The organism is Gracilibacillus halophilus YIM-C55.5, assembly GCF_000359605.1.
GTDB lineage: Bacteria > Bacillota > Bacilli > Bacillales > Amphibacillaceae > Gracilibacillus > Gracilibacillus halophilus.
In genome coordinates, this window is the sequence record NZ_APML01000019.1 from 230,686 (window position 1) to 317,851 (window position 87,166).

Sequence of the window (87,166 nt, forward strand, 5' to 3'; positions counted from 1 at the left end):
CTCCACATATTGCGGCTGGTGTTCAAACAGATGATTGGTGACTAATACTTTATCCAATGCAAATGGCCCAAGTGCATCTGGTGTCACATTACGATTACCTAACCCAACTACTAAACACGAACTTTCCTTTGAAATTGAATGGGTGTCCATTAAATCACGAAGTTCTGAAGCGATCACTTTGGCTGTTTCCATTTGTAATTTGGTATCTTGCTTTTTGATCGCTTTTGAATATATCGTACGGTACGTTCCAGGGCTTTTTTCGATTTGTTCTGCTCCGTTTTCATCCACATCGACACGCGTTATTTTCACTTTTCCTTCCGTCTTTTCAGAAATCTTTACACCTTTTGTTTGCTGTTTGTCACTCGTTTGATCACTTGCGTACATATCTTTTGCTTCAATCGCTAAATCCGTGCGTACGCCAAAGTTCTGTTTCGTCATATTTAACACTCCTTCACCATTTTATCGATTAGTTTTCTCCGCAAATTTCAGATTGATTCATACATCGATGATCAGTAATGATTATGATTGAAAATTCTACACCGCTTTGGTAAAATGTCATTTGACCGAGTAAGGAAACTGGTACGAATCATATTGGAGGTGAAAATATGGCTAATATTAAATCGGCTATTAAACGCGTACGCATTAATAATGAAAGCCGTGAAAAAAATCAATCCATGAGAGCTGAAATGCGTTCACATATCAAAAAGGTAGACGCTCTAGTTGAAAAAAATGATGTTGAAAGTGCAAAAGACGCATTAAAAACTGCTGTTAGAAAAATTGATAAAGCCGTGCAAAAAGGCTTAATTCATGAGAACAACGGAAGTCGCCAAAAAGCACGACTAACGAAAAAAGTAAATAGCTTAAGCGCATAAAAGCGTAAAAAAAACGAACTTTATCTATTTATATCAGATAAAGTTCGTTTTTTATGTAAGCTCTCATCCATACTTCGAAACTCTTACGTTTATGTAACATTTTTCAATTTTCTATTGATTAACTGATATAGCAGTAACTCCAAAGCGAATGATTTTTCTAACTTTCCTTGCTTGATTTTAGCATCAGTATCTGCGATCAGTGATAATGCTTGTTGTAACTCTTCATGAGAAAACTTCGATGAGCGACCAAGTGAGAGTTTCGCCACATATGGATGAATACCTAATTGTTGGGCCATTTGATTTTGATTGTATCCTTTTTGTTTTAACATCTTTACATGCATTAATGTACGGAATTGCGAAGCAATAAGTGCCAACAACGCAATCGGGTCTTCGTTCATTTTTTCTAAATCTTTGCTAATCTCCATTGCTTTTGCTAAGTCTCGATTCATAATGGTATCCATCAGTTTGAGACCAGAACTATGTTCATAATGAGATAATAGTTGCTCAGCATCTTCTCGCTTGATTTGATTGCCTTCTCCAACATACAAAGCCATTTTGGTTATTTCCGATTGAATCGCCATTAGGTTCGTCCCCAATTCACTTACGATATATTGCACAACATCTTCTGAGACGGTGACGTGGTGTTGCCTAGCGATACGATAGACCATCTCATCCATGTTCCACTCTTTCAATGGTTCACAAGCAATGGCATGAGCCTTTTGTTTTAATTGTTTATTGACTTTCTTTCGATCATCTCTCTTCTCATAAGGAGCAATGATTAGTAAAATACTAAAGGGTGCTGGTTCATCTATATATTGAAGCAAACGATCTAAATGGTGATTGATATCGGATGCAGGCGGTTTTGCTTTTAAAAACGACGGATTATTCGCAATGACCAATTTGCGCTCACCTAAAAAGGGAAGTGTCTCGCAATCAGCGACCACTTCTTGAATAGATGTTTCCTCTAAATCATGCTGGGACACATTAGTTTGCCGGTCTTCCTCCTCTAATGCATATTTGAATAACGCCTGTTTTACTTCTTCAATCATATAATTTTCCGTGCCGTACAAATAATAAACCGAGGAAAAATTTCTTGCTTTGATTTGCTCAACTGCGTCCATATAACTCATTTTGTCCACTCCAAGACCAGTATTTTTATGTAATCACAAATTGTTTTTTTCAGTTGCAAAATCATCAATTATGTTTTATTGTATAATAAGATAAACGCAATGAAAAGGAATCTTCCGACCGAAAGAAATAAAGTGGGAAGATGACAAGCATCTCCCCACACCAATCTATATTAAACGCAACTTAAATAGCCCTAGGTATCCACTTAAGTTGCGATGTTTTTCTTTACATATAGATTGACCGTAATCATTTGATTCTATAGGTGTAAACTCTTGCTAAGTTAGGGAATGCTACATAATGATGCATGTAAATAGGAGGGTGCAAAATGAACAAGTTTGAAAAAGATGTACAATCCAAGCGACACGACTTATTCGATGCGGGATATGGTTTTATTTTTTCCTTTTTATTCTTTATGATCATTTTCTTTATTGCTGTCATTTTTGACGCGATCGGCTCTTAAATATGAAAGCGAAACGAGACCAAATCAGTCTCGTTTCTTTATTTTACTTTATTATATGGTAAAAAAGGATAGAGCGTGCCATTTTCTTGTGAAAAACGATAAATAATCGCTCCTGATTGGTCGGTTCGATAAATCGGAATAGCATTTTCTTCAAAACGCGCTAGCACTTCTGGATTTGGATGGTTGTAGCGATTTTTTTCTCCAACCGAAATCAATCCAATTTGTGGCCTAACTTCTTCAAGAAAGTCTTGAGTGGAAGACGTTTGACTACCATGATGTGCCACTTTCAAAATATCGCTATCAAGTGGTACATTGTCCTCAATAAGTGATGCTTCACTAGCAGCTTCAATATCTCCTGTAAATAACCACTCATAACTACCGAATTTACTTTTTAACACTAACGAATTCTCATTTTTACTATCCATGTCAATACCTGGATGTAATACTAAAAATGACTGGTTAGCGACATTCAATTGATCTCCTTGCCTTACTTGAACATACTTGACGTTTGCATTGATATTTCGATATGTTCGTAAAAGATCCTTTTCAAAATATGGGCTCGTGATGACAGACGTGACGGGATAATTCGCCATAAGATAGGGCACACTACCTATGTGGTCATGATCAGCATGTGTTAGAAATATGGCATCAATCCGTGCAATCCCTCTCGATTTCAAAAATGGATCAATTACATTTTGAAACACTTGATCAGAAGGTGTTGTAAAATCATTGCCAAAACTTCCGCCTGCATCAATCATAAAAACACCTTTTCGATAAGGAAGTTCGATAACCAATGCATCTCCTTGGCCAATATGTAACATCGTCATTTGTCCTTCATGATCAAAATACGGACCTAAGCTTTCACTAATTAGTAATCCGACGAAAAGAATCGCACATACAAAGGCTTGTTTCGTCTTACGTTTTTCCATAAAGATCATGAATACAACGAACAATAGAAAATACAACAAAAAAAACAGTAATGAAACCTTACCAATAATCCATGTCACATCTACATGCACATCCACGGATTCAATCATGGATAAAGCAAACGTATGAATCCATTGAAAGATTGCTGTTAAATAACTAGTGCCTAACGGTAACAGTGTCGAAACGGCTATCGCTAATAATCCTGGAATCACAACGATCGAAAAATAAGGAATCACAAACAAATTCAAAAGAATCGATAATGGTTGGATTTGATAATAATGAAAGAGTTGAAGCGGGATAACAACAAGAAAACAGAGTAAACTTACTCTTAATGAGGACCAGATATAATTTGAATCAGTTAACAGCCATCTCTTCGATAAAAGGATCGCATACGTCACAAAGAAACTAAATTGAAAAGCTAACGAATCAAGCAGCGTTGAATCCACCACGACCATTACAATAAAAATAGCACTTAATCCATCCGTACTCGTATAACTCCATTTGATCTTCCGTAAAATGATAAACAATAAGACAAGTAAACTTGCTCGCCAAACAGATGGTGCTGCACCTGCTAAAAGTGGATAGATCAGTAAAAATCCGATTAAGATCCATTGAACCGTTTCTTTTGTGATTCTACATCCAATCACGAGGAAAAAATACAAACAAGTGATGAATAATCCTACATGCAAACCCGATATCGCCAACAAATGAGATAGATGCCAACGTTCAAATAATTGAATCACATCGTCAGATAACTGATCTCTGTCGCCAAACAATAAAGCAGCGATCCACGCTTCGGTAAAATCACCTACTTTTTCGCCGATATGATGACGCATTTGTTGTTTGATTTGATACACATGATGAAGCATATTGTTACCTACACAATGATTTTCTCCTAAGTCAGTAATCTGAAACTCAGTAACAACACCACGACTAGCTAAAAATTGCTGATAGTCAAACTCTCCTGGATTGGTTTGGGTCGGAAGATTCGAAAACTGTCCAAACAAGTCGCATTGTGCGCCAGTTTTCCAATCATTGATATGGGTTTTATCAACGGAATCGTTTGGGAAATAGACAACGTTCATAAGTTGATCAGTTGAGGCTTCGCGAAACAGAAAATGAATGCGCTCATTCCCTCTGTCTACTTCAGAAGTAATTTTACCTTGTACGGATAGAGACTCTTTGGAGGTCACATCGTAGGAAAGAGAAGTTGCGGGAAATTCAAAGAAGCTTACGATACAGCAAAGTGCAATACATCCAAAAAAAGGGGCAGTTATACGCTTTTGAATGTACAACACAACAAGCCAAGGAAAAAATACTACTATCAATATCGGAATATCCATTCGCTTTGCCAAGTAGCCAGTAATGATAGCGAGTACAATCCAATGTAATTTTCCTGCCATTACACCCCTCCTTACCTATCTTCTGTTATAGATTCGATTGATCTGGCTTTAATTCAATGACGTCACGGTCCAACTCTACTTTTTCAACATGTACATTTGCTTCTGCAAAAAGTTCCAATGCATACGGATGATTTTTGTAATCTGTCGCATAATAAACCGTTTGAATACCACTTTGAATGATTGCTTTACAACAATTTAAACAAGGAAAATGAGTTACATATATTTCAGCCCCCTCAGTTGACGCCCCAAATTTCGCACATTGTAACATTGCATTCATTTCAGCATGAACGGTACGTACACAATGACCGTCAATCACATAGCAACCTTCATCAATACAATGCACACTACCTGAGACGCTTCCGTTATATCCACCAGCGATTATTCGCTTATCGCGTACAATCGTTGCGCCTACCATCAGTCGCGTACACGTGCTACGTAATGCTAACAAGTGACTTTGCGCCATAAAATATTGATGCCATGAAATTCGCTCCATTTTTTTCTCCACCCTTTCTTTCTACAACTTTCGTCATATTACTTAAAGTGTACCGATTCACATAAATAGCGTCAATCATTCATTACGGAACTTGAACTTGCTCTTTTAATTGTTCAACTGTCTTGTCACCAATCCCTGTGACCTTCGTTAATTCACTGGCATCTTTAAACGGGCCATTGGATTCTCGGTATTCAATAATAGCATTGGCTTTCACTTCGCCAACTCCTGGTAGCTCCTTCAATTCTTCAATTGATGCTTGGTTAATCCGTATCTTATCAGCTTGTCTGATTGAACCATTCGTTCCTTGCTCTGCCTCACTAGAATATACAATAATCACCATTTCGTCATAAACGCGCTCAGCTAAATTAATGGACGTTTGATCTGCCTCTTCTGTAAAACCACCAGCAAGATCAACCACATCTTTCACGCGTTGTTCAGCATTCATTTCAAAAACTCCTGGTTGTTTTACTTCACCTTTTATATCAACCATCACTTCAGTTGAGCCCGTATCTTCCTCACTTGAAACTTCTTCAGTATCTGTATCTTCAACGACAAACATATCATCACTGGATGTCTGTTGTTCTTGCGCTGGATCAACGATAATCCATAAGACAAGCACTATACCAATTACGAACACATACCAATATTGTTTAAACATATACACCTTTACCACTCCTTTTATCATAGATCTTAGAAACGAGACATATAATAATGTGATAGAAAACGATACAGGAGGCGAGTAGCATGAAATGGGGAATAATTGGGACTGGAAATATGGGTGAAGTGATTACCCATGCCTTTATCCAATCAAATGTTATTGACGAAGCCGACCTATTCATAACCAATCGTACGTTAGCGAAAGCACAAAAATTACAAACACAATATCCCAGGATACAGGTTGTAGAAAGCACATTTGATGTGATACAAAAAGTGGATACCATTTTTCTTTGCGTAAAACCTCGTGATATGGTCAATGTACTGCATGAAGCAAAAACAATTCTCAAAGATCATCAATTATTAGTCTCGATTACGAGTGGAATTTCTGTGGACCAATTGGAACAACTCGTCAATTGCCGAGTGGCGCGAATGGTTCCGAGTATAACCAATCGAGCACTAGGTGGCGTGTCTTTAATTACTTTTGGCAGTCGCATGAATAAAAAAGAACAAGATACATTCATCCATCAGTGCAGCCAATTTTCAGAACCGTTCGTCATTGATGAAAATATCATTCGAATTTCTTCTGACATGGTATCGTGTGGACCCGCTTTCTTCTCCTACTTAGCAGAAAGATATATACATGATGCGCAAAATCAAACATCGATTTCACAAGAACACGCAACCTTATTAATGGAAAAAATGTTTATAGGTTTTGGAAAGTTATTAGAACAGAAACACTTCACATTAGATGAACTGATTGAAAAAGTATGTGTAACAGGCGGGATTACTGGTGTCGGCATTGAAGCATTAGAAGAGAGAACAGATGACCTATTTCAGCATTTAATTCAAGCAACGCATGGTAAGTTTTATGAGGAAAAAAACAAAGTACAAACAACGATTAATTCACATACACCTCTATTCTAATTAATTTGTACCCACATCATGATCTCGTGATGTGGGTACATTGTTGAAAATATTTTGGTCATTAACGATGTGATTCAGTTTTAGTGAAGATATCCGCTGGGCTTCCTGTCTATTCGATATAATAGTTCGGAAATAATAGGGTAATTATTGCCCGGGAAAGCGCAAAAATCGACGCTAATCTTCCAAAACAGAGGGCCATCCAGGCAAAAAATAACCCAAAATCGCATCATTTCTGCAAACATTTGTCGAAAAAGACAACGAGTTTCGGAAGTAGTATGGATATTTCCAAAGTACTTACTACTTAGTATTTTACACCGAAAACATTATTTGTCAACGATTTAAAGAACGGGTGAATTGTAACTTGAAATATCAGCTTCTCCATCATTGACTTGTAATAAGACCATCGTTATATCATCTTTTTGCTGTATATTTCCCGTAAAAGAAGTTAAGGCCTGAGTGACTGCTTCTTGAACGTCATTCACGGATTCATGACAATGATCGATTAGGACTTGTCTAAGCCGGTCAATTCGGAACATGTCACCTTCTTCGTCCTGCGCTTCGGTTATACCATCAGTGTAAAAGAACAACAAATCATGTTCTTCTAAAGTGACCGAACCATCGTGATATGTCGCATCTTCTAATCCGCCAATCATAACTCCTTTATTTGTTGGCAACTCGCGAATGGTTTGATCCGCTTGAACTAAAATCGGCAAATCATGCCCCGCACTTGCATATGTTAATTCCTTTGTATTTGGGCACCAATCGACACAGATGACAGTAACGAACGAGCCTAATGTTCTTAAATCATTATACATCGCATGATTCATCGCTGTTAATGTTTCCGCAGGTCCTTTTGTTGTTTCCGCTGCACTTCGAAAAGCCCCTCTTGTTAAGATCATCAACATAGCAGCTGGAATACCTTTCCCCATCACATCACCAAGAATAATACGCACCTTACCATTCGGTAATAAATAGAAATCATAATAATCTCCCCCAATCAGACGAGCAGGGATGGAGACACCCGTGACACTTCCATTCTCAATATCGGGTTCATTCCCATTTAGTAGTCGCATTTGAATCGTTCGAGCAAGTTTAATTTCTCTTTCCAATGTTTTGTTTTTCGCCTCGTTTGAAGTATCCTCGTCAAATCTCATATTTCTATGAAACATTTTATCACCAACCTATTGAAGTGAATCCAAAATTTGAAAAACGCCTATGGTTTCGAATAAATCTTGCATATCATCGTTTATTCCTTCGAGTTCGACTTTAAACTGTTTATCATTGGCTTCATGCACTAAATTAATAATCGCACCAATACCAGTTGAATCAATAAATTCTAAACTTTCAAAATTTATAGTGACATTATTCACACCATGATGAAGTGCTTCTATTTCTTCATTAAATGGATCCATCGTAGAGTAATCTAATACGCCACTAACATAAATGGTGCATTGATCCCCATCATGTTTTTTCTCCACTGTCAATGTATCATACATTCCATTCACCTATCCTTTGTCATCATCATTTGTCGTAGAACTTAAGGTAAATTGTTCTAAGTTTTTTAACAATTTTTTAGAAATATCGGATAAAGATTCCGATTGTGTTTGTAACGATTCTAAAAGGTCAGACAAAGTAACTGTCATTTCAGTTGTGTAATTCGAACTCTTACGAATCAATGTTTGAATGCGATTGAGTTTATCGAACACTTCTTGTTCATCAAAACCTCCTTCCTGTAAATATCGTTTCAATTGATCCGTTAATTCCTCTACTTCGTCAACATGTTCTCTCGTTTCAGTTGTTGTTTCCATCGACAACATATAAATTTTATCTACAGAGTCATTCGCTTCGGATTCGAGTAAATTCGCTTGTTTTTCAGTTTCAACAGCTTGATTGCTTGTTTCGGATAATACATGACTCATTTGATCGGCCAGCTGATTCGTACTTTCTGATAAACTCTTCAATTCACCCTTATCTTGCACATGGCTACGTGCTGTAAAATCTCCTTTTTCCATATGTGAGATTTGATAGATAATTTTTTGAATATTTTTATAGATACGATTAAAAAAGCGAGCAGTCATTAAAAATAATACAATCAACGAAATCACGCCGATAGCGATTAACAAATAAGCGTAATTGATAAAAGATTTACTCATTTCATCGTAGTCCATGGCGATATAAATGACTTTGTCGTTCTTAGTTGGAATAAATAGCTTATAATATTTCCCTTGATCCGTATTTTCTAATTTGGTCACTTTTTTGGGGTCCTCTATCATGCTAATCACAGTCTGTTCATTTATATCCAATTCATAATGACCATGAACGACCTTTTCTAATGGTGGATACAATTCTTTAGCTAAACTTGGATCTTTAAACACTCTAGGATCTAACACAGCAATCTCTTCAGCATACTCATGCTCTTTTAACATTTTATCAATCCAAGAATCAGGCCCAACTGAATTGGTAAATTGATAGACTTCATCCGCCTCAATAAAGGTGCTTATAATATAATTTGTATTCGGCTGATGATAATAAGCATACTTAAAAAATTGTGGGTCTGATCGCGAGCCAGATTGAGCTGTATACAAAATAATGATGTTTTCATTCACATAACTGGTTAAATTAGGATTATTTGTCGGATCTTGATTGCTCATTAAATTCTCTAACGCTTGATTTCCGGCTTCATTAACACCAGCAAATGTGAAACCTATTTCCTCCTCGCTCGTTGACTTCACAACAGACAAATTCTCATTTTCATCTCTAGCAAATATATCAATGCCTGCTAAAGATAATTGATCTGCTAAATCGTTTAAATCACGCTTTGTAATTTCTTGTAATTGATTAGGCATTTGGTCACTTACACGTTTTGTGACGCTTTCCAACTTATAATCAATTTGTTTTTCGATGGCATTTGAAGCCATGTTCGTCTCCGTAATACCTTGTTCGATACTTTGAGCAATCGTTTCTGTCTCTCTTTCGACATTACGATCTAATTGATTGAAGGTATAAATAAATTGCAGAATGCCTGATATAACGAGAATCAGGACAAAAATAATCGAAATTCTAATATTAAACTGTCTTTTTAATGTTAATTTTTTCCCCATAGTATAATTTCTCCTTTGTTTATCCTTTACACCATTTGTTTCAGACGAAGTTTATCAACTTTTCCTTGTGAAATGGGGATTTCATATACTTGAATCACTTGATCTGGAACTTTATATTGAGCAATGAATCGTGCACAATAACTAGCTAGTTCCTTTTGTTCAATAGTATTATTTACGACAACAAAGGCTACAATCTCCTCACCCAACACCTGATGTTCGATGCCAAGTACCACAGCTTGTTCAACAGATTCATGAGATAACAGGACTTCCTCAACTTCTGATGGGATTACTTGCTGTCCACCTTTTTTAATCATATCTTTTTTTCGCCCGACAATTTCAACCTTTCTCGCACCTTTTTCATGAACAAAATCACCGGTATACACCCATCCATTCGAATCAATGATGTCATCAGTTAATGATGGATTATTGTAATAATGTGAAAACTGTCCTGGTGACTTCACTACCAATTCCCCATCTTTTACCTTGTAGTCAATATCTTTGTAAACAGTAAACACTAGTTCTTCACTAATTTCACACAACATCACACCACCCGTTTCAGAACTGCCATACATGGTAATTAACTGACAATCTTTATGTAGATATACTTCATCCCTGTATGATGATGTTACTTTTTCACCTGTTAATCCGACGAGTTCAAGATGATCTAAAACGTCTTTGTTCAATGATTGTGCAATATGATTAATTGCTTTAAAAATCGACGGTGTACTCATCACTTTATTACAATGGTTTCGTTCCATTAATTGGACAATGGCTGAATAGTCAAAACTCTCGGGAAATGATACAGTTGAACCATTGTAAACACCTGTTAATAATGCAGCAACACCAAAATACGACGTAGGGGGCGCATTTAAAAATAATTGATCGCTCGGTTTCATTTGATAAAAATCTGTTAATACTTCAAAACTAAAGTCAAATGCCTCATCTTTGATCACTATTCCTTTGGGCACCCCTGTGCTCCCAGATGTAAAACAAATAAAGGCCATATCTTCTTCTTCAACTGCTTTTTTCTTTAAGCCATAACAGAAATTTTCCCAGTTATTTTGCTCGTCTAGTACAAACACTTCAGTAATCTCATTACTGTGACGTGCCCATTCATGACATACTTCGTCGAATGAAAAATCATTATACGTTTTGATTGTAAAAATAATATGTGGATTCGCATGTTCAAGTACAGTGGTTAGATCAGATGTTCGAAATTGCCAACTAAGTGGTACGACAATAGCGCCAAGTTTGTTAATCGCTAGAACCAATGATAAATAATCAGTGATTTTGGGCAACAACACCCCAATACGCATACCTTTGGTTACTTTTTCGCTAAGAATATCTTCATAATATCTTACATTCTCTTTTAAATCACCTGCACGGAATTCTCTTTGAAAAGTTGATAGAACAATATGATTTGAGTCATGATTAAATAATTTATCAACAATTACACTCATCTATTGTTCCTCCTTTTGAAGTATTTGATAGACATGTCCAACAGTATCTAAGCTTTCTGCTTGCACAAAATGATCAAACGATCCATTAGTCTGTTCTGCCAATTGCATGATAATATTGACCATATGGAGTGAATCGATGCCTAAGTCATTACGAAAATGTGTATCTGTTTTCAACTGATTAACGGGAACATTTGTTATATTCGATAGCATATGAATATAATTAGACCAATCCATTTCCTCACCTACTTTTCCACCATTTTACTGCACGTTCTCTCACATCTAATAATGAAAAATTACAACAATGACCTTCCTCAGGATATTCGATGATTTGCTTTCCTTTCGGCAATAACTGATAGAGGTTATATAGCTCCTCATCATTAACCATCACATCTTGATTTCCATGAACAAGCATAATCGGTTTATTCACTTGATTCACTTGCACATCGGGCATAAACGAATCTTTTGGATCAATGAAATAAGTCATCCGTTCGACAAAATAATCGGGCATTTGACCATGCCTCGAGATAGCCGGACTTACTGCAACCGCCTTTTCGACCTTCGGATGACGACTTGCTTTGATCGACCAAACCGCTCCAGAGCTCGTTCCAAATAAATAGATAGATAAATGACTGAATTTCTGTCCTGCGTCATCAATGACTGCATCTACATAAGTTTGCCAGCGTTTCGTTGTCGCAAGTACCCCTTCAAGCGTATAACTCTCTCCTTGTCCTGGACCATCAACATTATATACAACAAACCCTAAATCAAAGAAATGGTCCTCATAAGTAAATAGTTCTTCCTTTGTCGAGTCAATCGGATTGACCATGATGACCACTCCTTGAGGCTGATGAGGAACGCGTATACGTCCTGGATAATACGTATCATCCGCTGCTACACGACAATGTTGGACAGGGTAATCCAGTAATTGATCAGCCTTATGGAACATATTGAGAGACTTTTGATACCAAAAGCGCTTATTGTGATCATTATCTGGAAAAATCCAATGAGCTAAATTATAGTATAACCCTGCACGTTGATAATGCTGACGAGTGAACGCTAGTTTTTCTGTTTCGATGGCTTGACTGATCTGTTGTTCCGCTTGAGATGAAAAGAAATGAACCCAATCTTCTACGTTTTTCACTGCATGGGTGACATTTTGTACGACTGATGATTCAACACCATGCGCACGCCAACGATCCCAAAATCCAGGAAATAAAAGAGCTGTCATTACCGTTTTTTGAATCGTTTTGTCCTGATTGACAGTCTGTTTCATGATTCTTCCGCCTTTCCATCTAAAATTAAAACAATTGTAGATCCACGGGAAGAGGTTTGTAACTGCACTTGTTCAGCCATTTTCATCATTAAGGTGAATCCTTGTCCTAATGATTCTTTCGTTGAAAATCCTGTCATCAACGTAGTTCTCGGTAAATTACGTAAAGAAAATCCCGGTCCTTGATCCTCGATTAATACGCGGAATTGATCATTTTTCTTATAAATAAACATTTTGCCTACATTGGCGTGTTTCACAACATTTGTGATCGCTTCTGAGATAATTAAGTTATAACTCATAATTTGTGAGCTTTTCGTCAAATGTTTTTCAAATATGTCTTTCGCTAGATTACGCACGTAAGAAATATCTTGTCGACTTTGAATATCTGTCTCGATCAGTAGCTCACCTTCATTCTTATATTGCGCTACAGTTTCTGTGTCGATTAATAAAAATCCTCCCTGTGTGACAGAATAAATGACGTCTCGATATACTTCCCATTCCTTATCAAGTGCGCTCGTTGTTTGATGAAATGGACGGTCTTCATACAAGTCATTAAGTGCTTGGATAAAAGCTGTTTTAATATGTGCATCTAATGTTAATGCTTTTACTTCTTCTTCGATCACTTTGTTTTCCTCTATCCATTGAATGCCCAGATTCGCTAAACGATACATCCTGCGAGTATCTTCATCTTCAATGGCTTGAATCGATGAATAGGTAAACGTCTGATAAAACATTTGATCACGTTGTGCCTGATCGATTTCCATGTGCTCAGCCAACCGATAGACAATCCAGCCAAGCGTACTTTTATGCTTCATATCTCGAAAATCTTTCACCTTAACGGATGGGAGACCTTGATCATTTTCTTTTTGCTCAGGAAATTGTTGTTTTCGATGAAGCCATTTAGACAGAAAATTCTTCATTTTTACTAATCCTTTTCTATAAAATTCCACCAGGTGGCATAATCGTCATCTCATCAACCACAGAATGACGAGGTTGACGAATCAAAAACAATAAATACTCAGCGATCGAGTCAACTGGAATCATATTGCTTGTATCTACATCCATCTCTGTGTCATTCCAAAATGGGCTATCAACTGCGCCTGGCAATACAGATGTCACTTGTACACCTTCACTTCGTAATTCAGCTTGTAACACCTTGGATAACCCCATAACCCCAAATTTAGATGCTGTATATCCACCATTACTAGGTAACGCGATTTGCCCCGCAATTGATACAAGATTAATGATTTGTCCTTTTTGCTGATCCTTCATTACTTTTCCAAAATGTTTACATGCTAAATAAGTACCACGTAAGTTAACAGCGATCATTCGATCAAAATCAGCGGTATTGGATTCAAGTAGAGAATCAAACATACCAATACCAGCCGAGTTGATCAACACATCAATCTGTGAGTAATGATCTCGGGTTTTTGACAAAAACATTTCAACTGATTGTTCATCTGTCACATCAACTGGGAGCAAGAGAGCATTATCTATATCAATATGTTCCACATTTCTTGCACCGAGTACTAATTTAACATCGTATGGAGCTAACAAATTTGCTGTCGCTCGTCCAATACCTCTACTCGCCCCAATAATAACGACCACTTTGCCACGAAGCGAAGAAAAGTCCACTATACGTCCACCTCTTCTCCTGCATATTCAAAATAATTCTTCTCTGTTTCCCATAAGCCAACTTTATCCAAGTTTGAAATATAAGGTGATAACATATCATAAATTACCTTTGCGACAACTTCTGACGTAGGGTTTACATCTCGAAATTCAGCTACATCTAGGTTCAAATGTTTGTGATCCATTTTTTCCAAAATCACTTGATCCACTGTCGCATCTAATTCCGCTAAATCTGTAATCATCCCTGTTATAGGATCTGGTTCACCACAAACAGTTACTTCGAGATAGTAGTTATGTCCGTGTCCATATGGATTATTGCATTTACCAAAAAAATATTGATTTTCTTGCTCCGACAATTGCTCACTGTGTAATCGATGTGCGGCACTAAAATGATATTTCCGGGTCAAGCGAACCATGTGTTCATCTCCCTTCTCTGCTACGATATACGGATTTTCATGTAATCGTAAGCGATACAATTCACAATTTGTTAATTTTGGCTCAATCCCTTGCCACAAAAACGTCACAAGTTGTTCAGTCGTAGGTACATGCTTCATAAAGTAAGGATGTTCTTTATTCAAGTATTTCCCATCTAATTCTTCTCGAACATATTCACCAACTGATGCTTTAATATCTGTTGTATTCACGACGACACCATAATCAGGGTTCAATTGACCACGAACCATCACTTCTAACTGATAATCATGCCCATGTCCGTTTGGGTTGCTACAGAGACCAAAGATCCTTCGATTTTGTTCTTCAGTCCACGCATCGATACGGTAATGGTGCATTGCGGAGAAATCAATACGTCTCGATAAATACAGCAATGGTCATCCTTCCTCTCTCTTATTTGATAACAATCATTCACTTCTCATAAACTCTTGAACCAAATCATTACTAGTTTCAAAGCAGCCTTTTTTTACAGTTGTAACGGTTTTACTACCAGGCTTCTTAACGCCTCGAGCACACATGCACAAATGTTGTCCTTCTACCGAAACAATCACACCTTTAGGCTGTAGCACCTTCTCAATCGCTGAAGCTATTTGATTCGTCATCCGCTCTTGTACTTGTGGGCGTTTGGCGACCAACTCTACTAATCTAGCAAATTTACTTAAACCAATAATTTGCGAATCAGGAATATAACCAATATGAGCTTTCCCGAAAAAAGGAATCAGATGATGCTCACAAAATGTGTAATAATCAATATTTTTCACAACGACCATTCCATCATACCCTTCCGCATCAAATGTCGTTGTTAGCGCTGTCTCTGGTGGCACATCCACACCCTCGAATACTTCTTTATACATTTTTGCTACGCGTGTTGGTGTATTGAGTAACCCTTCCCGCTTCGGATCTTCTCCTATTTCTTCTAATATGCCACGAATGTGGTCTTCCACTTTACTTGTAGACAAGGTATCATTTGACATCACATTTCCCCCGTTCCCCTTCAAAAATAAAAAATCCACCAAAAACGGTGGATAATCATCGATGATCATGCTTAAAAAAGGATATACTTGTACATAATCATATATAAAAATCCCACCTTTTTCGGTAACCCGGCTACCATCGTATTCTATACATTAGGTCCGTAGGCTTTGCGTCCCTATTTTTCAATAGGTTTGCCATTATCGTAGGTAGATCTTGGTGTATGTGTTTTAGGTATAAATTCTTATTTTCATTCTATAAAAATACATCTATTATGTCAATAAATAAAAATGACTAAGTCTTTAAAACTATTTTTAAGTAACTAAGGATGTACTTGAGTCCTACTTAGGATAAAGATTAATGCTTCACATGTAGGTAAGAAAAGATATATTTCTCTTACCTACATGTCAATTGTTATTGTTCCATGAGTTGGTTAATTTCAACCATCTGTTTATCCTCAGGTTGATCGAGCGGATGGATCGTAGCATTGCCACTACTTCTATCTACATGTTCAATATAGACATTTTCTCCATTATACGTGACCGCTACCATATCTGAGGAATCTACAATTTCTTGTGCTCGTTGTGCGTCCACTTTGCTTCACCTCTTTCCTCGATCATTTCGTGCCATTTCTTATTCTTACCGTTAAGCGGTTATTTATCCGTATTTATATTCATTTTCCAAAACACAACACCCATCCAAGTGAGCCCATGACTTATCATACGAAATACGATGATATGTGTAACTATGTTTTATTATCGTTTTTATAAAATACGACAATGTACACAATCGAAAAAATAACTGTCATTCCCAGGCCAATTCCAAAACCTAACAGATAATTGTTTAACAAATAACCTAAAATAACTGCGATAATGATGCCATAGATACATTCAAGCATAATAAATTTTCGAAGCGTATGATTCATAATTTTTACCTCCATTCCTACTAGACATCTCATTTTAAATGTTAGAAGATGAACTTCGGATCGTAATTAAACTATATTGACTTTGATTGAGGAAACGTATGGGCAATACACTCGTACCTAATCCACTATCAACATAAAGATATTGATTCTCACCCATGTCAAATATACCCTTGTCATACTTCGGAAACAACCCTTGATCTGGCGCCACGATCCCACCAATGATCGGTAATCGAACCTGTCCACCATGAGTGTGTCCACTTAACACTAGATCAACAGCATGTTCGTTTATTACGTGGTGGTCATAAGGGGTGTGAGATAATAAAACTGTAAATGAATCATCACGCAAACCAGTAGTTGTTTCTTTTAATTGATCATGGTCAGTAGAAGCATCACCGACACCTGCCAATATAAATGGAAAGCCTTCTTTCTCTAATGCCACTTGACGGTTATCCAGTAATTGAATACCTCGCTCTTGTAAACCTTTTACAAATTCATTGGTTCTTGGATGATCCCACTCGTGATTACCTGTGACAAAATAAACGTTTGATTTAACTGACACTAGCTTTTCTATAAATGCATAGACATGCGAAAATTCATCCGTATTTCGATCGATGATATCACCTGTGATCACAATCACATCAGCATGAATGGACTGAATGTCTTCGATAAGCGATTGATTATGCTGACCAAAATCTTTATTATGTAAATCAGTTATTTGCAAAATCTGTAGCGGTTGATCAGATCCCCATTGATTACTAGATATCGACACGCGATTCATTGTAAATACATTTGTATCATAATATATTTTTCCTACGATTAAACAAAATAACAAAACAGTTACAATGATCAATAATCTTCTCCACTTTTTCATCAAACATAGTCCCTTTCTCTTTAACATTTACTTCTAGCCATTCATCATGAACGATAAAAAACTATCCCAAAGATGATGAGGGATAGCCACTTCATTCTTATAATCAATATGCAACGCTTCAGTTTATTAAAGATAAGAGCGATCATTTTTTTGCCATTGATTGATTTTCTTAAGCATTGCTTGATGACGTTTTTTTTCTCTTGTTTTCCCTTTCCATTGGGTGATTTTTGGTGCGTTTTTTTGTTTTATCGATTCAGCATTTTCCTTATGATTTCCATCCATAACTAACCAACTCTCCTCTACAAACTCTCTTGTTCATCCGTTCTGAGATAATACTGGATAACATATAAATTATCCTTTCATGCAGTTATTGAATGAAAGGATCACTTATACATTATAAGTGCTTTAATGCGTTCTGCCGTAAAACTTCCATATGTTTCGTATAACGATTTTTAGATGCATCAGCTAACTGTGTAACTGGTGATGATTTTTGTTTTAAGATGTCATGTAAAGGGGTTGCTTCTTGATATACCCTATTCAATTCACGAGATAAACGTTCCCCACCCTGCGCCTTTTTCACCTTTGTTCCTGTTGATGTCGACGTCACGTCACTCCTCCTCATACATCTTCTTTACACTATTATACGTAAAGTCCCTCGAAATTGAAACACTCTCCACCATTTTACGGAAAAAAGAGATAAAATATTACCTATTCATTGATTTTTTACAAATGGACACGCTTTCTCTTCATGTTCTAAAAAGCAATACAAGCACGCAAGATTTGTTAAGAATAACGCATCCATTTCATACACTTGTTGGTGGATCTCTTCAATAAACAATACGAAAATATCTTCACCAACAAATATGGGGCATAGATGAGCAATTCCTTTCCCATGCTTATCTTCTCGGTCTAATGCAATGATGTCGCCATTCCATAATGTTTCCACAACAGTACGCTCAGCATCCTCGTCTTCTTTCGTAATATTACTTGGCATCGTACACCAATCAAGCGTATGTGTGTGTTTAATCGCTTGAAGGGTCTCGCCAAATTCAGAAAATAAATGATCAACGTCAGAAGTTATTTTATGCTTTTCTCCCACATTATATAAATGGACACGCAATCCAAAATGATCTGCATAATAGCTTAAGAAAAGTGCGAGTGAATCGGCGATATCGAGCCGTTTCTTGGCAATATCATTCTTTAAAAATGGTGCAATTTGAACAAGTTGTGAGAAATAATTGAGCTTATCTTTTTGTTTCTCTTCAATTAAACTATTTTCTTGAATATATTGTTTCAACGGGTCATATGCCTGGAACTCTGTCTTCCATATTTTTTTAATCGTCGGTGTAGAAAATACGAATATATCAATAAATACAATCATACCAGCAAGCATCATGAGCAGCTTCCAATTATCTTCGATTGATATCGTTTGCATCAATAAAAGCATGCCAATCACTAAAACAAATAAGACATACAATGTTTTACGATATTGATATAAATTTTCGTTAAATTGGTTATTCCCCTTTTCCCTAAAACTCATCCAGCTCTGAATATAGACATATAAAATAAATACCAAAAGGACTACGACTGATACAGAAATACTCACTGTTTCCTTATCCAATGGTATTCACACCTTTCAGTAAAGAAGATTGACACACTTATCTTCATGATTTAACCATGGATTCCCGCGACTTAAACGCATTCATTTTCGCACCGAAGTTTTGAAGGAGCTTGTACGAGAGATCATACTTAACGTAACGAATCGTTTATAGACAAGGTGTATATGTAAGTTTGAAATGTCTATATTTTATATCTGTTATACGAGTATATGACTCATGAAAGTTAATGATTACCATTATTTTAACATTTTTCTTATGAAAAGGTTAGGTTGTTCGCAAAAATAATGATAAAGTACTAAGGTTTAACATTTAGTTGAAAATAATTGATGAAAAGGCAAAACACACGGTGTTCAAACCGTGTGTTCTAACTAATAAAATCTCATTTCAATATGTTGGCCAACCTTGAGCATCCCAATACAAATCATTAATTAGCAGTTTCGGTGTACCATTATCTTCAGCATCATAAGCGTGCCGAACAATGATTGATTGATTATAAACATCTTGATGACCTGGACCAATCCATTGAGAATTTCCTGTATCCAGTATGGTTCCACCACCACTCAACATGTTCGTTCCGTTTTGATCAACATAAGGGCCCGCAATATTATCCGATCTTCCTACTGCGATTTTATACGTGCTGTTCAGGCCATTACAACATTTATCAAATGACACAAAAAGATAGTAGTATCCATCTCTATATGTTATATTCGGTGCTTCAATCGCATGTTCCGGGTGATTTGGGCGGGCGGCGATGGAATGCAAATCCCCTGCAGGCTTCATTGTATTACGATCTAATCTCGTCAGCTTAATTCCACTCCAATACGATCCAAACGATAACCATGGATCACCGTTTTCATCAATAACGAGATCAGGATCAATCGCATTATAATTATCTGATGTCGTCGATCGAATCACCAAACCTTCATCTCTCCAATTACCAGAAGCAATACTCTCAGTTGACAGTAAGCCAATTAATGATTGATTGGAACCAAAAGATGATACTGAATAATATAACCAATAACGACCATTATAGTATTGAATATCAGGTGCCCATTGATTACTCTCATGATTAGGCACATATTGGCTCCACCAACTAGCTGGATTCGGAAAGATTACTGGGGCTTCACTCCAAGAGGCTCCATCATTGGACCATAATACCCGAAGGCCGTTTTGATTGGCTTCCCCCGTACCAAAAACCCACCATGTGTCTCCTTCTTGAATCATTGACGGATCATGAATCATTGGACGATTAGGCATTTCCCAAAAATCTGCTGAAACTGTGACAGGAACTATACTACAAAAAAATAAGCATAAAACGAGAACTTTCCAACCTGTTAACTTTTTCATTAAAACCCTCCTTTTGTTATCGCTTACATAATTTTATCACATTTTGAAATATTTTGTTAGTTTCAACCTTCGAAAATTTTACCGATTAAAAATGTTCTCATAAAACAAATGAAGACCCATTCCAGCTCAAAAGCCGCTGAAAAAGGTCTTCATTCAACATAAAGTCACATATCCATAGCACTTATTGCCATTACTTTTCTAGCCTAAAATTTCTTTTGCTGTTTCGACAATATATTTCAACTTATTCCATTGATCTTCTTCTGTTAGCTTATTCCCATGGTGTGTGGAAGCAAAACCACATTGCGGGCTTAAACACAATTGCTCAAGTGGAACATATTTAGCTGCTTCTTCTACACGCGACTTAATAACATCTTTGTCTTCCAATTCGCCGCTTTTTGATGTGAATAATCCCAACACGACACGTGCCCCACCATTTGGAATATGTTCTAATGGTTTGAATCCACCTGAACGCTCATCATCATATTCTAAGAAAAAGCCATTCACTTTTTCTTTTGCAAATAAAGTTGGTGCAATTAAGTCATAACTTCCTTCAAATGCCCAATTCGAGCGATAATTCCCGCGACATAAGTGCGTAGTAACAACTAGGTCCTCAGGCTTGTCTTCTAACACACCATTAACGACGCGTCGTGCAAGATCAATAAGAAATTCGCGAGAGAACTCCCCATCATTGAACGGAATATCTGGTGATGATAGCCCAGCGATATATACATCATCAAATTGTAAATAACGTACACCCGCATCATAAAACGCTTGAAGTGCATCACGATATGCTTGAATAATATCGTTTGCATAATCTTCAATATCTGGATAAATGTTCGTATCACGTATGCCTACATTAAACAATTGATTGGGACTCGGAATCGTCTGTTTAGCGACAGCTCGTCCGTCAACAATCTCATGAAATTCTTTGAAATCTTGCAAAAATGGATGATTCGGGTTAAATGAAATTTTGCCATTGTTCCGGACATTATAGCGCTCCGTTTCTTCATCTCCATGAAAGATATAACCGACTTCTGGTACATATCCTTCGATTCCATTTAAATGTTCGAGAAAATCGGTATGCCAGAAACGACGTCGGAATTCACCATCTGATACAAGCTCTAAGCCTACTTCAATTTGCTTATCCACAATATGAGCAATTTCCTTGTTTTCTACTTCACGTAGAGCTTCAGCTGACAGTTTCCCATCTTGATAGTCTTTCCTAGCTTTCTTTAAGTTTTCTGGTCGTAGTAGACTTCCTACATGATCCGCTTTGAACGGAGCTGTTGTTGTTTTTGTTGCCATTTAATCCTCTCCCTTTAAAAAATATATAAAAAAGACCTTCTCTTAAGAAGAAGGCCTTTCATTCACGATTCATTGAAAGTCATTCTTCTTATCTTCTAGACTTACCACTTCGTCTATTTGGACTTAGCACCGGGCCTAACGATATAGGCTGGTTGCTGAGGTTTCACAGGGCCAATCCCTCCACCTCTCTTGATAAGAAATATGGAACTATGCAATTTTTCTGACAATTCTTATAGTAATATATTTCCGATAAAATTACAAGGGATTTTTTGAAATTCATTGTATAGAAAACATTAGGATTTCTCTTGTTCCCCGTCAGAAGAGAAAGTCTGATCATGTAATCGATGATTGATAATCGTCAATTGTTTAACAATTTCACCTAATGCGAAGAAAAATATACCAGAAATCATACATGGTCCCGCCCACAATAAAAATTGTGGCAAGATGAATTGATGATAATCTGTTGCCAACACCAAGCCAGTAATCAATCCGAGACCAATGATCAACCACCCTATATAATATAAAATAACCGACATTGTATTTACTGGCGTACCATCTTTGCGCGGTGATCGAAAACTCATATCATTAAAATTTTCATTATCCTCACTCATTTAAATGCCCTCCTGCTACATTTAATTATCTGCGCCGAATGGTTGTGAAAATATCCTGTTACCAAGATGAGATTGATATTTTTCAATTCCGACGACAATGAGAACCAATTCTTCCCAATCAATTGTATCATGTTCATAGTAAATTTGATACGTTACACTTGTATCAAATGGACTGAGCTTCACAAAGTTTGCAATCACAACATCCTGCACATCAACAATTGTATATTCCTTCGAATATGGAGAAGAAGTAATAACGAAATCACTTTGTCTAGTGATATATCGATATTTCTCACCAATTGATATCCATTTTTTCTTAATTGAACTTGTTTGCTCGTCCCCTTCTTTGATATGCCAGCGTTGTTTCCAGAAGTGAAATTGACTTGATGCAAGTTCAACTCCGTTTACATCTGTGATTATAGCTTCTGTCAATGATCGATTATTTACATGTAGAAATCCGAGTGACTCGTTCTTTTCATCGGTAATTGGCGTATTTTTACTAGATGAAAAATCATGTTCAAAATTAATGATTCTCTCCATTAGAAAACCTCCTACAAACGCAAAAACATGTTCATTATTCTATACGTTTGACGGTAGCTTTTCGTTTCAGAATTTATTCTCAACTTCTGATGATTAAAAAAAGGCTGGTGTTTGTGCCAGCCCATCTTTATTGAATATTATATTTGTTGATCAACGGCGATATCTTCATATTCATCATTCATTGCTTCTCCATCGTGTCCTGGTCCCATCATGTTCAAGACCACAACGCCTGCAATGATTAAAAGAATACCGATGACACTACCAAAATTTAATTTTTCTTTCCAAATGAGTATCGATATAGCCGTTGTAGCGATGATACCAAGACCAGACCAAACCGCATAAGCGATATTAAGCGGAATTGACTTTAGTGATAACGCTAAGAAGAAAAACGCACCTACATAAGAGATAACAACCCCTGTCGTCGGTACCAATTTCGTAAATCCATCCGTTGCCTTTAACAAAGATGAGCCGATTAATTCGCCTGCAATAGCAATCATTAGGTATAAGTAAGCCATAGCTACTTCCCCTCCTCTATAATTTCTGATAGTTTATATAAAATTTGTTTTTTAAATCCTTCATTTAATTGATCTAATCCTAGAATTTCTGAATACCATAATCCGTCAGTTGCTAACCGAGCAATGGTCGCATGAATCGGATCAATGCCATCATCCATTAACTCCTCGATTAACAGATCATATTGCCTACGAAATTCTTCTAATAATTCAGGGTTCAAAAACATCGCAGCCATAATGGCCGAATTCATTTGTTTATTGTGATCTGAATCATAAAAAGTTTTCTTCACATAAGCTTTGGTCCATTTACCTTCATGATTATCGTCTGCATATGCCATGTCACGGATATCCTGAAAATAGCTTTCCGACCAATCTGCGACCATTCCCTCAATCAAAGCATCTTTGTTGGAGAAATGGTACAATAATCCGCCTTTACTCACACCTGCTTTATCAGCTACCCCTTCTAATGTCAGTTGAGAAACACCATCTTCTAATACAATCGTTGACGCTGCATTTAGTATATTTTCTTTCTTTTTCGTTGTTTTATTTAACGGCATACTTTCCTCCAATTCTTTTTTTCATTTCCTAATATTTATTATACCGTCTGGACGGTTTTTATGCAAGGAAAAAATTTTCCCTCTATTTTTTATCCATGTTCCGATTTCTTGTGTAACTTTTTTCTCAAACGTTTTTCGATTTTTTCCTGATAGAACGGACTGTCTAATCGCTTTATTTTTATCTTTCCAATCACTTGACGCACATCTGAATCGTGGGTGATAAGATATCGATATGTTTCATGTTCAAGAAGGTTCTGAAACCAATGGTACTGTTTGACATGGTGAATGTTTTTCTCAATATCTTTTTCTTCTACTTTCGAAAACGTCAACATATCCAAAGCAATCATTATGACATCAAGCAGTAAATCCAAATAATCACCCCTCCCCTTTACAATCATCTTATTTCTTCATACGTCAAAAAACGTGTATAAGTTTCGTTTTTTCATAAAATTTACCTTCATACTTTTCCATAAATTGTGATCAATGCTATACTTTGATTACATACAAAATGAAAGGATGAATAATGATGTCTCAAGGATGTATTAAATGCGGAGGTACAAATGCTCAAGAAAAAGAAGTTTCAATGACTGGAACTGGCCTTTCCAAAATGTTCGACGTCCAGCATAATCAATTTGTTGTCGTATACTGTGAAAATTGTGGTTACTCGGAATTTTATAATAAAAATTCATCGTCTGGTGCAAATATTCTTGATTTATTTTTTGGTGGATAACTCTTATATTACATCCATATAACAACGATTTTAGCAAGTGGACGTTTTATACATACGTCCACTTTCCTTCTATGTATAATAGTGATAAACTAGTAAAAGGATATTCATAATAAACCTATTTCAAATACTTGATCTACAAAACTACGCTGATAAGAAAGAGGAAGGATAACATGAGCAATAGTCATACGGACACTGACGTCATTTTAATCGGTGCTGGTATTATGAGTGCGACATTAGGTTCATTACTACAAGAATTGGCTCCTGATTGGAACATCAGTGTATTTGAACGCTTGGAAAAGTCGGGAAAAGAAAGTTCGAATGAATGGAATAACGCAGGTACAGGACATTCGGCATTATGTGAGTTAAATTATACGCCAGAACAATCTGACGGAAGTATTGACGTAACAAAAGCCATTAACATCAACGAAAAATTTCAACTTTCGAAACAATTCTGGTCTTATCTTGTTCAGAAAAGAAAGCTAACCAACCCGAATGAATTTATCATGCCGTTACCACACATGAGTTTTGTACAAGGTAAGAACAATGTTGACTTTTTAAGAAAGCGTTTCGAATCTCTTAAGGAAAATCCTTTATTTGAAGGAATGGAGTTCTCAGATGATCCACAAACATTGGAAGAATGGATTCCTGTCATGATGAATCAGCGTGACCAACATGAACCGATCGCCGCGACGAAAATTGACACAGGTACAGATGTAAATTTTGGCGCTTTGACGCGGAAATTGTTTGATCACTTACATCAACAAAACAACGTAGCTATTCATTACAAACACCAAGTTGATGACTTGCAACGTACAAGTGAAGGCAATTGGCGTGTGAAAGTGCGCGATCTTGATAGCGGTAACGTAAAACAACAAACAGCCAAATTCGTATTCATTGGAGCAGGTGGCGGAAGCCTTCATTTGCTACAAAAGTCTGGCATCCCTGAAGGAAAACAGATCGGTGGATTTCCAGTAAGTGGATTATTTATGGTCTGTAAAAATGAAGATGTTGTCGCACAACATGAAGCAAAAGTGTATGGCAAAGCAAAAGTAGGTGCACCACCAATGTCCGTTCCACATTTAGACACAAGATATATTGATCAACAAAAGTCATTGCTGTTCGGACCATTTGCTGGTTTTTCACCGAAGTTTTTAAAGTCTGGTTCTATGCTGGATTTATTATCTTCCGTGAAACCGAACAATCTAACGACGATGTTAGCAGCTGGAGCAAAAAATATGCCACTCACACGGTATTTAATTGGACAAGTCCTCTTATCTAAAGAAAAACGCATGGAAGAATTACGTGAATTTATCCCAGACGCCAGAAGCGAGGATTGGGATATAGTCGTAGCGGGACAACGTGTGCAAGTGATTAAAGATACTGATTCGGGCGGTAAAGGAACACTTCAATTCGGTACAGAAGTCGTGAGCTCAGATGATGGATCGATTTCTGCATTACTGGGGGCATCACCCGGGGCCTCCACTGCCGTTTCAGTTATGTTAGAGGTCATTGAAAAGTGTTTCCCTCAACAACTTGATGAATGGAAACCGAAAATTAAAGAAATCATTCCTTCTTACGGTGAGCATCTTCACCGAAATCCGGAACTATTTGAAGACATTGATCAAACAACTGCTAACACGTTAGGATTGAAACTAGCTTATAAAGAAGCTGAAGAGAAGGACGAAAACCATGCATATAAACAAGCTTAATTTAACTTATATGTAGACGCTGTGCAAATTTCATTCATATGCTATAATGAGAACAAGAAGTGCATATACTAATACCCCACAGCACAATGACTGTGGGGCACGGATAAGCGGTTCCCCCAAAGAGGGATCGGCTATCTATAAGGCGATAGGCCTCCCCCTAATAAATGGTGGGTAAATAGGGAGGTCTATTTCTTATTGATCATCGAAACGATCAATGCGAGCAGTGCAATCAGCATTGTGCCGAAAGAAAACAGCACCATAAAGCTTTCATACATGCTCACGGCATCACCCCCTTTTTCTTCGGGGATTAGCCGACCCTCCCTAAAAGAACATTATCCTTCTTAATTATATCATATCCATTTTCTTACATCGAATGTTAATGCTTTCTCATGTCGATATGTACGTTCACACTTCATCGCCTTATAGCCAAGTTGGATTACTTCACTTCTTTCATGGGACGATTTACAATGGGTAATAGAATTAAAGAAGAAAGGGTGAAGTTTGTGAAAGTATTAGTTGTTGGTGCCAATGGTCAAATTGGTAAACACCTTGTCAAATTCATTCAAGAAGACGAACAGTTAGAAGCAAAAGCAATGATTCGAAAGCAAGAACAAGCCAATTATTTTAACGAATTAGGTGCAGAAGTAGCTGTCGTCGACTTAGAAAGTGATATTCAAGACATAGCAGAAGCTGCAAAGGATGTTGATGCGGTTGTCTTCACAGCTGGATCAGGCCCACATACAGGTAAAGATAAAACGATTATGATCGATTTAGATGGCGCTGTTAAGACAATAGAAGCAGCTAAAAAAGCAAACGTGAAACGATTTGTTATGATTAGTTCTTTTGCAACATCACGAGAAGCCATTCAACAAGCGCCTGAGAATTTTGCGCCATATGTTGCAGCTAAGCATTATGCCGATGAATGGCTTCGTGCAACAGACTTAGACTATACAATTATCCACCCTGGCGCGTTAACTAATGATTCTGGTAAAGATCAAGTTCAAGTCGCAGAACAAGTCGATAGAGGTCAAGTACCACGCGAAGATGTAGCTAGAGTCATTTTAGAAACATTAAAACAAGATGCTACAATTGGAAAAGCTTATCAAGTCGTAGAAGGAAATACATCCGCAAAAGAAGCAATTGACTCTCTCTAAAGTAAATAGGCTACTTGCCGAGAATATGGCAAGTAGCCTTTTCATTTCAAAAAAACAAATCGAGATGAGGTGCTGCGCTATGATGACACTTTTTATCGTTTTGTCGCTCATTTTCTGCCTTCATCACCGCTATGAAGACACTTTTTTCAGCTTCAGCGCTCATTTTCTGCTTTCATCACCGCTATGATGACACTTTTTTCAGCTTCATCGCTCACTTTCTGCCTTCATTCAGCATTTTTGATGGTTAATTCATGTAGCGATAAGCCATGAATCGTTTCAACATATCAATTTGTTCTAATAACTCCTGACCGACATTCGTTTCTCGCACCTTTTGCCGTTTTAATTCTTTATCGACAACGCGTCGAACCGATAATACATCAGCTCCATTCAACAAAACTTCATCTTTTGAGTTAAACTGTTGATGCGCTACAAGTTGCATGCCAAACGAGTTATAAAGCAAGGTATAGCCAGCAATACCTGTTGTCGATTGATAGGGCTTCGAAAATCCACCATCAATCACGATCATTTTACCGTTTGCTTTGATCGGGTTTTCTCCTTCGACTTCTTTCACTGGCGTATGACCGTTAATAATATGACCTTGTTCGGGATCAAGGTCAAACTCTTCTAATAATTCTCGACACACCGCTTCATCTTCTCGTAAGTAATAATATGGATTTTTAGTCTCTTTATGTGCCGATTTATCACGAATAAAATATCGTTCAAATGTTGTCATCGCACGTTTCCCAAAAAGCGATGAATATTCACCAGTCCATAAATACCACACCATATCTGTTGCAAGATCATCGGTTTGATCTAAATGAGTAAACGACTGGCGCAAATAATATTCAAACTGATCTAACAACGCACGCCCTTTATATGTCGCTCCGTCAATTTCCATTTCTTCCACATTGCCTTGTTCATCCATCGGTATACAGCCATGAATTAATAGATTTCCATTATAGCGCAAATATAAACTTCCCTTTTTCATTAAAAATTTCATATGACGTGATAATTTTTCTGAATGTTGAATAGACAATAATAAATTATCGATAACCTCTTGTTCTTCTGATAATAACGTTTCTGGATGATCAGGATCAATGGTGGCAAAGCATGTATGTTCTAACGGATACGTATGTCCATAAACCGTCACTTCGTTATTCTCATAATCTACTTTCTCTAATAATAGTCGTTCATCCATATTAAATTCTGGTCGACGCTTAATGATTGGACTTTCCAGCTTAAACTGAATCATGGCAATTGCTTGATGAATCTTCGTAATTTGCAATGCTTCATATTCATTCAATGGCCTGTTCGGATGTTCTTTAGGTCGAAAAGCTGGGTTGTCATCATAGTATTTTTCAGCTAGGTTTACTAATGGTCGCAGATTAATTCCATACACATCTTCAATGATATCAAGATTATCATAACGTGCGCATATACGGATAATATTAGCTAAGCATGCCTTTGAACCAGCATAAGCTCCGAGCCACAACACATCATGGTTCCCCCACTGAATATCTAGCGAATGATAATTGATTAACGTATCCATAATTTTATCTGGATCTGGTCCACGATCATAAATATCACCTACCACATGAAGATGATCCACCACTAATTGTTGAATCGTATATGACAGTCCTGTAATCAATTTATCCGCTTGCCCCAACATAATCAATTGCTGGACAATTTTTTCATAATATTGCTTTTTGTTTGAGTATTTATCCGATTTATAGAGTAGTTCTTCGATGACGTAGACAAACTGCTCCGGTAATGCTTTGCGCAGTTTGGAACGGGTGTATTTTGAGGAAGCATAAGGAATCAGTTGAATCATGTGATCAATTGTTGTTTCATACCATTGATTTAATTCATGCCGATCATGAAAACGATTTTTAATCAATTTTATTTTTTCTTCAGGATAATAAACCAATGTAGCAAACTCATCAATTTCCTCTTGTGTCATTTGATCTTGGAAAATATCCGTAATTTTCTCTTTTACTTTTCCTGAGCCATTTCGTAGCACATGTTGAAACGCATGATATTCCCCATGCAAGTCGCTAACGAAATGTTCCGTACCCTTCGGTAAGTTAAGAATGGCTTCAAGGTTAATAATCTCTGTCACAACTTTTTCTTCACTATCAAATTTTTCCGCAAGCAGGTCTAAGTATTTTGTATCCAACGTGACTGTGTCCCCTTTCAGTCTTTATCTATGTATAAAATATAACTTATTATAAAAAATAGTGCAACATATTTATAAGGAACAACCAAATAAATGTATATTTTTTATCTGTATATAAAAAAGTCAGAGTAATTTCTCTGACTGTGCATGTTTACATCATATTTATTTGCGCCAAAATGTTGTCACATCTTTTTTATCTTCAATATTGTACTCAATGATCCGTTTTAATAACGCATAATCAACCGACTGCGTCCATTTAATTCGAATCAATTGTTTCGATGCACTATAACCTGCTGCTTGAATCTCCTCTTCAAAATGGAACATCGCTTTTCTCTCCGGAGCAATCGCTAAGTGTGGTTTTGCGATGCTAAAAGCAATAATAAATGTTCCATGATTCATAAACATCGGTTGGTTCCATTTCATAGCTGCTTCTAATTGGGGAAAGGTTTCACGGACCCAGGTTAACACTTTTTCCGTTCGTTCACGTTGCTCCGGCTGTTCAATCGCATGAATAAAATCTGTGAACGGTTCTATATACCTCACTCCTTCGACTTAAATGCCACATATTAAGAGCACAACTTCTTGTTTTCTATTAGAAAATCAGTCGATAGATGAAAAACATGTGACAATTTAATACTTATCATAACATGAAAATGTTAATTTGTACGGTTTCGGTTAACTTTTTCTTGACTATGGAGCCACTCTATACTTTATTATATGTAGTGTTACTATAACTATCGGCGGTGATGAATTGACTTCAGAAAATCGAATGGAAATGGAACATACAATGAAATCATTATTGGCATACGCTGCTCCAACGATTGGCGTCATGGTGTTTGTCTCGATATATACAATGGTAGACGGTATTTTTGTCGCGCGATACGTGAATGAGACCGCATTATCTGCGATTAATATTTTTCTGCCTGTTTTTGCACTCACTTTCGCCATTTCATTAATGCTTGGAACCGGTGGGAATGCCATTATTGCAAAGAAAATGGGTGAAAATAAATATGAGGAAGCAAGAAGCAACTTCACCTTTATTGTAAGCTGCGGAGGCATCATCGGGCTTTTCATTATGGGATTCGGTTTAGTATGGATACGACCATTGGTAGAACTGCTTGGTGCAGGTTCAAATGATCAGTTGTTCGATTATACCATGACATATGCACGAATTATGTTAATCGTGAGTCCACTGCTTATCATCCAGATGATGTTTGAGAATTTTTTCGTCACAGCTGGAAAACCGAAGTTAAGTCTTGTCATCACACTGATCGGCGGAAGCGCGAATATCGTCTTAGATTATCTCTTTATCTATGAATTTCATATGGGGATTGAAGGAGCTGCTATTGCCACTGCCATCGGTATCATCATCCCGGCAACCTTTGGCCCTTTGTACTTTCTCTTTACGAGACAAACAAACCTTTATTTTACGAAACCGAACATCGATTGGATGGTTTTACGAAATAGTTGCTTAAATGGTTCATCTGAAATGATTACAAATCTCTCGTTGTCAGTAGTCACCTTTGCTTTCAATCGATTAATGATCCAATATCTTGGTGTTGAGGGAGTTGCTGCGGTCACAATTATTTTTTATTTAATGATGTTGCTCACACCTATTTACATCGGCTACTCTTCCGGGATTGCTCCAATTATTAGTTATAATTATGGTAGCAACAATAGAAAGCAATTGAAACGCGTATTAACATCTAGCATATGGTTTGTTGGTATCACTTCAATGGCTATCTTTAGCTTGTCCTATATATTCGGACCCTTTCTTATTCGATTTATGGTCAATGAGGCAAGTGGCACTTACGAGATCGCTGTACAAGGGTTGCGAATATTTTGTTTCGGTTTTCTATTTATGGGATTTAATTTATTTTGTTCCATGTTATTTACTGCGTTATCGAATGGCAAAGTTTCAGCTTTTATTTCATTACTGAGAACATTGATATTCGTGTTAGTTGCATTACTCGTCTTACCACGAATCTTAGGTGTCAATGGCATCTGGCTAGCGATTCCATTAGCCGAATTTCTGACGATCATCGTTTGTTACTTATGTTTATATCGATATAGAAATGTATATCATTATTATTAAGTATGAGGAAAGGTGAGAAAACATATGAAGATTAATCCTCACATTCACCTAACAACCGGTCAATTTGCTGAATTAATGAATATCAAAAAAGATACCTTATTTTATTATGACAAAATGAAAATCTTTTCTCCTGAAATTATTGCACCCAATGGATACCGGTACTATTCCATCTATCAAGCGGATGTGTTTAACGTGATTGGCATATTAAAAGAATTAGACATACCATTAAAAAAAATCAAGTCATATCTAGATAACCGATCACCCGAGAAGTTGCTTCATTTGCTTGAACAAGAAGCAGCCGCTCTTACAACAAAAATAAACCGTCTCTACAATATGAGACAGTTCATTCACGATAAAATAAATGTTACAAAAGAAGCTATAGAGTCTTTCACCTCAGAGATTATTATCCAACATAAGGTAGAAGATGAGTACTTACTCACTACGAATACAAAACCATTAACCAATGAAATGAATGTTTATGACTCTATTCAATTACATTACAAATATTTAGAAAAGCATGACCTTATCGGATCTGCTTCGGAAGGGTGGATGATTCTTGCTGAAAATGTCATAAATAAAGATAATCTGAAATATGATTATCTTTATACAAAAGTCCATGATTCCCATTATGCTAATCAAATATTGCCGAAAGGAACCTACTTAGTCGCTTATCACAAGGAAGGATACTCCAATATATCAGAAACATATAACCGTTTCGTACAATATGCTAAAAATAATGGTTTTGTATTAAAAGGTTATTTTTACGAAGATATATTGTTAGATGAGCTTTCGGTCAAAGGTTTTGAACAATATATCATCAAGCTTTCTGTACAAGTGGTTGAATCAAAAAACTATTAGCAAAGTTCACTTTCAAGCAAATCGATCATGTGCAAAAGGGGTTAAATCAATAGATGGTTGTTCCCCTAACGCCAATTTCGCTAACGTTTCACCGATCACACTGCTGAATTTATACCCATGACCAGAAAAACCACAGCCAAATACGACATGCGAATATATCGGATGACGGTCAATAATAAAATCCCCATCTGGTGTATTCGTATATGTACACACTTTTCCAATATGATGGTCACCAATCGAAGAAAAATAATGATGCGCTAAGTAAGACACATCTTGTTCATCTTCTGTATATCTACCGAACGGTTCAATCGGTTGATGAACATCACGTGTCACCCCGCTATCATGTCGACCGATTTTCACACCAGCTCCGTCCACACTTGGAAATCCATAATAAGTCGCGTTGTCTAACACGAAACTGAATGCTGGAAAACGATCTTCTGCATACAGATTTTCATCCCCATGGAACCACGAAAACGTCTTGCGGACCGTTTCAAGAGGAAGATCTAAACCAATAGAGGAAAGCATCTCCTTAGCATATAATCCAGGTGTTGCGATTAATGTACGCCCAGTATAGCTATGGCGGTCTGTCGTAATCTTCACTTGATTCTCGCTCAAATCAATTTCATTCACAGGCTCATTCATTTTCAAGATAGCCCCATGCTGAACTGCTTGTTCTCGATAGGCACGAATAATATTTTCACTCATGAGTACGCCTGAATTCACTTCATAACAGCCAATATAGCCTTCAGGAATGGAAAAACCTTTCCACTTCGCATGTATGTCTTGTGGAGATAACCTTTCAACATCTAATTGATAGCGTTCTTTACTACTTAAGACATTTTGAATAAAATCGGAATCTTCTTTACCGATATTAATCACACCAGTTGGTTTGAAAATTGTTCGAGTGGTTTCTGCTTGTAACTCCTCCCACAATGCTTGAGACTGCAAAGCCATCTCAACATAACTTTCACCTTCTCCATAAGCGTGTCGAATAATACGCGTTTCTCCGTGATGAGAACCGTCACTATGCGGTGGATCACCTGCATCAACTAATAAAACTTGTTTCCCTCTCTTTGCTAAATAATAACCTGCTGCCATTCCCATTGAGCCAGCTCCCACAATGATCGCATCATATAGCATAATAACACCTCTTTGTTGGTTTAAGTTGTCTTTTATTTTGAAATTTACGATGTTTGTTCTACGATTTGTATCAAATTACCACATGTATCGTCAAAGACTGCGATTGTCACACCATCCATATCAGTTGGTTTCATAGTAAACACCACACCATTATCCGTTAATCGTTCATACTCTGCTTGAATATCTTCTACACCAAACATTGTAGCCGGGATACCGTCCTCAAAAATCCTCTGTTGGTACTCTTTCGCTGCAGGATGTTGATTAGGTTCAAGTAGAAGTTCAGTCCCATTTTGCTCATTGGAAGATACAAGAGTTAACCATTTGAATTCTCCGACTGGTATATCTTGTTTCTTCAAAAATCCCAGTTTCTCCGTATAAAACGCAAGTGCCCTATTTTGATCTTCTACAAAAATACTGTTTACAATGATCTCCATTTGCTTCTACCTCCATTGAACGATATCGTTTGTCTCAATTCGCAAGTTCATTTCATTATAGCATAATTACAATCAGCACTCATTCTAAGAAGCGATTACGAAACAATTAGCTTGATCGATTAACACCATGCTATCATAATAGTATCGACTCATAATGATGGAGGATATTTATGAAAAAAACGGTTAAAGTTGTTGCAGGAGTTATCGAAAATGAGAAATCTGAAATTTTATGCGCTTTACGATCTCATACGATGTCAATTCCAAACACATGGGAATTTCCAGGGGGAAAAGTAGAACAAGATGAAAATGAACAAGAAGCGCTTGAGCGAGAAATCTATGAAGAACTAAATTGTACAATTAAAGCTGGGGCAACCATTCATAATGATACACATGAATATGAAAAATTTATTATCAACTTAATCATCATGGATGCGACATTGATAAAAGGAACACCTGTAGCAAAAGAACATGCTAAAGTCATCTGGTTACCAATAGATCACTTAAATGCTATCAAATGGGCACCCGCTGATATACCTGCGGTCGAAAAAATAATGAAGCAAAACGAATAGCATCGCCTAAGCGAAGACGATGCTTATAAAATATGCTTATTCGCTTTTACAATAAGTTTTGATGGAATTTTCTCTCTCAATCTCCATACAAAATTAATTGGATTATTCCCTGAATGTCTAACATAATCTGCAGTCCCTAAGCAAGTAAAAGGCGCAGCGTACCCATTTTCTTGCTTATATTCCCGCACGAATAACATAATTTGATGACCATGTTCACTATGGTGAATATAGCGCTGAGCTGTTTTCGTTTTTTCAGATGTCTTACTTTGGGATTGCCAATGAAACAATTGTTCATTCATAGCGTAATCTTGATACATCGTTGTTGGTGAAAAGTCTTTTTCTGACTTATTTAATGTAACAAAGAAAATATCAATATTCTTATCCGGCAAGTGTTTCACTCCTTCTTGCACTTGCGGACGCTTTTCTTCATTATAATGACCGAAGGCTGCTAATATTTGATCCATTGAATAAGTAGCGTGCACCCGTAACGGTGTCGTGAACGATAAATCATGACTTTTCTCTATTAAATCTAGCTGTTGATAGTTATACATGAAAATTTGACGGATTTCTTCCTTCATTTCAACATTATTGAGAACGTGTTCAACCCCTTCTCTAGTTGAAGCAAAGCCTATCTGCTTAGGACTCGCTCGGTACAACGTATAATATAGTACATTGATCATTAAACGTTCTTCCTCTGTTCGAACATCACCATTCTCTAAAAACCGCAAGTAAAAGCCTAACAGATGCTCCGAATCAAGATGAAGTAAATAAGGTAACCGCTTCGTTATTTCTTTTTCCTGATCGAATTGAAAATCATCGTATAGCCCTGATTCTACGAATAATCGGTAAAAGGAGCGATCGCCACTGCGACCATAGAATTCATATGAACTCATTTGATAGAAAGTTAAGAAATTTAGTAATGTTAATGGTTGATCGGTGTCATTTTTAAACTTTTTCAACTTCAGAATGAGATTATTTCGTGAATTACTTACTCGTTTAATATTTCTTAGCACATATTCCTTGGCTTGTTTTTCTAATTGAATAAAACTACCACGTGGTAAATTCGAAAAGCCATTCTCTACATAGTGCTTAATCGCATGACGGGATCTCCCAATTAATGCACGGAATTTATCTTCAAACGGATAGTCTTTATGAGCTTGTCCGATAAAATCGAGTACAGTTAAACATTCTTTATCATCATGTAACCGAAGACCACGCCCCAATTGTTGCAAAAATACGGTCAAACTTTCCGTTGGTCGCAAAAATAAAATGGTGTTGACCTCAGGAATATCGACACCTTCATTGTATAAATCAACAACAAAAATAAATTTGACCTCACCTTGTTGCAAGCGATATTTTGCATGATCTCGCGTTTCTTTGTCTGACTGCCCATCCAACGCAATGGCCGGGATACGATATGTATTGAATTGGTCGGCCATATATCTAGCATGTTCTACACTCACACAAAATCCTAAACCTTTTACGGTATCTATGTCCGTTACATACTTATATACACTTCGAACAATTTGTTGGACTCGCTTTGTATTATGAGTATAGACATTCTCCAATTCCCTCGTATCATAACCTTTTCGCGTAAATTTCACTTTCGATAAATCGACTGTATCAGTAATGCCGAAATATTGAAACGGACTTAACAGTTTTCGATCAATCGCTTCAGTTAAACGAATTTCTGCTGCTGTATGCCCATCAAAATACTCAATGACACTTTTACCATCCATTCGCTCTGGGGTTGCCGTTAAACCTAACAATACTTTAGGAGAATAATAATCTAACAATTTTTGGTAAGATGCTGCCGCAGCATGATGAAATTCATCAATGACGATATAATCATAGAACTCCTTTGTCGTATGCTGAAATAACGCCTTACTATTCAAGCTATCAATTGTCACAAATAAATGATCAATCGATACGGGATTTTTACCAGAAAATAATAATTCACCAAAATTGAAATCTTTTAAAACATGGCGGTAAGTTTCTAAAGCTTGCTGTAAAATTTCTTTACGATGCGCCACAAACAACAATCGGGATGGCCTACCATTCTTCTTGGCAAATTGCTTATAATCAAATGCTGAGATCACCGTCTTCCCTACCCCAGTTGCAGCAACGATTAAGTTTTTATAGCGATTGTGCACTTCACGCTCTGCTTGCAATTTATCAAGTACTTCCTTTTGATATGGAAATGGTCGTAATTCAAAAGTAGTGTGGTTATCTTCCACTTGATACGTCTGCAATGACTCCCTTAACATTTTATGATCTTCATGTTTTGACGGATCAAAGAGTACAAATTCATCATCATTCCAATACGAATCAAATGTAACGTCTACTTTTTTCATAACATCAAATGATTCTTTTTCGGTAATTTTTAAATTCCATTCTAAACCCGACGTTAATGCGGGATTAGATAAATTGGATGAACCAATATAAGCCGTACTAAAGTTCGTATCACGTGTAAAGATATAGGCTTTTGCATGAAGTCGAGTTACCTTCACATTATAAGATAACTTAATCGTTGTATTCTGTAACTTACTCAGTTCATCAATTGCCTTATAGTCCGTTGCCCCCATGTATGAAGTAGAAATAATTTGAAGTTCCCCGCCTCGATCAGTGAATTGTTGTAATTCGTCAAAAATAATCCGCAACCCACTCCATTTTATAAAGGAAACAAGCATCTGAATTTTATCCGCACTTACAATTTCCTTCTTTAATTCATTCACCATGTTAGGTTCGCTTTTTGAACCAGTGAACAAAGAGGTTTCTGATAAAGGGGTAATCGGGCGAATCGGTTCATCTGTTTGATGTAAACTACTAGCTGTGTTTATTTTTTCATACAAAGAAGTGAGGACTTCTCCTTCTTCACGAATCTGCAGGGATTGAAGCGCTTCTTCATCCAATCTTTGACCAAGATGTTGAATGATATCATTGCAAAGTTTGATCTGTTGGACGAGAGATTCATTTTTCTTTTCCTCTCGAAGCATAGTTAGTGCTTTTCGAGTCACTTCCGTAATATAGTTTGCTAGTTTCTTGCTTGCCTCTTCTACATCTAGACTTTCTTTATGAATAGCATATTGATCTTTATCTAATAACGATAGTGCTTCTTGAATTTCTTTATTTATCACCTGTTCATATAGTCCTTGATGGAGCATGGTTTCACCTCATTTTCAAACACTGTAAACAATTTTATATGTAGACGAAGCTTGTCTATTATTTCCATTGTAGCAGCATTTAAATTGGGAGTCGACGTTTTCATACAGATCCCGTACACCTGATAACCCATTCATTCTTTGATTCAAATACTTCTTCTTCTCTACAAAACACTCACGTAAACATTCACAAGTCATTCAAGATTGTGTTATACTAAAGATAAGAAATACATATAATATAACCCGTAGCGGTCACTACGGATTATGGATAAGCGGTCCCCCCTAGAGGGATCGGCTATCAAAATGCTGATAGACCTCTCCTACTCACTTTGACGGTTAATAGGGAGGTCTATTTCCTATTGATCAACGAAACGATCAATGCGAGTAATGCAATCAAAAAAGTGCCAAATGAAAATAGCACCATAAAACTTTGATATATACTCATAGGCATCACCCCCTTCCTTTTGGGGATTAGCCGACCATACCGTAATAGAACATTATCCTCTTCAATTATAACATAACAAAAACGAACAAGTATTCTCGTAGTAATTAAATCTCCAATGAAAGATAAAGTCATAGACGAATGCAATCATTGACTTTCTTTATGTATCCGTTTACAATTATTAATGAACACTTTTCCCTCAACAAGAATATTCCTTATTATTTTTTCTTGAAGTAACAACGTTGTTATAACCTCATTGTTTTACCTACCTTTGATTCACACCATTTATGAACTGTACTGAAAAAATGCAACAAGTCAAACACTTAAAGAGTCGGTTTTATTGCGTCCTACACGTTAGTTAACACGTTGTCAATTTTAACAACGTTGTTATCTATACACATATTTTAAAGAAAGGAGGTTTGTTGTTTACGTTAATTGAAACTACGCCATTCAAAAGGAGGAACAATATTGAAAACATATCAACGTATGTTAGCTATCATCAGTATTTTTGTTTTATTGTTAGCCAATCTACAGTTCACAACAGTTTCAGCCAATAGTAATGCTGAAGAAAATAATGATGATCAACAAAGCATTCGCAACTTAGATTTCAGCGTATTTGGTTCAAACACAGGAGATGAGAAAAACCCTGATCCTACCTTCCATTCCAATGATTCCGTCACAATTGAAGCAAATGGTGGAAAAATTTCAAGTTCAGTTGATGGAATTTCATACTTACACAAAGCATTGCCGACCGATGCAAACTTTGAAATAACAACAAAAGCAACAGTTGAAGATTTTGACCAAAGCGATAGTCAAGTTTCTTTCGGATTAATGTTACGCGACGAAATTGGTCAACATCGTGATTCAAGTGGCCATGAATCATCATATGTGTCTGTTGGCGCACTCGATCAAGAGATGAAGGGATTTTACAAAGAAGATAGCCGACAAAAACTTGATCCATATTCAAATAATAGCGTGCCTGCTGGTGGCGAGGTGTACAATCTCTCGATTAAAAAGTCTGGAGATACGTATGTTGTTACCTCTAATGGTGATAGTGAGACAATCAATGCCGAAAATTTATTTACAGATGAAGTATACGCAGGGATTTTTGTTGCGAGAGGGGCTACAGTTACCTTCAGCGATTTTTCTATTCATGTTTCAAAAAACGTAAGCGATCTTTCGGTTGACGCGAGTAACATGGAAAAATCAGAATATTTAATTGGCGAAGAATTAGATCTATCTGGTTTGAATGTAACTGCTACCTACGAAGATGGATCAACAGACTCACTTAGCTCTTCTGACTATATCGTTACTGGTTTTGACAGTAGTAAAGCGGGAACAAACACATTGACGATTCATTATAACGGTATCACGACGACATTTGATGTAGATATTGTTCCATTAACTGTTACCGATCTACAAGTCAAATATTATCCAGCAAAAACAAGCTATTACAAAGACGAAGCATTTGATCCCCAAGGATTAGTCATTACCGCCGAATATAATAATGGCTATCAAACGAGGGAACTTTCAGACGATTTATATCAGTTATCAATTGCTGGTGAAATTTTAAACGAAGATCATATTTTTGAAAGAGCAGGAACCAAGACAGTAACCGTAACATCAACCGAAACACCTGAAAAAACAACTACTTTCAACGTTAACGTAAACGACGCGCATATTACAGGTCTTGATATTCGTCAAGAACCTACGAAACAAACTTACTTTCTAGAGGATGAACTCGATTTATCTGGTATCAGTGTTTATGCAACCTACAGTGATTCAAATGATGTACGGTTAGCATCAGACGATTATGATGTATCGGGATTTGATTCAACGACAACCGGCGAACAAGACATCAAAGTCACGTATAAAGGTGAGATAGCCACTTTTACCATTAATGTGAAAGAGAGGGAACTTCAAAACTTAGAGGTCACCAACTATCCACAAACTACTTTTTCTACTGGTGAAGCTTTTAGTTATGATAATCTTAAGGTTTCAAAAGTTTTTGACAACGGTGAAAAGGAATTACTGAACGAATCAGCATATATAGTAGATGCATCTGAATTTGATCCAACAACACCAGGTATTTACGACATTACAATTCAACCGAACGATTTGGACGTCTCCCCTATTACTTATTCAGTTACCGTTAGAGAAGAAATAAACTATGAATGGAACGAAATACGATTCGGCCAGTCTACATCACATGATGATAACACCATTACATTCTCAGATAATGCAGAAACAGTCAAAATTGCAGCGAAAGACGGGGCTGGTAAAATTACTGGTGATCACGATGGAATTACCTACTATTACACAGAAATTGATGCGGAAAAAGATAATTTCGTTTTATCTGCTGATATACAGGTGATAGAATATGCCAAATCACCACATGACGGGCAAGAATCCTTTGGCATCATGGCAAGAGATGCGATCGGTACAGATGGGGACTCATCTGTTTTCGCTTCAAATATCGCAGCTATCGGTGGATATAGCGGTGGAACCAAAGATGATAACGGCACGCAATTATTTGTTCGGACTGGCGTTCAATCTTCCGATGGTGAAGGTAGTCAAGGCATTCAAAAGAAAATGCTACAAAACGAAAAGCCAACTGCTGAAAATACTGTCGAAAACTATCGCCTAACCCTAGCGAAAACGAATAGTGGTTTCACTGGACAATTAAATGACGGCGAAGAAAAAATCATTTTTGAACCAGAAATCCTTAATGTACAAAATGACAAGTTATATGTAGGTTTTTACACTGCTCGTGTAGCTACGATTGAAGTTAGTAATGTTGATTTTAGCGTTAGCGCAGCTGAAACAGATGCACCAAAAGTCACGCCGCCAGAAGAGCCTGTGTCACCTTCTTTTGATATTTTATCATTAGATAAGACATCAGATACTGATTATCGTTTACTAGCGGAAGCAAATGTTGATGGCACACTTACTGTGAAGAAAGGACAAGAAATCATTGCAGAAGATGATGTCATTCAAGCAGGAGAAACATATCAAATTTCAACAACAATAGAAAAAGAACAGGATACAAATTTTAGTCTTGTGTTCCTCCCAGATGACACACAATCGCTCACAGATAATAGCCAAATCGTGCGTAACTTTACCGTAACCCATCAAACGTATGCAGCTGATGATGGAAATATCTATGTTTCTCCTGATGGAACCAGCCATGGTGATGGATCTAAGGATAATCCACTTGATCTAGATACAGCCATTGAATTTGTGAAAAAGGGGCAAACTATTATTGTCCAAGAAGGAAAGTATCTTCGAAGCTCGCCACTACGCATTAAAAAATATAATGATGGGACAGAAGATGCGATGAAATATTTAATGGCTGATCCAAATGCTGAAACGAGACCTCTGATTGACTTTGATAAACAGTCAGAAGGTGTCATCCATAGTGGGAATTACTGGCATGTGAAAGGCATTGATTTTGCTCGATCAGCAGGCAACACAAAAGGTTATACAATTGGCGGCGATCATAATATTGTTGAAAACATTGCCGCATACGAACATGGTGATACAGGTATTCAGATTAGCCGTACCGACAATGCAGATCAGATCGAGGATTGGCCATCCTACAATTTGGTTTTAAATAGCATCTCTTTCGATAACCGTGACCCGTCTGAGAACAACGCAGATGGTTTTGCTGCAAAATTAACTACCGGAGTTGGCAACGTCTTTAGGGGTACAGTAGCACACAATAACATTGATGACGGTTGGGATCTATATACAAAAGTTGGTTCTGGTGCGATTGGTGCCGTTACAATTGAAAATAGTATCGCCTATCAAAATGGATTTTTAACAGATGGGACAGAAGGTTCTGGCGATAAAAATGGTTTCAAACTTGGCGGTGAAGGCATTCATGTACCACATGTCATCAAAAATAGTGTCGCTTTTGAAAATGGTGCCGTTGGATTCACGAGCAATAGCAACCCCGGAATCATTGCAGAAAACAACTACAGTTTTGATAACGCTGGAGGTAACTTAAGTTTCACCACTTATAATACAATTGAAGAAGATTTTTCAATCGACGGTTTTGTATCATTTCATACTGATGAAAGCGAACAACAAGATGAATATCCATCTCGATTAAAGGCAAGTCATAACTTTATGTATGATGCTCAAACACCGCCAACCAATCGGGTGATTCATTAAACAGCGAATTGATTGAAACATTGACCGCGATTACTAATGTTGAAAGAGACGAAGCAGGTCATATCCTATGGGGTAACATTTGGGATACATTCAATGCATTTATGGCTCAGTATGAAACGACCGAACCAGATGACGATGATAATGATCATTCACCCCCGGAAGAAGATGAAGACGAAAATGACACCACCGATCAGGACAAATCAGAAAATAATGATAGCAACAACGAACAAAATGAGGACAATCAATCAAACGATCATCAACCCGATGCTGATACAAATGAAGAATCCACAAAAGATGAATCAGAACGTCATAACGAGGATAATGAAGAGCTTCCTGACACAGCGACGAATACATTTAATTGGCTTATCCTAGGTTTGTTCGTCCTATTCATAGGTGCTGGATTATTTTTCATCAATCGGAAGAAAAGCAAAGAATAATGTTAATCGAGGGATGTCTGTATATGGCATCCCTTTTTAATCGTTTTAAGAAAGTTGAGAATAAACTGCTCGAAGTTGAGAATAAAAGTACCAAAGTCGAGAATAAATTCCCATAACTTGAGAATAAAAGCACCAAAGTTGAGAATAAATATCTGAAACTTGAGAATAAACCTCCAAAAGTCGAGAATAAAAGAGATCAGATCTTATCGCCAAAAACTGGCGTAAGCATCTGATCTCTTTTTCTATCATGACTGATTTTCTTGTTTTTCTTGCAGTTTACGATAAATTGTTGCGATGATTGGACCTGAAATATTGTGCCAAACGCTAAATATCGCACTTGGCACAGCTGCTAAAGCACTAAAATGATCAGTGGCAAGTGATGCGCCAAGTCCTGAGTTTTGCATACCGACTTCGATCGATACTGCTTTTTGTTGCTTTGGTTGCATTTTCATAAGTTTCCCTAATCCAATACCTACGAGATAACCTAAACCATTATGAAGTACAACGATTAAGAAAATGAATAATCCAGTCTCTGCAATTTGTTCTTGATTGACGCTGACAACCGCTGCAACAATAGCGACAATTCCGATAACAGAAACTAACGGAATCGCCTTTCTTCCTGCTTCTACCTTATCTTTCAACAATGCTTGAACAAGTAGTCCTAATAAAATTGGAAGTAATACGATTTGTACAATGGAAACGAATAATGAACTTGCAGATACTTCAATCCATTGACTCGCAAATAAGTAAATAAGTGCTGGTGTCACAAACGGTGCTAAAACGGTAGATACTGCTGTGATCGAAACGGATAATGCTGTATCACCTTTTGATAAATACGTCATGACATTGGAAGAAGTTCCACCTGGACAACAACCAACGAGGATAACGCCAACCGCTACCTCAGTAGAAACAGGCAAAATGGTTACTAATGCAAACGCTAGTAATGGCATAATTAAGAACTGACCGACTACACCAATCGCTACTTCTTTTGGTCGTTTGAATGCCTCTTTGAAATCACTTGCCGATAACGTTAGCCCCATACCAAACATAATGATACCTAATAGCGGGGTAATATAGTCTGCTATCCATGTAAAACCTGAAGGTATAAGGAATGATAAGACCGCAAATAGCAAAACCCAAATGGCAAAGGTACTTCCTACAAAACTACTAACTCTTTCTAATCCTTTCATGATATCACCCTTTCTATATAAAGCATATTCACAGATTATAAACTATTTTCAGAATCATTTAAATAATTTTAAACTTTTTTCTTAGCTAAAATTTTAATTTCGTTTCATCCTTCAATTACGCTATAATAAGATATCGGAGGGATTACATGAAAACTTTTACGATCATTGGCGGAGGTGTCGCAGGAGCTTCCATTGCCTATCACTTAGCAGAATTCGGACACTCCGTTACGATATATGACCGTTTTGATGAAGGACAAGCGACAACTGCATCTGCCGGGATCATTTGTCCGTGGGTGAGTCAACGTCGCAACAAAAAATGGTATCGCCTCGTACAAGAAGGTGCGCGTTACTATCCTGAATTTATCGATGAACTAGAAAATCTTACAGAACAAACAACGGGATATAAACGAAATGGTGCGATTAACCTATTTAAAGATGAGCGCATTCAACAGTTAGCCTATGAACGTATTGCTGCTAAACAGGATGATTCACCAGAAATGGGTGATGTGCGAAAAATGACTAAGGATGAAGTCAAACAAATGCATCCGCATCTGACAACCGCTTATCCAGCAGTCTTTGTTGAAGGTGGCGGTCAAATCAACGGCCATGATTTACTTAACGCTTTGAAAGTAGGTATTCAAATGCATGGCGGGAAGTGGATACAACAGGATGTCCATCCAGAGCATTGCGAAGGCACTGTCATTTATACAGCTGGTGCTTGGGCGACTGAAATCGATCAAGAGCCGGCTGTCCGCCATCAACGCGCGGAACTCCTACACTTATCACTTGATGAAACAAGTACACATCCTAACGTACCTATTGTTATGGGCTTAGGACCGATGTATATCGTAGAAACGGGAAGCAATCAATATGCGATTGGGACTACACATGAAGACACAACGGATTTTTCGACGACACCGTCAGAAGAAAATCAGCAATACTTACACACCGAAGCAGAGCGGTATTTTCCAGATAGTCACGTGCAAGATCAATCCATTGCCGTCGGATTACGCCCGTTTACAAGAGACAACTTACCGTTTATCGGTTTTGTGCAAGAGAATATTTTCGCAGTTAATGGATTGGGATCAACAGGGTTAACGGTAGGACCTGTCATTGGGAGGGAAGTAGCAGCTATTTAACCGGAAAGAAAACCGTATTACAACTAGACGATTATGGGTATGTATAAATAAAAGAGAAATTATCGGGAAATCTTCCAGATGATTTATGAATTTTCCCGGTAATTTACGGAATACTAGGAAATCGCTTCGATCAATTAAAACTTTTCCTGCTAATATAAAAATTACTGGGAAATGTAAGCTTTGCAAAGCCTTTCTTTCCCAGTAATACATTACATCGAAGCTTCCCTCTTCCGTTTACCGCTCATAAATTACACGTGTATCACTAAACAGGTCATGAATGCCTTGTTTTTCTGTAGTAAAAGCGACACAGGCGTACAGTATAAACAGAAATCCAAAAACACGATGAATAAATCTTCCAACCAATTCACGAATGAGTAAATCACTCCATCGTAACGGCTTTGTATCATGGCGAATCACTTTTAATCCAAAGATCATCTTCCCTAAGGTTTGTTGGAAAAACTTCGTCATCAATAAGAAATACAGATAGAAGATGACAGAACCAATAATCCCGGTAACCGTCCAAAAACCAACATCCATACTAAAGCCATCTTCGATAAATTTAAATGGAATGAGCAAAATACCACTTACGCTCGATACGATGATTAAATCAACAAGGTACGCCCAAAATCGCATCCAAAAACCAGCATATCGAATTTCATTGACATTTGTTGTCGCATAATCCGCATGTTCTTCCATCATACTGACACCTCCCTTATTTTGAATATAAATACATGGCACGTGGCGCATTCGATTGTTGTAATAATTCTTTAACACCCGTTAAATCTACTTTTGACTGGAACATACTCTGTACAGATCCACCTAACATTTGACCGAAACCGATGCCTTTTTCATATTCTACGACTTTCGCATTTCCTAACTCATTATCTTCTTTCATCATCGCAATCGTATCTTCTAAGCTTCCCAATTCGTCAACTAATCCATTTTCTTGCGCTTGTGAACCAGTATATACTCTTCCGTCACCTAATTCGCGTACACGTTCTTGAGTCATATCTCTACCATCAACAATAACTTGCACAAAATCATCATACATGTCATCAATCATCGACTGTAAGATATCGCGTTCTTCATCCGTCATATCGCGAAAAGTTGACAGGATATCTTTGTGCTCACCACTCTTAATCGTATTCATGTCAATACCTAGTTGGTCAGCTAATTCAGCAAAATTATAGTTTTGCATAATCACACCGATGGAACCAGTAAGTGTAGCGTTATGTGCTACGATCTTATCAGCAGGCGCAGACACATAATACCCGCCAGATGCCGCGGTATTCCCCATTGACACATAAACAGGCTTTTCGTATTCTTCTTTAATCTCTACAATTTTGTCATGGATTTCGGCACTTTCTACAACACCACCACCTGGTGTGTTCACTCGCAGAATAATGCCTTTCACGCTATTGTCTTCTCCTGCTTTTTCTAACTTATCTAAAAACGTTCGGTGACTATATGCGCTCGTATTCAGCACAGAACTCGATGTTGTGTTTTGAATCACACCATTTAAGTGAAGCACAGCAATTTTATCTAAACTGGACCCAGTTTCCACTACCTTTTCGCTAATACCATCATCTGAAGTTGTGCTAAACATCTCAGAAAAATCTGCCGAAGCCATACTCGACAATGCTTGAACACCAATCGAAGCAACGAACAAACCGATTGCCACCAACAGTGCTAGCCAACGCTTTTTACTCATCATATATAACTCCTCCATTTCTACTTAAAAATTCACGCACAAATCTCATGATAAATGAATTTGAAACATTTGGCAAAAATTATACAGTCGATATAATATTCACGTTATATCCAGTTATGAATACGTACAAAACTGAAGTAAGTTTCAATAAAAATTTAAAAAATTCCGATCCCACCTCTAAATGTTTATGAAATGGCAAATTCTTTTTAACTACGGATCAACGTTTCCGTTTATTTTCATACATCTTTTTATCAGCACGAGTGATAATTCGGTCAATATCTTCTTCTGATTCAATATGTTGTGCTTCTTGCTTCGAAATTGAGGTCTTGCCATAAGACAATGAGGCGATTCGACTACACTTTTGAAACTCTTCATTGATTTGTTCGAAATATTTATCATAATCATTCTCGTTTAAGTCCATCGTCACGATCACAAATTCATCTCCACCGAACCTAAAAGTATGTGTGAAGTAAGGTGTAATGATCTCCGCAAAATTCCTTAAGAGTTGATCACCTTGCTTATGACCATAAGAATCATTCACTAGCTTAAATTGATTAAAATCAATCATAATAAAAGTAAGTCGTTCCCATTGCGCTTCGTCGATCACTTCAAAAATATATTCATATAAATATTCGCGATTATACAATCCAGTGAGTGAGTCGGTAATACTATTCATCCGTAATTCTTCCATTTGGCTTTGCAATTGATGTTCGAGTTGCGCTTTTTCTTCAAATAACTGTGATAACTTTCGATTCGTATCCATTAAAGATGAAATCGACTTCATATAAGAATCTGGATATGGCACTAATAATAGAGATAGATTTTGATCCTGAATATAATGTAATAAGTAAGGAGACGCCGTATCGTTCGTTTTTACATACACATCAGACACACCCGACGTTTCATCACTAGCAATAATTGATTGAAGACGCTCTTTTGACCGTTGATCAATGAACTCATACATATGATGACAGTTACTGAGCCCGTCTCCATACCCATCTATAATTTCACCAGTTGGCGTGATATCAACAAATAAAATACCTGTCTCCTCTATAACCGTCAATAAATGGTTCATTAAATCTTTTGGCATGACAATTCTCCTTGACCATTCGTCTTCACATCCAGCCACTCATACAGATCATATGCATTCCAAAAGAAATAATCAACGTCCATCATTTGAATAAATAATGGATCTTGATGAAAAACATATCCACCGATCATGATTTTACTATTTATTAATGTTGGCTCATTTCGAATCGCATGTATCAAATGTTGAGCATACGATACTTGTGAAGCCAATGTAATAGAAAATGCAATATAATGTGGTTGCATATTGACGAGTGCAGGAAGAATATCTTGATTGGGAACATCAGGGCCAAAGAAAGTTGTTTGATACCCAAATTCTCTAAAAATATTTTGTACAATTTGTATGCCTAAATAATGTTGATTCGTTTCAATTGAAAATATGGCCACTTGCTTATGATGATCAGACACATGCTTCAATGATGTAGAAGCCATTTTCGTTAAAATAAATTGTGAAATAGCTGTTGCAATATGCTCATCCGCGACTGAAATTTGATTACGATTCCACATCTCACCTATTTCATACATCGCGCACGTAATAGCAACATAAACATCAATAACGGGGAAGTCTTCTTCTAATACATGATTTATAAACATATCGGTTTCATGCAATTGACCTGTTAAAATATGTTTTATGTATTCTTGTTGTATCTCTTCGATGGTGTGCATTTATCACATTACCTTTCCAGATCCATGGTTATAACGAATCGATCGTTCATGGGGATCACGCATTCGACATTAGTTCTATTTTATCATTCTATTTACGAAGTGTCATTTCATATTAAATACTAGAGATTATAGGAAATAAGCGAAATATTTTACCAGTTAATATGTTTCATGTATTCTAGTCCATAATGACTCCTTTTAGATCGGATGGCGAATGAGGACATATAATTTCCGATGCAAAGTTTTTATGCATAAGCACTCATTTTATAATGATAGATTTTTTGATAGCTGTGAGAGATAAGGACGTGTGAACGAATGATTGACGATACAGGACTTATTTTAGAAGGTGGCGGCATGAGAGGAGCATATACGTGTGGTGTGCTAGACTTCTTTCATGATCAGCAACTCGACTTTCCTCTTGTTTCAACCGCTTCTTCTGGTGCACTGATTGGTAGCTCGTATGTAGCCAATCAACGAGGCCGCAACCATAAAATTTTACAAGAATTATTAAAAAACAAGGAATCAATATCTTTTAAACGGATGATTCTTGAGAAAGAATTATTTAATATGGATTATATTTTCAATCAAATTCCGAATCAAATCGTACCACTCGATTTTGAGTCTTTTTCTACATCTGCAAAATCCTTCGTTATCGGAACGACGAATTTATATGATGGCAATACGATTTATTTTGATCAGTTTCGAACAGAGCAAGATTTATTAAAAATTATTCAAGCATCCAGTTCATTACCTATTTTATCGAAGGGGGTATTATATAATCAGAAAAAACTGATGGATGGTGGCATTTCAGATCCTATCCCTATCCAACCTTCGATAGACAAAGGATATCAGAAGCATGTCGTTATATTAACCCGAAATAAAGGATATGTAAAAAAACCGACCAAATTAAAATGGTTATTTCAAACCGTATTTAAAGAAAAGCCTGATTTTGTTCGGACATTGTTATATCGCCATAATAAATATAATCAAACGATGGCCATGCTTGAAGAATTGGTGAAAGAAAATCGTGTGTTCATCTTCCAACCGGAACAACCTTTGACCGTTAGCCGAATTGACAAAAATCATAACAAACTTGAGGAATTATATATACAAGGATACGAAGAAGCCAAAGCACGATATGATGAATTATTGTTTTTCTTAAATAACACAAAACAAACCGTTTCATAGAAGAAGGAGATTCGAACGATAGATAGGTTTTCGTTCGTGAGGCATTTAGGTGAGTCTCCTTCTTCATGCAACAGTTCTGCCTTTTTGTAGACCTTCCTTTGTTAGATTATAGAAAATAAAGGAAGGTCGTTTTTGTATAGCCAGCTTAGCGATTAGTACAAACCATACGCAATACGTTTAGATAGCTTGCGAACCAAAAATAGCTTTCACTTCTTGTTCCAATTCATTGATCATCGTAAACTCTACTTTTCTATTCGATAATGCTTGAACGATATTGCCATAATACCAATGCTGGTCATGTTTACCCCGCTTGAATCGTTGCCATATTTGATCGCCTTGCTCTTCAAAATCACTCCGAATCGAACGTAGATTGTTCAATTTATCGGCAACAATAACTTGTATTTCTTCTAAAGATGCACTCTCTAATGCATCAATTGTATGTTTTTTTCTTTGTTCCCATGATAAAGTCTTATCTTGTTCAGATGCTGCTTGTACGAGAAATGCTACTCGTTCGCCAAACGTTTCTATTAATTGCTCAAATGTCACATCTGTATCTTCAAGGGTATCATGTAAAATCCCAGCCGCAATTACTTCATCAGAACAATCCGCCTTTTGTAAAAGCATGCCCACTGCAAATGGATGGGAAATGTACGGGATATCAGTGGCTTTTCTTGATTGATGTTTATGCGCTTTTGCTGCAAAATTAATCGCATTTTCGATGAGATCCATAATGAGTCCATCTCCTTCTAAAAAAACTGTGAAAGTCGGTTAAGTAAATAGAAACTTTACATGATCAACTTTGAAAAGTTGATCAAAAACAAAAAATAAAATGCCTTGTTTTAAGATAGTGGCTTCTCCTTATATTGTTCGATCCAATACTTGTAATAAGGGTTCGTCCAAGTGGAACCGTCATAAAAGGTAACGTTTTTCACACATGACATTACTTCTGAGATGCTGTGCTCCTCAGCGAGTTCCCAACCGCTATTATGACCAAATGTATCTCCCGCTACTATGTTAACATTATCTGCGAATCCCATATATTCATACTGACCGCCTGAAAAATCATAGTTTCCTTCAATTTTAACTGGATAGCCATTTTCATCAAATCCTAACATACCGACTTTAACGCTTTTGATCGTTTTGTCGGAAATGTTCTTCATGATGACTTGAATCATATCAGGATATAGAATTTTGTTGTCAGTTGATTGTTCTACGATTTGCGTGCTATTTACTGTGACGATTTGTTCTTCTTTTGCTTGTCTGATCTTCTTTTCACGTTCAGCTTGCTTTCTTTTTTCTAGTTCTTCTTCATACGTTTCCTTTTTAGAAATAATATCTGTATCGTTTGGTAATACATCATGTACGTCGTCAAGAACGGCAATTGCTTCTTCTAATTTTTCATCAGATGCATGATTCTCGGCCGTTTTTATCGCTTTACTTTTCGCATTTTCACTTAATTCATCAATCTTTTCTTGTGCTGATTCATAATTTACGGCTTTCTCAATTACTTTGTCAAAAGATTGAATCGCTTCGATATATCGATCGCTATCCGCATGCTCCAAGCCTTTTTTATAAGCAATGCGGGACCCATGAAGTTCTTCTATATCATCTTTCATTTGATCGACTTCATCCGAAACTAAATCAGTTTTTTCAATCGTTTCTAATTTGGTAATGGCCGTATCAAAATCTATACTCTCATTCAAATAGTCATTTTTTATATTAGATAATTCGTCTTGTAAAAATGAGTTCACAGCGTTTTCGTCATCTGTATTACCTTTAATATGATCTTGATAGACTGTATTAGCTGCAGCGTAGTCATTCGAGCTAATTTCTGATTTGAATTGTCTGATTGGATTATTGATATAAAGAAAGATGACTGTTGAGACTACTAATACAACAACCACTGTAAATATCGTCATTAAACTCTTTTTGTTCGTAAACGTAAATCGGCGCTTATTTTGTTCACTTATTGGTTCCAAATTACTACCGCAATGACGGCAAAATTTACTATCGCTTTGATTTTGGGTATTACATTTTGAACATAACAAATTTATCTCTCCTTGATGTGATTCAATATAAAGTGACTATTTTCCGAGTAGCTGTCGAAATAACTTTTCTACTTTTCCGATTCCAACCTGTTCATACTTCGCTAAAATTAACAATTCTTGTGGTAATTGACGCACATATTCAATACCGTCTTCTTTTAACTGCCGCAAAAAGTCAGGAAATCCAGTGAAATGCTCTTCGGTTAACGGAATCGATGCGAGTCGCTCCGTCATGATGATGTATTCCTCACGGAAGAAAAGGAACAACTCCCCAGGACGATCTTGCATAATTTTTCGGCGTATTCGCTCATGTTCGATAAATGTAACGAGATCATCGAATAACATTTGTTCATTCGTCTCGTTATATCTTTTTACATGCGAGGATATGCCTTCTAAACATACTGGCAATTCACTCATAATACGAGCTTGTTGCGCACCACCTAAAGCAATCATAAACCGCTCTGAATTCTCAAAACGCTGAGGTAATAAAAAAGCATCCCTTAAGAAATAAGGAATATCAATTGATTGATCCTTGAAATATAACGTTCGAACAATTGTCTCGCCAGGTACATGAACCGGTTCATCTTCTCGTGCCATCGTATGATCTTCATTTTGTTCAAGGTCTGATAGAGATTGAAAACGATCAATTAACCGATCTTCTAACTCTTGTAATCTGAATTCTAGCTCCTGAATATCATACGTATGATCCAGTTTGGTTGAAGGATCTTGATAAGCTGGCACCTCTATAGCTGGGGAAGCATACACTTCTACAAACCATCGAATTACAATGTAAAGTGATTCCCATACAGTTAACGCTTCTAAATAACGAAAAGGACGTGTCTGGTGTGATGCCTCATTGCCAAACTTTCTAATTTGATGCAGTGCATGTAATTGCTTTTCTGTTACTAAATCATTGGCTTTCAATAAATGCAAACGATCTGTTAAGCTGTCACAGCCTATATCAGACATTTTTTCAATATTTATGACTCGCTGCACCACACCTTCAATGAAAGTCCGTGAATGAGTGAGCATCGTCCTTGGACTTGTGAAGACACTATTTTCTAATTCCATGGCAATCGATGCTAATTCGGTGGATACATCGTTAAGAAATTTATAGTAGTATTGGTTTTTAACTCCAAGCATGTAATACCTCGCTTTTCTTGAATAAAGAATACTAATTTTCATTTTAATGAAGTATGTGGTAATATATATGTCGAATTTAAAACTATCTCATTGTGCTTAGCACTTCCTTTTTCCAAACGAGTGTTAATTCGTGAAATAATATAGTTAAATTATACCGCATCTTTTGGCCTATTCCAACCAATCAATCACCAATGATGGAAATATTTTATTTTTACTTATCTTAAAAAATGCACGAATCATAGCACATTATATCAAAAATAAACGTATTCGCCCCCTTTTTCTTGATTCCATTTATGGTAAAATGAGTATAAAGTATCGCACGTTGTTATCGGAGGTACATATTATGAAGTTAAATGTTGAGCAACGAAAAATTGTAGAGTTGGAGCCAAATGGTCATATGTTGATCAAAGGAGTAGCTGGCTCTGGTAAGACAACCGTTGCTATTCGGAGAATCTCGTTTCTGCAAATGCACTATTGCATGGAAGATGACGATAATATTTTACTCGTAACTTTTAATAAAACTTTATTAAACTATATTCACTATCAATATAAAAAGCTAGAAGATGAGGAAAAGGGCGATATTGAAGCATGGTTAAGCGGTGATAGCGATGTCGTGATTAAGACTATCGATAAACTGATGTTCAGCTACTTTATGCGTTATTTAAAGCGTCATCAGCTGAAACGTCAAATTGCTGATCAACAAACCTTATATAAAACAATTCAGCAGGCCATTATGCAATTGAAAGAGGAATATGCTGATATTAAAATTCTTTCACCAAAATACAGTAGCTTCTTGCTTGATGAAATTGCTTGGATCAAATCTTGCGGTATTCCAGATGAAGTGTCTTATCAGCAAATCGACCGAATTGGGCGGTCAACAGGTGGCCGAAACACACCACAGAAATTGACCAAGAATTCAAAGACGAGACAAGCTATCTATCAATTAAAAGAACGATATGATGAGTTATTAGAAGCTAAAGGACTTGTTGATTTTAAAACGATGAATCTACTTGCATTACAGCAAGCGCAAGAAGTTGATCAATCATCCTACACCCATATTATTATTGATGAGAGTCAAGATTTAACCAAAGTCCAACTACATTTTCTAAAAACCATTCATGATGAAAAGTCATATGGTTCTATTACATTTGTCGCTGATAACACCCAAAGCATTTATTCACATTCCTGGTTAGGTAAAGGAAGACCCTATACCACTATTGGATATGATATGAGCGGTAAGGCTCGTGTTTTAACTAAAAATTATCGAACAACCACTGAGATTTCAAAAGCAGCGTATGGTTTAATCGAACATGATGAAGACATTATGGGAAATGTCGATTTCGTCAAGCCATCATTAATTGATCGCCATGGACATGCACCGATTTATCGCTTTTTCCTAACGAATAACGAGCAGATACAATTTTTCAAACAGGAAATTGATCAATTGCGTCAAGAGTATCGCTTAGAAGATATTTGCATCGTAGCCAAAGAGAAACGATTGATTGAAGATATTGCGATGAATCTTGAAAACGAAGGGATTCCCACAGAAATTTTGCATCAGAAACAGCCTGATTTCGGAAAAGAAGCGGTGAACTTGGTGACTATGCACTCGATTAAGGGGTTAGAATTTAAAGCGATTTTCTTAGCTCATCTCGATGATGGCGTCTTACCGAATATGGCACAAGTTGATGTCGAGGATGAAGAAACAGTGAATACGGAAGAACGGAAATTACTATATGTCGGAATGACACGTGCCAATGAGTTGTTATATATGAGTTCAGTGAAAAAGCCTTCTAAATTTTTAAAAGAAATTAATCCTAATCAATTGCGGTTCAAGCGTGATGCATCATTAAGGCCTTTTCAAAAAATCGCGATATCAAATTATCAATTTTCCGAACAATTGTTGGATGTCAATGCCAAAGAGGAAATCATTCGACAATGGATGATCTATCAACTCATTCACACCTATCAGTATCCAAAGGACGTACTGAGCATCGAATACGGGGTGCAACAATTTTCAAAACGTGGTTATGTGGACATTGCTGTGATGATTCATGTAGACGGAGAGCAGATTCCGTATATTTTTGTTGAAACGAAAAGCTTTGGTAATGGGGTTACAAGCGCCACGGAACAATTGAAAAGTTATATGTCTACGTCTGATCATGTTCGCTATGGAATCGCAACGGATGGACTAGATATCTCAATCATTGATCGAAATGGTGAACCAATCAATGATATACCAAAATGTCAGCCACACTTTTTGCCTGAAACCAAATATAAAAGCACCTATACGGATTTGCGCAAAAACAAAGAATATGATTATTTGCAAGACAAAGATGACCTGCAAACGGTAGAAATCATTGATCAAACGACCGGATTAGCTAAAGAAATGGATCAACCGATTCAAGTGCCGATCATAGGTGATGTTGCAGCTGGTCTGCCAATGTCTGCTATAGAAGATTATCGTGATACTTTACCTGTTCCAGAGGATTGGTTAATTCAAGCACAAGATACTTTTGTTTTACAAGTAACAGGAGATAGCATGATTGACGACGGAATCGAACCAGGCGATTTTGTATTGGTTCATCGGCAACAGACCGCAACGAATGGTGATATTGTGATTGCTGTGATTGACGGAGAAGCCACGATAAAGAAATATATGCCGATGGGAAACACTATTCTTTTAGTCCCTGCAAATACGAATTATGAACCGATCCAAATGAACGCAGATGATGTATTCATTAACGGGAAAGTTATTGGCGTTATGCATAGAAATCATATGTGAAATCGTGAGGCGAGGATCCAGGAGGGTACTCGCCTTTCTGATTCTCATATTCACGCTATACTGTGCCCCGTCTAATGATAACTAAATTAATTCTCTACTTTAAATTTGGGATACGTAATCGCTTATTATTGACTTTCATCTGAAAATTAACTATTTTAATCAAATCCATTTTTATATAGTTGAAATCTCAATACTGAAAAATTACTCCCTAAAATACCTATTGCGATACAAAACATTAGATATATCATTATAAAAATTAATACATGATTCGTTAAAAATCCTAATAGACTTCCAACGGAAATGCAGAGTAAAATAGCCATGAGTATTAATTCGAATTTAAATTTATTCCTTCCTTTCTCTAAATATTCATGAAGCACTTCATTTGTTGGATATATTTCTTTCAATTCACTTGTCGTCTTACGGTGAATAATTACACCTATTAACAAGCTAACAAACGTACCTACAATAATTAGCACAAACATATAAATTGAATTTTCTATTGGTATTACAATGTTTTGTATAATTTGCAGGATAGTTATAGTTGCGAAAAAAAAAGCCCAATACCAGGTTTGTTTCATTTCTTTATGATAAACTTTATAAACCTTTTTTGTGTTCTTATCGTATAGTATTGTATAACCCAACCTCCCCTTATCTTTATGTCCATATATAGGGATTTTATCGTTCATAATTCTCCTCCGTTTTACATTTATTATTACAGCACTTAGAATAAGATTTCACTTTCGTAAAATCATCCGAACACTGACCCAATATTGCCCAAAAACCCTGAGACAGTATCACCAACTTTTTTTGCACTTAACTTTTTCATTTGTCCATTCCATACTTTTGTCTATTTGTTGACCTGTCCAATCCAGTCCGTCTTGAAATTAATACTTTTGCCCTATCGATAATCCTCCCAAATACCACATAAAAATTAACTTCAATCTAATTTTTTACATCCTACAATAATTTGGGATTATAACCAATATGAACTGTGTTTATTGTACACAACACAGGAAAATAATTGAAGTGATTATGAATTGTTAAAATAAAATTGATACAAACTATCTACAAAAATTTTCACATCATTCAAAAGACCTTTTTGCAAGTTAAGCAATGATTATACTTTTCGTGCACTGGGAAGATTTTTGTCAAAATTTTATCAACGACTTGCCTACTCGAGGATATAGGGTTATACTAATAAACAGAACATACATTCGTATACTTCAACAATTCATAATAAAGGCAGGTGATAAAGCAATGTATTGATCAATTTGAGTATCGTCTTAGAAGATAAACCTCTTGCTCCCTAATGTTTTCAATTCCAACCAATTCTTCCATCACAGCATTTACTTCTTAGAACCGGTATTTCTTCTTTTACGAATATGCTATAATATCCCTATATGAACGTAAGGAGATGCGATGAAATGTCGGAAAAACTTTTGTTGCAAATTTTAGATGAAGTTAAGATGATGAAGGGCGAAGTCAATAGTTTGAATCAGCGGGTCAGTAGTATAGACAATCGAATGAACAATATGGGTGATCGTATCAGTAATATGGACGACTGTATTGGTAGTATGGATGAGCGTGTTAGTAATATGGACGACCGTATTAGCAGTATGGATGAGCGCGTTAGTAATATGGACAACCGTATTAGCAGTATGGATGAGCGCGTTAGTAATATGGACAACCATATTAGCAGTATGGATGAACGTATCAATGGCATGAATGATGAACAAATAAAGATGAATCAACGTCTACACTACATGGATGAGCGGTTTGATCGACTCGACCAAAAAACAAATGCCATTCAAGAGCAAACCGCCAGAATCAGTGAGTATCATTCAGAAGTCATGTATACATTAAATGACAAAGCTACAAAACGTGATTATAATTATATAAAAGATATGGTTTTTAAGCACGACGAGGACATTCATAAAATTAAACAAGAATTACAAATAAATAATTAAACTCTTCAAATGTAAATACTCATCGTATCAAGAAGCGGTGACCACAGACGTATTATTGAATTGGGTCAGCCGCTTCTAATTTTAATAAGAAAGGATGATAAATTGAATACTCGAAAAAAACCTCGTGAATTAATTCTATACGAATATCTCTCTAGACGTCGAACGTTATCAAGGGAAGAAATGTATAAATACCACAAATTGCATAGAGGCTACCAAGGAGAAATTATGTTTGACCGATATCTTGAACCATTCTCGAACAACTTTTTACTACTAAAAGACCTTTGGCTATCCCACCAAAACAAATCCTTCCAACTAGATCACTTACTTCTTCATAGTGATACATTGTTCATGTACGAAATTAAAAATTATGCTGGTGAGTTTTATTATCAAAACGAAAAACTGTACCTTCACTCGGGTAAGGAGATGGATAATCCGCTTATTCAATTAAAAAGAACTGAATCTCTTTTCCGTCAATTGCTGCAACAACAAAATTGGAATATCCCTATAGTATCAGCTGTTGTTTTCATAAATCCCGAATGCACAATTTTCCAGGCTCCAAAAGATCCTCAAATTATATTACCAACTCAAATCAATCGATATTTGCGCCAATTTCATAAAAGTATTTCCATTGATGCTGCAAAAAGACAAATAATGACGAAATTACAATCTATACAACTTCAAGAATCCCCATACATTCAGCTACCAGCCTATGATTACGCTCAATTAAAGAAAGGGATTCCATGTAAAGCATGCGATTCTTTTCTCCATACGATTCAAGGAAAAAAGTGTGTCTGTACCCATTGCGGAAATTCAGAACTACTTCAGCATGCATTAATTCGAAATGTCGAAGAATTTATGTTTTTATTTCCTAAGCAACAAGTTACTACAGAAATCATTCATGACTGGTGCAATCTACCGCTAACTCATGAGAGAATAAGCTACCATTTAAAAAGCATTATGCAATGAAAGGAAAAAAATCCGGTACCTATTATGTAAAGATAACTTAAGCACATACATCTTGATGAATTCTTTAATCAAAATATAAGCGAAATTGCGAAATTTCCCAGTAATCTAAGGATTACTGGGAAATCTGTTTTTGTCTATCACTCGATTTCCGGGTAATTCACATTTTACTGGGAAATCCGCCTCTGTCTATCACTCGATTTCCGGGTAATTCACATTTTACTGGGAAATCTGCCTCTGTCTATCACTCGATTTCCGGGTAATTCGAATATTACTGGGAAATCCTACTCTACCTACCCCTCGATTTCCCGGTAATCCTCATATTACTGGGAAATCCGCCTCTGTCTATCACTCGATTTTCGGGTAATTCGCATTTTACTGGGAAATCTGCCTCTGTCTATCACTCGATTTCCGGGTAATTCGCATTTTACTGGGAAATCCGCCTCTGTCTACTACTCGATTTCCGGGTAATCCCCATTTTACTGGGAAATCTGCCTCTGTCTGCATCTCGATTTCCGAGTAATCCGCATCACATTCGGAATTCAACGCAAAAAGCCATCCTATTTTTTCGAAAAATCGCGGATAACGAATCAAGTCAGTACATGATCAGAGGTTTGACTCATTTGCTTAATAAGTTGATCGATGCGCTCAATCTCAGCTGAAGAGTCCTTCCACCAGTTACGGCTCCATATGCGTTCGATCCGCCAACCTTTTTGTTCTAAGAAACGCTGTCGGTAGATATCTCGCTCTCTTGCGGCTGGCGAACTATGATACATGGCGCCATCACATTCGATTCCAATGACGTATTTTGTACGATCATTCGGATCAACGACTGCCAAATCAATACGATAACCAGACATTCCAACTTGCGTATCCACAGAATAACCGATTTCTGTCAGTTTTTCATATACTTCTTCTTCGAATGGTGAATCAAAATGCAAACTCCCTTCTTGTTTAGCTGTATTGATTTCACCACTTAGATTCGTTAAGGTTGCTTCAATTTTTTCTTTGTTTACGTTCGAAACGGCTTGCGCATATTCCATATAAGATTTTAATAATTTTGGTCCGATATTTTTAGCATTAGTAACATTTAATTCATGCGGTTCAATGCTGGATACGACATGAATGTTTTCTTTTGCTCGTGTGACAGCCACATTGAGTCGGTTTTCGCCACCTTCTTGTCCGAGTGTACCGAAACGATTATACACTTTTCCTTCTTTATTTTTGGCATAGGCGATTGAGAAAATGATGATATCTCGTTCATCCCCTTGGACATTTTCAATATTCTTGACAAAAATTCTCTCATCTAAATCGCGACTCATAACTTGGTCATAAACAACGCTAAATTCTTGATCATTTTCACTATAGCGATCAATCATATCTTCAATCGCTGCCTGTTGTTTGGCGTTAAATGTAATGATTCCGACCGATTTTGAAGCATTTTCAATTAATGTCTGTTTTAATAATTTTACAACATCTTCTGCTTCTACGATATTTTGTTGATTGATCCATCGACCATTTGATTTATGCCACTGAATGGCTGCAGGTTCTTGTAAGTGATTTACATTTGGTGCGATTTGCATTTGTCCATGATAAAATGCGTGATTGGAAAAATTAATTAATTCCTCTGACTTCGATCGATAATGCCATTCGAGCAAACTGCTTGGTAACACTCGTTTCGCTAAGTTTAATAAGCTCTGTGATTCTTCAAATTCTGGTTGTTCATCGTCGTCTTCATCTGAGTCCACCGCTCCTTTAAATAATGAAGTAGGTGGTAACTGTTGTTCATCTCCAGCTACAACGATTTTCTTCCCTCGGTAAATGGATGGCATACCATTTTCTACTGTGCATTGAGATGCTTCATCAAAGATCACAAGGTCAAATATGTTATCTTCTAATGGGAAAATTGCAGAAGCGATCTCAGGTGACACCAACCAGACCGGTATAACATCAAGTAATCCATTTAATGCGAATTCATTAACGAACCGACGAACAGGCCAAATATTACGTTTCTTTCCTGTTTGATAAATCATATCTTTTACTGCTTTTGGATGTTGTTCTTTTACTTCAGCAATCATTTGATTCATTTGGTTCGTTAATAAATCAATCGTTAGTGATTGTTTTTCTCCTAATAACTGCTTTAATTCGTCCGTTAATTGTTGAAAATCCCCTGTTCCAATCATCGAAATATCCGGATACTTATTCTCAATTTCATCAATCCAGTGGATGTAAGCTGACTGTTTGGCTACTTCCGTCCACTCATCTGGTATATGTCCATTACTAGATAAGTTCCGTTCAATCAAGCGATCAATTAATTCCTGTACCACTTTCGCACTATGATCATACAAGCGATCCATCTCACGTAAATCATCAAAATATTCTTGGATATATGCTCGTTTTTTCTGTAAGACGTCTAATGGGATATCACCTTTTGATACGCGAGTTTTTAAACCTTGCATTGATTCCGATTCAAAATAAGGATCTAAAGCATCGATTTGTTGGAATAATCCTTCTGTCGCTTGTGATAAATCATATAATATCGTAAGACTTTCTTGTAATTTCGGCCATTCTTTCGAAGATAATCCTTTAAATTTTTTACCGTCGAGTAACTCATCAATAATTGTTTTTCCAGTAAATGTGGTCCACAACCATAATCTTAGTTTTTGTAAAGTTTTTTGATCCCGCTCATGCAAATCATCATAGATTTTCTCTAGTTTACGATCGATTTGCTGACTATAAGCCGGGGTAATCGCTTCGTCATCAAAATGATTCAAATGACTGATACTTTGCTCTGCTTCTTCGATCGCTTTTTCTAGAATTTCAATGATCTGAATCCGATCCTTTACTTCTAATTCGCTAAAAGATTTTCGATCACTTATCGGATGACTCTTTCCAAAGGTTTCATAGTAGCTACCATAGGTGCTGATTTTGCGTAAAATATCAGAAAGATTTTGCTTATGAATATCTTGTAATATCCCTTCTAACGAGATCATTCTATCTTGTTCTTTTGCTGGTTTACTTAATCCATATAAGTCATAAGCTCGGTATCCATGAGGTTGCACTTCGAATAACGCTTGGGCGATTTTATCCAGTTGATCTTCTGTACTGATAATCTTTTCCGAAAGATCTTCAAATGCTTGATCTAGATCCTGATAAGAGGGATTTTGATTCAATAAAACATTTAATTTCTGATAAAATGGCTTACGATCATTCTTCTCATCATGTAGTAGTGCCACATTGGAAGACAGCCCTAATGTGTCTAATCGTTGAAATACCACGTCTAAGGCTGCACGTTTTTGTGTGACGAGCATCACCCGTTGCCCATTAGCCATTGCATTTGAAATCATGTTGACGATCACTTGTGATTTCCCTGTGCCAGGCGGGCCATGAACCACCATTCCTTTTTCGTGATTCAGCTCATCCATCATGCGTTCTTGAGAAGCATCGGTATCTAATACATAACACTTCTTTTTCTCTTGTTCCATTTTTTCTTGATAAGATGGATTCGAGTTCGTTGGTAAATTATCTACGGATGGCTCATTTCCTTGTACGTCTATATCAAGAAAATCAGACACAATACCTAAATCCTCTTCTCCCTCTTCTATCATTTCGACAAACTTTTCGTAATCACGTAACAGTGCTGAATCTCCCTGTGGAAAGTGTCCGATAACTGCTTGTTGATTTAAACGAAAAGAACCTGGCTGAAACTGAGGAATTTCCTCTTTCGTATAGGTTTCAACAGTCTTGAGTTGATCGGATGATTGAGTCGTTGCACTGAATTCATGACGATTGAGCCAATCGCGCCATTTTTCTAAATCAATCGATTGAGCGTCGGTTTCCTCATGTTCGAACAGTGATTCTGGTACATGAAAGTTACTTAACTTCTGCATAGCGAGAAATAATGTACGGTTGATTTGAGGCGACTGATCATCAATTGGCTCAACATGCCATTCGATGCCGTTTTTCTTTTTTCTATCTAAACGAATCGGATATAAGCACAAAGGAGCTCTTACATAAGTTCCATCTGACATTGCGCCTTCAATGATTGGAAATCCTAAATACAGATCATATAATCCAGTTTCCTCTTCAATGGAACGAATATTGCGATAAAGCGTTGTTAATTTACGTGACAGTGATAATACACGTTCGTCATCTGCTTTTTCTTTCAACAGCTGTTTCGGTTGATGATTGAGTAATGCTTGTAACATTTCCATTGGATTTTTATCTATTTTGATTAATTGACTTAAGTCAAACGTCCATTTATTATACATTTTCAATAAGCGGATCGAACGATTGCTTCTACTAATATCATTTAATCGATCGCTTAAGACTTGTAATTTATTTTTCATTAAATATCACCCATTTTTTATAATCCTAGACAATATGGCTATTATACTACATGTGTTCGATAGAATTAAACGATGGGCTATCAAATGGGCGTGTCTTGAGATTTCATATACATCTTAAGCATCATTTGCAATTCTGCTTTTATTTCTTCTTTTAATGACTCAGGTGCGATTACTTCTGCATTGATGCCCATGCCGAGGATCCACTTTTTTATCGATTGTTTACCATTTAAAGTCGCCTTAAAACGGATCGCATAATGATCAAGTTCTTCAATTTGTTGATCCTCACTGAAGATCGATTCTTTTACGCGGTGTGACACAGGCGCTTGTATGATTAATTCAACGCAAAGTGGATCTTTGATAAATCCAAGATTCGGAAACTGTGACTGAATATCAAAATCCTCAGGTAAATGATAAGCTTGCTCGAGGATTTTTACATCCTGCTTTCCTCATCGTGAATTATTTCAAACTGATTTCAATGCGCTCGGTACCCCAGAATCCTGTCTGCGCTTGTAGTGTTGATTCTGTCACGTTCATATCAGATCCCATTTCAAACACAACCGTTCCTGATTTACTAATCTCTGGGTTTAATGGAGGGACTTGAAATGTTAATGTTCATACCCATATTATTGGAGATCGGTCTATTAATGATTGGACTATACTTTATTACATTAGGTCTATGGGAATTAAGAAGAGGCGTCCACCGTGATCAATATGCTAAATACATGTTCACAGGGTTATGTATTGTATTTATTCTGTTACCGATATCTTGGTTTTTCGTTATTGGCATGCAATAATAAAAACCACCGATTCGTCGGTGGTTTTTAATGCCGTGGTATCGTTTTTCTAGCGTGACAGTTTTTCACCTGTTGGATTGATGCATACAGACGAAAAAGATACGGTCGCCCATTTCGGGATGTTGGGTTGGTTCAACAGAAAAATCGGCATGGATGCTTTTGATTTGTAAACCAGCTTGTTCGAGTAACCAGCGATATTTCCAAACAGGAAAGGTTCGCTGAATGTGCGTCTCGTCAAATCGCTGGTAAAGACCAGTATCCTCATCTTCTATAAAAAAGGTAAGATCGTGAATGACTTCACCTTTTTCCTCACCAGCTTCGCAAAGCCAAAGATAACTCAAGTCATCATAGATTTCGGCAAACGTTCCCCCGACCATTTCTTCATCAATGTAACGCGGACTGTGTACATCGAAAATGAAGACACCATCTTTTGATAATGCCTTAGCTACATTCGTAAATACCGCTTGAAGATCCGTTACCTCTGTGATGTAATTGATCACATCACAGAGGCTTGTGATCACATCATAATCCATGAAACCTTCTAAATGACGAATGTCTTGTTGCAGATACTCCACATTCGCGCGTTGATCATTGGCTTGATCTTGCGCATAACTAAGCATATCCTCGGAATTATCAACACCAGTCACTCGAAAGCCTTCTTGCGATAAACGTATACTCATTTCTCCCGTTCCACAGCCAAGATCGAGCACAGTTTCTGCATGCGGGTTGTACTTAGTAATCGAGTCGTTGATAAATGTTTGCCATTCATCATAAGGGGCATCTTCCATTAATACATCATATACGTATGCTAATTTTGAATATGGCATATGCTTTCGCCTCTTATAAATTCACTTCTAATTGTGGGGCATCTCCCCATAGTTTTTCTAAATTGTAATAATGACGTTCGTCTTGGTGGAAAATGTGGCACACCACATTGCCTAAATCGACCAACACCCAACGAGCTTGATCAAAACCTTCCATGCGTTTCACATCAATGGCCTCTTTATCTGCAACATCTTTCACCTCACGTGCAATGGCCTGCACTTGGCGTTCATTAGATCCGTCGCAAATAAGAAAATAATCGGCCATTAAAGATACCTCTTGCATATCAAGGATGACGATTCCTTCTGCTCGTTTGTCGTCACACGCTTTTGCGATTTGGTCGACGAATTGCTTACTTTCCATTCAATTTCCTCCCTAAATATAGTTAAAACATTACCCTTTATACATCATTTTTTTATTATATAATTTCATTGTATCTGGATAGATCGGTGCCTGTTGACTCATGAGAAATTGGATCGTGTTTTTTGCAGCCATCCAACAAGCCTCATCTAAATCGTGATAGGCCATCTCACGTACCTCTTCAACACCAGGAAAATCACGCCCAGGTTCAATATAATCGGCAATAAATATGATTTTGTCCATTAATCCCATTAAATCAGTACCTGTTGTATGCCAGTAAATGGCACTGGCTATAGATTCATCGTAAATACCTACTTCTTTTTGAATCATTTTTGAACCCACTGGGCCGTGCCAAAGTTCCACATGATGATCAAGTAAATCTTGTGGCAATTTTTCTGAAATGATCCAGCGTTTCATCTCTTCCGAATCACGGTACTTGGCATAATCGTGAAAAATAGCGGCAAGCTCCACCTTCTTTTGGTCAGCACCATAGAGTTCTGCTAGCTCAAGCGCCGTTTCCATGACGCGAATCGTATGTTCATAACGAGGGCGCTTCAATTGTTTCTCGACAATGGCTAGTGCTTCGGTGCGTTCCATGTTCATTTCTCCTTCCGTTGTTACATGTTATGACGAGTTGTTTTATAAATATAACTTCGCATTATCGATTTGTTTAATCACCGCAGGCGGTGTTAAATAGCGAATGGATTGGCGCTTTTGAATACGATCGCGAATCATAGTTGATGAAATATCAATCAAAGGCATTTCTACTTCTTTCACTGGATAAGGTGTATCCACTGAGAAACCCGGTCGCTTCACACCAACAAATGTAATTTGCTCGATTAATTGATCAATTTGGTGCCAATTCGGCAAAAATTCGACCATGTCACCACCAATGATAAAATAAAAATCATCGTGCGGATGTATTTCTTTCAGTTCACGAATCGTATCCATTGTATATGACTTACCTCGGCGTTCGACTTCAATCGTATTTAAATAAAAATCAGGATGATCAGCAATTGCTGCTTTTGTAAGCTCGATTCGATCCTCGCCAGTTGTTTTCGCATTAGCTTTGTGTGGTGGCTGATAAGAAGGTATGAACCACACTTCATCCAATGATAAATGCTGATACACTTGCTCTGCCATCACTAAATGGCCATAATGCGGAGGATCAAATGTTCCACCAAAAATGCCAATCCGTTTCATTATTCTTCACACCTTTACGGTAGTTCGATTTGCTTATTCTCCTTCGATTCTTTATATAACACAATCGTGTGACCAATCACTTGTACGACCGTAGCACCTGTTCCTTCAGATAATTCATCGGCAATATCTTGTTTATCTTCAAAACAATTTTGTAAAATAGAAACTTTGATTAATTCACGTTTTTCTAATGTTTCAGCAATTTGATTGATCATATTATCATTCACACCATCTTTTCCCACTTGAAAAATTGGATTCAGATGATGCGCTTGTGCGCGTAAATGACGTTTTTGTTTTCCGGTTAAATGCAAGTTATTCACCTCTTAATTTTCGTTCGAGTTCATCAACAAGGTGACCGACATCTAGATTCGTGCCAGTCCATTTCTCAAAGGCAAGTTGTGCTTGATACAACAACATCGCATGGCCGTGATGAATCTTTGCTCCACGTTGTTTAGCATCTTTTAATAGTGCTGTCGTAATCGGTTGATAAACGATATCGCTCACTATAGTATCTGGATGTAAGTGATCCAATCGAATAATTTGCTCATCCGTATTGGGTTTCATTCCGACAGACGTTGTTTGAATGATCAAATCATATTCGTTTAATTGCGATTCTGCCTGTTGCAACGTTAAAACGGTTGACACAGTAGGATCTTGTCTTAGTTCAAGTAAACCGTTGGCACGCTGTTCTGATCGGTTCGCGATATCTATCCGTTTTACGTTTTGTTGGATGAATGCTCGGTAGATGCCACGTGCAGCTCCGCCAGCACCTAATATTAACACAGATGACGCTTCATTTAAAAGTGACGGGAACTGCTCTTTCATAGATCGTACATATCCCTCTCCGTCTGTACTATACCCTTTCCATGTACCATTTTGATTCACGACGGTATTAACTGCACCTAACGCTTTAGCCGCTGGATCTAGTTCATCTATATAATCGATGATGACTTGTTTGTATGGAACTGTCACGTTAAAGCCATCAATACGGTGATCACGCAATTGTTGGATTACTTCGGGTAATTTTGCATGATCCCCCTCATATAACTTATATTCCCCATCTATATTCGCTACATCCATAAATTGCTGATGAATCCATGGCGATAGTGAATGTTCAATCGGATGTCCAATTAATCCTAATTTGTAAGCCATCTCGACAACTCCTTTTCGATCGTTAAATTAATGCCTTTCGTATCGAAATTTGTACACCTTTTGGTACGTGAACGGATACGGTTACACCACCCTCTGCGATCGTAATCCATCCAAGTCCCGGAATCACGATATCGGTTTTCTCTAACGGTATTTTTATATCTTGCTTCACAAGTGGTGGCAGTGTTTCTAAAGTTTTCTCAGTTGGTGGTTGTAACAATTCACCGACATGTTTATGATAAAACTCATCCGCATTGGACATTTTCGTTCGATGAATATAAAGTTCATTGGAAAAATAGCAGATAAAGGATTGCTGTAAACCTTTTTCAAAATCAAATCGTCCAAAACCACCTAAAAACAGTGTCTGTTGTTCTTCAAGCTGGAAAACTTTTGGCTTAATTTCTTTCTTAGGTGTAATCTTCTTTACATCTTTGTCTGTCACATAATGGACGAGTTGAGAACGGTTTACAACGCCTGGTGTATCATACAAAGCCGTTTGATCATCTAACGGGATTTGGATAAAACCGAGAGTTGTTCCAGGGAAATAGGAAGTTGTGATTGCGTCTTCGATCCCACTTGTACGGTTAATTAGTTGATTAATGAATGTCGATTTTCCTACGTTCGTGCAACCAACGACATACACATCTTGTTCGTTTCTCATGTCTTCAATGACTGTTTCCACTTGGTCAAAACCTTCACCTGTAGTCGCTGATACTAAAAAAGCATCCTGGACTTTGAGACCTAAGTCTGCAGCTGTTTTTTTCATCCATTGAATCAATTTATTCCGCTTAGTTGATTTTGGAAGTAAATCGACTTTGTTTCCAATGAGAATGATCGGATTATCGCCAGTTAAGCGTTGCAAACTAGAAATAAAACTACCGTTAAAATCGAATATATCGACAATTTTCACAACGAGCCCCTTTGTCTTGTGAATTTCTTGAATCATTGTTAAATAATCATCATCACTATATTCAACGCTTTGTACTTCATTGTAATGTTTTAAACGAAAGCATCGTTTACAAATCACGTCTTCTTGTTGTAAAGCGCTCGTTGGTACGTAACCACTAGCATTTGGATCTTCTGATTGTAATCGAGCACCACATCCGTCACAATATCTTACTTCCATCTATCGTTCCTCCCATGTAATCATGCCTTTTTTTCGCATCCAATTTAAAATTCGACGTTCGATCATGCGATTGATTCGTGTTATTTTTCCATCAGTTTCAACAATTGGTACGACTAGAATTGTATAAAATCCTGCCATATTTCCACCTAATACATCGGTTAATAATTGATCACCAATGACGACAACTTTCTTTTTTGATAAGTTCATTTGTTTCGCTGTATTTTTAAAAGCACGACTAAACGGTTTTCGTGCGCTATATACAAATGGTGCCTCTAATGGTCCAGAAAAGACACTTACTCGCTCTTCATCATTATTTGAAATAATCGTCACTTGAATATCATGGTCTTTCATGTGTTGAAACCACTGCTTCACTTCATCTGTTGCATCTTTCACGTCCCAAGCGACTAATGTGTTATCAAGATCCGTAATCACTCCTTCAATTCCTAGCTTTTTCAACCGTTCAGGAGTAATATCAAATATACTTTTCACATGCTCATTTGGTAAAAAACGTTTCAGCAATGATTGTCCACCCTCTACACAATTCGTTCATTCTATACCTTGTACTATCCTACCATGCCTCCTCTATGATATACAATTATTCTTGTCAATTATGAAGAAATTCTCGTCTCTTGCACGGTTATAAAAATGATCGTTCATATAATCACAGAGATATGATGGATTTCATGGCTGATTGATTCTTGAGTCATGTTTTTTGCAATTATTCGGATAATCGTTCGACAAATTTTTACCAAATTTCTTCTGTGGATAACCTTATTCACAGATTCCACACGCAAGATAACAATGTTCATACAACTTCTAACATTTTTATGCACAAGTTATAAACAAGTCCTTGTAGATAACTGTTCACTTGTTGCAAAACGGTTTTCATGCTACATTAACTATTATAAAAGCAAACATCCCATAAATGTTGTAGGAGGGACAAGCATTGGAAAATTTACCGGATGAATTGCTGATTGAGTCGTATAAAAAAGCCAATGAACTAGATCTGAGCTATGAGTTCATTCATCTAATGGAAGAAGAATTGAAACGTCGCTCACTAACTGATTATCTATATTTTGCCAACTAAACAGCCATTTCGATACTTAGTAGCCCACCCCAGCTACTAAGTTTTTATTTGGAAAGCGTAATGCCTCATTAAAAAAAATTTTGCTTTCTATTTAAATAGGATATTTCTCGGAAACAGCTATATTGCGCATGATTTGAAAAGTTGTCCTCTCTTGTATTCTTCCGTTCTTTTCGATTAAAATATAATAGGATGTTCTAAAAACTTATATTTACTCTTCATACTTTTTGATTTAAAAGTAATCATCATCTACAAAGAAAGAAACAAAAGAACAAGGGGGATCAGCATTCCATGTTATTTGCTGTGTTTTTGCCAGTGCTATTGGCTATTTTCATTCCATACTTAAGCAAATGGAAAGAAAACATACATACAGGCTTTTTTGTATTGTTAGCACCACTGGCTATATTCATTTATTTTATTTTTTCGATCGGAAACGGTTTTGACCCGGTTTGGCAAAAATATCAATGGATACCGTCTTTAAATATTGGCTTTGATTTTTATTTAGACGGTTTAAGTTTATTATTCGTTCTATTAATTAGTGGCATCGGAACATTGGTGACGCTCTATTCGATTTATTATTTGGATAAATCAGAGCGACTTGATCAGTTTTATGTCTATTTGCTGTTATTTATGACCGCTATGTTCGGTGTTGTGCTATCTGATAATGTTTATGTTCTCTATACGTTTTGGGAATTAACGTCAATTTCCTCCTTTTTACTAATTGGTTATTGGAATCATCGCGAGGGGTCTCGTTATGGTGCCATGAAATCAATGCTCATTACCGTTTTTGGCGGTTTGAGCATGTTAGGTGGATTTATCCTTTTACACCTCGTTACAGGTACAACGAGCATACAAGAAATGATTGCTCAAGCAGATGTTATTTTGCAAAGTGATTATTTTGCTGCCATTTTTGCGTTTGTTTTATTAGGCGCCTTTACAAAATCTGCCCAATTCCCGTTCCATATTTGGTTACCAGATGCAATGGAAGCACCTACGCCAGTTAGTGCCTACCTCCACTCAGCGACGATGGTTAAAGCTGGGATTTTCCTTGTTGCGCGCTTCACACCTATTTTTTCTGGTGATGAATGGTTTTTTGTTATCGTGAGTGGCGTTGGTATTCTTACATTGTGCTGGGCATCTTACATGGCCGTTCGGCAAACGGATTTAAAAGGTATTTTAGCCTTTTCAACGGTTAGTCAACTTGGCATGATCATGGCAATGCTCGGCTTTGGGACAAAGACTGCCATTTATGCAGCTGTCTTTCATATTCTCAACCATGCAACGTTTAAAGGAAGCTTGTTTATGGTAGCTGGCATCGTCGATCACGAGTCAGGTACGCGAGATATTCGCAAACTAGGCGGATTGGCTACTTTAATGCCGATTTCTGCAACACTTGCGTTTTTCGGTACATTTTCCATGGCTGGTGTACCCCTACCGTTTTTAAACGGGTTTTATAGTAAGGAGAAATTTTTTACAGCGGCAACAGAATTACCAGAAACGTCTATTTGGCTGGCAGAACTGTTACAACAAGCCATTCCATATTTAGCGGTCTTCGGTAGTATTTTTACATTCGTTTATTCCATGTATTTTGTATTCGGGACATTCACTGGGCATAAACAATTGGAAAAGCTCCCTGCTAAACCGCATGAAGCACCAATAGGTATGCTATTATCTCCGATGATTTTAGTGCTTGGTGTTGTTGTAATTGGATTGTTCCCAAATATGGTCAACAGCACATTCTTAGCACATACCGCTGAAGCAATTTACGGCAAGCCAGTTGAAACACATATTAAATTCTGGCATGGATGGATCACGCCTTTATTTATGTCCATTGCCGTTGTCGTGTTTGGTGCGATTTTAGCTTATACTAGAAAAGGTTGGCAGGGTATTTACACCTTTTTACCAGGAAAATTGAGCTTTAATAAGGCGTATGACTTTATTGTTGATCAGCTCGAAAAAAGCTCAGCCAGAATTACAAATCGTTATATGAATGGATCACTTCGCCGTTATATGGTATTGATCTTAACTGCGATTTTAATCGGCGCTTTCAGTACATTATGGATCACGGATGGATTTGCTCTGGATACAAGTGACATTGCATCTGTTACCATTCATGAAGTCGTAGTAGCAGTAGCCATGGCAATAGCAGCCATCAGTACCATTTTTACACGAAACAAAATTGCTGCCATTTTAATTTTAGGTGTCGTCGGTTATGGTTTATCATTACTATTTGTACTGTATCGTGCGCCTGATTTAGCATTAACTCAACTCGTTGTCGAAACGATTACAGTAGCATTGTTCCTTCTTTGTTTCTACCATTTACCGAATCTACGGGAACAAACAGAACTTGCATCGCAAAAATTCACCAACGTAGCCATTTCAGTTGGCTTCGGTGTACTCATGACAACAGTGGCCATTTCTGCGCATAGTACGAAAGGATTCGAAACGATTTCTGACTATTTCCTTGAAAAGTCCTACAAACTTGGTGGCGGTGATAACGTAGTCAACGTCATCTTAGTCGATATGCGTGGACTTGATACCTTATTTGAAATTGTTGTCCTTGGTATTGCTGCGCTTGGCATTTACGCGTTAATCAAATTGCGCAACAAGAAGGGGGCGGAAAAGTAATGGAAATCATTATGTCTGTGCTAGCTGGTATTTTATTTACGACTGGGATCTATAACTTATTACAAAAGCAAATGCTCAGAATCATTATCGGTACAGCACTGATTTCGCATGGCGCTCACCTATTCATCTTAACAATGGGGAAATTAAAGCGCGGTGCACCACCGATCTTAGATGATGCCATTTCAGAATATGCAGACCCACTCCCTCAAGCGCTCATACTGACATCAATCGTAATTAGCTTTGGTGTGACTAGTCTGTTGCTTGTTTTGGCCTACCGGGCGTCGAAAGAGAATGGAACTGACAATATGGAGAAATTAAGGGGTAGCGAAAATGATGAGTAATTTAGCAGTTTTACCAATACTTATACCGTTGATAGCAGGGATCATCGCGATATTTTTTCATAAAAAGTTACCGATTGTCCGTGTATTTTCTCAAGTGTTGACCATCATAAATGCTGGCGTTGTCGGCTATATCCTCTGGTACGTTTATCAAAATGGTACGATTGTCCTTGAATCTGGTGACTGGACAGCACCATATGGTATCGTACTTGTTGCAGATATGTTATCAATGACGCTTGTGATGACGACAAATATTATCGCCATTGCAGCTGTGTTCTTTGCGCCAAAATCACTAAATGAACAGCAAGAAGCATTTTATTTCTACACATTTTACTTCTTGCTTATTGCAGGGGTTTCGGGTGCATTTATGACTGGTGATTTATTCAACTTATTTGTATTTTTTGAAGTGCTTCTTATGGCATCTTACGCACTGATCGTCCTTGGTGGCGGAAAGGTACAACTACGAGAATCTTTAAAATACGTGCTTATCAACTTGTTTTCATCGATGTTATTTGTCACAACAATTGCGTTTTTATATTCAGTCGTCGGAACTGTCAACATGGCACAAATTGCTCAGCGGGTACAAGAAGTTGATCAAACAGGGATTCTCACGACTATTGGAATCTTACTATTTTTTGTGTTTGGTACCAAAGCAGCATTGTTTCCACTCTACTATTGGTTGCCACGTCCGTATATTGTACCAAATCCGGTTGTATCGGCATTATTTGGCGCTTTGTTAACAAAAGTCGGAATCTATTCGATTATCCGGGTGTTTTCTTTAATCTTTGTTCATGAACCAGGAGTTACACATCAATTATTTTTATGGATTGCTGCACTCACCTTAATCTTCGGGGTGATCGGAGCATTATCAACAAATAATATAAAACTTATTGTTGCTTATAATATTATTCCTGCTGTTGGTTTTATGATGTTAGGAATTGGCGCTTTCAATAGTACGGGGATGAGTGGTGCCGTTTATTACTTAGTGCATGATATGATCATTAAAGCAGCATTGTTCTTATTAGTTGGAGCTGTTAGTTATTTAGCTGGTACGAGTGACTTAAGAAAAATGCGTGGCTTAATCCATCATTATCCGCTATTTGGTTGGTTGTTTTTCTTATCTGCTTTTGTTTTAGCTGGGATCCCACCGTTTAGTGGATTTATCGGAAAACTCCTTCTTATACAAGGAGCAATGGAAACAGGTGAAGTTACTATTGCGATGATTAGTTTATTATCTAGTTTATTGATTCTATTATCTGTCATGCGGATTTTCGTTCGCGGTTTTTGGGGAGAAAAAGATGAATCTATCCAACCGAATTCGAAAGCTGCAAGAGGATTTATCGCGCCAATTGTTTTCTTACTATTCTTCTCTGTTGTACTTGGTGTGGGTGCTGAATGGTTCTATCCTGGCGCAGATGCGATTGGCGAATACTTAATGAATCCGCAAGACTACATCGAATCTGTATTAAAGGAGTAAATCAATTATGTCACTTCAAATCGTGTTAAACGTCATCATTGCATTCATGTGGATGTTCTTAAGTGAAACGTATACATTCCCTTCATTTTTCACTGGCTTTTTAATCGGGGCGTTGCTATTGTTTTTTTTACGGCGTTTCATTCCGGACGCATTCTACTTACACCGTGTATGGAAAATGATACGTCTTGTTTTCTTATTTATAAAAGAGCTACTCTTATCAAACATTGACATTGTCAAGTGGGTATATAAACCAAAGCAAACGTATAACCCAGGCATATTTGCTTTGCCAACAGATTTAAAAACGAACTGGGAAATTACCATTTTGACGTCTTTAATTTCCTTAACGCCTGGTACATTATCTGTAGCTGTCTCTCATACAAATGATGTCATCTACATTCATGCGATGGATATCTATGATAATGAAGAAGCCATCAATGCCATTAAGGATAGTTTCGAAAAAGCAATCATGGAGGTGACAAGATGAATCAACTAGATGGAATCATCGATATAGTCGCAGCGATATGTATGGTTACCATCACCATATCGATTGCTTTATTGCTTTATCGCGTCGTAAAAGGTCCGACGAATCCAGATCGAGCCGTTGCTTTAGATGCAATTGGTTTAAATTTAATGGCCATAGCAGGACTTGTTGCTATTCTACTAGGAACGACAAGATTAAATGATGTCATTTTGTTAATCGGTATTTTACTTTTCATCGGCACAATTGCATTAGCAAAATATTTAGAAAAGGGTGTTATTATTGACCGAGAACATGACTAATATACTTATACTCCTTTTGCTTGTTATTGGTACATTTTTTATCTTGTCGGCAACAATTGGTGTCCTTCGTTTTCCTGATGTTTATACACGTTTACACGCTTCAACCAAAGCTGCCACTCTTGGGATCTCTGGTATTATGATTGGTGCCTTTCTTTTCTTAAATGCCGAGTTTCAAATTGTCAGTGGAAAGCTTATTTTAGGAATTATTTTCGTATTATTGACAGCGCCGATTTCAGCACACATGATCGGACGTGCTGCTCATCATACCGGTGTAAAACCGTGGGGACGTGATCAAGAAGCACAAGATGAATATGCAGACGATTATCGAAACCAGAAGTAAGTCAGATATCTTTAAGGTATCTGACTTTTTTTATGCATCCATTTATCAATGAACAATGGACAAACGGTCGACATAGGATGAAATATAGGCATTTACCTACTTAGGAGGTGGCAGATTGTCGATCATACTCGGTATCCTCGCGATGATTAAAGAAGCATTATTTTTTGTCGCGTATGTCAAAAATCATACGTTCCCTCAGCCTCTATCGCCAAAAGAAGAAGCTGAAGCGATCGAAAAGATGAATAATGGCGATGAAGATGCCAGGAACAAACTAATCGAACATAACTTACGTCTTGTCGCACATATCGTGAAAAAATTTGAAAATACGGGTGAAGATGCAGAAGATTTAATATCGATCGGCACCATTGGTCTAATTAAAGGGATTGAAAGTTATTCAAGTGGTAAAGGCACAAAGCTTGCCACCTATGCTGCTCGCTGCATTGAAAACGAAATTTTAATGCATTTGCGTGCGATGAAAAAGACGAAAAAAGATGTCTCACTACAAGATCCAATTGGGCAAGATAAGGAAGGTAACGAAATCAGTTTAATGGATATTTTAGAAGCGGAAAATGAAGATGTAACTGAGTTGATCCAATTGCATATGGAACTTCAAAAGATTGAAAAGTACTTAAAAATTTTAGATAAACGTGAGAAGGACGTTATCATAGCACGCTTCGGTTTAGGAAACAAAGATGAATTAACCCAACGAGAAATCGCCAAAAAATTAGATATCTCACGTAGTTACGTTTCAAGAATTGAGAAACGTGCCTTAATGAAAGTGTTTCATGAATATTACCGCAATGAATTAAAAAAATGATGATGCTCACGCTAGAAAAAATATTCTGAAGCCAGAATAACTGTGTGAAGTTAAACACTTCACACAGTGGATAGGAGTCTACGTATTTTGCCAACGGTTCATTCAAGTTGTTCTCAGCCTCTCACTTGATTTAATCCAAATGATTGACCATGGAAATAATTAATGTCGCTGCATGATTGGCCGCTTTTTCCAAAAAGGCTTCAAACGACACATTGGATTCTTTTCCAGCGATATCCGATAAGGCACGTATCACCACAAATGAAGTTCCATATTGGTAGCATACCTGTGCGATCGCTGCGGCTTCCATTTCGGCAGCGATCATATCAGGGAATTTTTCTCGAACAAAAGCAACTCGGTCTGCATCTTGCATAAATGAATCACCAGTTGAAATTAGCCCTTTCATCGCATTGACGCCGTCCAATTGTTTCGCATAAAGAAGTGCTTTTTCAATCAAGGCTGGATTGGCTGTATATAGCCATGGCATGTCCGGTACTTGGCCATACTCATAATCAAATGCGGTCACATCAACGTCATGATGTACAACATCCGATGATATAACAATATCACCCACTTCTAATTTATCATGAAATCCCCCGGCTGAACCTGTATTGATCACATAATCAGGTTGATACATTTCATGTAAAATGGTTGTTGACATCGCTGCATTTACTTTACCAATACCAGACTTTAACACAACTACATCTTTATCATCTAAAGTACCAACATAGAAATCACAGTTCGCCTTTACTACATGTTCTTTTACTTCCATTCGTTGTTTCAAAAGCTCGATTTCTTCATCCATTGCCCCAATGATTCCAATCATCTGGATCCCCCTCTATTCATTGCTTGACTCACGCACATATTCACTTTCATTTAATTTTTCGACGAGCGTTGGCTGCCATCCCTGATTTTCTACCCATTGTAAATGAACATTGTAAATTTCCGAATAATCATCGACGGGTGTCACAGTAGCGATTGTTTTTTGCTCACCTGCCCCTTGAATATACCAATCATACAATTGATCTTTTGGAATATCAGTCGCAACAGATGCCGCTTGAAGCATCTCATCCCAGTCAACTGAATCTTGTTCAAATGTGGTTTGATGAGGTTCTTCTTGCACCGTTCCTACTGGTTGCCAATTTCCTTTATAAGCAGAAATGACATTTTCACCTTCTGTCTCAACTTGTTCGGTTTCTACTTCATTATTTTGCGTCTGATTCGTCTCATCGTTCGGTTCTGTTGATGTATCTGGTTCACTTTCCACAGAATCATTACTTTCAGATGGATGGATGCCCTCATCTGATGAAGATTGATCTTGATTTGATTCTGGCGTCTCTTCTTGTTCCGGCATGGCTTCTGTATCTTCTTGAGGCTTGTCCTCTTCACCGCCGAATACAATCAGCCAAATTCCCAATAAAACAACAATGCTTCCAATCACACTTAACCAAGTAATGGCTTTTGTATTTGTCCGTTGTTTCTGGTATCGTCTCTTTCTTGATACAGTTTGGTAATCTTCCGTCATCCTTTCAACCTCCTACTTTTATTATACTAAACATCGAACAAATCGAGCAAAAAATATTCTTTCATTTTTTATATCATACCTATGAACATACAACATTATGATGACGATATTTCCATAAAATTCGTTTAATAGCATGACTTTTTGACGGAAAATAGATAAAATGATCGATTTCCTTCTTTTTTTGTCATGCTAGCAGGAGTTCGATCATAAATATGGAATATATACAAAAAGAAAAAGAAGGAGCGTGTGCAATGTTGAGAACAACTAAATTTGACCGTCAATTATGGCAGTTACAATCATTCGAAACCATTAGTTATGACAAAGATGAGCAATTATTACTTATTCATTTCCTCGACGAGACCACGCTGCGATTTCATCCCGTTTCTGAAGATATTGTCTTTCAGCTTATATTAGACCAAAACAAAGACTCCTTTATCGAATGTCGTTTAAAATCAAATTATTCGTATGCGAAAGTGATTTAAGATATGATTAAAACATTTTCGTTCATCACAAAAATAATAGCGCTTACATTTCGCTTATCTAAAGAAAAATGGATGTCCTCTCTACCAAATGGACATCCATTTTTCTTTAATTAACTTTTACAATTTTAACATCCATATCACCAGCTGGTGTTGGTACGGTCACCTCATCTCCAGTTGATCGTCCGAGTAACGCTTTGGCTATCGGTGAATCATTGGAAATTTTCCCTTCAAATGGATCCGCTTCCGCACTACCTACTATCGTATATTCTTCTTCATCACCATCCGGTAGCTCTTGGAATGTAACAGTTTTGCCAAGTTGTACCATATCAGGATTATCATCATCATTCTCAATAATAACTGCATTACGGATCATATTTTCGACCTGTGCGATTCTTGTTTCTACGAACGCCTGCTCGTCTTTAGCTGCATCATATTCCGAGTTTTCCGAAAGGTCTCCGAAACTTCTCGCAATTTTAATTCGCTCTACAACTTCTTGACGTCGCTCTGTTTTTAGATGTTCTAATTCTTCTTCTAAGTTTTGTTTTCCTTCTTCTGTCATATAAAAACTTTTTTCTTCTGGCATTGCTACACTCTCCTTCATCCATTACTCATAATCAAACATACACGTTTTTTCATGATGATTTTTATTATGTGTATGACATATTCACTTAAATATCCCTCTTCCCACCTACATTATGCAGGGTTATGGGTATAAGTGGTTGTATAAAATTATATACTATTCAATACTATGGCAGATTTTTTTATAATTTTCAATAGTTTTTATTTTCTGTTTTACTCAAAATACTTTGAATTTTTGTGGCTAGTAAGTCTATGGCCACCGTATTTTGACCACCTTCAGGAATAATAACATCTGCATAACGTTTTGTTGGTTCAATAAATTGTAAATGGGCCGGGCGAACCATCTGAATATATTGGTTGATGACTGAATCCATCGTTCTCTCACGCTCCTTAATATCACGTAACATACGACGGATAATCCGCAAATCAGCATCTGTATCGACAAACACTTTAATATCCATTAATTCCATCAATCTTGGATCATCTAAAATTAAAATACCTTCAATGATAATCACATCTTTTGGTTCCTCATGAATGACTTCTTCAGACCTTGTATGCAGGGTATAATCATAGACAGGTTTTTTAATCGATTGTTGATTTTTTAATGCTTGTACGTGATCGATTAACAGATCTTGATCAAAAGCAAACGGATGATCATAATTCGTTTGTAGTCTTTCTTCCATCGGAATATCGGACTGGTCTTTATAATAGTAATCCTGTTCGATGACTAATACCGATTGATCTTGAAATCGTTGTTGAATCGCATGTGTTACTGATGTTTTTCCTGATCCTGAACCTCCAGCAACACCAATAATAATTGGCTGTTTCTTTTCCATTTTTTGCTGACACCTCTAGTTTTTCTTTTTCGTACTGATTGCCATCCCATCACCAATTGGCAACATGGTTGTATCATAATTAGGATGTTCCATTAACCACTCATTAAAAGCATGAATTTTCTCGGCCATTTTTTGAATCCGCTTAGATGGTGCTTGACTAGGATCTGCTGCCAATCCGCGAAATAATACATTATCGGTGACGACTACACCATGTTCTTTCAGCATTGGTGTGAAAGTTTGAAAAAAACGTTGATATTGTCCTTTCGCTGCATCAATGAAAATAACGTCAAATGGTGCTTTTTCTGCAACTTTATCGACAACTTCTAATGCGTCACCTTCAATCAAATCAATTTGATCATGACAATTTCTCTTACTAATATTGACATGTGCTTTTTGAATCATGTCAGGATCTCTTTCCAATGTAGTGATTAAAGCAGATGGGCATGCTTCAAGCAATCTTAATGCAGAATATCCAATTGCCGTACCAATTTCAAGTATTCTGCTTGGTTGTGTAGATCGGGCAAGTTGATGAAAAAATTGCATGCTGTGCGAATCAATAATTGGCACTCCATCTTGTCGCGCTTCTCTTTCCATATCAATGGCCCATTCTGGAATGGGAGCAGAAAAAGAATGGACATACTGTAGAACGGTTTGATCCATCATAATCATTCTTCCTTTTCTATATATTTAATGGAAAAGCAGGGAACGAGATCCCCTGCTGCTGTTACTCATTATGAATATATTTATCTTCTAATTGTTGATGCTCCTCATACGTTCTTGCATAATGCACATTACCTTCTGAATCAGCTAAGAAAAACAGATAAGGAGAACTTTCGGGATTCAATGTAGCTTGAAGCGAACTTTCACCAAAATTCGCGATTGGCCCCACTGGTAATCCCATTACTTGATATGTGTTATAAGGTGATTCAATCTCATAATTAGCATAATTCAAGCGTTCCATATGTTCCCCATGAGCATAGATAACTGTTGGGTCCGTTTGTAACATCATGTCTTGATCCATTCGATTGTAAAAAACACTCGCAATGAGTGCACGATCTTCTTCCGATCTCGCTTCTTCTTCTACTAGAGAAGCAAATGTAATGACTTCATGCATGTTAAATTGGGACTCTTCAATTTGATCAGCATAACTCATCAATACATCTCTTGATTTGTCTAACATTTTTGTCACAATAGTATCAATGCTCGGATTTTCTTCATAAAATTGATACGTCGCTGGATATAAATACCCTTCGAGTGGCATTCGAATATCTTCGTTAAGTATCTGGTCCGATAATAAATCCGGATATCGATCCATAAGCGATTTCACATATTCCTTGTCATTCACTCTCTCCAAAAAAGCTTCTTGATCGATATTTGCTTCTTCTTGATAGATAGAGGCGATTTCCCTTACATGATTCCCTTCTGGTACAGTTACACGGAAAACAGGTTCTTCTTGTACTGTTCCTGTTTCTAATTCATTTGTAATTTCTTTTAAAGTCATTGAAGGTGATAATGAATAATCACCTGCTTGAAATTGAGCTGAATTGTTAAACTTTACATAGAAACGGTAGATCATTGAATTTTGAATTAAACCGTTCTCTTCAAGTATAGCCGCAATTTCAGAAGTGCCTGAGCCTAATGGGATGGTAATATCAATGTTTTCCGAACTATCTGGATCTACAGGCGATAATCCTGCTTTTATATAACGATAACTGCTGTATCCACCAATAACAACGATAAGCGTGAATACGATGAGCATCACAATAATAAACTTCCGTGCCTTGCTAATTTCTTTTTTTCTCTCTTTGGCGATTGCTTTATATTTTTCATATGTAGTTTTAAAAAAGTTTTTAATGGGAGAATCTTTCTTATCACTCGTCAAAGTTCCCAACCTCCTCTCACCCGATACATTATACTATAATTTTAAATATTGTGAAACTGTCGAATGATTCATCTGAAAAAATGAATGACCATTTGAAACATATAATACACAGAGAAGGCTAACAAACTTCTGCTTGTTAGCCTTCTCTTCGTTCATTATTCGGATAAATCTTCTTCGGAAGCAACTGTATTTAGTACTTCTTCCACCATGTCCCATTCTTCATCTGATTCAATTTGATAGAGCTCTAAGTCGTCTTCATTAGGTTTCTCTTCGTAACGAAAAGCAAATACCTCGACTTCTTCCCCTTCTTGATGTTCGGCTGGTACAACGGCTACGTAAGAATGGCCTGTATCATCTACATCAAAGGTGAATAACACTTCAAATAAGTGCTCTTCTCCATTTTCATCTGGAATAATAATTCTTTCTTTTTCTTCTAATGCCACATTAATCCTCCTTAAGTTCGGCTATCTAAGTAGCCTTGTAAAATCATCACAGCTGCCATTTTATCAATCACTTTCTTGCGTTTTTTGCGACTGACATCAGCCTCTAACAACACTTTTTCAGCAGCCATAGTTGTTAATCGTTCATCCCACAAATCGACTTCAATATCAAAAGTCTTCTCAAGAAATGCAGCAAAGTTTTGTGACGCTTCACCTCTTGGGCCAACGGTTCCGTTCATGTTTTTTGGAAATCCAACAACAACCTTTTCTATAGTATGTTCATCTATTAACTGATTAAACGTTTCTTTCACCGATTCATAGTTAGGTTCTTCCCAATGAATCGTCTTTAGTCCTTGAGCGGTCCATCCAAATGCGTCGCTAATCGCTACGCCAATCGTCTTTGAGCCAACATCTAAGCCTAATATTTTACTCATTGATCATCTTGTTTCTTAGCGTGAATATAGGACTTCACTAATTCTTCGATCATTTCATCACGCTCGACTCTCCGAATTAAATTTCGCGCATCTTTATGACGCGGGATATAAGCTGGATCACCGGACAATAGATAACCTACAATCTGATTAATCGGATGGTACCCTTTCTCTTCCAGTGCTTCATGTACTGTCAGCAGTACATCATTGACGTTCTCTTCAATTGGCTCTTCGGGAAAATTAAACTTCATCGTCTTGTCCATTCGGTCCACAGAAGCACCCCCATTAAGATTTCGAGTGACGAAAGTCCTTGTTGTCTTTCCATTATAACGTTTTTAGAGAAAAATTACCAAAAATTTAATGTGGATCTGCTACATAGGTTTCTACATAGTCAAGTGCTTGTGGTAACTGGCTGGCGTCTTTTCCACCAGCTTGAGCCATATCAGGACGGCCACCACCACCGCCACCACAGATTTTCGCTGTTTCCTTAATTAAATGTCCCGCATGGTATCCTTCATCAACAAGATCTTTCGTTACACCTGCTGCTAATTGTACTTTTTCATCATTTACCGTCGCAAGTAAAATTACTCCTGACGCTAACTTTTGCTTCATGTCATCAACCATTTGCCGTAGTTGGTTCATATCAGAGACATCCACTTGCTTTGCTAATAGATTGATTCCACTTATTTGTTGGACATCATCCAAAATTGAAGAAGCTTCCATTTGTGATAACTTACTACGCAAGGAATCAATTTCACGTTGTTGTTCCTTCATTTCAGCGTAGACATGATCGATACGTTCAAGAATTTGATCTTCTTTCGTTTTTAACTTATTGGCGGCTGATTGTAACGTAGTATGTTTGTCATTGACATATTCATAAGCGGCTTTGGCGGTAACTGCTTCGATACGACGTGTACCGGCACCAATTCCAGATTCGGAAACGAGTTTAAATAATCCGACTTCGGCAGAATTTTGTACGTGACAACCACCACAAAGCTCGATACTGTAGTCCCCAATTTCAACAACGCGAACAACATCACCATATTTTTCACCAAATAAGGCCATCGCACCCATTTGCTTGGCTTCACCCATTGACTTATGACTAATGCTAACAGGAAGTGAGGCCCAAATGTTTTCATTCACCTTTTGTTCAATTTGGCCTAATTCTTCTTCAGTTACAGCACCAAAGTGAGAAAAGTCAAATCGTAAGCGATCGACAGCAACTAATGAACCCGCTTGATTGACGTGATCACCCAATACATCTTTTAAGGCTTGATGCAATAAGTGTGTCGCTGTATGGTTTTTTACAATGAATTGGCGTGCACTTTCATCCACCTGCGCAGCAACTTGATCCCCTTTCGTCAGCGTGCCTTCACGAATCACTACACGGTGTAAATTTTGGCCATTTGGTGCTTTTTGTACATCGATAATTTCTGCTTGAACATGATCATTTGTAATCGTGCCTTTATCCGCAATTTGTCCACCACTTTCAGCATAAAATGGTGTCTCATCCAAAATAAGATACACTTCATCATTCGCTGTAGCTGACTCTACTGCTTCTTTTTCTTGTACTAGTTCAGCAACGGTTGCAGTAACCGCTAATTGATCATAACCGACGAACGTACTTGGGGTATGGACATCACGAAGGACACTGTCTTGAACTTGCATGGAATCCACTTTTTGACGAGCTTTTCGCGCTCGATCACGTTGCTTTTCCATTTCCCGCTCGAAACCTTCTTCGTCAATGGTGAAACCTTCTTCATCAACATACTCTTCCGTTAATTCTTTCGGAAAACCATACGTATCATATAAGCGGAAGACTTCTTCACCAGGGAATACATTGCTGTTCTTTTCTTTTTCTCGATCAATAATCGTGTGTAAAATTTGCAAACCATCTTGTAATGTTTCATGGAACCGCTGTTCTTCGGTCTTGACTACATTCTGAATAAAATCTTCTTTCTTCTTCACATCTGGATAAAAGTCCTCCATGACGTCACCAACTGTCGGGACTAATTGGAACATAAATGGACGATCGATCCCGATTTGCTTGGCATAGCGAACAGCACGACGTAAGAGACGACGCAAGACATAACCACGACCTTCATTCGATGGCAGTGCACCATCACTAATGGCAAATGTGACAGTCCGAATATGATCAGAAATGACTTTAAAAGACACATCGGTTTCTACTGTTTCTTCATATTTTACGTTTGCTAATTCTTCTGTCTTTCGAATAATAGGTAAAAATAAATCTGTTTCGAAATTGGTACGTGTATCTTGAATCACACTCACGAGTCGTTCAAGTCCCATTCCAGTATCGATATTCTTTTTCGGAAGTGGTGTATATGTATCATCAGGGTTATGATTGAATTGTGAGAAAACAAGGTTCCATATTTCTAAATATCGCTCATTTTCCCCGCCAGGATAAAGTTCAGGATCATTCGGATCATTACCATATGCCTCTCCACGATCATAAAAAATTTCAGTATTAGGACCACTTGGCCCTTCACCAATATCCCAGAAATTTTCTTCTAAGCGAATGATACGCTCTTCAGGTAAACGTATCGTATCACGCCACAACTCATATGCCTCTTCATCTTCTGGGTGTACGGTAACTGATAAACGTTCAGGTTCAAAACCGATCCACTTGTCACTGGTTAGAAATTCCCATGCCCATTCAATCGCTTCTTTCTTGAAATAGTCACCAATCGAAAAATTACCCAGCATTTCAAAGAAAGTATGGTGCCTTGCTGTATAACCAACATTGGCTATATCATTGGTTCGGATCGACTTTTGTGCATTGACAATTCGCGGATTTTCTGGAACGACACGCCCATCAAAATATTTTTTTAGTGTGGCTACACCGCTATTAATCCATAGTAAAGTTGGGTCATCCTGCGGAACAAGAGATGCACTTGGCTCGATACCATGATTTTTTTCTTTAAAGAAATCGAGAAACTTTTGACGCACTTCAGCAGACGTTAACTGTTTCATTATTATCGCCTCCAATGTTTATGATTTATGTATTCTTACATTCTATCTCCATCAAAAAAACTCTCCTCCTTGCTTCATGCAGGGACGAGAGTTTGTATCCGCGGTACCACCCTTGTTACAGCTAATAATGAGCTGTCACTTTTCATTGATAACGGTGGTACTCACCGGCAAGTATTAGTTGCACTCCAAACTAGCTTCCCTAACTAGAGCGTTTAGAATTTCTTTCAGCCAAGGAAATTCCTCTCTTGAAACGATAGCTACGTACTCAAGTTTATCGACGTATTTATCTATTACATTGCTTGCTTATTATAAAAAAGTTTTGCTTATCTGTCAATTTGTTTTACTTGTTGAAGAATTAACGGAACAGCGACACGAGCCATCGCTAATAAAGGGACAGCAAATATCATCCCAATGACGCCTGATAGTTTTGCAGCTAAAAACAAAACAAAAATTAAATAAATAGGGTGAATATGGATGCTTCTTCCCACAATATAAGGTGACAAAAGATTCCCTTCTAACAATTGCACGATTAATACAGAAAGCAATACGTAGATCATCATTTTTGTTGATATGGTTAAGGCGATCAGTACAGCGGGAATGGCTCCGATAATTGGGCCAAAATACGGAATGAAGTTCGTTAAACCAATGATAATAGCAAGTACAAGCGCATAGTTCATTCCAACCAGTTTAAACAGAAGAAAAGCAGCGAGTCCCACCAAGAAACAAACAAGAATTTGCCCCCGTAAATATTGTCCTAAACTATCCTCGACTTTATCGATTAAATGTGTGGTGAAAGCTTGATATCTTCGCGGAATGATTTTCATGGCTTGTCTGCCGAGTCGTTCATAATCTTTCAGAAAATAAAACGCTAAGATCGGGATCACCGCAAACATGATCAATAAATCAAACAAAACCGGGATATTACGAATAAATGACGTGATTCGCTCGCCTATATCGTTTTCGATTTCTTGAAACAATTGATCAAGTTTATCATGGAACGCTTCCGATAAGAATGACGTTCGACTATACAAATCATAAATAAGCCCCCGGTAAACTTCCATTAAATCGGGGATATTCGCTTGCAGCTGGCGAATTTGCTCCATCATTGTCGGAAAAAAATAATAAACGCCGATACCGAGTGCCCCAAAAAAAATCAAGTAAATCAGCAAGATCGCAAGCGTTCTTGGCATATGATAACGATGAAGTTTTTCAACAATTGGATGTAGTAAATAAGCGATCAAACCCGCAATCAGAAATGGTAAACAAATTTGAAATAACAATACGATAAACTCGTGATAAAAAGGGTAGAGGCGGTAAAGCAAATAAATCAGTAATACCACTAAACAAGCAATCACGAGTTGCAGTGCTAGACGGATTTTTTTCGCATGTTTTGCCATCGTTACCTTTCCACTCTTCGTTCTTCATCTGAAAAGAGATCGTCCAAAGAGCTGAGGGATCCATCCAATTCCACTTCATGCAGATGAAGCATATTGTTTTGCACCGACAATTCAATATAACAATTCCAACAATAATATTGCTGCGGTCCAATAATTCCGATGTTTTTACTACGACAATTTGGACAAATCAAAAAGCTTCCCTCACTTTTTCAGTTTTAGGCTATATTCTTTCCCATTTGTCCAAAAAAGATACCTCATGACTCCACATTTTCTTCCATAAAATCATATGGTGAGAAGTCTTCTTGTCCGACGTCGACTTCTAGTAACCATTCATCGGCCGATTTT

92 protein-coding genes, 2 riboswitches and 1 other annotated feature (1 of these 95 cut by a window edge) are annotated in these 87,166 nt (G+C 37.2%); of the genes, 26 read left to right on the plus strand and 66 right to left on the minus strand.

Annotated elements, in window-relative coordinates; genetic code table 11:
• Positions 1-438: the start of a GPR endopeptidase gene (gpr, locus tag J416_RS05625; protein WP_003466601.1), read on the minus strand. Its footprint begins 654 nt before the window's first position; 438 of the gene's 1,092 nt are visible here — the first part of the coding sequence; it begins with the start codon at positions 436-438; its stop codon lies off the left edge, out of view.
• 167 nt (positions 439-605) lie between these two features.
• On the opposite strand from gpr, the gene rpsT reads away from it, so the two are divergent.
• Positions 606-872, plus strand: coding sequence for a 30S ribosomal protein S20 (gene rpsT, locus J416_RS05630; RefSeq protein ID WP_003466602.1), 267 nt, complete (start codon positions 606-608; stop codon positions 870-872).
• 89 nt (positions 873-961) lie between these two features.
• On the opposite strand, the gene holA is transcribed toward rpsT, so the two are convergent.
• Positions 962-2,002, minus strand: coding sequence for a DNA polymerase III subunit delta (holA, locus tag J416_RS05635; protein ID WP_003466603.1), 1,041 nt, complete (start codon positions 2,000-2,002; stop codon positions 962-964).
• A 323-nt stretch (positions 2,003-2,325) separates the two neighbouring features.
• Between holA and J416_RS15360 the strand changes: the two genes are divergently transcribed.
• Positions 2,326-2,460, plus strand: a complete 135-nt coding sequence (locus J416_RS15360) for a YqzM family protein (RefSeq protein ID WP_003466604.1) — start codon at positions 2,326-2,328, stop codon at positions 2,458-2,460.
• Between the two features lie 38 nt (positions 2,461-2,498).
• On the opposite strand, the gene J416_RS05645 is transcribed toward J416_RS15360, so the two are convergent.
• The 3 genes from J416_RS05645 to J416_RS05655 form a co-directional block, all read right to left on the minus strand.
• Entirely contained in the window at positions 2,499-4,790 is a 2,292-nt protein-coding gene (locus J416_RS05645) for a DNA internalization-related competence protein ComEC/Rec2 (RefSeq protein ID WP_003466607.1), read from the minus strand.
• Between the two features lie 25 nt (positions 4,791-4,815).
• Positions 4,816-5,283 (minus strand): ComE operon protein 2, encoded by a 468-nt coding sequence (locus tag J416_RS05650; RefSeq protein ID WP_003466609.1) that lies wholly within the window; start codon positions 5,281-5,283, stop codon positions 4,816-4,818.
• Positions 5,284-5,365: 82 nt separating this feature from the next.
• Positions 5,366-5,941, minus strand: a complete 576-nt coding sequence (locus J416_RS05655) for a ComEA family DNA-binding protein (protein ID WP_040513036.1) — start codon at positions 5,939-5,941, stop codon at positions 5,366-5,368.
• A 68-nt stretch (positions 5,942-6,009) separates the two neighbouring features.
• Between J416_RS05655 and comER the strand changes: the two genes are divergently transcribed.
• Complete coding sequence (comER, locus tag J416_RS05660; RefSeq protein ID WP_338029447.1) at positions 6,010-6,864, plus strand: late competence protein ComER; 855 nt, start codon at positions 6,010-6,012, stop codon at positions 6,862-6,864.
• A 338-nt stretch (positions 6,865-7,202) separates the two neighbouring features.
• On the opposite strand, the gene J416_RS05665 is transcribed toward comER, so the two are convergent.
• The 23 genes from J416_RS05665 to J416_RS05770 all read right to left on the minus strand — a co-directional run bounded on the left by J416_RS05665 (position 7,203) and on the right by J416_RS05770 (position 24,404).
• Entirely contained in the window at positions 7,203-8,033 is an 831-nt protein-coding gene (locus J416_RS05665) for a PP2C family protein-serine/threonine phosphatase (protein ID WP_003466612.1), read from the minus strand.
• A 12-nt stretch (positions 8,034-8,045) separates the two neighbouring features.
• The gene (locus tag J416_RS05670; RefSeq protein WP_003466613.1) at positions 8,046-8,360 is read right to left on the minus strand and encodes an STAS domain-containing protein; all 315 of its coding nucleotides are present in this window, start codon (positions 8,358-8,360) and stop codon (positions 8,046-8,048) included.
• Between the two features lie 9 nt (positions 8,361-8,369).
• A complete protein-coding gene (locus tag J416_RS05675; protein WP_003466615.1) occupies positions 8,370-9,965 on the minus strand; it encodes a methyl-accepting chemotaxis protein in 1,596 nt (531 codons plus the stop codon).
• Positions 9,966-9,991: 26 nt separating this feature from the next.
• Positions 9,992-11,425: a class I adenylate-forming enzyme family protein gene (locus J416_RS05680; protein WP_003466617.1), complete on the minus strand. Its 1,434-nt coding sequence runs from the start codon at positions 11,423-11,425 to the stop codon at positions 9,992-9,994.
• Positions 11,426-11,659, minus strand: coding sequence for an acyl carrier protein (locus J416_RS05685; RefSeq protein ID WP_003466619.1), 234 nt, complete (start codon positions 11,657-11,659; stop codon positions 11,426-11,428). It abuts the gene before it with no gap.
• A gap of 4 nt (positions 11,660-11,663) precedes the next feature.
• Entirely contained in the window at positions 11,664-12,698 is a 1,035-nt protein-coding gene (locus J416_RS05690) for an alpha/beta hydrolase (protein WP_003466620.1), read from the minus strand.
• Entirely contained in the window at positions 12,695-13,615 is a 921-nt protein-coding gene (locus tag J416_RS05695) for an ATP-binding protein (RefSeq protein ID WP_003466621.1), read from the minus strand. The genes J416_RS05690 and J416_RS05695 overlap by 4 nt, the downstream gene beginning before the upstream one ends.
• Before the next feature lie 16 nt (positions 13,616-13,631).
• Entirely contained in the window at positions 13,632-14,330 is a 699-nt protein-coding gene (locus tag J416_RS05700) for an SDR family oxidoreductase (RefSeq protein WP_003466622.1), read from the minus strand.
• Positions 14,330-15,151, minus strand: coding sequence for a 6-carboxytetrahydropterin synthase (locus J416_RS05705; RefSeq protein WP_003466623.1), 822 nt, complete (start codon positions 15,149-15,151; stop codon positions 14,330-14,332). The genes J416_RS05700 and J416_RS05705 overlap by 1 nt, the downstream gene beginning before the upstream one ends.
• A 33-nt stretch (positions 15,152-15,184) precedes the next feature.
• Positions 15,185-15,751 carry a GTP cyclohydrolase I FolE gene (gene folE, locus J416_RS05710; protein WP_003466624.1) on the minus strand — a complete coding sequence of 189 codons (567 nt, stop codon included), beginning with the start codon at positions 15,749-15,751 and terminating at the stop codon, positions 15,185-15,187.
• Between the two features lie 120 nt (positions 15,752-15,871).
• A riboswitch (cyclic di-GMP riboswitch) is annotated at positions 15,872-15,958 on the minus strand.
• 205 nt (positions 15,959-16,163) lie between these two features.
• The gene (locus J416_RS05715; RefSeq protein ID WP_003466625.1) at positions 16,164-16,343 is read right to left on the minus strand and encodes a small acid-soluble spore protein H; all 180 of its coding nucleotides are present in this window, start codon (positions 16,341-16,343) and stop codon (positions 16,164-16,166) included.
• Between the two features lie 151 nt (positions 16,344-16,494).
• Positions 16,495-16,674 (minus strand): hypothetical protein, encoded by a 180-nt coding sequence (locus J416_RS05720; RefSeq protein ID WP_040512974.1) that lies wholly within the window; start codon positions 16,672-16,674, stop codon positions 16,495-16,497.
• Positions 16,675-16,708: 34 nt separating this feature from the next.
• Complete coding sequence (locus tag J416_RS05725) at positions 16,709-17,545, minus strand: metallophosphoesterase (RefSeq protein ID WP_003466626.1); 837 nt, start codon at positions 17,543-17,545, stop codon at positions 16,709-16,711.
• Between the two features lie 126 nt (positions 17,546-17,671).
• Positions 17,672-17,827: a hypothetical protein gene (locus J416_RS15695; RefSeq protein ID WP_156809521.1), complete on the minus strand. Its 156-nt coding sequence runs from the start codon at positions 17,825-17,827 to the stop codon at positions 17,672-17,674.
• 112 nt (positions 17,828-17,939) lie between these two features.
• Entirely contained in the window at positions 17,940-18,152 is a 213-nt protein-coding gene (locus J416_RS05730; protein ID WP_003466627.1) for a hypothetical protein, read from the minus strand.
• Between the two features lie 105 nt (positions 18,153-18,257).
• Entirely contained in the window at positions 18,258-19,166 is a 909-nt protein-coding gene (locus J416_RS05735) for a type II toxin-antitoxin system SpoIISA family toxin (RefSeq protein WP_003466628.1), read from the minus strand.
• Positions 19,167-19,548: 382 nt separating this feature from the next.
• Positions 19,549-20,511 carry an arabinan endo-1,5-alpha-L-arabinosidase AbnA gene (locus J416_RS05740; RefSeq protein WP_003466629.1) on the minus strand — a complete coding sequence of 321 codons (963 nt, stop codon included), beginning with the start codon at positions 20,509-20,511 and terminating at the stop codon, positions 19,549-19,551.
• A gap of 198 nt (positions 20,512-20,709) precedes the next feature.
• Complete coding sequence (locus tag J416_RS05745; RefSeq protein ID WP_003466630.1) at positions 20,710-21,816, minus strand: 5-methyltetrahydropteroyltriglutamate--homocysteine S-methyltransferase; 1,107 nt, start codon at positions 21,814-21,816, stop codon at positions 20,710-20,712.
• Positions 21,817-21,901: 85 nt separating this feature from the next.
• A riboswitch (SAM riboswitch) is annotated at positions 21,902-22,015 on the minus strand.
• A gap of 94 nt (positions 22,016-22,109) precedes the next feature.
• Positions 22,110-22,427, minus strand: a complete 318-nt coding sequence (locus J416_RS05750) for a hypothetical protein (RefSeq protein WP_003466631.1) — start codon at positions 22,425-22,427, stop codon at positions 22,110-22,112.
• A gap of 21 nt (positions 22,428-22,448) precedes the next feature.
• On the minus strand, positions 22,449-22,964 hold the full coding sequence (locus J416_RS05755) for an LURP-one-related family protein (RefSeq protein ID WP_003466632.1): 516 nt from the start codon (positions 22,962-22,964) through the stop codon (positions 22,449-22,451).
• Positions 22,965-23,101: 137 nt separating this feature from the next.
• The gene (locus J416_RS05760; RefSeq protein WP_003466633.1) at positions 23,102-23,479 is read right to left on the minus strand and encodes a DMT family transporter; all 378 of its coding nucleotides are present in this window, start codon (positions 23,477-23,479) and stop codon (positions 23,102-23,104) included.
• Positions 23,480-23,481: 2 nt separating this feature from the next.
• Positions 23,482-24,033: a TetR/AcrR family transcriptional regulator gene (locus J416_RS05765; RefSeq protein WP_003466634.1), complete on the minus strand. Its 552-nt coding sequence runs from the start codon at positions 24,031-24,033 to the stop codon at positions 23,482-23,484.
• 89 nt (positions 24,034-24,122) lie between these two features.
• Positions 24,123-24,404: a hypothetical protein gene (locus tag J416_RS05770; RefSeq protein WP_003466635.1), complete on the minus strand. Its 282-nt coding sequence runs from the start codon at positions 24,402-24,404 to the stop codon at positions 24,123-24,125.
• A gap of 152 nt (positions 24,405-24,556) precedes the next feature.
• On the opposite strand from J416_RS05770, the gene J416_RS05775 reads away from it, so the two are divergent.
• Positions 24,557-24,763: a zinc ribbon domain-containing protein gene (locus J416_RS05775; protein WP_040512979.1), complete on the plus strand. Its 207-nt coding sequence runs from the start codon at positions 24,557-24,559 to the stop codon at positions 24,761-24,763.
• A gap of 149 nt (positions 24,764-24,912) precedes the next feature.
• Positions 24,913-26,472 (plus strand): malate:quinone oxidoreductase, encoded by a 1,560-nt coding sequence (locus tag J416_RS05780; RefSeq protein WP_276116485.1) that lies wholly within the window; start codon positions 24,913-24,915, stop codon positions 26,470-26,472.
• A 185-nt stretch (positions 26,473-26,657) separates the two neighbouring features.
• Here the strand turns inward: J416_RS05780 and J416_RS16675 are convergent, their stop codons facing one another.
• Positions 26,658-26,747 carry a putative holin-like toxin gene (locus J416_RS16675; protein ID WP_420805427.1) on the minus strand — a complete coding sequence of 30 codons (90 nt, stop codon included), beginning with the start codon at positions 26,745-26,747 and terminating at the stop codon, positions 26,658-26,660.
• Between the two features lie 192 nt (positions 26,748-26,939).
• Here J416_RS16675 and J416_RS05785 point away from each other — a divergent pair, with 192 nt between their 5' ends.
• Complete coding sequence (locus tag J416_RS05785) at positions 26,940-27,626, plus strand: SDR family oxidoreductase (RefSeq protein WP_003466643.1); 687 nt, start codon at positions 26,940-26,942, stop codon at positions 27,624-27,626.
• Between the two features lie 244 nt (positions 27,627-27,870).
• Here the strand turns inward: J416_RS05785 and J416_RS05790 are convergent, their stop codons facing one another.
• Entirely contained in the window at positions 27,871-29,802 is a 1,932-nt protein-coding gene (locus J416_RS05790) for a fructose-bisphosphatase class III (protein WP_003466644.1), read from the minus strand.
• A gap of 162 nt (positions 29,803-29,964) precedes the next feature.
• Positions 29,965-30,336 carry an iron chaperone gene (locus tag J416_RS05795; RefSeq protein ID WP_040513044.1) on the minus strand — a complete coding sequence of 124 codons (372 nt, stop codon included), beginning with the start codon at positions 30,334-30,336 and terminating at the stop codon, positions 29,965-29,967.
• A 217-nt stretch (positions 30,337-30,553) separates the two neighbouring features.
• On the opposite strand from J416_RS05795, the gene J416_RS05800 reads away from it, so the two are divergent.
• Positions 30,554-31,897, plus strand: a complete 1,344-nt coding sequence (locus tag J416_RS05800) for an MATE family efflux transporter (RefSeq protein WP_003466648.1) — start codon at positions 30,554-30,556, stop codon at positions 31,895-31,897.
• A gap of 24 nt (positions 31,898-31,921) precedes the next feature.
• A complete protein-coding gene (locus tag J416_RS05805; protein ID WP_003466650.1) occupies positions 31,922-32,755 on the plus strand; it encodes a MerR family transcriptional regulator in 834 nt (277 codons plus the stop codon).
• A gap of 12 nt (positions 32,756-32,767) precedes the next feature.
• Here J416_RS05805 and solA read toward each other — a convergent pair whose 3' ends face one another.
• On the minus strand, positions 32,768-33,895 hold the full coding sequence (gene solA / locus J416_RS05810; RefSeq protein WP_003466651.1) for an N-methyl-L-tryptophan oxidase: 1,128 nt from the start codon (positions 33,893-33,895) through the stop codon (positions 32,768-32,770).
• Between the two features lie 44 nt (positions 33,896-33,939).
• Complete coding sequence (locus J416_RS05815; protein ID WP_003466652.1) at positions 33,940-34,329, minus strand: VOC family protein; 390 nt, start codon at positions 34,327-34,329, stop codon at positions 33,940-33,942.
• A gap of 170 nt (positions 34,330-34,499) precedes the next feature.
• On the opposite strand from J416_RS05815, the gene J416_RS05820 reads away from it, so the two are divergent.
• Positions 34,500-34,898, plus strand: coding sequence for a (deoxy)nucleoside triphosphate pyrophosphohydrolase (locus J416_RS05820; protein ID WP_003466654.1), 399 nt, complete (start codon positions 34,500-34,502; stop codon positions 34,896-34,898).
• A 23-nt stretch (positions 34,899-34,921) separates the two neighbouring features.
• Here J416_RS05820 and J416_RS05825 read toward each other — a convergent pair whose 3' ends face one another.
• Both J416_RS05825 and J416_RS16180 read right to left on the minus strand, forming a co-directional pair.
• Entirely contained in the window at positions 34,922-38,062 is a 3,141-nt protein-coding gene (locus J416_RS05825) for a DEAD/DEAH box helicase (RefSeq protein WP_003466656.1), read from the minus strand.
• Between the two features lie 346 nt (positions 38,063-38,408).
• Positions 38,409-38,504 carry a putative holin-like toxin gene (locus J416_RS16180; protein ID WP_003466658.1) on the minus strand — a complete coding sequence of 32 codons (96 nt, stop codon included), beginning with the start codon at positions 38,502-38,504 and terminating at the stop codon, positions 38,409-38,411.
• A 465-nt stretch (positions 38,505-38,969) separates the two neighbouring features.
• Here J416_RS16180 and J416_RS05830 point away from each other — a divergent pair, with 465 nt between their 5' ends.
• Positions 38,970-42,677 carry a bacterial Ig-like domain-containing protein gene (locus J416_RS05830; RefSeq protein ID WP_003466659.1) on the plus strand — a complete coding sequence of 1,236 codons (3,708 nt, stop codon included), beginning with the start codon at positions 38,970-38,972 and terminating at the stop codon, positions 42,675-42,677.
• Positions 42,678-42,778: 101 nt separating this feature from the next.
• The gene (locus J416_RS15705; RefSeq protein WP_169331761.1) at positions 42,779-43,114 is read left to right on the plus strand and encodes an LPXTG cell wall anchor domain-containing protein; all 336 of its coding nucleotides are present in this window, start codon (positions 42,779-42,781) and stop codon (positions 43,112-43,114) included.
• 245 nt (positions 43,115-43,359) lie between these two features.
• Here J416_RS15705 and J416_RS05835 read toward each other — a convergent pair whose 3' ends face one another.
• Positions 43,360-44,304: a bile acid:sodium symporter family protein gene (locus tag J416_RS05835; protein ID WP_003466662.1), complete on the minus strand. Its 945-nt coding sequence runs from the start codon at positions 44,302-44,304 to the stop codon at positions 43,360-43,362.
• A 146-nt stretch (positions 44,305-44,450) separates the two neighbouring features.
• Here J416_RS05835 and J416_RS05840 point away from each other — a divergent pair, with 146 nt between their 5' ends.
• Positions 44,451-45,443: an NAD(P)/FAD-dependent oxidoreductase gene (locus J416_RS05840; protein ID WP_003466664.1), complete on the plus strand. Its 993-nt coding sequence runs from the start codon at positions 44,451-44,453 to the stop codon at positions 45,441-45,443.
• Positions 45,444-45,677: 234 nt separating this feature from the next.
• Here the strand turns inward: J416_RS05840 and J416_RS05845 are convergent, their stop codons facing one another.
• From J416_RS05845 to J416_RS05860, 4 genes are all read right to left on the minus strand, one after another.
• Positions 45,678-46,142, minus strand: a complete 465-nt coding sequence (locus J416_RS05845; RefSeq protein ID WP_003466666.1) for an RDD family protein — start codon at positions 46,140-46,142, stop codon at positions 45,678-45,680.
• 13 nt (positions 46,143-46,155) lie between these two features.
• Entirely contained in the window at positions 46,156-47,154 is a 999-nt protein-coding gene (gene sppA / locus J416_RS05850) for a signal peptide peptidase SppA (protein WP_003466668.1), read from the minus strand.
• A 217-nt stretch (positions 47,155-47,371) separates the two neighbouring features.
• Entirely contained in the window at positions 47,372-48,244 is an 873-nt protein-coding gene (locus J416_RS15060) for a GGDEF domain-containing protein (protein ID WP_003466671.1), read from the minus strand.
• On the minus strand, positions 48,229-48,906 hold the full coding sequence (locus J416_RS05860) for a cobalamin B12-binding domain-containing protein (protein ID WP_003466674.1): 678 nt from the start codon (positions 48,904-48,906) through the stop codon (positions 48,229-48,231). Before J416_RS05860 ends, J416_RS15060 begins: the two co-directional genes overlap by 16 nt.
• A gap of 312 nt (positions 48,907-49,218) precedes the next feature.
• Between J416_RS05860 and J416_RS05865 the strand changes: the two genes are divergently transcribed.
• Complete coding sequence (locus J416_RS05865) at positions 49,219-50,091, plus strand: patatin-like phospholipase family protein (RefSeq protein ID WP_003466680.1); 873 nt, start codon at positions 49,219-49,221, stop codon at positions 50,089-50,091.
• A 177-nt stretch (positions 50,092-50,268) separates the two neighbouring features.
• Here J416_RS05865 and J416_RS05870 read toward each other — a convergent pair whose 3' ends face one another.
• The 3 genes from J416_RS05870 to J416_RS05880 all read right to left on the minus strand — a co-directional run bounded on the left by J416_RS05870 (position 50,269) and on the right by J416_RS05880 (position 53,279).
• Entirely contained in the window at positions 50,269-50,820 is a 552-nt protein-coding gene (locus tag J416_RS05870; RefSeq protein ID WP_003466681.1) for an HD domain-containing protein, read from the minus strand.
• A gap of 110 nt (positions 50,821-50,930) precedes the next feature.
• Positions 50,931-52,139: a DUF5780 domain-containing protein gene (locus tag J416_RS05875; protein WP_003466683.1), complete on the minus strand. Its 1,209-nt coding sequence runs from the start codon at positions 52,137-52,139 to the stop codon at positions 50,931-50,933.
• Between the two features lie 36 nt (positions 52,140-52,175).
• Entirely contained in the window at positions 52,176-53,279 is a 1,104-nt protein-coding gene (locus J416_RS05880; protein WP_003466684.1) for a DUF4145 domain-containing protein, read from the minus strand.
• A gap of 343 nt (positions 53,280-53,622) precedes the next feature.
• Between J416_RS05880 and lexA the strand changes: the two genes are divergently transcribed.
• Entirely contained in the window at positions 53,623-56,064 is a 2,442-nt protein-coding gene (lexA, locus tag J416_RS05885) for a transcriptional repressor LexA (protein ID WP_003466689.1), read from the plus strand.
• A 155-nt stretch (positions 56,065-56,219) separates the two neighbouring features.
• Here lexA and J416_RS05890 read toward each other — a convergent pair whose 3' ends face one another.
• Positions 56,220-56,750 (minus strand): hypothetical protein, encoded by a 531-nt coding sequence (locus J416_RS05890; protein WP_003466692.1) that lies wholly within the window; start codon positions 56,748-56,750, stop codon positions 56,220-56,222.
• Positions 56,751-57,488: 738 nt separating this feature from the next.
• Here J416_RS05890 and J416_RS05895 point away from each other — a divergent pair.
• Both J416_RS05895 and J416_RS05900 read left to right on the plus strand, forming a co-directional pair.
• Positions 57,489-58,031, plus strand: coding sequence for a hypothetical protein (locus tag J416_RS05895; protein WP_003466694.1), 543 nt, complete (start codon positions 57,489-57,491; stop codon positions 58,029-58,031).
• Between the two features lie 225 nt (positions 58,032-58,256).
• On the plus strand, positions 58,257-58,997 hold the full coding sequence (locus tag J416_RS05900) for a nuclease-related domain-containing protein (RefSeq protein WP_003466696.1): 741 nt from the start codon (positions 58,257-58,259) through the stop codon (positions 58,995-58,997).
• A gap of 587 nt (positions 58,998-59,584) precedes the next feature.
• Here J416_RS05900 and J416_RS05905 read toward each other — a convergent pair.
• Complete coding sequence (locus J416_RS05905; protein WP_003466699.1) at positions 59,585-63,343, minus strand: AAA domain-containing protein; 3,759 nt, start codon at positions 63,341-63,343, stop codon at positions 59,585-59,587.
• Positions 63,344-63,423: 80 nt separating this feature from the next.
• The gene (locus J416_RS05910; RefSeq protein WP_083875538.1) at positions 63,424-63,771 is read right to left on the minus strand and encodes a WYL domain-containing protein; all 348 of its coding nucleotides are present in this window, start codon (positions 63,769-63,771) and stop codon (positions 63,424-63,426) included.
• A gap of 174 nt (positions 63,772-63,945) precedes the next feature.
• Between J416_RS05910 and J416_RS05915 the strand changes: the two genes are divergently transcribed.
• Positions 63,946-64,137 carry a hypothetical protein gene (locus J416_RS05915; protein ID WP_003466703.1) on the plus strand — a complete coding sequence of 64 codons (192 nt, stop codon included), beginning with the start codon at positions 63,946-63,948 and terminating at the stop codon, positions 64,135-64,137.
• Positions 64,138-64,202: 65 nt separating this feature from the next.
• On the opposite strand, the gene J416_RS05920 is transcribed toward J416_RS05915, so the two are convergent.
• From J416_RS05920 to J416_RS05955, 8 genes are read right to left on the minus strand one after another with little or no spacing between them, the layout of a single operon-like run.
• A complete protein-coding gene (locus J416_RS05920; protein ID WP_003466704.1) occupies positions 64,203-64,964 on the minus strand; it encodes a class I SAM-dependent DNA methyltransferase in 762 nt (253 codons plus the stop codon).
• Positions 64,965-64,977: 13 nt separating this feature from the next.
• Positions 64,978-65,322 (minus strand): ribosome silencing factor, encoded by a 345-nt coding sequence (gene rsfS, locus J416_RS05925; protein WP_003466705.1) that lies wholly within the window; start codon positions 65,320-65,322, stop codon positions 64,978-64,980.
• Between the two features lie 30 nt (positions 65,323-65,352).
• Complete coding sequence (gene yqeK / locus J416_RS05930) at positions 65,353-65,916, minus strand: bis(5'-nucleosyl)-tetraphosphatase (symmetrical) YqeK (RefSeq protein ID WP_003466706.1); 564 nt, start codon at positions 65,914-65,916, stop codon at positions 65,353-65,355.
• A 42-nt stretch (positions 65,917-65,958) separates the two neighbouring features.
• Positions 65,959-66,522, minus strand: coding sequence for a nicotinate-nucleotide adenylyltransferase (locus J416_RS05935; protein WP_003466707.1), 564 nt, complete (start codon positions 66,520-66,522; stop codon positions 65,959-65,961).
• A gap of 14 nt (positions 66,523-66,536) precedes the next feature.
• Positions 66,537-66,830, minus strand: a complete 294-nt coding sequence (gene yhbY, locus J416_RS05940; RefSeq protein WP_003466708.1) for a ribosome assembly RNA-binding protein YhbY — start codon at positions 66,828-66,830, stop codon at positions 66,537-66,539.
• 1 nt (position 66,831) lies between these two features.
• Positions 66,832-67,671 (minus strand): shikimate dehydrogenase, encoded by an 840-nt coding sequence (aroE, locus tag J416_RS05945; protein ID WP_003466709.1) that lies wholly within the window; start codon positions 67,669-67,671, stop codon positions 66,832-66,834.
• Positions 67,672-67,693: 22 nt separating this feature from the next.
• On the minus strand, positions 67,694-68,794 hold the full coding sequence (gene yqeH, locus J416_RS05950) for a ribosome biogenesis GTPase YqeH (protein ID WP_003466710.1): 1,101 nt from the start codon (positions 68,792-68,794) through the stop codon (positions 67,694-67,696).
• Entirely contained in the window at positions 68,795-69,313 is a 519-nt protein-coding gene (locus J416_RS05955; protein ID WP_003466711.1) for a YqeG family HAD IIIA-type phosphatase, read from the minus strand. It abuts the gene before it with no gap.
• Between the two features lie 427 nt (positions 69,314-69,740).
• Here J416_RS05955 and sda point away from each other — a divergent pair, with 427 nt between their 5' ends.
• From sda to sigK, 8 genes are all read left to right on the plus strand, one after another.
• Positions 69,741-69,881 (plus strand): sporulation histidine kinase inhibitor Sda, encoded by a 141-nt coding sequence (gene sda, locus J416_RS05960; protein WP_003466713.1) that lies wholly within the window; start codon positions 69,741-69,743, stop codon positions 69,879-69,881.
• Between the two features lie 288 nt (positions 69,882-70,169).
• The gene (locus J416_RS05965; RefSeq protein WP_003466715.1) at positions 70,170-72,506 is read left to right on the plus strand and encodes a Na+/H+ antiporter subunit A; all 2,337 of its coding nucleotides are present in this window, start codon (positions 70,170-70,172) and stop codon (positions 72,504-72,506) included.
• Positions 72,506-72,847, plus strand: coding sequence for a Na(+)/H(+) antiporter subunit C (locus tag J416_RS05970; protein ID WP_003466717.1), 342 nt, complete (start codon positions 72,506-72,508; stop codon positions 72,845-72,847). Before J416_RS05965 ends, J416_RS05970 begins: the two co-directional genes overlap by 1 nt.
• The gene (locus J416_RS05975; RefSeq protein ID WP_040513057.1) at positions 72,840-74,321 is read left to right on the plus strand and encodes a Na+/H+ antiporter subunit D; all 1,482 of its coding nucleotides are present in this window, start codon (positions 72,840-72,842) and stop codon (positions 74,319-74,321) included. The genes J416_RS05970 and J416_RS05975 overlap by 8 nt, the downstream gene beginning before the upstream one ends.
• Positions 74,322-74,328: 7 nt before the next feature.
• Positions 74,329-74,805 (plus strand): Na+/H+ antiporter subunit E, encoded by a 477-nt coding sequence (locus tag J416_RS05980; RefSeq protein WP_003466720.1) that lies wholly within the window; start codon positions 74,329-74,331, stop codon positions 74,803-74,805.
• Entirely contained in the window at positions 74,802-75,101 is a 300-nt protein-coding gene (locus tag J416_RS05985; protein WP_003466722.1) for a Na(+)/H(+) antiporter subunit F1, read from the plus strand. The genes J416_RS05980 and J416_RS05985 overlap by 4 nt, the downstream gene beginning before the upstream one ends.
• Complete coding sequence (gene mnhG / locus J416_RS05990) at positions 75,094-75,441, plus strand: monovalent cation/H(+) antiporter subunit G (protein ID WP_003466723.1); 348 nt, start codon at positions 75,094-75,096, stop codon at positions 75,439-75,441. The genes J416_RS05985 and mnhG overlap by 8 nt, the downstream gene beginning before the upstream one ends.
• 115 nt (positions 75,442-75,556) lie before the next feature.
• Complete coding sequence (gene sigK, locus J416_RS05995) at positions 75,557-76,258, plus strand: RNA polymerase sporulation sigma factor SigK (protein WP_003466724.1); 702 nt, start codon at positions 75,557-75,559, stop codon at positions 76,256-76,258.
• Between the two features lie 130 nt (positions 76,259-76,388).
• On the opposite strand, the gene mtnN is transcribed toward sigK, so the two are convergent.
• Both mtnN and J416_RS06005 read right to left on the minus strand, forming a co-directional pair.
• Positions 76,389-77,081 carry a 5'-methylthioadenosine/S-adenosylhomocysteine nucleosidase gene (gene mtnN / locus J416_RS06000; protein ID WP_003466726.1) on the minus strand — a complete coding sequence of 231 codons (693 nt, stop codon included), beginning with the start codon at positions 77,079-77,081 and terminating at the stop codon, positions 76,389-76,391.
• A gap of 12 nt (positions 77,082-77,093) precedes the next feature.
• The gene (locus tag J416_RS06005) at positions 77,094-77,780 is read right to left on the minus strand and encodes a YrrS family protein (protein ID WP_003466728.1); all 687 of its coding nucleotides are present in this window, start codon (positions 77,778-77,780) and stop codon (positions 77,094-77,096) included.
• Positions 77,781-78,031: 251 nt separating this feature from the next.
• Here J416_RS06005 and J416_RS06010 point away from each other — a divergent pair, with 251 nt between their 5' ends.
• Positions 78,032-78,262 carry a KTSC domain-containing protein gene (locus J416_RS06010; RefSeq protein ID WP_040513060.1) on the plus strand — a complete coding sequence of 77 codons (231 nt, stop codon included), beginning with the start codon at positions 78,032-78,034 and terminating at the stop codon, positions 78,260-78,262.
• 106 nt (positions 78,263-78,368) lie between these two features.
• Here the strand turns inward: J416_RS06010 and greA are convergent, their stop codons facing one another.
• From greA to J416_RS16185, 10 genes are all read right to left on the minus strand, one after another.
• The gene (gene greA / locus J416_RS06015) at positions 78,369-78,845 is read right to left on the minus strand and encodes a transcription elongation factor GreA (RefSeq protein ID WP_003466731.1); all 477 of its coding nucleotides are present in this window, start codon (positions 78,843-78,845) and stop codon (positions 78,369-78,371) included.
• A 187-nt stretch (positions 78,846-79,032) separates the two neighbouring features.
• Positions 79,033-79,677, minus strand: coding sequence for a uridine kinase (udk, locus tag J416_RS06020; protein ID WP_003466733.1), 645 nt, complete (start codon positions 79,675-79,677; stop codon positions 79,033-79,035).
• Between the two features lie 15 nt (positions 79,678-79,692).
• Complete coding sequence (locus tag J416_RS06025; RefSeq protein WP_003466736.1) at positions 79,693-80,340, minus strand: O-methyltransferase; 648 nt, start codon at positions 80,338-80,340, stop codon at positions 79,693-79,695.
• Between the two features lie 61 nt (positions 80,341-80,401).
• Positions 80,402-81,559, minus strand: a complete 1,158-nt coding sequence (mltG, locus tag J416_RS06030; RefSeq protein WP_003466738.1) for an endolytic transglycosylase MltG — start codon at positions 81,557-81,559, stop codon at positions 80,402-80,404.
• Positions 81,560-81,714: 155 nt separating this feature from the next.
• The gene (locus J416_RS06035) at positions 81,715-82,002 is read right to left on the minus strand and encodes a DUF1292 domain-containing protein (protein ID WP_003466740.1); all 288 of its coding nucleotides are present in this window, start codon (positions 82,000-82,002) and stop codon (positions 81,715-81,717) included.
• A gap of 11 nt (positions 82,003-82,013) precedes the next feature.
• A complete protein-coding gene (ruvX, locus tag J416_RS06040; protein WP_003466741.1) occupies positions 82,014-82,433 on the minus strand; it encodes a Holliday junction resolvase RuvX in 420 nt (139 codons plus the stop codon).
• Complete coding sequence (locus tag J416_RS06045) at positions 82,430-82,702, minus strand: IreB family regulatory phosphoprotein (protein WP_003466742.1); 273 nt, start codon at positions 82,700-82,702, stop codon at positions 82,430-82,432. Before J416_RS06045 ends, ruvX begins: the two co-directional genes overlap by 4 nt.
• An 85-nt stretch (positions 82,703-82,787) precedes the next feature.
• On the minus strand, positions 82,788-85,424 hold the full coding sequence (gene alaS, locus J416_RS06050) for an alanine--tRNA ligase (protein WP_003466743.1): 2,637 nt from the start codon (positions 85,422-85,424) through the stop codon (positions 82,788-82,790).
• Between the two features lie 77 nt (positions 85,425-85,501).
• Positions 85,502-85,711 (minus strand) — a binding site (T-box leader).
• Between the two features lie 36 nt (positions 85,712-85,747).
• On the minus strand, positions 85,748-86,821 hold the full coding sequence (locus J416_RS06055; RefSeq protein ID WP_003466744.1) for an AI-2E family transporter: 1,074 nt from the start codon (positions 86,819-86,821) through the stop codon (positions 85,748-85,750).
• Between the two features lie 2 nt (positions 86,822-86,823).
• Positions 86,824-87,012 (minus strand): hypothetical protein, encoded by a 189-nt coding sequence (locus J416_RS16185; protein ID WP_083875539.1) that lies wholly within the window; start codon positions 87,010-87,012, stop codon positions 86,824-86,826.
• Between the last annotated feature and the right edge of the window lie 154 nt (positions 87,013-87,166).

Excerpts from the sequence above, each read along its gene's own strand:
- rpsT (WP_003466602.1), top strand. The coding sequence starts at position 606 with ATGGCTAATATTAAATCGGCTATTAAACGCGTACGCATTAATAATGAA.
- holA (WP_003466603.1), bottom strand. The coding sequence starts at position 2,002 with ATGAGTTATATGGACGCAGTTGAGCAAATCAAAGCAAGAAATTTTTCC.
- J416_RS15360 (WP_003466604.1), top strand. The coding sequence starts at position 2,326 with ATGAACAAGTTTGAAAAAGATGTACAATCCAAGCGACACGACTTATTC.
- J416_RS05645 (WP_003466607.1), bottom strand. The coding sequence starts at position 4,790 with ATGGCAGGAAAATTACATTGGATTGTACTCGCTATCATTACTGGCTAC.
- J416_RS05650 (WP_003466609.1), bottom strand. The coding sequence starts at position 5,283 with ATGGAGCGAATTTCATGGCATCAATATTTTATGGCGCAAAGTCACTTG.
- J416_RS05655 (WP_040513036.1), bottom strand. The coding sequence starts at position 5,941 with ATGTTTAAACAATATTGGTATGTGTTCGTAATTGGTATAGTGCTTGTC.
- J416_RS05665 (WP_003466612.1), bottom strand. The coding sequence starts at position 8,033 with ATGTTTCATAGAAATATGAGATTTGACGAGGATACTTCAAACGAGGCG.
- J416_RS05670 (WP_003466613.1), bottom strand. The coding sequence starts at position 8,360 with ATGTATGATACATTGACAGTGGAGAAAAAACATGATGGGGATCAATGC.
- J416_RS05675 (WP_003466615.1), bottom strand. The coding sequence starts at position 9,965 with ATGGGGAAAAAATTAACATTAAAAAGACAGTTTAATATTAGAATTTCG.
- J416_RS05680 (WP_003466617.1), bottom strand. The coding sequence starts at position 11,425 with ATGAGTGTAATTGTTGATAAATTATTTAATCATGACTCAAATCATATT.
- J416_RS05685 (WP_003466619.1), bottom strand. The coding sequence starts at position 11,659 with ATGGATTGGTCTAATTATATTCATATGCTATCGAATATAACAAATGTT.
- J416_RS05690 (WP_003466620.1), bottom strand. The coding sequence starts at position 12,698 with ATGAAACAGACTGTCAATCAGGACAAAACGATTCAAAAAACGGTAATG.
- J416_RS05695 (WP_003466621.1), bottom strand. The coding sequence starts at position 13,615 with ATGAAGAATTTTCTGTCTAAATGGCTTCATCGAAAACAACAATTTCCT.
- folE (WP_003466624.1), bottom strand. The coding sequence starts at position 15,751 with ATGTCAAATGATACCTTGTCTACAAGTAAAGTGGAAGACCACATTCGT.
- J416_RS05720 (WP_040512974.1), bottom strand. The coding sequence starts at position 16,674 with ATGAATCATACGCTTCGAAAATTTATTATGCTTGAATGTATCTATGGC.
- J416_RS05725 (WP_003466626.1), bottom strand. The coding sequence starts at position 17,545 with ATGAAAAAGTGGAGAAGATTATTGATCATTGTAACTGTTTTGTTATTT.
- J416_RS15695 (WP_156809521.1), bottom strand. The coding sequence starts at position 17,827 with ATGGATGGAAATCATAAGGAAAATGCTGAATCGATAAAACAAAAAAAC.
- J416_RS05740 (WP_003466629.1), bottom strand. The coding sequence starts at position 20,511 with ATGAAAAAGTTAACAGGTTGGAAAGTTCTCGTTTTATGCTTATTTTTT.
- J416_RS05745 (WP_003466630.1), bottom strand. The coding sequence starts at position 21,816 with ATGGCAACAAAAACAACAACAGCTCCGTTCAAAGCGGATCATGTAGGA.
- J416_RS05750 (WP_003466631.1), bottom strand. The coding sequence starts at position 22,427 with ATGAGTGAGGATAATGAAAATTTTAATGATATGAGTTTTCGATCACCG.
- J416_RS05755 (WP_003466632.1), bottom strand. The coding sequence starts at position 22,964 with ATGGAGAGAATCATTAATTTTGAACATGATTTTTCATCTAGTAAAAAT.
- J416_RS05760 (WP_003466633.1), bottom strand. The coding sequence starts at position 23,479 with ATGGCTTACTTATACCTAATGATTGCTATTGCAGGCGAATTAATCGGC.
- J416_RS05765 (WP_003466634.1), bottom strand. The coding sequence starts at position 24,033 with ATGCCGTTAAATAAAACAACGAAAAAGAAAGAAAATATACTAAATGCA.
- J416_RS05775 (WP_040512979.1), top strand. The coding sequence starts at position 24,557 with ATGATGTCTCAAGGATGTATTAAATGCGGAGGTACAAATGCTCAAGAA.
- J416_RS16675 (WP_420805427.1), bottom strand. The coding sequence starts at position 26,747 with ATGTATGAAAGCTTTATGGTGCTGTTTTCTTTCGGCACAATGCTGATT.
- J416_RS05785 (WP_003466643.1), top strand. The coding sequence starts at position 26,940 with ATGGGTAATAGAATTAAAGAAGAAAGGGTGAAGTTTGTGAAAGTATTA.
- J416_RS05805 (WP_003466650.1), top strand. The coding sequence starts at position 31,922 with ATGAAGATTAATCCTCACATTCACCTAACAACCGGTCAATTTGCTGAA.
- solA (WP_003466651.1), bottom strand. The coding sequence starts at position 33,895 with ATGCTATATGATGCGATCATTGTGGGAGCTGGCTCAATGGGAATGGCA.
- J416_RS05815 (WP_003466652.1), bottom strand. The coding sequence starts at position 34,329 with ATGGAGATCATTGTAAACAGTATTTTTGTAGAAGATCAAAATAGGGCA.
- J416_RS05820 (WP_003466654.1), top strand. The coding sequence starts at position 34,500 with ATGAAAAAAACGGTTAAAGTTGTTGCAGGAGTTATCGAAAATGAGAAA.
- J416_RS05825 (WP_003466656.1), bottom strand. The coding sequence starts at position 38,062 with ATGCTCCATCAAGGACTATATGAACAGGTGATAAATAAAGAAATTCAA.
- J416_RS16180 (WP_003466658.1), bottom strand. The coding sequence starts at position 38,504 with ATGAGTATATATCAAAGTTTTATGGTGCTATTTTCATTTGGCACTTTT.
- J416_RS15705 (WP_169331761.1), top strand. The coding sequence starts at position 42,779 with ATGGCTCAGTATGAAACGACCGAACCAGATGACGATGATAATGATCAT.
- J416_RS05835 (WP_003466662.1), bottom strand. The coding sequence starts at position 44,304 with ATGAAAGGATTAGAAAGAGTTAGTAGTTTTGTAGGAAGTACCTTTGCC.
- J416_RS05840 (WP_003466664.1), top strand. The coding sequence starts at position 44,451 with ATGAAAACTTTTACGATCATTGGCGGAGGTGTCGCAGGAGCTTCCATT.
- J416_RS05845 (WP_003466666.1), bottom strand. The coding sequence starts at position 46,142 with ATGATGGAAGAACATGCGGATTATGCGACAACAAATGTCAATGAAATT.
- sppA (WP_003466668.1), bottom strand. The coding sequence starts at position 47,154 with ATGAGTAAAAAGCGTTGGCTAGCACTGTTGGTGGCAATCGGTTTGTTC.
- J416_RS15060 (WP_003466671.1), bottom strand. The coding sequence starts at position 48,244 with ATGCCAAAAGATTTAATGAACCATTTATTGACGGTTATAGAGGAGACA.
- J416_RS05860 (WP_003466674.1), bottom strand. The coding sequence starts at position 48,906 with ATGCACACCATCGAAGAGATACAACAAGAATACATAAAACATATTTTA.
- J416_RS05865 (WP_003466680.1), top strand. The coding sequence starts at position 49,219 with ATGATTGACGATACAGGACTTATTTTAGAAGGTGGCGGCATGAGAGGA.
- J416_RS05870 (WP_003466681.1), bottom strand. The coding sequence starts at position 50,820 with ATGGATCTCATCGAAAATGCGATTAATTTTGCAGCAAAAGCGCATAAA.
- J416_RS05880 (WP_003466684.1), bottom strand. The coding sequence starts at position 53,279 with ATGCTTGGAGTTAAAAACCAATACTACTATAAATTTCTTAACGATGTA.
- lexA (WP_003466689.1), top strand. The coding sequence starts at position 53,623 with ATGAAGTTAAATGTTGAGCAACGAAAAATTGTAGAGTTGGAGCCAAAT.
- J416_RS05890 (WP_003466692.1), bottom strand. The coding sequence starts at position 56,750 with ATGAACGATAAAATCCCTATATATGGACATAAAGATAAGGGGAGGTTG.
- J416_RS05895 (WP_003466694.1), top strand. The coding sequence starts at position 57,489 with ATGTCGGAAAAACTTTTGTTGCAAATTTTAGATGAAGTTAAGATGATG.
- J416_RS05900 (WP_003466696.1), top strand. The coding sequence starts at position 58,257 with ATGTTTGACCGATATCTTGAACCATTCTCGAACAACTTTTTACTACTA.
- J416_RS05905 (WP_003466699.1), bottom strand. The coding sequence starts at position 63,343 with ATGAAAAATAAATTACAAGTCTTAAGCGATCGATTAAATGATATTAGT.
- J416_RS05915 (WP_003466703.1), top strand. The coding sequence starts at position 63,946 with ATGTTAATGTTCATACCCATATTATTGGAGATCGGTCTATTAATGATT.
- J416_RS05920 (WP_003466704.1), bottom strand. The coding sequence starts at position 64,964 with ATGCCATATTCAAAATTAGCATACGTATATGATGTATTAATGGAAGAT.
- rsfS (WP_003466705.1), bottom strand. The coding sequence starts at position 65,322 with ATGGAAAGTAAGCAATTCGTCGACCAAATCGCAAAAGCGTGTGACGAC.
- yqeK (WP_003466706.1), bottom strand. The coding sequence starts at position 65,916 with ATGGAACGCACCGAAGCACTAGCCATTGTCGAGAAACAATTGAAGCGC.
- J416_RS05935 (WP_003466707.1), bottom strand. The coding sequence starts at position 66,522 with ATGAAACGGATTGGCATTTTTGGTGGAACATTTGATCCTCCGCATTAT.
- aroE (WP_003466709.1), bottom strand. The coding sequence starts at position 67,671 with ATGGCTTACAAATTAGGATTAATTGGACATCCGATTGAACATTCACTA.
- yqeH (WP_003466710.1), bottom strand. The coding sequence starts at position 68,794 with ATGGAAGTAAGATATTGTGACGGATGTGGTGCTCGATTACAATCAGAA.
- J416_RS05965 (WP_003466715.1), top strand. The coding sequence starts at position 70,170 with ATGTTATTTGCTGTGTTTTTGCCAGTGCTATTGGCTATTTTCATTCCA.
- J416_RS05970 (WP_003466717.1), top strand. The coding sequence starts at position 72,506 with ATGGAAATCATTATGTCTGTGCTAGCTGGTATTTTATTTACGACTGGG.
- J416_RS05975 (WP_040513057.1), top strand. The coding sequence starts at position 72,840 with ATGAGTAATTTAGCAGTTTTACCAATACTTATACCGTTGATAGCAGGG.
- J416_RS05980 (WP_003466720.1), top strand. The coding sequence starts at position 74,329 with ATGTCACTTCAAATCGTGTTAAACGTCATCATTGCATTCATGTGGATG.
- J416_RS05985 (WP_003466722.1), top strand. The coding sequence starts at position 74,802 with ATGAATCAACTAGATGGAATCATCGATATAGTCGCAGCGATATGTATG.
- mnhG (WP_003466723.1), top strand. The coding sequence starts at position 75,094 with ATGACTAATATACTTATACTCCTTTTGCTTGTTATTGGTACATTTTTT.
- mtnN (WP_003466726.1), bottom strand. The coding sequence starts at position 77,081 with ATGATTGGAATCATTGGGGCAATGGATGAAGAAATCGAGCTTTTGAAA.
- J416_RS06005 (WP_003466728.1), bottom strand. The coding sequence starts at position 77,780 with ATGACGGAAGATTACCAAACTGTATCAAGAAAGAGACGATACCAGAAA.
- J416_RS06010 (WP_040513060.1), top strand. The coding sequence starts at position 78,032 with ATGTTGAGAACAACTAAATTTGACCGTCAATTATGGCAGTTACAATCA.
- greA (WP_003466731.1), bottom strand. The coding sequence starts at position 78,845 with ATGCCAGAAGAAAAAAGTTTTTATATGACAGAAGAAGGAAAACAAAAC.
- udk (WP_003466733.1), bottom strand. The coding sequence starts at position 79,677 with ATGGAAAAGAAACAGCCAATTATTATTGGTGTTGCTGGAGGTTCAGGA.
- J416_RS06025 (WP_003466736.1), bottom strand. The coding sequence starts at position 80,340 with ATGATGGATCAAACCGTTCTACAGTATGTCCATTCTTTTTCTGCTCCC.
- ruvX (WP_003466741.1), bottom strand. The coding sequence starts at position 82,433 with ATGAGTAAAATATTAGGCTTAGATGTTGGCTCAAAGACGATTGGCGTA.
- alaS (WP_003466743.1), bottom strand. The coding sequence starts at position 85,424 with ATGAAACAGTTAACGTCTGCTGAAGTGCGTCAAAAGTTTCTCGATTTC.
- J416_RS06055 (WP_003466744.1), bottom strand. The coding sequence starts at position 86,821 with ATGGCAAAACATGCGAAAAAAATCCGTCTAGCACTGCAACTCGTGATT.